General features: G+C 54.0%; 92 protein-coding genes, 1 tRNA gene, 4 rRNA genes, 1 other RNA gene, 1 pseudogene and 2 riboswitches (2 of these 101 only partly in view). Of the genes and pseudogenes, 73 read left to right on the forward strand and 26 right to left on the reverse strand.

The window, feature by feature from the left end:
- From FLT43_RS17270 to rrf, 14 genes are all read left to right on the forward strand, one after another.
- Positions 1-385 carry the final stretch of an anthranilate synthase component I family protein gene (locus tag FLT43_RS17270; RefSeq protein ID WP_087443292.1) on the forward strand. 1259 nt of this gene lie to the left of the window's left edge, so 385 of the gene's 1644 nt are visible here — the last part of the coding sequence; the start codon falls outside the window, past its left edge; its stop codon occupies positions 383-385.
- The gene (locus FLT43_RS17275) at positions 369-947 is read left to right on the forward strand and encodes an anthranilate synthase component II (protein ID WP_087443293.1); all 579 of its coding nucleotides are present in this window, start codon (positions 369-371) and stop codon (positions 945-947) included. The genes FLT43_RS17270 and FLT43_RS17275 overlap by 17 nt, the downstream gene beginning before the upstream one ends.
- A complete protein-coding gene (locus FLT43_RS17280; protein WP_087443294.1) occupies positions 944-1831 on the forward strand; it encodes an aminotransferase class IV in 888 nt (295 codons plus the stop codon). The genes FLT43_RS17275 and FLT43_RS17280 overlap by 4 nt, the downstream gene beginning before the upstream one ends.
- A gap of 89 nt (positions 1832-1920) precedes the next feature.
- Entirely contained in the window at positions 1921-2760 is an 840-nt protein-coding gene (gene folP / locus FLT43_RS17285; RefSeq protein WP_087443308.1) for a dihydropteroate synthase, read from the forward strand.
- A 40-nt stretch (positions 2761-2800) separates the two neighbouring features.
- Entirely contained in the window at positions 2801-3214 is a 414-nt protein-coding gene (gene folB, locus FLT43_RS17290) for a dihydroneopterin aldolase (RefSeq protein ID WP_087443295.1), read from the forward strand.
- Positions 3207-3746 carry a 2-amino-4-hydroxy-6-hydroxymethyldihydropteridine diphosphokinase gene (folK, locus tag FLT43_RS17295; RefSeq protein ID WP_087443296.1) on the forward strand — a complete coding sequence of 180 codons (540 nt, stop codon included), beginning with the start codon at positions 3207-3209 and terminating at the stop codon, positions 3744-3746. The genes folB and folK overlap by 8 nt, the downstream gene beginning before the upstream one ends.
- Positions 3713-3913, forward strand: coding sequence for a helix-turn-helix domain-containing protein (locus FLT43_RS17300; protein ID WP_244194242.1), 201 nt, complete (start codon positions 3713-3715; stop codon positions 3911-3913). The genes folK and FLT43_RS17300 overlap by 34 nt, the downstream gene beginning before the upstream one ends.
- Positions 3914-4008: 95 nt before the next feature.
- Positions 4009-5001 (forward strand): tRNA dihydrouridine synthase DusB, encoded by a 993-nt coding sequence (gene dusB, locus FLT43_RS17305; protein ID WP_087443298.1) that lies wholly within the window; start codon positions 4009-4011, stop codon positions 4999-5001.
- A gap of 368 nt (positions 5002-5369) precedes the next feature.
- Positions 5370-5846: a transcription elongation factor GreA gene (greA, locus tag FLT43_RS17310; RefSeq protein WP_087443299.1), complete on the forward strand. Its 477-nt coding sequence runs from the start codon at positions 5370-5372 to the stop codon at positions 5844-5846.
- A gap of 287 nt (positions 5847-6133) precedes the next feature.
- Positions 6134-7642, forward strand: a complete 1509-nt coding sequence (gene lysS / locus FLT43_RS17315) for a lysine--tRNA ligase (RefSeq protein ID WP_115057801.1) — start codon at positions 6134-6136, stop codon at positions 7640-7642.
- 236 nt (positions 7643-7878) lie between these two features.
- Positions 7879-10224, forward strand: coding sequence for a glycoside hydrolase family 95 protein (locus FLT43_RS17320; protein WP_087443301.1), 2346 nt, complete (start codon positions 7879-7881; stop codon positions 10222-10224).
- Between the two features lie 314 nt (positions 10225-10538).
- Positions 10539-12084: ribosomal RNA gene (locus FLT43_RS17325) — 16S ribosomal RNA — on the forward strand.
- A gap of 334 nt (positions 12085-12418) precedes the next feature.
- Positions 12419-15356: ribosomal RNA gene (locus tag FLT43_RS17330) — 23S ribosomal RNA — on the forward strand.
- Between the two features lie 61 nt (positions 15357-15417).
- Positions 15418-15534, forward strand: a 5S ribosomal RNA gene (rrf, locus tag FLT43_RS17335).
- The 16S, 23S and 5S rRNA genes sit together here, the layout of an rRNA operon.
- Positions 15535-15881: 347 nt before the next feature.
- On the opposite strand, the pseudogene FLT43_RS17340 reads toward rrf, so the two are convergent.
- Positions 15882-17086, reverse strand: a pseudogene (locus FLT43_RS17340) (IS256 family transposase).
- Positions 17087-18873: 1787 nt separating this feature from the next.
- Between FLT43_RS17340 and guaB the strand changes: the two are divergent.
- The 14 genes from guaB (at position 18874) to FLT43_RS17405 (ending at position 30430) form a co-directional block, all read left to right on the forward strand.
- A complete protein-coding gene (gene guaB, locus FLT43_RS17345) occupies positions 18874-20337 on the forward strand; it encodes an IMP dehydrogenase (protein WP_087441036.1) in 1464 nt (487 codons plus the stop codon).
- Between the two features lie 110 nt (positions 20338-20447).
- On the forward strand, positions 20448-21857 hold the full coding sequence (locus tag FLT43_RS17350; RefSeq protein ID WP_244194070.1) for a D-alanyl-D-alanine carboxypeptidase family protein: 1410 nt from the start codon (positions 20448-20450) through the stop codon (positions 21855-21857).
- A gap of 173 nt (positions 21858-22030) precedes the next feature.
- Positions 22031-22915, forward strand: a complete 885-nt coding sequence (gene pdxS, locus FLT43_RS17355) for a pyridoxal 5'-phosphate synthase lyase subunit PdxS (RefSeq protein WP_202947081.1) — start codon at positions 22031-22033, stop codon at positions 22913-22915.
- A gap of 17 nt (positions 22916-22932) precedes the next feature.
- Positions 22933-23526, forward strand: a complete 594-nt coding sequence (gene pdxT, locus FLT43_RS17360) for a pyridoxal 5'-phosphate synthase glutaminase subunit PdxT (protein ID WP_087441038.1) — start codon at positions 22933-22935, stop codon at positions 23524-23526.
- A 154-nt stretch (positions 23527-23680) separates the two neighbouring features.
- Positions 23681-24958: a serine--tRNA ligase gene (serS, locus tag FLT43_RS17365; RefSeq protein ID WP_087441039.1), complete on the forward strand. Its 1278-nt coding sequence runs from the start codon at positions 23681-23683 to the stop codon at positions 24956-24958.
- A 79-nt stretch (positions 24959-25037) separates the two neighbouring features.
- Positions 25038-25126, forward strand: a tRNA-Ser gene (locus tag FLT43_RS17370).
- Between the two features lie 146 nt (positions 25127-25272).
- Positions 25273-25644: a hypothetical protein gene (locus FLT43_RS17375; protein ID WP_087441103.1), complete on the forward strand. Its 372-nt coding sequence runs from the start codon at positions 25273-25275 to the stop codon at positions 25642-25644.
- Positions 25644-25811, forward strand: a complete 168-nt coding sequence (locus FLT43_RS29390; protein ID WP_164776500.1) for a hypothetical protein — start codon at positions 25644-25646, stop codon at positions 25809-25811. Before FLT43_RS17375 ends, FLT43_RS29390 begins: the two co-directional genes overlap by 1 nt.
- A 27-nt stretch (positions 25812-25838) precedes the next feature.
- Positions 25839-25991, forward strand: a complete 153-nt coding sequence (locus FLT43_RS17380) for a small acid-soluble spore protein P (protein ID WP_087441040.1) — start codon at positions 25839-25841, stop codon at positions 25989-25991.
- Between the two features lie 179 nt (positions 25992-26170).
- Positions 26171-27187, forward strand: coding sequence for a YitT family protein (locus FLT43_RS17385; RefSeq protein WP_174818203.1), 1017 nt, complete (start codon positions 26171-26173; stop codon positions 27185-27187).
- Positions 27188-27336: 149 nt separating this feature from the next.
- The gene (locus FLT43_RS17390; protein WP_087441041.1) at positions 27337-28392 is read left to right on the forward strand and encodes a DUF6612 family protein; all 1056 of its coding nucleotides are present in this window, start codon (positions 27337-27339) and stop codon (positions 28390-28392) included.
- A gap of 171 nt (positions 28393-28563) precedes the next feature.
- Positions 28564-28947, forward strand: a complete 384-nt coding sequence (locus FLT43_RS17395) for a GntR family transcriptional regulator (protein WP_208620081.1) — start codon at positions 28564-28566, stop codon at positions 28945-28947.
- The gene (locus FLT43_RS17400) at positions 28944-29816 is read left to right on the forward strand and encodes an ABC transporter ATP-binding protein (protein ID WP_087441042.1); all 873 of its coding nucleotides are present in this window, start codon (positions 28944-28946) and stop codon (positions 29814-29816) included. Before FLT43_RS17395 ends, FLT43_RS17400 begins: the two co-directional genes overlap by 4 nt.
- Positions 29813-30430 (forward strand): ABC-2 transporter permease, encoded by a 618-nt coding sequence (locus FLT43_RS17405; protein ID WP_087441043.1) that lies wholly within the window; start codon positions 29813-29815, stop codon positions 30428-30430. The genes FLT43_RS17400 and FLT43_RS17405 overlap by 4 nt, the downstream gene beginning before the upstream one ends.
- Positions 30431-30554: 124 nt before the next feature.
- On the opposite strand, the gene tadA is transcribed toward FLT43_RS17405, so the two are convergent.
- Positions 30555-31025: a tRNA adenosine(34) deaminase TadA gene (gene tadA, locus FLT43_RS17410; RefSeq protein WP_087441044.1), complete on the reverse strand. Its 471-nt coding sequence runs from the start codon at positions 31023-31025 to the stop codon at positions 30555-30557.
- Between the two features lie 332 nt (positions 31026-31357).
- Between tadA and FLT43_RS17415 the strand changes: the two genes are divergently transcribed.
- Positions 31358-33706: a PAS domain S-box protein gene (locus FLT43_RS17415; RefSeq protein WP_087441045.1), complete on the forward strand. Its 2349-nt coding sequence runs from the start codon at positions 31358-31360 to the stop codon at positions 33704-33706.
- Positions 33707-33793: 87 nt separating this feature from the next.
- On the opposite strand, the gene FLT43_RS17420 is transcribed toward FLT43_RS17415, so the two are convergent.
- Positions 33794-34615, reverse strand: coding sequence for a flagellar motor protein MotB (locus FLT43_RS17420; protein WP_087441046.1), 822 nt, complete (start codon positions 34613-34615; stop codon positions 33794-33796).
- Positions 34612-35400, reverse strand: coding sequence for a flagellar motor stator protein MotA (motA, locus tag FLT43_RS17425; protein WP_087441047.1), 789 nt, complete (start codon positions 35398-35400; stop codon positions 34612-34614). The genes FLT43_RS17420 and motA overlap by 4 nt, the downstream gene beginning before the upstream one ends.
- 593 nt (positions 35401-35993) lie before the next feature.
- Between motA and FLT43_RS17430 the strand changes: the two genes are divergently transcribed.
- The 5 genes from FLT43_RS17430 (at position 35994) to FLT43_RS17450 (ending at position 39543) form a co-directional block, all read left to right on the forward strand.
- Entirely contained in the window at positions 35994-36593 is a 600-nt protein-coding gene (locus FLT43_RS17430) for an ECF transporter S component (RefSeq protein WP_087441106.1), read from the forward strand.
- A 34-nt stretch (positions 36594-36627) separates the two neighbouring features.
- Positions 36628-37395 (forward strand): energy-coupling factor transporter transmembrane component T family protein, encoded by a 768-nt coding sequence (locus FLT43_RS17435; protein WP_087441049.1) that lies wholly within the window; start codon positions 36628-36630, stop codon positions 37393-37395.
- Entirely contained in the window at positions 37392-38291 is a 900-nt protein-coding gene (locus FLT43_RS17440; protein ID WP_087441050.1) for an energy-coupling factor ABC transporter ATP-binding protein, read from the forward strand. The genes FLT43_RS17435 and FLT43_RS17440 overlap by 4 nt, the downstream gene beginning before the upstream one ends.
- Positions 38284-39090 carry an energy-coupling factor ABC transporter ATP-binding protein gene (locus FLT43_RS17445; RefSeq protein ID WP_174818202.1) on the forward strand — a complete coding sequence of 269 codons (807 nt, stop codon included), beginning with the start codon at positions 38284-38286 and terminating at the stop codon, positions 39088-39090. Before FLT43_RS17440 ends, FLT43_RS17445 begins: the two co-directional genes overlap by 8 nt.
- Before the next feature lie 153 nt (positions 39091-39243).
- The gene (locus tag FLT43_RS17450) at positions 39244-39543 is read left to right on the forward strand and encodes a hypothetical protein (RefSeq protein WP_087441051.1); all 300 of its coding nucleotides are present in this window, start codon (positions 39244-39246) and stop codon (positions 39541-39543) included.
- Between the two features lie 33 nt (positions 39544-39576).
- Here FLT43_RS17450 and FLT43_RS17455 read toward each other — a convergent pair whose 3' ends face one another.
- Complete coding sequence (locus FLT43_RS17455; RefSeq protein ID WP_087441108.1) at positions 39577-40026, reverse strand: GNAT family N-acetyltransferase; 450 nt, start codon at positions 40024-40026, stop codon at positions 39577-39579.
- A gap of 326 nt (positions 40027-40352) precedes the next feature.
- Between FLT43_RS17455 and FLT43_RS17460 the strand changes: the two genes are divergently transcribed.
- Complete coding sequence (locus tag FLT43_RS17460; protein ID WP_087441052.1) at positions 40353-41207, forward strand: sulfurtransferase; 855 nt, start codon at positions 40353-40355, stop codon at positions 41205-41207.
- A 26-nt stretch (positions 41208-41233) separates the two neighbouring features.
- On the opposite strand, the gene FLT43_RS17465 is transcribed toward FLT43_RS17460, so the two are convergent.
- Positions 41234-42139: a phosphotransferase gene (locus FLT43_RS17465; protein ID WP_087441053.1), complete on the reverse strand. Its 906-nt coding sequence runs from the start codon at positions 42137-42139 to the stop codon at positions 41234-41236.
- Positions 42140-42508: 369 nt separating this feature from the next.
- On the opposite strand from FLT43_RS17465, the gene FLT43_RS17470 reads away from it, so the two are divergent.
- Together FLT43_RS17470 and FLT43_RS17475 are read left to right on the forward strand one after the other, a co-directional pair.
- On the forward strand, positions 42509-43492 hold the full coding sequence (locus tag FLT43_RS17470; protein WP_087441054.1) for an iron-hydroxamate ABC transporter substrate-binding protein: 984 nt from the start codon (positions 42509-42511) through the stop codon (positions 43490-43492).
- A gap of 173 nt (positions 43493-43665) precedes the next feature.
- A complete protein-coding gene (locus tag FLT43_RS17475) occupies positions 43666-43962 on the forward strand; it encodes a hypothetical protein (protein ID WP_174818201.1) in 297 nt (98 codons plus the stop codon).
- Between the two features lie 100 nt (positions 43963-44062).
- Here the strand turns inward: FLT43_RS17475 and FLT43_RS17480 are convergent, their stop codons facing one another.
- Positions 44063-45019, reverse strand: a complete 957-nt coding sequence (locus FLT43_RS17480) for a DUF1266 domain-containing protein (protein WP_087441055.1) — start codon at positions 45017-45019, stop codon at positions 44063-44065.
- 5 nt (positions 45020-45024) lie between these two features.
- Entirely contained in the window at positions 45025-45225 is a 201-nt protein-coding gene (locus FLT43_RS29395; RefSeq protein WP_164776497.1) for a hypothetical protein, read from the reverse strand.
- Between the two features lie 66 nt (positions 45226-45291).
- Here FLT43_RS29395 and FLT43_RS17485 point away from each other — a divergent pair, with 66 nt between their 5' ends.
- Entirely contained in the window at positions 45292-45948 is a 657-nt protein-coding gene (locus tag FLT43_RS17485) for a DUF2306 domain-containing protein (RefSeq protein ID WP_087441056.1), read from the forward strand.
- Between the two features lie 441 nt (positions 45949-46389).
- Positions 46390-46728, forward strand: coding sequence for a bacillithiol system redox-active protein YtxJ (ytxJ, locus tag FLT43_RS17490; RefSeq protein ID WP_087441057.1), 339 nt, complete (start codon positions 46390-46392; stop codon positions 46726-46728).
- A gap of 85 nt (positions 46729-46813) precedes the next feature.
- Here the strand turns inward: ytxJ and FLT43_RS17495 are convergent, their stop codons facing one another.
- Positions 46814-47407 (reverse strand): hypothetical protein, encoded by a 594-nt coding sequence (locus FLT43_RS17495; RefSeq protein WP_087441058.1) that lies wholly within the window; start codon positions 47405-47407, stop codon positions 46814-46816.
- 209 nt (positions 47408-47616) lie between these two features.
- Here FLT43_RS17495 and FLT43_RS17500 point away from each other — a divergent pair, with 209 nt between their 5' ends.
- Both FLT43_RS17500 and FLT43_RS17505 read left to right on the forward strand, forming a co-directional pair.
- Positions 47617-48726, forward strand: a complete 1110-nt coding sequence (locus FLT43_RS17500; RefSeq protein ID WP_087441059.1) for a PsbP-related protein — start codon at positions 47617-47619, stop codon at positions 48724-48726.
- Positions 48727-48924: 198 nt separating this feature from the next.
- On the forward strand, positions 48925-49977 hold the full coding sequence (locus tag FLT43_RS17505) for a PsbP-related protein (protein WP_087441060.1): 1053 nt from the start codon (positions 48925-48927) through the stop codon (positions 49975-49977).
- A gap of 128 nt (positions 49978-50105) precedes the next feature.
- Here FLT43_RS17505 and FLT43_RS17510 read toward each other — a convergent pair whose 3' ends face one another.
- Both FLT43_RS17510 and FLT43_RS17515 read right to left on the reverse strand, forming a co-directional pair.
- Positions 50106-50762 carry a GAP family protein gene (locus FLT43_RS17510; RefSeq protein WP_087441061.1) on the reverse strand — a complete coding sequence of 219 codons (657 nt, stop codon included), beginning with the start codon at positions 50760-50762 and terminating at the stop codon, positions 50106-50108.
- The gene (locus tag FLT43_RS17515; RefSeq protein ID WP_373994913.1) at positions 50759-51289 is read right to left on the reverse strand and encodes a MerR family transcriptional regulator; all 531 of its coding nucleotides are present in this window, start codon (positions 51287-51289) and stop codon (positions 50759-50761) included. Before FLT43_RS17515 ends, FLT43_RS17510 begins: the two co-directional genes overlap by 4 nt.
- 464 nt (positions 51290-51753) lie before the next feature.
- Here FLT43_RS17515 and FLT43_RS17525 point away from each other — a divergent pair, with 464 nt between their 5' ends.
- Positions 51754-52416, forward strand: a complete 663-nt coding sequence (locus FLT43_RS17525; RefSeq protein ID WP_087441063.1) for a DUF4097 family beta strand repeat-containing protein — start codon at positions 51754-51756, stop codon at positions 52414-52416.
- Here FLT43_RS17525 and FLT43_RS30885 read toward each other — a convergent pair.
- Complete coding sequence (locus tag FLT43_RS30885; protein WP_369124650.1) at positions 52323-52553, reverse strand: hypothetical protein; 231 nt, start codon at positions 52551-52553, stop codon at positions 52323-52325. The two genes, FLT43_RS17525 and FLT43_RS30885, sit on opposite strands and share 94 nt — an antisense overlap.
- Before the next feature lie 112 nt (positions 52554-52665).
- A complete protein-coding gene (locus tag FLT43_RS30890) occupies positions 52666-52830 on the reverse strand; it encodes a PadR family transcriptional regulator (protein ID WP_087441065.1) in 165 nt (54 codons plus the stop codon).
- Positions 52831-53033: 203 nt separating this feature from the next.
- Here FLT43_RS30890 and FLT43_RS17540 point away from each other — a divergent pair, with 203 nt between their 5' ends.
- Positions 53034-53816 (forward strand): exodeoxyribonuclease III, encoded by a 783-nt coding sequence (locus tag FLT43_RS17540; RefSeq protein WP_087441066.1) that lies wholly within the window; start codon positions 53034-53036, stop codon positions 53814-53816.
- A 599-nt stretch (positions 53817-54415) separates the two neighbouring features.
- On the forward strand, positions 54416-55309 hold the full coding sequence (locus FLT43_RS17545; RefSeq protein WP_087441067.1) for an effector binding domain-containing protein: 894 nt from the start codon (positions 54416-54418) through the stop codon (positions 55307-55309).
- 212 nt (positions 55310-55521) lie between these two features.
- On the opposite strand, the gene FLT43_RS17550 is transcribed toward FLT43_RS17545, so the two are convergent.
- Positions 55522-56214, reverse strand: a complete 693-nt coding sequence (locus FLT43_RS17550) for a hypothetical protein (RefSeq protein ID WP_127510942.1) — start codon at positions 56212-56214, stop codon at positions 55522-55524.
- A gap of 207 nt (positions 56215-56421) precedes the next feature.
- Here FLT43_RS17550 and FLT43_RS17555 point away from each other — a divergent pair, with 207 nt between their 5' ends.
- Positions 56422-57468 carry a DUF4097 family beta strand repeat-containing protein gene (locus tag FLT43_RS17555; RefSeq protein WP_087441069.1) on the forward strand — a complete coding sequence of 349 codons (1047 nt, stop codon included), beginning with the start codon at positions 56422-56424 and terminating at the stop codon, positions 57466-57468.
- A 104-nt stretch (positions 57469-57572) separates the two neighbouring features.
- Positions 57573-57980, forward strand: a complete 408-nt coding sequence (locus FLT43_RS17560; RefSeq protein ID WP_087441070.1) for a serine protease — start codon at positions 57573-57575, stop codon at positions 57978-57980.
- Between the two features lie 339 nt (positions 57981-58319).
- Here FLT43_RS17560 and FLT43_RS17565 read toward each other — a convergent pair whose 3' ends face one another.
- From FLT43_RS17565 to FLT43_RS17575, 3 genes are all read right to left on the reverse strand, one after another.
- Positions 58320-58793: a C40 family peptidase gene (locus FLT43_RS17565; protein WP_087441071.1), complete on the reverse strand. Its 474-nt coding sequence runs from the start codon at positions 58791-58793 to the stop codon at positions 58320-58322.
- A 3-nt stretch (positions 58794-58796) separates the two neighbouring features.
- Positions 58797-58944: riboswitch (cyclic di-AMP (ydaO/yuaA leader) on the reverse strand.
- A 239-nt stretch (positions 58945-59183) separates the two neighbouring features.
- Positions 59184-60005, reverse strand: a complete 822-nt coding sequence (locus tag FLT43_RS17570) for a carbamoyl transferase (protein WP_087441072.1) — start codon at positions 60003-60005, stop codon at positions 59184-59186.
- Between the two features lie 5 nt (positions 60006-60010).
- Positions 60011-61987, reverse strand: a complete 1977-nt coding sequence (locus FLT43_RS17575) for a M1 family metallopeptidase (protein WP_087441073.1) — start codon at positions 61985-61987, stop codon at positions 60011-60013.
- Positions 61988-62124: 137 nt separating this feature from the next.
- Here FLT43_RS17575 and FLT43_RS17580 point away from each other — a divergent pair, with 137 nt between their 5' ends.
- The 3 genes from FLT43_RS17580 to FLT43_RS17590 all read left to right on the forward strand — a co-directional run bounded on the left by FLT43_RS17580 (position 62125) and on the right by FLT43_RS17590 (position 65681).
- Positions 62125-62625: a YwhD family protein gene (locus FLT43_RS17580; RefSeq protein ID WP_087441074.1), complete on the forward strand. Its 501-nt coding sequence runs from the start codon at positions 62125-62127 to the stop codon at positions 62623-62625.
- A 1059-nt stretch (positions 62626-63684) separates the two neighbouring features.
- Positions 63685-64362 (forward strand): FadR/GntR family transcriptional regulator, encoded by a 678-nt coding sequence (locus FLT43_RS17585; RefSeq protein WP_087441075.1) that lies wholly within the window; start codon positions 63685-63687, stop codon positions 64360-64362.
- Between the two features lie 107 nt (positions 64363-64469).
- The gene (locus tag FLT43_RS17590; protein ID WP_244194071.1) at positions 64470-65681 is read left to right on the forward strand and encodes a CynX/NimT family MFS transporter; all 1212 of its coding nucleotides are present in this window, start codon (positions 64470-64472) and stop codon (positions 65679-65681) included.
- Positions 65682-65844: 163 nt separating this feature from the next.
- On the opposite strand, the gene FLT43_RS17595 is transcribed toward FLT43_RS17590, so the two are convergent.
- Positions 65845-67899, reverse strand: a complete 2055-nt coding sequence (locus FLT43_RS17595) for a transglycosylase domain-containing protein (RefSeq protein WP_087441077.1) — start codon at positions 67897-67899, stop codon at positions 65845-65847.
- Between the two features lie 402 nt (positions 67900-68301).
- Between FLT43_RS17595 and speE the strand changes: the two genes are divergently transcribed.
- Both speE and speB read left to right on the forward strand, forming a co-directional pair.
- Positions 68302-69129 (forward strand): polyamine aminopropyltransferase, encoded by an 828-nt coding sequence (speE, locus tag FLT43_RS17600; protein WP_087441078.1) that lies wholly within the window; start codon positions 68302-68304, stop codon positions 69127-69129.
- Between the two features lie 36 nt (positions 69130-69165).
- Entirely contained in the window at positions 69166-70035 is an 870-nt protein-coding gene (gene speB / locus FLT43_RS17605) for an agmatinase (RefSeq protein WP_087441079.1), read from the forward strand.
- A 79-nt stretch (positions 70036-70114) separates the two neighbouring features.
- Here speB and FLT43_RS17610 read toward each other — a convergent pair whose 3' ends face one another.
- The 6 genes from FLT43_RS17610 to FLT43_RS17635 form a co-directional block, all read right to left on the reverse strand.
- A complete protein-coding gene (locus tag FLT43_RS17610; RefSeq protein ID WP_087441080.1) occupies positions 70115-70576 on the reverse strand; it encodes a hypothetical protein in 462 nt (153 codons plus the stop codon).
- A 319-nt stretch (positions 70577-70895) separates the two neighbouring features.
- Positions 70896-71759, reverse strand: coding sequence for a LysR family transcriptional regulator (locus FLT43_RS17615; protein ID WP_087441081.1), 864 nt, complete (start codon positions 71757-71759; stop codon positions 70896-70898).
- A gap of 18 nt (positions 71760-71777) precedes the next feature.
- Positions 71778-72254, reverse strand: coding sequence for a nucleoside deaminase (locus FLT43_RS17620; protein ID WP_244194072.1), 477 nt, complete (start codon positions 72252-72254; stop codon positions 71778-71780).
- Positions 72255-72283: 29 nt separating this feature from the next.
- Positions 72284-73504, reverse strand: a complete 1221-nt coding sequence (locus FLT43_RS17625) for an amidohydrolase (RefSeq protein ID WP_087441083.1) — start codon at positions 73502-73504, stop codon at positions 72284-72286.
- A gap of 72 nt (positions 73505-73576) precedes the next feature.
- Positions 73577-74197: an ankyrin repeat domain-containing protein gene (locus tag FLT43_RS17630; RefSeq protein WP_087441084.1), complete on the reverse strand. Its 621-nt coding sequence runs from the start codon at positions 74195-74197 to the stop codon at positions 73577-73579.
- A gap of 368 nt (positions 74198-74565) precedes the next feature.
- The gene (locus tag FLT43_RS17635) at positions 74566-74895 is read right to left on the reverse strand and encodes a hypothetical protein (RefSeq protein WP_087441085.1); all 330 of its coding nucleotides are present in this window, start codon (positions 74893-74895) and stop codon (positions 74566-74568) included.
- Between the two features lie 294 nt (positions 74896-75189).
- Here FLT43_RS17635 and FLT43_RS17640 point away from each other — a divergent pair, with 294 nt between their 5' ends.
- The 7 genes from FLT43_RS17640 to FLT43_RS29740 all read left to right on the forward strand — a co-directional run bounded on the left by FLT43_RS17640 (position 75190) and on the right by FLT43_RS29740 (position 83336).
- Positions 75190-75681, forward strand: coding sequence for a YwiB family protein (locus FLT43_RS17640; RefSeq protein ID WP_087441086.1), 492 nt, complete (start codon positions 75190-75192; stop codon positions 75679-75681).
- 22 nt (positions 75682-75703) lie between these two features.
- Positions 75704-77383 carry an arginine--tRNA ligase gene (gene argS / locus FLT43_RS17645; protein WP_087441087.1) on the forward strand — a complete coding sequence of 560 codons (1680 nt, stop codon included), beginning with the start codon at positions 75704-75706 and terminating at the stop codon, positions 77381-77383.
- 157 nt (positions 77384-77540) lie between these two features.
- Positions 77541-79310, forward strand: a complete 1770-nt coding sequence (locus FLT43_RS17650; RefSeq protein ID WP_115057757.1) for a sensor histidine kinase — start codon at positions 77541-77543, stop codon at positions 79308-79310.
- Positions 79304-80056, forward strand: coding sequence for a LytR/AlgR family response regulator transcription factor (locus FLT43_RS17655; RefSeq protein WP_087441088.1), 753 nt, complete (start codon positions 79304-79306; stop codon positions 80054-80056). Before FLT43_RS17650 ends, FLT43_RS17655 begins: the two co-directional genes overlap by 7 nt.
- Before the next feature lie 126 nt (positions 80057-80182).
- Positions 80183-81979 carry a carbon starvation protein CstA gene (gene cstA, locus FLT43_RS17660; protein WP_087441089.1) on the forward strand — a complete coding sequence of 599 codons (1797 nt, stop codon included), beginning with the start codon at positions 80183-80185 and terminating at the stop codon, positions 81977-81979.
- 117 nt (positions 81980-82096) lie between these two features.
- Positions 82097-82201, forward strand: a riboswitch (TPP riboswitch).
- 128 nt (positions 82202-82329) lie between these two features.
- On the forward strand, positions 82330-83022 hold the full coding sequence (gene tenA / locus FLT43_RS17665) for a thiaminase II (RefSeq protein WP_087441109.1): 693 nt from the start codon (positions 82330-82332) through the stop codon (positions 83020-83022).
- Entirely contained in the window at positions 83019-83336 is a 318-nt protein-coding gene (locus tag FLT43_RS29740) for a hypothetical protein (protein WP_087441090.1), read from the forward strand. Before tenA ends, FLT43_RS29740 begins: the two co-directional genes overlap by 4 nt.
- Before the next feature lie 8 nt (positions 83337-83344).
- On the opposite strand, the gene FLT43_RS17670 is transcribed toward FLT43_RS29740, so the two are convergent.
- Positions 83345-84499: a S8 family peptidase gene (locus FLT43_RS17670; RefSeq protein WP_087441091.1), complete on the reverse strand. Its 1155-nt coding sequence runs from the start codon at positions 84497-84499 to the stop codon at positions 83345-83347.
- Positions 84500-84887: 388 nt separating this feature from the next.
- On the opposite strand from FLT43_RS17670, the gene rpoE reads away from it, so the two are divergent.
- Positions 84888-85433, forward strand: a complete 546-nt coding sequence (rpoE, locus tag FLT43_RS17675) for a DNA-directed RNA polymerase subunit delta (protein WP_087441092.1) — start codon at positions 84888-84890, stop codon at positions 85431-85433.
- Between the two features lie 97 nt (positions 85434-85530).
- Here rpoE and FLT43_RS29400 read toward each other — a convergent pair whose 3' ends face one another.
- Positions 85531-85701 (reverse strand): hypothetical protein, encoded by a 171-nt coding sequence (locus tag FLT43_RS29400; protein WP_164776598.1) that lies wholly within the window; start codon positions 85699-85701, stop codon positions 85531-85533.
- A gap of 266 nt (positions 85702-85967) precedes the next feature.
- Between FLT43_RS29400 and FLT43_RS17680 the strand changes: the two genes are divergently transcribed.
- The 14 genes from FLT43_RS17680 to FLT43_RS17745 form a co-directional block, all read left to right on the forward strand.
- Positions 85968-87569: a CTP synthase gene (locus FLT43_RS17680; RefSeq protein WP_087441093.1), complete on the forward strand. Its 1602-nt coding sequence runs from the start codon at positions 85968-85970 to the stop codon at positions 87567-87569.
- Positions 87570-87785: 216 nt separating this feature from the next.
- Entirely contained in the window at positions 87786-88187 is a 402-nt protein-coding gene (locus FLT43_RS17685) for a response regulator (RefSeq protein ID WP_006679006.1), read from the forward strand.
- A 247-nt stretch (positions 88188-88434) separates the two neighbouring features.
- Complete coding sequence (fba, locus tag FLT43_RS17690; RefSeq protein ID WP_115057756.1) at positions 88435-89289, forward strand: class II fructose-1,6-bisphosphate aldolase; 855 nt, start codon at positions 88435-88437, stop codon at positions 89287-89289.
- Between the two features lie 156 nt (positions 89290-89445).
- Entirely contained in the window at positions 89446-90699 is a 1254-nt protein-coding gene (locus tag FLT43_RS17695; RefSeq protein WP_087441095.1) for a UDP-N-acetylglucosamine 1-carboxyvinyltransferase, read from the forward strand.
- A 289-nt stretch (positions 90700-90988) separates the two neighbouring features.
- Positions 90989-92281, forward strand: coding sequence for a transcription termination factor Rho (gene rho, locus FLT43_RS17700; protein ID WP_087441096.1), 1293 nt, complete (start codon positions 90989-90991; stop codon positions 92279-92281).
- 167 nt (positions 92282-92448) lie between these two features.
- Positions 92449-92646, forward strand: a complete 198-nt coding sequence (gene rpmE, locus FLT43_RS17705; RefSeq protein WP_005545715.1) for a 50S ribosomal protein L31 — start codon at positions 92449-92451, stop codon at positions 92644-92646.
- A 281-nt stretch (positions 92647-92927) separates the two neighbouring features.
- Positions 92928-93195, forward strand: an RNA gene (gene ffs, locus FLT43_RS17710) — signal recognition particle sRNA large type.
- A 178-nt stretch (positions 93196-93373) separates the two neighbouring features.
- Positions 93374-94522, forward strand: a complete 1149-nt coding sequence (locus FLT43_RS17715) for an ATP-binding protein (protein ID WP_087441097.1) — start codon at positions 93374-93376, stop codon at positions 94520-94522.
- Between the two features lie 128 nt (positions 94523-94650).
- A complete protein-coding gene (gene dnaX / locus FLT43_RS17720) occupies positions 94651-96420 on the forward strand; it encodes a DNA polymerase III subunit gamma/tau (RefSeq protein ID WP_087441098.1) in 1770 nt (589 codons plus the stop codon).
- Between the two features lie 37 nt (positions 96421-96457).
- Positions 96458-96769, forward strand: a complete 312-nt coding sequence (locus FLT43_RS17725; RefSeq protein ID WP_087441099.1) for a YbaB/EbfC family nucleoid-associated protein — start codon at positions 96458-96460, stop codon at positions 96767-96769.
- 226 nt (positions 96770-96995) lie between these two features.
- A complete protein-coding gene (recR, locus tag FLT43_RS17730; protein ID WP_087441100.1) occupies positions 96996-97595 on the forward strand; it encodes a recombination mediator RecR in 600 nt (199 codons plus the stop codon).
- A 155-nt stretch (positions 97596-97750) separates the two neighbouring features.
- Positions 97751-98023 carry a DUF2508 family protein gene (locus FLT43_RS17735; protein ID WP_087441101.1) on the forward strand — a complete coding sequence of 91 codons (273 nt, stop codon included), beginning with the start codon at positions 97751-97753 and terminating at the stop codon, positions 98021-98023.
- The gene (locus tag FLT43_RS17740) at positions 98024-98287 is read left to right on the forward strand and encodes a pro-sigmaK processing inhibitor BofA family protein (protein WP_087441102.1); all 264 of its coding nucleotides are present in this window, start codon (positions 98024-98026) and stop codon (positions 98285-98287) included.
- 319 nt (positions 98288-98606) lie between these two features.
- A 16S ribosomal RNA gene (locus FLT43_RS17745) occupies positions 98607-98926 on the forward strand; it runs 1234 nt beyond the window's last position.

Consider the following 98926-nt stretch of genomic DNA (forward strand, 5'->3'; position numbering starts at 1 on the left):
CATCCAAGCGACATTTCCCGGCGGGACGATCACCGGCGCGCCGAAGGTACGGACGATGGAGATTATCGAGGAGCTGGAGCCGATCCGGCGCGGGCCATATACCGGGTCGTTCGGCTGGATTGACTATAACGGCGATTTGGAATTAAATATTATTATTCGTACGCTGGTGGTGAAAGACCAGATAGGCTATATTCAGGCGGGGGCCGGCATCGTGATCGATTCCGACCCGGAACGCGAATATGCCGAATGCCTGAACAAAGCCAAGGCATTATGGAAGGCAGTGCAGTTGAGCGAGAGTGTACCGGCGGATGCCATTCCGCCGAGAGAGACTGAAGCAGAGGCAGACGAGGCGAGAGGAGCGGTTCAGGATGATTCTGGTCATTGATAACTATGATTCGTTTACGTACAATTTGGTGCAATATTTGGGGGAGCTCGGCGAAGAGGTGCAGGTCTGCCGCAATGACGAGATCGATATCGCGGGCATCGAACGGCTGCAGCCGGATCATCTGCTGCTGTCCCCGGGCCCATGCACGCCGAATGAGGCGGGCATCACGCTGCAGGTCATTGAGCATTTTGCAGGCCGTATCCCGATTCTGGGGGTATGTCTCGGCCATCAGGCAATCGGCCAAGCCTTCGGCGGCGAGGTTGTCCGTGCCGAACGGCTGATGCACGGCAAGACGTCGCCGATTATTCATCAGGGCGAATCGATCTTCGCGGGCTTACCGAATCCGTTCACGGCGACCCGGTATCATTCGCTTATCGTCGATCGGGCGAGTCTGCCGGCTTGCCTGGGGATTACAGCGGAGACGGCTGAAGGGGAAATTATGGGGCTTCAGCATAAGGAATATCCGATTGTGGGCGTCCAATTCCATCCGGAATCGATTATTTCCGAGCATGGCCATCAGATGCTGCGCAATTTCTTGAGCATGGCGGCGCCTGTGCGATGACGGGCATCATCGGTTGGAATGGAGAGCTGGTGCCGAGTCATCAAGCCGCGGTTTCCGTGATGGACCACGGCTTTTTGTACGGCATGAGCCTGTTCGAGACGATGCGCACGTATGACGGCCGGCCCTTCCTGCTGGAGCGGCATCTGGACCGGCTGGCCGGCGCCTGCGAGGAGCTGGGAATCCGCTGGACGGAAGGAGCGGAGCAGGCAGAGGCCCATACCCGGGCCGTCATGGCGGCGAATCATCTGGAAGAGGCTTATGTCCGGTATACGGTAAGCGCCGGCGAGAACGGCTTCGGCTTGCCGGGCGGCGATTACGCCAGCCCGGTGACGATTGTGCTGGTCAAGCCGCTCCCAGACGTTCCGGATGCGCTGTATGCGGACGGGAAGCCGCTGCAGCGGCTGCGGTTGGCGCGCAATCGGCCCGAAGGGAACAGACGCTTCAAGTCGGGCCATTACATGAATAATATTCTCGCCAAGCGCGAGCTGGCCGGGTATGAGTCGGCGGCACTCGGGGCGGAAGGCTTCATGCTGACCGCGGAAGGATGGCTGGCGGAGGGCATCGTTAGCAATCTGTTCTTCCTCACGGGCCGCCGGCTCTGTACCCCGGCTCTGGCAACGGGCATTCTTCCCGGCATCACGCGGGGGGCCGTTCTAGAGCTGGCTGCGGACTGCGGACTTGCGGCCGAGGAAGGGCTGTACCGCTGGGATGACCTGTTGGAGGCAGACGAAATTTTCATAACGACCTCCGTGCAGGAACTCGTACCGATTACTTCGTTGTGGGATGAGACAGGGCAGGCGGCCGTGGTAAGCGGGGGTCGAATCGGAACCTCCACCTGTGCGCTGCTGGATGCCTATCGCTCCCTGACGGTACGCAATTTTTGACAGGATGCGAATGAAGGACGAGTCGTCGGCGGCCCGTTGTTGTCTTTCCCTATGGAACAAAAGCTTGTGACAGATCGGAGATGTTGAACATGCTGCAGCCGATATGGCGGCAACGAACCTATCGTTGGGCGAACGGTGCCTTGACTCTCGGTCAGCGCACCTTAATTATGGGTATATTGAATGTGACCCCGGATTCCTTCTCGGACGGCGGCAGGTACAACCGCGTAGACGCGGCTCTGCGGCACGCGAAGGAGATGCTGGAAGCGGGAGCCGACATTATCGATATCGGCGGAGAGTCGACCCGTCCGGGCCATCAGCCCGTCGGGCAGGAGGAAGAACTGGAGCGGGTGCTGCCGGTCATCGAGGCGCTGCGCCGGGAGCTGCCGCAGGCGCCGATCTCGGTGGACACGTATAAAGCGGAGGTGGCGCGGCAAGCACTGGAGGCAGGCGCCCATATTATGAATGACATCTGGGGCTGCAAGAAGGAGCCGGAGATGGCGCATGTCGCCGCCCGCTATGGATGTCCTCTCATCCTGATGCATAACCGTCCGGAAAGGCGGTATGACCGATTCGTAGAAGAGGTGAAGGCGGACTTACTCGAGAGCGTGGAGCTGGCCAAATCGGCGGGAGTGAAGGACGACCAGATTTGGCTCGATCCCGGTATCGGCTTCGCGAAGACCGGGGAGGACAATCTCGTCCTGATGAGCCATCTGGACGAGCTGTGCGCGCTAGGCTATCCGGTATTGCTCGGCACGTCCCGCAAGAAGTTCATCCGGGATACGCTGCAGCTGCCGGTCGACGATGTGGTGGAAGGAACGGCGGCGACGGTGGCGCTCGGCATTGCGCAGGGCTGCCAGATCGTGCGCGTGCATGATGTCGCCTCAATCGCGCGAACGGCGCGGATGTGCGACGCGGTGTTGTACCGCTGACAGCAGGCGGCAATTCAAGGGAAGGAAAGGAGCGGAAGCGATGAGAGTCGTGAAGCCGGATCGGATGCAGCTCCATCGGATGGAGTTTTTTGGCAAGCATGGGGTGTTCGCGGAGGAACGTGCGCTGGGTCAGCGCTGGATCGTCGATCTCGATTTGCAGATCGATTTACAGAAGGCGGGGCAATCGGATAAGCTGGAGGACTCCATTAATTATGCCGAAGTGTTCTATTCCGTCAAATCCATCGTAGAGGGGCAGTCGTATCAGCTCGTGGAGGCGTTGGCTGAGCGGATTGCCGAGACGGTGCTGGACGGGTATCCCGCCATTCAAGAGGCTCGTGTGCGGGTTACGAAGCCCCACCCGCCGTTCGATATTCATTTCCAGGGCGTGACGATGGACATTACGCGGGCCCGGATTACGGAAGAGGACCGACAAGCGGGTGCTGCCGATGAATGATATGAAGCAGGAAGCAGTGGCTTATATTGCGCTTGGAGCCAACCTTGGCGATCGGGAGCACTCTCTGCGGGAGGCGATTGCGAGGCTGAACGCCCATCCCGCGGTTCGGGTGGCCGCATGCTCGGACATTTATGAGACGGAGCCGGTCGGGTACACGGATCAGCCTCAATTTTTGAATATGGCGGCCCGGGTGGCCAGTACGCTGGCGCCGCAGAATCTGCTGCGCGTCATGCTGGGCATCGAGCTGGAGATGGGGCGGGTTCGTGATGTTCGCTGGGGACCCCGCGTCATCGATCTGGACCTGTTATATATGGAAGGATTCGAGATGGATTCACCGGAATTGACGCTGCCTCACCCGCGAATGGGAGAGCGGCTGTTCGTGCTCATTCCGCTGGCGGACATTGTGTCTTCGGATAATAGCCAGCTGCACGCATTCGTTCACCGCGCCCTGGGAACACTGGATGGGAAGGAAGATATTCGGAAGTGGACACGCTCCAATTGGCCCGACGAATCCGCGCCTTTCGCAAATTAAGAGGCTTGACCCAGCAGCAGCTGGCTGATCGGCTGGGCATGTCGGTATCTGTGCTGGGCGAGATAGAGCGGGGACGGCGGAGACTGGATGAAGCGATGATGGGGCGTATTGCCGGAGAGCTCGGCGTGACGCAAGAGGAACTGGCATCTGATCCTTCTTTCCGGTAAAATGTTATCCTGGCATTGCTGTTGCGAATATAACCCGCTCACGCTGTGTAGACGGTGAATTCGATAGAACAACGAGAGAAAGGAGAGTGGTCGATGTGTTGAAAATCGCCAACATCGAAATGAAAAATCAAGTCGTGCTGGCGCCGATGGCCGGCGTCTGCAATCCGGCGTTCCGGCTGATCGCGAAGGAATTCGGCTGCGGCCTCGTCTGTGCGGAGATGGTCAGTGACAAAGCACTCGTTCATGGCAACGAGCGGACGAGAGAGATGCTGTATGTCGACGATCGGGAGAAGCCGCTCAGCCTGCAGATTTTCGGAGGGGACCGTCAGTCGTTGGTGGAAGCCGCCAAAATTGTCGATAAAGAGTCGAACGCGGATATTATCGACATCAATATGGGTTGTCCCGTACCGAAGGTGACCAAATGCGATGCCGGCGCGCGTTGGCTGCTCGATCCGAACAAGATTTACGAGATGGTGTCGGCGGTTGTCGATGCCGTGGATAAGCCGGTTACGGTCAAGATGCGCATTGGCTGGGATGACGAGCATATTTATGTCGTGGACAATGCGAAGGCGGTCGAGCGCGCAGGCGGCCAGGCGGTCAGCGTGCATGGCCGCACGCGGGAGCAATTGTATACCGGCAAGGCGGATTGGAGCTACATTCGCCAAGTGAAGGAGGCCGTCTCGATTCCGGTTATCGGGAACGGTGATGTGGCGACGCCGGAAGATGCGCGGCGCATGCTCGATGAGACGGGATGCGATGGCGTTATGATCGGCCGCGGCGCCTTGGGCAATCCATGGATGCTGTACCGTACGGTCGAATATTTGACCCACGGCGAGCTGCTTCCGGATCCGGCGCCGGAAGAGAAGGTGCGCATTGCGATTGTCCATATGGACCGCCTGATTGCGTTGAAGGGCGAGAATGTGGCGGTTAGGGAAATGCGCAAGCATCTGGCCTGGTACTTGAAGGGGTTGCCGGGAGCGGCGCGCGTCAAGGACAAGGTGATGGAAGGGACGCGGCGCGACGAGATGGTGCAGCTGCTGGAGGATTATGTCGCCGGCCTTGAAGCGAAGGAAGCGATCGTCAACTAGATGAATGCATGCAGCAGGGCGCGATGCCCTGCTGATTTTTGTCAACGCTGGAAATGTATAGATTTCGCTCTGTGCCGCCTGATTCAGGACAGGACCTGTATCAAAGCGTTTTCACGTCAGTGGGGCGTCTCATTGACTTTTACAAAATCATCCCATATAATTCAACAATAGAAAATTAGCTACGGGCTGATGCGTGCCCATGCATCTATTGGGAATTTGGAACAAGCCTGCGCGAAGGGGGCATCATGTGGACGTGGCGCCATATGATGGGATTAAGGCATTCGCATCGATAAGCCGGTGCCGCTCACTGCGAGAGCGGTCCGAAGCTCGCATGCGAAAATAATGATCATGACAGGAGAATCGGTAAGATGAGTGATAAAGAAGTCATTCTGACCCAGGAGGGTCTGAAGAAGCTCGAGGAAGAACTCGATAATCTCAAATCCGTCAAACGCCGCGAGGTGGCGGAACGAATCAAGGTAGCGATCGGCTACGGGGATATCAGCGAGAACTCCGAATATGAAGACGCGAAGAACGAACAGGCATTCATTGAGGGTCGTATCATTACATTGGAAAAAATGCTTCGTAATGCCCGCATCATCAACAATGACGAGATTGATACGGATATCGTGAGCATCGGCTCCACCGTCATCGTGCAGGATCTCGAGTTCGGCGATTCGATGGAGTATACCATTGTCGGTACGGCGGAATCCGATCCATTGAAGAATCGGATTTCGAATGAGAGTCCGGTAGGCAAGGCAATTTTGGGCAAAGCCAAGGGCACTGTTGTTGACGTCAGCGTGCCTGCGGGCGTGATTCAATACAAAATCGTCGATATTAAGCTCTAAGCCGCGACCCTGCGAGAGCAATGAAGCCGGCTGCAGCAAGCATAGCGGAAGTTGGCCGGCAGGGGCCACGGGAACATAACGGATGAAAGCTTCCTTTAGGGAAGCTTTTTTCTCATCGTGCGGCATAGGTTAGGGTGGAATTCTGGCGCTTGGCGGAGGAGTTAGCGTGCCGATGACAATCATTGACTATATCCTGGCGTCTCTGTCGTGTTATGATAGCGGTATGGAATGATCCGCACTGGGCCGATGCCAACCGGACATGCGGAGCAATAGAAGGAGTGAAACGTATGACGGATGTCGTCAATCAAGAGACTGAATTAAGCGAATTGCTACAGATTCGCCGCAACAAGTTGGACGAGCTGCGGAAGCTCGGCATTGATCCGTTCGGTGCCAAATATAGCCGTACGCATACTGCCCAGGCTGTATTGGATAAATATAACGGCATGACGAAGGAAGAGCTGGAGGCGGAAGGCGCTGTCGTCAGTCTGGCCGGACGAATTATGGCGAAGCGGGAGATGGGCAAGGCGAGCTTCGCCCATATTCAGGATCTGAGCGGCCGCCTTCAGATTTATGTTCGCCAGGATACGGTGCCTGCGGAGAAATATGAGGCGTTCACGATGCTGGACCTTGGCGATATTATCGGCGTGAGCGGCAAGGTGTTCAAGACGAAGACTGGCGAGTTGTCGGTGAAAGTAACGGACTTGGAGGTGCTGTCCAAGTCGCTTTATCCGCTGCCGGAGAAATATCACGGCTTGAAGGATGTGGAGCTGCGCTATCGCCAGCGCTATGTCGATCTCATCATGAATCCGGATGTGCAGCAGACCTTTATCGCGCGCTCCCGCATTATTCAATCGATGCGCCGCTATTTGGATTCGCTCGGTTACTTGGAAGTGGAGACGCCGACGCTGCATGCAATCGCTGGTGGTGCGGCGGCACGGCCGTTCATCACGCATCATAACGCGCTTGATATGACGCTGTACATGCGGATTGCGATTGAGCTGCACTTGAAGCGTCTTATTGTCGGCGGCTTGGAAAAGGTGTACGAAATCGGACGCGTCTACCGGAATGAAGGGATTTCTACCCGCCATAACCCGGAATTTACGATGATCGAGCTGTACGAAGCGTATGCCGATTATGAAGATATCATGCGTCTGACGGAAAACATGGTCGCACATATCGCGCAAGAAGTGCTTGGTACGATGCAGATCCGTTATCAGGGCCACGACATCGATCTGACTCCGCAATGGCGCCGCTTGTCGATGGTTGACGCGGTCAAGGAAGTGACCGGTGTCGACTTCTCGGTGCAGATGACCGACGAAGAAGCGCATGCGCTGGCGAAGGAGCATAAAGTGCCGGTGGAGAAGCACTTCACGTTCGGGCATATTTTGAACGCCTTCTTCGAGCATTTCGTGGAAGAGACGCTGATTCAGCCGACCTTCATTACGGGGCACCCAGTGGAAATCTCGCCGTTGGCGAAGAAAAATGCGCAGGATCCGCGCTTCACGGATCGCTTCGAATTGTTCATCGTGGCCCGCGAGCATGCCAATGCGTTCACGGAGCTGAACGATCCGATCGACCAGCGCCAGCGCTTCGAGGCGCAGCTGGAAGAGCGCGAGCATGGCAACGACGAGGCCCATGAAATGGATGACGACTTCATCCGCGCCCTTGAATACGGAATGCCGCCGACAGGCGGACTGGGCATCGGGGTCGACCGCCTCGTTATGCTGCTGACCGATTCGCCATCCATTCGCGATGTGCTGCTGTTCCCGCATATGCGCGACCGCAGCAATTCATAATATAGAACGGCCAAGGAGACCGGCTCTCGATAGGAGGGCCGGTCTTTGTAGTTCTTAGTGTGTCGAGTTCTCGACAAGAAGTCACGAATGTAAATTGACATTTCCGAAACGGATTGCTATGTTTGTGGTATCGATAACACCTCAGAATATTTCTCACCGAATGACGAAGGTATTCCGGTCCATTTCTGTGGCGGTTCTTGGGAGCTGCCCTGTATGGGCCTACGAGGAGGAGTTATATGAAGGACAACGGAACGAAGGATCAAGAGGATCGGCTATGGTACCGGCAGCCTGCCGGACAGTGGGTAGAGGCGCTGCCGATAGGGAACGGGCGCCTGGGGGCCATGCAATTCGGCGGGGTGGCTTCAGATCGCTTGCAGTTGAATGAAGATTCGGTCTGGTACGGCGCGCCGGCCGCTCGCGAGAATCCGGATGCCGCCGCTTATCGGCCTGTCATCCGGCAGTGTCTGTTGGAAGGCAAGCCTGGAGAGGCGGAGCGGATCGCCCGGCTGGCGCTGGCTTCGGTGCCGAAGCATTTTGGCCCCTACCAGACGCTTGGGGAATTGAAGATGTTTTTCCATGGAGAAGAAGGAGAAGTGACTGGATATTCGCGGGAACTGTCCTTACCCGAGGGACTGGCCCGGGTCGATTACACCCGGAGCGGCATCGCCTATTCGCGGGAGCTGCTCAGCAGCGTCCCTGACCAAGTGATCGCGCTTCGGTTGACCGCCTCTGCTGCGAAGCGGGTATCTGTGTCCCTGTATCTGAACCGGCGCTCCTTCGAGGACGGGACGACAGTAATCGCATCCGACACGATCGCGATGCAGGGGCAATGCGGGGCTGGAGGGGTTCGTTATTGTGCCGTATTGAAAGCGCTTGCCGATAATGGGGAAGTGACTGCTATTGGCGATTGCCTGTCTATCGACGCTGCGGATGCCGTGACCCTATATATCGCGGCGGCGACCACATTCCGCGAATCGAATCCGCTGCAGACGTGCCTGCGGCAGGTGGAAGCAGCTGCTGCAAGAGGCTATCGGCAGGTCCGCTCCGAACATGTGAGGGACCACCGCGCTCTGTATGAGCGGGTGGCTCTTCATCTAGGCGGCACCGTGGAGGATTCCCTATGCCGGCTCCCGACGGACGAACGGCTGGAGCGGGTGCGGCAAGGGCAGGCAGACCCCGGATTGTTTGCCCTGTTTTTTCAATACGGACGGTATTTATTGATGGGTAGCTCCCGGCCTGGCACGCTGCCCGCCAATTTGCAGGGAATCTGGAACCCGCATATGACTCCGCCGTGGGAGTCGGATTTCCATCTCAATATTAATCTGCAAATGAATTACTGGCCGGCGGAAGCGGCCAATCTGGCGGAGTGCCATGAACCGGTGTTCGATCTGCTGGATCGGCTGCGGACGAACGGCAGGCGTACGGCGGCTGTCATGTACGGGGCCGACGGATTCGTGGCACACCATGCGACGAACCTGTGGGCGGATACCGCTCCGGTAAGCGATGTCGTGTCTGCCACCTTCTGGCCGATGGGCGGAGCCTGGCTGGCGCTGCATGCGTGGGAGCATTATCGTTATGGGGGAGACGAGGCGTTTCTGCGAGAGCGGGCTTATCCCGTTATGAAGGATGCGGCGCTCTTTCTGCTCGATTATCTGGTGGAAAATGCGCAAGGGGAATGGGTTACGTCTCCTTCGATCTCGCCTGAAAACCTCTATCGTCTGCCGAATGGCCAGCAAGGCACATTATGCATGGGTCCTTCTATGGATACGCAAATCATGCGGGCGCTGTTCCATGCCTGTCTTGAGGCGGTTGAAGGAAGGACGGAGGAAGATGCGTTCCGCGAACGGCTGGAGGCGGCATTGACCCGCTTGCCTCCGCATCGGATCGGCCGTGATGGGCAACTGCTGGAATGGGCGGAGGATGTAGAGGAGGTAGATCTGGGCCATCGGCATATTTCTCATCTGTTCGCCCTGTTCCCGGGGGATGACATTACCCCATTCAACGCGCCGGAAGCGGCGCAAGCGGCAAGGCGGACGCTGGAGAGACGGCTGGCGCATGGCGGCGGACATACGGGATGGAGCCGCGCTTGGATTATTTTGTTCTGGGCCCGGCTGGAGGATGCGGAGCAGGCGTATGCTAATCTGGCGGCTTTGCTGCACAAGTCCGTGCATCCCAATCTGTTCGGGGATCATCCTCCGTTCCAGATCGATGCGAATTTCGGCGGGACGGCGGCCATCGCCGAGATGCTGCTCCAGTCTCACGCAGGCACGCTTGCACTTCTGCCGGCGCTTCCTATAGATTGGCCAAGCGGATCGGTGCGCGGCCTCCGTGCGCGAGGCGGACACGAGGTCGATATCGCATGGGAGGACGGCCGGTTGACGGAAGCCCGAATTACTGCTGCACGGAGCGGGATGTGCACGCTTCGCTCCGCTTATGATCTGGAGATCCGCGAGGAGGGGCAGGAAGGACAGGAAGGGCGTGCTATCCGTCTGCGAGCTTCGGTGGAAGGACAGGCATGGAAGGCGGAAGGCGGACGCAGCTACCTTATCCGTCCGGCTGGGGCTGTATCGGATGGAGAATAAATTCGGGCAGGAGGGGAAGCTTCTATATATAGAAGGAACGAGCCGGGGGTTCATTGCTCCGGCTCCCATTCCGATGCGGCGGCTGTACCGGATATCTTCGGGCAGAAGAGGCGGATAATTCGAAATTTTAAAAAGTAATATTTTACCTGTTGCACGAAAAAGAAAGCCGTGGTATATTATAAAAGTCGCCGCTGAGAGATGCGGGACAGCAAGAAAAGAAACAAGATTGTTCTTTGAAAACTGAACAACGAGTGATGTTTGTGCAAGAGGTCATTTTGACCTCGTCAGCAATAGAATGAGCAAGTCAAACTACTTTTATGGAGAGTTTGATCCTGGCTCAGGACGAACGCTGGCGGCGTGCCTAATACATGCAAGTCGAGCGGAGCGACGGTTTCCTTCGGGAAACCATTAGCTTAGCGGCGGACGGGTGAGTAATACGTAGGTAACCTGCCCTTAAGACTGGGATAACTCACGGAAACGTGGGCTAATACCGGATAGTCGATTTCCTCGCATGAGGGAATCGGGAAAGGCGGAGCAATCTGCCACTTATGGATGGACCTACGGCGCATTAGCTAGTTGGTGGGGTAACGGCTCACCAGGCGACGATGCGTAGCCGACCTGAGAGGGTGATCGGCCACACTGGGACTGAGACACGGCCCAGACTCCTATGGAGGCAGCAGTAGGAATCTTCCGCAATGGACGCAAGTCTGACGGAGCAACGCCGCGTGAGTGATGAAGGTTTTCGGATCGTAAAGCTCTGTTGCCAGGGAAGAACGCTATGGAGAGTAACTGTTCCATAGGTGACGGTACCTGAGAAGAAAGCCCCGGCTAACTACGCCAGCAGCCGCGGTAATACGTAGGGGCAAGCGTTGTCCGGAATTATTGGGCGTAAAGCGCGCGCAGGCGGTCATGTAAGTCTGGTGTTTAAACCCGGGGCTCAACTCCGGGTCGCATCGGAAACTGTGTGACTTGAGTGCAGAAGAGGAAAGTGGAATTCCACGTGTAGCGGTGAAATGCGTAGAGATGTGGAGGAACACCAGTGGCGAAGGCGACTTTCTGGGCTGTAACTGACGCTGAGGCGCGAAAGCGTGGGGAGCAAACAGGATTAGATACCCTGGTAGTCCACGCCGTAAACGATGAATGCTAGGTGTTAGGGGTTTCGATACCCTTGGTGCCGAAGTTAACACATTAAGCATTCCGCCTGGGGAGTACGGTCGCAAGACTGAAACTCAAAGGAATTGACGGGGACCCGCACAAGCAGTGGAGTATGTGGTTTAATTCGAAGCAACGCGAAGAACCTTACCAGGTCTTGACATCCCTCTGACCGTCCTAGAGATAGGGCTTCCCTTCGGGGCAGAGGTGACAGGTGGTGCATGGTTGTCGTCAGCTCGTGTCGTGAGATGTTGGGTTAAGTCCCGCAACGAGCGCAACCCTTAACTTTAGTTGCCAGCATTAAGTTGGGCACTCTAGAGTGACTGCCGGTGACAAACCGGAGGAAGGTGGGGATGACGTCAAATCATCATGCCCCTTATGACCTGGGCTACACACGTACTACAATGGCTGGTACAACGGGAAGCGAAGCCGCGAGGTGGAGCGAATCCTAAAAAGCCAGTCTCAGTTCGGATTGCAGGCTGCAACTCGCCTGCATGAAGTCGGAATTGCTAGTAATCGCGGATCAGCATGCCGCGGTGAATACGTTCCCGGGTCTTGTACACACCGCCCGTCACACCACGAGAGTTTACAACACCCGAAGTCGGTGGGGTAACCGCAAGGAGCCAGCCGCCGAAGGTGGGGTAGATGATTGGGGTGAAGTCGTAACAAGGTAGCCGTATCGGAAGGTGCGGCTGGATCACCTCCTTTCTAAGGATTACGTCTCCTGCGACGGAGACATAACAGGAAGCATTGCTTCCAACACAAACATCACTCGTTTTCAGTTTTGAAAGGATAATCCCTTTCACTTGTACCTTGAAAACTGAATCGCGAAAGTAAAGCTTAGAATCATCCTTATAAATAATGATGGTTTAAAAAGGCCACTTTTCAGCACCGAGAAGGTTGCTTGAAGCGGAAGAAAGAGGAGAGCAGTGTAGTTGAGACTACATGAGCACCGCATTTCGAAGCTGAATGCAAGATTCGATGCCGAGTGGCACCCTGAAATCCTTCGTGATCAAAAGGGACTTTTTGAACTACCTTGCTAGGTTAAGCTAGTAAGAGCACACGGAGGATGCCTAGGCGCCAGGAGCCGACGAAGGACGTGGCGAACGACGAAATTGCCTCGGGGAGCTGTAAGCAAGCATCGATCCGGGGATGTCCGAATGGGGAAACCCGGCTGCTGTAATAGGCAGTCACTCACACCTGAATACATAGGGTGTGAAGAGGCATACGAGGGGAACTGAAACATCTAAGTACCCTCAGGAAGAGAAAACAATAGTGATTCCGTCAGTAGCGGCGAGCGAACGCGGAAAAGCCTAAACCGGAGAGCTTGCTCTCCGGGGTTGTGGGACGTCTCACATGGAGTCAGAAAGGTGTTTATTAGACGAAGAGGTCTGGAAAGGCCCGCCAAAGAAGGTAAAAGCCCTGTACTCGAAAGTAAATGCCCTCCGAGACGGATCCCGAGTACCGCGGGACACGTGAAACCCCGTGGGAATCCGGCAGGACCATCTGCTAAGGCTAAATACTCCCTGGCGACCGATAGTGAAGCAGTACCGTGAGGGAAAGGTGAAAAGCACCCCGGAAGGGGAGTGAAATAGAACCTGAAACCGTGTGCTTACAAGAAGTCAGAGCCCTATGATGAAACTTGTTTTCATCAGGGTGATGGCGTGCCTTTTGTAGAATGAACCGGCGAGTTACGTTTACGTGCAAGGTTAAGGTGAAAAGCCGTAGCCGCAGCGAAAGCGAGTCTGAATAGGGCGAATGAGTACGTAGGCGTAGACCCGAAACCGTGTGATCTACCCCTGTCCAGGGTGAAGGTGCGGTAACACGCACTGGAGGCCCGAACCCACGAATGTTGAAAAATTCGGGGATGAGGTGGGGGTAGCGGAGAAATTCCAATCGAACTCGGAGATAGCTGGTTCTCCCCGAAATAGCTTTAGGGCTAGCCTCGGAGGAAGAGTCGTGGAGGTAGAGCACTGATTGGGTGCGGGGCCCGCCAAGGGTTACCAAGCTCAGTCAAACTCCGAATGCCATGGACTTATTATCCGGGAGTCAGACAATGGGTGCTAAGGTCCGTTGTCAAGAGGGAAACAGCCCAGACCATCAGCTAAGGCCCCTAAGTGTACGTTAAGTGGGAAAGGATGTGGAGTTGCCCAGACAACCAGGATGTTGGCTTAGAAGCAGCCATCATTTAAAGAGTGCGTAATAGCTCACTGGTCGAGTGACTCTGCGCCGAAAATGTAACGGGGCTAAACGTACCGCCGAAGCTATGGATTGATGCTTTGCATCAGTGGTAGGGGAGCGTTGTGTACCGGGTTGAAGGCAGACCGGAAGGACTGCTGGACTGTACACAAGTGAGAATGCCGGTATGAGTAACGAAAAGACATGTGAGAATCATGTCCGCCGAAAGCCTAAGGGTTCCTGGGGAAGGCTCGTCCGCCCAGGGTAAGTCGGGACCTAAGGCGAGGCCGAAAGGCGTAGTCGAAGGACAACAGGTTGAAATTCCTGTACCACCGTAGCCGTTATGAGCAATGGGGGGACGCAGAAGGATAGGGACGCGAGCTGATGGATGCTCGTCCAAGCAGTGAGGCTGGTCAGTAGGCAAATCCGCTGACCGTAAGGCTGGGCTGTGACGGGGAGGGAAAATTACAGTACCGAAGGTCTTGATTTCATGCTGCCAAGAAAAGCCTCTAGCCAGGTAAAGGTGCCCGTACCGCAAACCGACACAGGTAGGCGAGAAGAGAATTCTAAGGCGCGCGGAAGAACTCTCGTTAAGGAACTCGGCAAAATGACCCCGTAACTTTGGGAGAAGGTGCCCCGGTAGGGTTAATAGCCCGAGGGGCCGCAGTGAATAGGCCCGAGCGACTGTTTAGCAAAACACAGGTCTGTGCGAAGCCGTAAGGCGAAGTATACGGGCTGACGCCTGCCCGGTGCTGGAAGGTTAAGGGAGTGGTTAGCCGCAAGGCGAAGCTATGAACCGAAGCCCCAGTAAACGGCGGCCGTAACTATAACGGTCCTAAGGTAGCGAAATTCCTTGTCAGGTAAATTCTGACCCGCACGAATGGCGTAACGACTTGGGCGCTGTCTCAACGAGAGATCCGGTGAAATTTTAATACCTGTGAAGATGCAGGTTACCCGCGACAAGACGGAAAGACCCCATGGAGCTTTACTGCAGCTTGATATTGACTTTGGTACGGTCTGTACAGGATAGGTGGGAGCCTGAGAAGCCGGAGCGCCAGCTTCGGTGGAGGCGCCGTTGGGATACCACCCTGATCGTATCGGAGTTCTAACCTGGGACCGTGGAACCGGTTCGGGGACAGTGTCAGGCGGGCAGTTTGACTGGGGCGGTCGCCTCCTAAAGAGTAACGGAGGCGCCCCAAGGTTCCCTCAGAATGGTTGGAAATCATTCGAAGAGTGCAAAGGCAGAAGGGAGCTTGACTGCGAGACCTACAAGTCGAGCAGGGACGAAAGTCGGGCTTAGTGATCCGGTGGTACCGCATGGAAGGGCCATCGCTCAACGGATAAAAGCTACCCTGGGGATAACAGGCTTATCTCCCCCAAGAGTCCACATCGACGGGGAGGTTTGGCACCTCGATGTCGGCTCATCGCATCCTGGGGCTGAAGTAGGTCCCAAGGGTTGGGCTGTTCGCCCATTAAAGCGGTACGCGAGCTGGGTTCAGAACGTCGTGAGACAGTTCGGTCCCTATCTGTCGCGGGCGTAGGAAATTTGAGAGGAGCTGTCCTTAGTACGAGAGGACCGGGATGGACGTACCGCTGGTGTACCAGTTGTCTCGCCAGAGGCATAGCTGGGTAGCCAAGTACGGAAGGGATAAGCGCTGAAAGCATCTAAGCGTGAAGCCCCCCTCAAGATGAGATTTCCCACATTGGTAAGACCCTTGAAGACGACGAGGTAGATAGGTTGGAGGTGGAAGTGCAGCAATGCATGGAGCTGACCAATACTAATCGGTCGAGGGCTTATCCTAAGTAAGATGATTCGCAAGACAAACTTTCGCATTCAGTTTTTAAGGTACAATACCTTATCTGTTTGGTGGCGATAGCGGAGGGGTTCCACGCGTACCCATCCCGAACACGACCGTTAAGCCCTCCAGCGCCGATGGTACTTGGACCGCAGGGTCCTGGGAGAGTAGGACGCTGCCAAGCAGACAAAGACCACTGACTTTCTGTCGGTGGTTTTTTTCTATATCTACGGAAGAATGCAGGGAATGCGGCGAACCGGAGGACGGTGAACCGGACGGACATGTCATCGCATCCTGCGGGATTATCGGATCCTGAAGGCGCGGCGGGCGCGGTTGCTTCCTGAGGCATCATAGCGTATTCCTGAGGCGTCGTTTCTTCCTGGGCTGACCTCATGTGCTGATCTTCTGGGGCTGAGCGTGTGAGGGAATTGCTGCGTTTTTACAGGAATTTCGGCCCAATGAGTCCACATCCCGGTCAAGTCCAAATTTATGTGTAAAATCCTCGATGAGATTGCCAGAGCAAAAAGATGCCTAAGCTGCAGGCCTGTTGAGCTTCTTCCGCCACTCATGGTACTCTTTCATCTCGATATACTTTTTCCCGGCGGACCACTTTTCGTCCTGCTCCATTAACAAGGCTCCAAAAAGACGAAGGACAGAGGCTCGGTTGGGAAAAATGCGAATGACGCGTTCTCGACGCCGCAACTCGCCATTTAGACGTTCTACAGCATTTGTGGTGCGCGTACGTATCCGACAGGCAGCTGGAAGTGCCAAGATCGCTGTCGCATCGTCAAAACCCTCTTCCAAGACCCTCATGGCCTTTGGAGCTTTGTCTTCAAATGCTTCTTGTGTCCGCTTCAGCAGTGTACGGGCACTGGTCTCGTCCGCGGCTTCGTAGATGGCCCTCACATGGGCCTTCAATTCATCACGGCATGCTTTAGGAGCAGCGTCCAGAATATTCCGCATAAAGTGGGTTTGACACCGTTGCCAGGTTACGCCTTGGAAATGTTGCCGAATCGCACTTACCAAACCACCGTGATGGTCGCTGGTAATGACATCAACACCGTGCAACCCGCGACTTTTTGAGGTGCGTAAAGAAAGCTCCCCACGTTGCGGCTGACTCGGTATCATCTACGGTAAGTCCAAGCACTTCCCGGTAGCCCTCCGCATTAATCCCTGTTGCAATCATCACGCCACGTGAGCGTACACGACCGTCTTCCCGGACTTTGACGTACAGGGCGTCGACAATAAGAAAGGGATAGGCCTTGTCCAGTTTTCGGTTATTCCACTCCTCTACGAGGGGATCCAGTTGCTTGCATAGCTCACTAACGGTCGATTTGGAGAACTCCGTCCCGCACAGTTCTTCGGTGATATTGCTTACTTTTCGCGTTGATACCCCATTGAGCACCATCTCCATCATGGCTAAGACAAGAGCTTGCTCACTGCGTTGGTACCGAGAAAAAAAGTTCCGTAGAGAACTGACCGTTGCGGAAACGTGGTACTTGCAGGGTTAATTGCCCCACCCGTGTTGTCAGCCGATGCGGATATGATCCATTACGGTAACCTGCACGTTCTTCTGAGCGCTCATAGTGCCCCGCCTTCAGCTGTTCCGTTGCTTGTGCCTGCAACACTTGATTCAAGATGGACTCTAATAGGGCCGCAATCCCCGCATCTCTTGATTCGGATAAAAACAGTTGATGCAAAAGTTGTGAATCTAGGGTAATCTGGTATTGAGTCATAGCTAGATCCTCCATCGGAATGTTGTCTCGACAACCTCATTCTATACGAGGATCCTTGCTATGGCTCTTCTTTTTTGCCATTTTCTTTTTACACAATTATATGGACTTAGCTCAAGTCGAAGTGAATCGGGGGAAATTCCTGCAGTTTTGGAGGATTGCCCTTTTGGTGAAGCGGTGCAAATCAAATTGCTGCATTTGCGCAGGATTTCGCTTACCGGATAGGCGTGTCTAGTGAAAAGAGGCATCATCGGGAACCAAGAGGCAGCGTCGTATCCTGGAGACGTCGTTGCTTCCTAGGTTGACCTCGTGGGCAGACCTCCTGGGGTTGAGCGTGTGGAGGGAATTGCTGCGTTTTTACAGGAATTTCGGCCCAATGAGTCCACTTCCTGAGAAATTCCTGCAAATCTACATCATTTGAGTCCCTTTTGCTCCAAGTCGAGGTGAATCGGGGGAAATTCCTGCAGTTTTGCAGGATTGCCCTTTTGGTGAAGCGGTGCAAATCAAATTGCTGCATTTGCGCAGGATTTCGCTTACTGAAGAGGCGTGTCTAGTGAAAAGAGGCATCATCGGGAACCAAGAGGCAGCGTCGTATCCTGGAGACGTCGTTTCTTCCTGGGCTGACCTCGTGGGCAGACCTCCTGGGGTTGAGCGTGTGGAGGGAATTGCTGCGTTCTTACAGGAATTTCGGCCCAATGAGTCCACATCCCGATGAATTCCTGCAAATCTATATCATTTTAGTCCATTTTGCTCCAAGTCGAAGTGAATCGGGGGAAATTCCTGCAGTTTTGCAGGATTGCCCTTTTGGTGAAGCGGTGCCTATCGAATTGCTGCATTTGCGCAGGATTTCGCTTACCGGATAGGCGTGTCTAGTGAAAAGAGGCATCACCTGGAACCAAGAGGCAGCGTCGTATCCTGGAGACGTCGTTGCTTCCTGGGCTGACCTCGTGTGCTGACCTCCTGGGATTGAGAGTGTGGATGGAATTGCTGCATATGCGCAGTAGTTCGCTTACTGAATAGGCGTGGTACAGTTTTACCGGGTTTTGCTTTCTGGATAAGCGTGTCTAAAGAGAAATTGTACAGTTTTCGGGGTTTCGCCTACCGAAAGGCGTGTCTAGAGAAAACGTGGAGTTTGCCGGGTTTCGCTTACTGAATAGGTGTATCTAGAGAAATCGTGCAGATTGCCGGATGTCGCCTGCCGAAGAGGCCTACCTAGGCAAACTGTACAGATCTGTAGCATTTCCCGTACTGACTATGGCCGGGCAGGAGAACTGCAGTATTGAAGCTTTTCGGGCAAGCCGACCCTATCCGGCCTGCATGACGCCCGGGTTAACTGGCCTCGTGCACGTGCGAATAAGGCCAAGGGAACGCCGCAGAACGCACACAGAACGCGACGTGCCCTAACGGCGAGCGTATTCCGGTGAATAGCACTATTCCCTGGAATAACGCGAAGGATTTCATCCGCCCCATCGGAATGCGTTCCTACGCGCATAGAATCACCCAGGAAAGGTCACCTTATGTGACAGGTTACCAGATCGAATGCTTCATCGCTCAGGGCATGACCTTTGTCGAAATGTATTTGTGGAGTGGACATTCATTCGTTTGTAAAATTACTGAAATTAATTGAAAACAAAGTGCGGATTCCTGCAACCTTTCCTTGACAGGGGTAAGGCGCTTTGCTAAGATTGCAATTAATATATTGAGAGAGAGTATTCTAATCAGCGGACAAGCCCGTCATTACAAGGGTTTGTCCGCTGAGTGCAACTTTACATTAAGGGAGGAACTTACTGGTGTGGGAGTCTAAGTTTGCAAAAGAAGGACTAACGTTTGACGATGTGCTATTGGTGCCTCGTAAATCGAATGTATTGCCACGGGAAACAGATGTATCTACGCAGTTGAGCAGCAAAGTAAAGTTGAACATTCCGATGATTAGTGCAGGGATGGATACCGTAACGGAAGCGCCGCTGGCGATCGCGATTGCGCGCGAAGGCGGAATCGGCATTATTCACAAAAACATGTCGATCGAACGCCAAGCGGAGGAGGTTGACCGCGTCAAGCGTTCAGAGAGCGGGGTTATTACGAATCCGTTCTCGCTGTCTCCCGAGCATACGGTAGAAGAAGCGGACCAGCTGATGGCTAAATACCGGATCAGTGGTGTTCCGATTGTGAACGAGCAGCATAAGCTGGTCGGGATTTTGACGAATCGTGACTTGCGCTTCGTACATGACTACAACATTCAAATCAAGGAAGTCATGACTCATGAGAATCTGGTGACCGCACCCGTCGGCACAACTCTTCCAGAAGCAGAAATCATTCTTCAGCAGCACAAAATTGAGAAGCTGCCTCTGGTGGACGAGACGAACACGCTGAAAGGCCTCATTACGATAAAAGATATCGAGAAAGCAATCCAATACCCGCAATCGGCCAAGGATGAGCAAGGACGCTTGCTCTGCGGCGCCGCAATCGGCATCTCCCAAGATTCGTTCGATCGGGCGGCAGCGTTGGTGCAAGCTGGCGTAGACGTCATCGTCGTCGATTCGGCGCATGGCCATCACATCAATATTATTGAAGCGGTACGGAAGCTGCGCGAGCTGTATCCGGAGCTGACGATTGTCGCCGGGAATGTGGCGACTGGCGAAGCGACGCGCGACCTGATCGAAGCAGGCGCTTCGGTGGTCAAGGTCGGCATCGGGCCGGGCTCCATCTGTACGACTCGGGTTATCGCCGGTATCGGCGTTCCGCAGATTACGGCGGTGTATGACTGCGCCACGGTTGCACGCGAGTATGGCATCCCGGTCATCGCCGACGGCGGCATCAAGTACTCCGGCGACATTACGAAGGCGATCGCGGCAGGGGCATCGGCTGTCATGCTGGGAAGCCTCCTGGCTGGCACAGAAGAGAGCCCGGGCGAATCGGAGATTTACCAGGGCCGCCGCTTCAAGGTATACCGCGGCATGGGCTCCCTGGGCGCGATGAAGAAGGGCAGCAAGGACCGTTATTTCCAAGACAGCAGCAACGAGAAGAAGCTCGTGCCGGAAGGCATCGAAGGCCGCGTCGCTTACAAAGGGCCGCTCGCTGATACCATTCATCAATTGATGGGCGGCTTGAAGGCAGGCATGGGGTATTGCGGTACGCATAATCTGACAGAGCTGCAGAACGATACGCATTTTGTCAAAATATCGGGTGCCGGCCTTCGTGAAAGCCATCCGCATGACGTGCAAATTACGAAGGAAGCGCCAAATTATTCCTTGTAAAATATTAATATCCCGTTTTATCGGCAAAAGAAGGCAGGGTCCAACACCCTTGCCTTTTTTTTGTCTGTCCCGCTGTGATAGAATAACATATGGATTCAATGGGAGAGGAGATGACGATAGTGTTGAAACAACAAGACGCGACAAAAAAAGGCAAGTGGAAGCGCATCGTCGCTTTTGCAACGGCTTGCCAGATACTTACATTCACGCTGCTTCCTTCGGCTGGCATGGTTGCTGCCGAAGCTGCTGCACAGACGGCAGAGAAAGGGGAAGCCGCAGCGAATAAGGGCGAGTCTGCGTCTGCGGTGAAGACGACCAAGGAGTCGCTCAAATTGGAAGTAACATCGGCTATTCTAATGGAAGCTAGCACAGGACAAGTGCTTGTAAATATTGATTCGAATACCCCTAAGCCTCCGGCCAGCATGACCAAGATGATGACGGAGTACATCGTCATGGAGAAGGTGAAGAACGGGGAGTTGTCATGGGACGAAGAGGTCACGACATCCGAGCATGCTTCTCTGACGCGAGGCTCACGCATCTTCCTGGCGCAAGGGGACAAGCATACGGTTCGGGATCTATATATCGCGATGGCGATCGGATCGGCGAACGATGCGACGGTAGCGCTTGCGGAGCGGATCGCGGGAACCGAGAAAGAGTTCGCGAACCTGATGAACGAGACGGCGAAGAAGCTGGGCATGACGACGGCGCACTTCATCAATTCGACCGGATTAGGCCGGGAGGATATGCCGGAGAAGTTCCGTCCAGAAGGTACGGATGAGACCGTCATGTCCGCCATGGACGTGGCGAAGCTCGTTCGTGCGATTGTCATCAAGCATCCGGAATTCCGGGACTTTACGACGATCCAGGAATATAAGTTCCGCGAGCGCGACGAGACGCCGATTCAAAATCTGAACTGGATGCTGGAAGCGAATAAGAATATTCCGAACTTCAAGCGGTATGCGTATCCAGGCCTCGACGGGATGAAGACGGGATTCACGAACGAAGCGGGCAACTGTTTTGCCGGAACGGCGGAACGGGATGGCATGCGCCTCATCTCCGTCGTCATGGGCACGGATATTAACGATAAAGGAAAACGGTTCGTAGAAACCGCCAAGCTGCTTGATCACGGGTATAACAACTATGAAGTCCAGTCCGTCGTAGCTCCGAAGCAGGCGGTGGACGGCGTCGCAGCGGCTCCGATTAAGAAGGGCGTCTCGACCGAGGTGCCTGTTGTGCCTGAGACCGGCGTCAATTTCGTCGTGGCGAAGGGGGCCAGCACGGAAGGCAAAGTTACGCATGAAGAGAAGCTCACTCCGGCCAACGAGCTGGTTGCGCCAATCAAGAACGGGCAGAAGGTCGGAACGATTACGTTCACGTACAAAGATAACGGCTTGGAGCAGAAGAAGACCGTAAATTTGATTGCCTCGGAAGAGGTGGAAAAGGGCAGCTGGTGGCGGTTATTTTTCCGGGCCATCGGAGAATTTTTCGTTGATTTGTTCCAATCCATCAAAAATTTGTTCTAAAGGACGATTTTGGCCGTTCCGGCCAGGCAATTCCGACAAAATCGGTTGTGTATTCCCTGTTCTATCATGTACAATAGGGGGATAGACCATTACGGTTGGCCCGATAGGCTGCAGCAGGGGATGCTGAAGAATCCTCCGGGCATCATTACGATAGTAAATGGCGGGAGGCAGGCATAATGGAAACAGGTACAGCTCGTGTTAAACGTGGAATGGCAGAAATGCAAAAAGGCGGCGTCATTATGGACGTCATGAACGCGGAGCAAGCAAAGATTGCGGAAGCGGCCGGCGCTACGGCAGTCATGGCGCTGGAGCGAGTTCCATCGGACATCCGCGCCGCAGGCGGCGTCGCACGGATGGCGGATCCTACCATTGTAGAGGAAGTCATGAAGGTTGTCTCCATCCCTGTTATGGCGAAGGCCCGCATTGGCCATTACGTAGAAGCCAAAGTGTTGGAATCGCTTGGCGTTGACTATATTGACGAATCCGAGGTATTGACTCCAGCGGATGAAGTGTATCACATTGACAAGCAAGCGTTCACGGTGCCTTTCGTCTGCGGAGCGAAGGATCTGGGCGAGGCGCTGCGCCGCATCGGCGAAGGGGCGGCCATGATTCGCACGAAGGGCGAGCCGGGAACGGGGAACATCGTAGAAGCCGTGCGTCATATGCGCTTCATTAACAGCCAGATTCGCAAAGTTCAAAATTTGTCGAAGGACGAGTTGTATGCGGAAGCGAAAAATCTGGGCGTATCTTACGAGCTGCTGCTTGAGGTGCATGAGAACGGCAAGCTGCCGGTCGTCAACTTCGCGGCGGGGGGTGTCGCTACACCGGCTGACGCGGCTCTGATGATGCATTTGGGGGCAGACGGCGTATTCGTAGGCTCCGGCATTTTCAAATCCGACAGCCCGGAGAAATTCGCGCGCGCTATCGTGGAAGCGACAACCCACTTCGAAGACTTCGCGCTGATCGCGGAAGTATCGAAGAACCTGGGCACGCCGATGAAGGGGATTGAGATCTCCAAGCTGGCGCCATCCGAGCGCATGCAGGATCGCGGCTGGTAAGAAGGAAGGGAACAGGTATGAATATCGGGGTGTTGGCCCTGCAAGGGGCCGTCAGAGAGCATATGCGAAGCCTGGAAGCCATCGGAGTCACCGCGTTAGCCATCAAGCATCCCGAACAGTTGCAGGAAGTCGAGGGATTGATTATTCCCGGCGGAGAGAGCACGACGATCGGGAAGCTGATGCGGAAATACGGCTTCATGGAGGCGATCGGTGCTTTTGCCGCCCAGGGGAAGCCGCTTTTCGGCACATGCGCCGGACTCATCGTGCTGGCCAAGCGCATCGCCGGCCAGGGCGGGGCTGAAGAACCGCATCTGGCGCTAATGGACATCACGGTGCGCCGTAATGCGTTCGGACGGCAGCGCGAGAGCTTCGAGACCGACTTGGACGTTATCGGGGTGGATGAGCCGGTCCGGGCGGTATTTATCCGGGCTCCCCTTATTACGGAAGCTGGTCCCGGCGTGGACGTGCTGTGCAAAGTGAATGAAGAGATTGTTGTCGCCAGACAAGGCCATTTGCTGGCCTGCTCTTTCCACCCGGAGCTGACGGATGATGTTAATCTTCATCGTTATTTTGCAGATATGGTTAAACAGAGCGGAATTGCAGCAGGATAAAGATAGAACGCAATGAAAAAAACACCTTGACTTGCGATTCCTTCAAGGGACAGGTTAAGGTGTTTTTAATGAATCAGTCATAGAGGCAGAATCGGTGCTCCTTGCTTCGTGGAAGGGGCAATCGCCCTTTCTGCATGCGTAGGAGGAATCGGTAGTGTTAGATACCAAAGTATTGCGAAATGAGTTTGCACGGGTAGAGCAAGCGCTGGAGCAGCGAGGCAAATCGAAAGAGATGATCGTCGAGTTCCCTGAACTGGATGCTCGCCGCAGAGAGATGCTGCAGGAGACGGAGCAGCTGAAGAACCGCCGCAATGTCGTCTCTCAAGAAGTGGCGAAGAAGAAGAAGGCGGGAGAATCCGCCGATGATCTGATTGCCGAAATGCGCGAGGTTGGGGACCGCATTAAGGAACTGGATGAGGAAATCCGGAACATCGATGCCCAGATCGTCGAGATGACGCTGGCTATCCCGAACGTTCCGCATGAGAGCGTGCCTGTCGGCCTGAAGGAAGAGGAGAATGTGGAGATTCGACGCTGGAGCGAGCCGACATCCTTCTCCTTCGAGCCGAAGGCGCATTGGGATGCAGCTCAAGACTTGGGCATTCTTGATTTTGAAGCGGCCGCCAAGGTAACCGGTTCGCGCTTCGTCTTCTATAAGAAGGCCGGCGCGCGTCTGGAGCGGGCGCTTATCAGCTTCATGCTGGATGTACATACGATGCAGCATGGCTATGAAGAAATTTTGCCGCCGCTCATCGTCAATCGGGACAGCCTCATCGGAACGGGACAGCTTCCGAAGTTCGAAGAGGATCTGTTCAAGCTGGAAGGGACGGACTATTTCCTGATCCCGACGGCGGAAGTGCCCGTTACGAATCTGCATCGGGATGAGATTCTGAACGTGGAGGATCTGCCGCGGTACTACACGGCCTACAGCGCTTGCTTCCGTTCCGAAGCCGGTGCGGCAGGACGCGATACCCGCGGGCTTATCCGCCAGCATCAGTTCAATAAGGTTGAAATGGTGAAGCTGGTGAAGCCGGAAGACTCCTATGAAGAACTGGAATCGCTCACCCGCCACGCCGAGAACATCTTGCAGCAGCTTAAGCTGCCTTATCGCGTCATGGCGCTGTGCACGGGCGACCTGGGCTTCAGCTCGGCGAAGACGTATGATCTGGAAGTATGGCTGCCGAGCAGCGGTACCTACCGCGAAATCTCCTCCTGCTCGAACTTCGAAGACTTCCAGGCACGGCGCGCGAACATCCGCTTCCGCCGCGATGCGAAGTCGAAGCCGGAGTTCGTTCATACGCTGAATGGGTCGGGACTCGCGATCGGCCGTACGGTCGCCGCGATATTGGAAAATTACCAGCAGGCAGACGGCAGTGTCCTCATTCCGGATGTGCTGCGTCCGTATATGGGTGGATTGGAACGTCTGACTCCGTAACCAAAAATATACAGTTGCGTGATGAATTCAATCATGCTAAAATATAGACTGTCCGACTTGAATCGGGCAGTCAACCAATGGAGAGGTACCGAAGCGGTCATAACGGGGCGGTCTTGAAAACCGTTAGGGTGCAAGCCCACGTGGGTTCGAATCCCACCCTCTCCGCCATTATAGTCATGATAATGAAGCCTTTGCCGATACCGGCAAAGGTTTTTTGCATATACCGGCAATGGACGTATTTTGGAGATGACGCCGGCATAGTATAAAATCGTGGTCCGCGCCACACACTGTAAAGGAATAGTGGAGGTGTGGTCATGAACGACAAGGATATCGTACAAGTGGATCAACATCAGCTTGTGGCTGCATGGCAGCAAACGTTGACGAACAAATTAGAGCCGGGCAACAAAGCGACCGTTCTGCCGGATGCCGCGAATCCGCAAGCATTTCTCATTCATATCGACAGTGACGGACGTACGAGCTACACATTCGACTTCCATTGCAGCTATGTCGACTCGAGGGAGATTGATCTGCAGCTAATCGATGTCGAGCGCGACGGCGTGCATATTGACGAACGGACGCAACCGGTGCAGGAGATGGCGCAGGATTACATGAGACATATTCATGAATGCGCCCAGCATCTTCATGATCTGACCCATCATGGCGATACGACGGTGAACGGAGGGTAATGATGAACACACGAGATAAGGATAAAAATTTGAGCAATGTGATTGAAGATCTCGAGACGGCCCCGGCCAATTCGCATCATGCGCAGCAGATTCAGCAGGATCGCAATGACCGGAGGCATCAGGATGCGTTGAATCATGACAAGCCTACCGATCTGGAGCATTATTAAAACTTTTTGAAAGGAACGTGGTTTTCAATGAATAAGCCCAAAACTGTCCCTGTTCCCGCTGCGGAGCAGCCGGTCCGCCATCATGAAGCGGAAGGCCGCAAAGCAATTCAAGAGCCGCTGTCGGGCTCAAAGAAGGTCAAGACCGCCAATCATGTAAGCCATAATAACCCGGAAGGCTGACCTAATCATCGAATCGCAAGCCTTCATACGTAAGTGATTTCACGGCTTTCTTCCCCCATCGGGAGGAGGCCGTTTTTTGATCCGCTCATTAAGAGATTGAAAAATTTTTACCAACCGTAACCTAACCATGCTCTATTCCGATATAATAATAGGTACGACATAATAGAGAGGTGAATGCGATGACAGACTCCCCGAAGGAACAATCCGGATTTGCAGAGCAATCGCAGCGCACTTGCGATGAGCAAGCCGGCGCAGAACATAATAGCAACGCCATGTTGGCAGCGTCCATTCCAGGAATAGACCCTGCGGCGGCCGTCGCGGCGCTGCAGCCGTCTTACCAGCATACGAAGATGGGCTTTGCCAAGATGCTGCGACAAATTATATTCATTGCGCTCGGCTCGATCATGATGGGCGTCGGGTTGGAATTATTCCTCGTTCCCAACCAGATTACCGATGGCGGTGTCACCGGGATATCCATTATTTTGTCCCATGTTACCTCTGTTCCCCTTGGTGTGTTTCTCTTTCTTCTCAACATTCCGTTCCTCATCATGGGATACAAGCAGATCGGCAAAACGTTTGCGTTATCGACCCTGCTTGGCGTCGCTGTCATGTCGTTCAGCACCGCCTTGCTGCATCCGGTGCAGCCGTTCACGGAGAATACATTTCTGGCAGCGGTATTCGGCGGCATCATTTTAGGGATCGGCGTAGGGTTGGTGATCCGCTTCGGCGGCTCTTTGGACGGTACGGAAATCGTGGCCATTTTGCTGAATAAAAAGACGCCTTTTTCTGTCGGCGAAATCGTCATGTTTTTCAACCTGTTCATTCTGTCGAGCGCAGGCTTCGTATTCGGCTGGGATCGGGCGATGTATTCGCTGATTGCCTATTACATTGCGTTCAAAATGATTGATATTACGGTAGAAGGCTTGAATGATTCCAAAGCAGTATGGATTATTAGCGAGAACTATAAGGCCATCGGGGATGCGCTCCTGAGCCGGCTGGGCCGCGGGGTGACGTACATGAATGGGGAAGGGGGCTTCTCCGGCGACGAGAAGAAGATTATTTTCACGGTCATTACCCGGTTGGAGGAAGCGAAGCTGAAATCCATCGTCGAAGAGCAGGATCCGCAAGCGTTTCTGGCGATCGGCAATATCCATGACGTGAAGGGCGGACGCTTCAAAAAGAAAGATATTCACTAGGCAGCAAGGGCGTAGGACATATTTCGCATGTCTGTGCAGCAAGTCACGATATTTAAATCTTTGGAACTCTTTTCAAATTCATTCGTATAGGGTAATATGGATTGGGTTATCCAGATACGACAAAATGGGATAGGGAGCTGAACGTAAACATGAAAAGATGGTATAAGGGCGCGTTGGCGATCTTCTTTGTCTTCGCTCTCATCATCACGGGGTGCGGGGCCAAAGCGGCTGCTCCAAGAGCAGCGGTTGAAGGCGCATTTGAAAAGGCGCTTGAATTGAAATCATACGGATTCGAAACATCCATCGTAATCGATGATTTGCAAATTAATGCAGCGAGCGCGACGGATCCGAACGCGCAGATGGTCATGAGCATGCTGAAGAACGCGGAGCTGAAAATCTCCGGCGCTGTCCAGCAGGAGCCATTGCAGCTTGAAGCGAACCTGGAAGTGAAGCTCCAGGGCGATATGGCAATGACATTCACGCTTCCAATGGTAATGACGGAAGACAAGATGTGGATTAAAGTGCCGAACATTCCGATGCTTCCAATGCCGACCGAGATCGTTGGCAAGTTCATCGAGTTCGACCTGAAGCAGCTGGCAGAAGAATCCGGCGAACCAATGCCTACGGCAGCAGACATGAAGACGATGCAAAATGCGTCTAACGATCTGGTGAAGGCCGTGCTTGGCAAGTTCGACGAGAAATCTTTCTTCGTTAATGTCGACAAGAAGGAAGCTGCTCTGCCGGAAGGCGTAGATGTGAATCAAGTAGTGAAATTCAACGTCAACAATGACAACTTCGATCAATTCGTGACGACATTGGTGAAGGACGCGCTTCCTGCCGCACTCGACGCGCTGAACAAGGATGAGTATCTCAAGCTGTTCGAGCTGGAGAAGGCGGATATCGAAGAAGCGAAGAAGGAAATCGCTACGGACGAGAATGAATTGAAGAAGGGTATCGAAGAGATTAAAGAAACGATGAAAATCAATGAGCTTAGCTTGTTGACAGCCATTAATAAAGATCAATTCCCGACGTATCAACGTGCGGTAGTGAATCTTGAGTTCACCGAAGATGGAGACCAAGTGAAAATTGCCGCCAAGATGACGAACCAATATTCGAACATCAACAAGCCGGTTGAATTCAAAATCGGCAAGCCAGCGGATGCCATTACGATGGACGAATTAGAGGAAATGTTCGCTGGATATTAATAACATAGCGAGAAGAAAACCGGCTCTCATGGACGAGAGCCGGTTTTTGTTATGGAGTTCGACAGATGAACTTGTCCGTCCAGGCGAATCCAACCTCCAGTTGACGTTGACATTCTTTGTGGCTAATGTATATAATGTCTATATACAATAAGTAAGGTTAGGGGAGGCCTAATGATTCATATTCGCATCGTATCATCGACGGACGAGCCGATTTATGCGCAGATTGCGAGGCAGATCCGAACGGGGATATTCAATGGGGACTTGCCGCCGGGAACCCCGCTGCCTTCGATACGTCGATTGGCGAAGGATTTGCAGATTAGCGCCATCACGACGAAGCGCGCATACGAGGAGCTGGAGCGGGAAGGGTTCATTGACAGCATGGTAGGGCGAGGATCGTTCGTATCCGGCGAGAATCCGGAGCTGGTACGGGAGCAGCGGCTTCATCAGATGGAGATGAAGCTGGAGGAGTCCGTAAAGGAAGCCAAGGCGCTGAACGTATCCTGTGCCGACCTGATGGAACATATCCGCTTGCTGTATGAGGAGGAAGAGGAATGAACGCAATTGAAGTTCAGGGGATAACGAAGCATTATACGACCCGACGCATGGACAATATCAGCTTCACGGTGGAGCAAGGGTATATTACCGGGCTAATCGGGCCCAATGGAGCCGGCAAGTCGACGCTGCTCCGCATGCTCCTTCACATCGTCAAGCCTCAGCAGGGCGCCGTTAAGCTGCTTGGCATGGAGATGCCGCATCGGGAGCGGGACATTAAGCGCCAGGTCGGCTATATTTCGGATGAGAGCCATTTCTACCATCAGCTCCGCATGGATGAGATAAAGCGTATCGTCGCTCCGTTCTATCCAAATTGGGATGAGGGGCTGTACAAGCGGTTGATGGATCGCTTCGGCCTGTCCGGCAAGCAAAAGGTAGGTCAAGTCTCCAAAGGAATGAAGATGAAGTTCGCGATCGTCATGGCGTTGTCCCATCATCCGAGGCTTCTGCTGATGGATGAGCCTACGGCGGGTCTTGATCCGGTATTCCGGAGGGAGCTGCTTGAGCTATTGCTGGAGTGGATGGAGCAGGGGGACCGGACGATTCTGTATTCGACCCATGTGACGACAGATCTGGATCGGGCGGCAGATTATGTGCTTTTTCTTCATGAAGGGCAGGTGCTGTTCCATCGGGAGAAGGACCAGTTGTTCGATACGTACGCGATCGTGAAGGGCGATTCGCGGTTGTTGGACGATGATGTCCGCCGGATGTTCATTGGCATCCGGGAGACTGAGGTTGGCTTCGAGGGCCTTGTGCGGGAACGGGCGGAGGCAATGGAAGCTTTCGGTAAGGAAGCGTCCTTCGAGCGTCCTTCGCTGGAGGATATTATGTTTTATTCGACACGCACTCAGTCAGGAGGGATATTCTCATGATGCTGCTTATTCGGAAGGAACTGGTCGTTAGCGTGCGCTCTCTGCCTATTTTGCTGATCTTCATCGCTGTTTTTTCTCTCTCTACTTATCCGGTGGTTCACAATCTGTTGTTCGCCGGCATGCTGGGGAGCGCCATGTCTTTTATAAACAACCTGTCAGTAGACAAAAGGAATGAGGGATTCCGCTTTGTTTACAGCTTGCCTGTCCATCGTACCGAGATAGTCAAAGCCAAGTATGTTACCGGACTGCTGTATGCCGGGGCGGGTCTCGTGATTGGAATTATGCTGACCGCTGGATTGAAGCTTGCGGGCGGTTCGTATGATCTTCAACCGGCCAGTGTCGCGTGGACGCTCGCGTTGATTATCATGCTCCTGAGCGTCAACATTCCGGTCTATCTGCTGCTGGGGGACAAGGAGGGCATGGTAGCCATGGTTCTCATGATGGTCGTTCTGTTCGGATCTTCCGGAATTCTGAGCCACCTGGCGAAAGACCTGAGTATGGGAGACGGGATGTCATTGGGCGTACTTTCCGCGCTGAGCATGGGGATATCGCTTCTCCTGTATGGCGTGTCTTATGCGATTTCGGCGATCGGGTTCGCGAAGAAGGATTTGTAGCCGAAGGAGAAGGCCTGGCTCCTGTCCCAGAGCCATAAGTAATTGTTCTATCCAGGCGCCAGGCCTCCCTAGTAATCGCAGTGTTACAGCATCCTCCGGAGTATTGCAGTCCAGGAGGAGGACGCTACGATTTCTTCTTCCGCAGACGGCGGAAGAAATCGGTCAGCATCGCAGCGCATTCCTCCTGCAGCACGCCTTCGATAATGTCGACCCGATGATTGAAGCGGGGCTCCTGCAGCAGGTTCATGAGCGTTCCGGCACAGCCGGCCTTCGGATCGGCCGTCCCGTAGACGACACGCGGCAAGCGGGATTGAACGAGCGCCCCCGCGCACATCGGACACGGCTCCAGCGTGACGTATAAGGTGCAATCCAGCAGCCGCCACGCTCCGAGGGCGCTGCTTGCCTCCCGGATGGCGATCATCTCCGCATGAGCGGTTGAATCGAGCGTCGTCTCACGCAGATTATGGCCGCGGCCGATAATCTGCCCGTCCCGAACGACGACGGCGCCAATCGGCACCTCTCCGATATCCTCTGCCTTCTTCGCTTCCTCCATGGCTGCACGCATCCATTGTTCATGTACCATCATGTCTTCCATTGTTGATTCCCCCGTTATTCCTCGAACAGACATTCGGATTGTTAACACACTGTGCATAAATCTGTGGATAAACAAATTTGCGCACATAATTATCCACATTTTATCCATAGATGTTCACATTTTGTGTATAACTATGTTTGCAATCATTCTGTACCTGTCCACTGATGCATTCAATTATACTCTTTATTCTTCGTTATCTCCAAAAAACATGGACAAAATGCTATAGATTAAGATATGATTCGAATGTAAAGATCCAGTGAAATACTACATTTGTCAGGAAAAGTCGTCCCAGTTATCCACAGCTTGGGATAGACACCTGATAGAGGTGAAGCATGAAACTTTCAATCAAAGCTAAATTATCCATATCGATATCTTGTATTGTGCTCGTCGTGCTCTTACTTCATATGACCCTCACCTATACTATCACCAAGGATAAACTGATCGAGGAAATGCAGCAGCGCATGAATGTGATTGCGCAGCAGATTAATATCTCCTACAAGCAATCTCTGCAGACCTCCCAAGCATTTGAGATCCAAGTGGCTGAGAAATTATATATTGCTTCCATTTATGCGGCGGACAAGCTTCCTCCCAAGTTGGAAGAGGTGACGGATGAACAGCTCGAGAAGCTGTCCAAGGAATTGGGAATCGCCCATATTTCTTTGCTTCACCGTTCCCCCGACGGGGAGGATATTATTATCGAGAAGTCGTCCGACCTCAAGGAGATCGGCCTGTCCACCCGCACTTGGGGATACTGGTACAAAGCCTTTGAACAGATGTTGAACGGGGAGCCGGTCACGGTGCAGGAAGGCCAGACGATGAACCATTTCTGGTCCGGTCCGTTCGATGTCTCGACGTCCAATCCGGAATTCATGGACAAGTGGGGGTATTACTACGACGGCAAGCGGGATTATATTATTAATCCTTATATACGCGACGGGAATGTAGATGTATATTCAGAGCTGAACAAGCCGGATCTGCTCATCCATCAGACAATTCGCACCCAGGCGAATGTGGTGGAGATCAGCGCGTTGAATCCGCGGGCGATGGAACAGATTCCGAAGATTACGCTGCGCAGCGACGGCGTCCAATATATTCGGCAGCAGGACAGCCGGGTGCTGTACGGGATTTATAATATCCGCGACAACCGTGACATCGGCTATGTCCGGGAAGCGCTGGCCGAGAACAAGCCGTTATTCTATGAGGCCATTTATCAAAAGCGCCCTATTATTAAGGGCTTTGTTCCGATTCAGGGAATGCAGAGTCAGGAGCCTTACGTATTGAGCGTAGTTATGGATTTTGAATCGCTGAATGCGGCGCTGCACGATCAATTGATGCGGAATATCGCGATCGGAGTCCTGCTGCTGGAAGCGGTCCTGATATGCAGCTATCTGTTCGCAGGCATGATTATTAAGCCGATCAAGTCGATATTGAACAAGGTCAATATGATATCCGCTGGCCAGTTCGACACCCAGTTGAACATCGAGCGACAGGATGAGCTTGGGCTGCTGGCCAATCGCATTAATATGATGGCCCGCAATCTTCAGCTCTCTACCGGCCGGTTAACCGCGCTCTATGAAGAGAACCGGGAGATGAAGGAGCATCTGGAATCGTTCATCAACCAGTCGAATGATGCGATCCATGTGACCGATCTGCAGGGCCAGGTAAAGCGGGTGAACCAGGCCTTCGTCGATATGTTCGGATGGACGGAGGAGGAAGTGGTAGGCCAGCCGCTGCCCACACTGCCTGAATCGGCCATGGAGGAGGAGCGGAGATCGGAAGCGGCGCTTGTCGACGGCCAATCCGTCAGCAATCGGGAGACGACGCGGCTGACGAAGGATGGACGGCTGCTCGACGTCAGCGTGAGCACTTCGCCGATCTATGACGAGAACGGGCAGCGCATCGCCTGGGCGAGCATTACCCGGGATATGACGAGCCGCAAGCGGATGGAGGAACTGCTCCGGAGGTCGGAGAAGCTGACGACTGTCGGCCAACTGGCTGCCGGCGTCGCCCATGAAATTCGCAATCCGTTGACGACGCTTCGCGGATTTCTGCAATTGCAGCAGCAGACGAAGCGTGTCAATACGAGCCATGTCGAGCTAATGCTGTCCGAGATGGAGCGGATCAACCTGATCGTCAGCGAATTCCTCATTCTGGCGAAGCCGCAGGCGGTGCGGTTCCAGCCGAAGGATGTGCGTCTCATTATGAACAGCGTGCTCTCCTTATTGGACAGTCAGGCCAATCTGCACAACATTGAATTCGTCAAGCGATTCGATGAGGATGTGCCTCTGGTGGACTGCGAGGAGAATCAGCTGAAGCAAGTCTTTATCAATATTATGAAAAATGCGATGGAAGCGATGCCTTGCGGCGGCGAGATCGAGTTGATCGTGGAGGCGCGCGGGACTGCGAGCGTCATTGTCATCATCAAGGATTATGGGATTGGCATCCCGGCGGAAGATCTGTCCCGATTAGGGGATCCGTTCTTCACCAACAAGGAGAAGGGAACCGGGTTGGGGCTGATGGTGAGCCAGCAGATTATTCACAGACATCGGGGCAATATGGATATTACGAGTGAATTGAATCGGGGAACGCAGGTTATGGTGACGCTGCCGGCAGTGGACCCGTCTCATCCGGCAGGGGCCGACAGGCTGCCTGTCCCGGCCGGGGAGAATATGCCGACCTAGAGATTAGAGATACAAAGAGGGTGCTGCGGCAGGAAGCGTGAAGCTTCCGGCTACAGCACCCTCTTCTGTTCCCGTTCTGGCGCTTTTTTATGGAGCATTCGCCCCGTTATCCGGTTCCGATGACGGATCCGATGGCGCGTCCTTGTCTACGAATCTGCGGAGGATCGAGACTTCGACCCGGCGATTCTGCGCCTGCCCTTCGACCGTACTATTATCGGCGACTGGGTGATATTCCCCCATGCCGACGGCCTGGAAGTGCTTCGGATCGATACCGGAACGCTCAAGCACGACCTTCATGAAGCTGAGCGCCCGAGCCGAGCTCAGATCCCAGTTCGATTCGAAGTTGCTGTTGCGAATCGGGCGGTTGTCGGTATGCCCGCTGATGACAATATCATTGTCCTTGTACTGCTTCAGCATATCCCCGATCGTGATAGCCAACTGCTTGGCGTCAGACTTGAGGGTCGCTTTCCCGGAGTCGAACAGCGCGCTGTCTTTAATCGTTATTTTCAGCTCTGAATGATTGAGCTCGGTGCTCAGTTGGTTGGATAAGCCGCCATTGGCAATATATTCGTTCATCTTGTCCCGCAGCGTCTCCAGCTCCGCCTGCTCTTGCTTGGCCTTCACCATATATTCATTGCGCTCCCGGTTGCGAGCGGCCGCGCTCGGGTCCACATTCTTGGCATTGTTCGGCGGAATGATGGCTTGCTGATCCAGAATCCCTGCGCCGCCTCCGCTATCGAGGGCAATGTTGAAGGCTTGGCTCATCTCTTGGAATTTCTTCGCATCCACCGTGCTCATCCCATACAAGACAATGAACAGGGCCAGCAGCAGAGTCAAAATATCGGCATACGGGATCAGCCAAGATTCATCGACATGTTCATCGTGAGACTGGCGGCGCTTCTTGCTCATTCTCCAGCCTCTCCCTTCGCATTCAGTTGTGCACGCTCGCTTGGCGTCAGGAAGACGGACAGCTTCTGGTTGATGGCAATCGTCGATACGCCGGATTGAATGGACAGCAGGCCTTCCACCATCATCAAGCGAATCTGAATTTCACTGTACGACAGCCGTTTCAATTTGTTGGCAATCGGGTGCCAGAGCACATAACCGGAGAAAATCCCCATCAGCGTCGCGACGAAGGCCGCTGCGATCGCGTGGGCCAACTGCTCCATATCGGCCATCTGCCCCAGCGCCGCGATCAAGCCGATAACGGCTCCCAATACCCCGAGCGTCGGCGCGTAGGTTCCTGCCTGGGAAAAGATAAGCGCGCCCGCACGGTGGCGTTCTTCGGTCGAATGAATATCCTCCATTAATACATCGCGCACGAAGTCCTGGTCGTTCCCGTCGATGATCATTCGCATTCCGTTGCGAAGGAAATCATCCTGAATGTCGTCAATCTTCGATTCGAGCGCCAGCAAGCCTTCGCGGCGGGTAATGCTGGCCCATTCCATGAACAACTGAATCAGTTGTACCCGATCAACCAGCGCCTGAGGCTTGAATATCATACCCAACAGCTTGGGGAATTTCTTCAATTCCTTCATCGGGAAGGCGATAAACAGCGAGGCTGCCGTACCGACAAAAATAATCATGATGGCAGCAGGGTTGGCCAAATTCGAAAGCGGCGCGCCTTTAAAGTACATCCCCACCGTAATCGCAACGACGCCGAGGATAAGACCGATCAAAGTTGATTTTTCCATGATTCCATACACACCTCATCCATGAGTTAATGGTGCTTCCTGCGTCCCGCATTCGACAGCGTTCAACGGAATGCGTGAAAGTTTTGATACGTTACCTTTTTTATCGGCAGAACCGGACCTTTTTTTAATGGCAGCGAAAAGGCAAGGCAGGCGGGAGGCAGGGCAAAAGGGGCATCCATCCCGTCTTTCCGAAGGCCTCAAAGCCCGTCACGGCCGGGGGTGAAGCCCTTACAAATTCCTTCCGGAACGAGCCGGCAAAAGACCTGTTCTTTTGCCACGGAACAAGATATAGTGAGAAGAAAGAGACGGGAGTGTTAGCCGCCGGAAGCTGTCCTGCGCGGTATGCCTGCGGAATGGAGAGAAATTGCCTGTCTTGAATATGAAAGCGATTGCATCTCATCGCATGATTCGGCATCCAGAGGGAACACTTGATGATTATGATGACGGGACCGCTGCCGCCGAGCCCGGCAACGTCCGCGAACGGCCGGATGATTGGCGGAACGGTGCAGCTATGGAGGAGGAATTCAGAGATGGATATGTTGTAGCGAGCCGGAATCTTGAGGAATAGAAGGATGATTTTTTCAGGAGGGATTATGATGTCGAAAAGAAGCATATGGTCGTTCTCAACCGCGGCGCTTGTGCTGATCCCGGTCGCGGTCGGCATTAACTACATCGGCAAATTGTTCGCCGGCGTGCTCAAGCTGCCGCTATGGCTCGATGCGATCGGGACCGTCCTGGCCAGCATGCTGGCGGGTCCGGTAATCGGCGGGATGTCCGGACTCATTAACAATATCATTTACGGACTCACGATGGATCCGATCTCGTTCGTCTACGCTTTGACAAGCGTCTTTATCGGCCTGGTCGCCGGGATTATGGCGCACAAGGGCTGGATCTCGAGCTGGGGCAAGGCGGCTGTCATTGGTCTAGCCGTAGGATTGACGGCAGTGGTCATCTCCACCCCGCTTAATGTGGCGTTCTGGGGCGGCCAGACGGGCAATGTCTGGGGCGATATCGTATTCGGTTATGTGCTGCAAGGGACCCAATCGGTCTGGCTCGCTTCCTTCCTGGATGAGCTGGTCGTCGATCTGCCGGATAAGCTCATTACCGTTCTTGTCGCTTACGGGATATACCGCGTGCTGCCCAACAGTCTAATGAATATGTACAAGAATAGCGGAGATATCGAGAAGCTGTAACCGTCCGCAAGCGGTTGGCAAAGGTGGGATATGCATGAAATCTATGAGCTTGTACGTAGAAAAAGACTCGGCCATCCATCGCGTCGACCCGATAACGAAGCTGGCCTATATCGCGACGGCCATCGCGATTCCCATCATTGTACCCTCCCTCCATGCCGCCTGGGTCTGCATGCTGATCAGCTTCGGGCTGCTTGCTGCAGGGGGAGTGCTCCGGCGGGGGCTGGCGGTCATGGGCTTCGTCGGCTTCGTGCTGGTAACGGTGGTCATTATCCAGGGGTTTTTCCATGTCGGCAATGAGACGGTACTGTTCACGGCCGGGACATGGCCGTTCTATAAGGAAGGCTTGCTGTTCGCCCTCGGCATCAGCTTCCGTGCCTTGAACATCGTCGGAGCCTTCCTCATCCTCGTCCTGACGACGAAGCCGTCCGATCTGGTGGAAGCCCTCGTCCGCAAAGGCTTGTCGCCCCGCATCGGCTATGTGCTGAACTCCGTGTTCCAGATCATTCCGCAGATGATGGCGACCGTCGGCACGATTACCGACGCACAGCGTTCGCGGGGCGTAGAGACGGAAGGAAGATTGATGACGCGCATCAAGGCGTTCCTTCCGTTTATTGGCCCGGTTGTGCTCAGTTCGCTGCTGGATACGAAGGAGCGCACGCTGGCGCTGCAGGCGAGAGGCTTCAATGTGCCCGGGCGCAAAACATTTCTGAATGAAGAGAAGCGGTACCGGCATAGCGGCATTCTGCGGCTGGCGATGCTTGTCATCGTCACTGCCGCTCTTCTATGGAGGATCTTCACATGAACCTGATTGAAGTGGATCATCTCAAGTACCGCTATCCGTCCACGGAGAAGCTGGCCTTGAATGATATCTCGCTGGCGGTGAAGGCCGGGGAATTCATTGGGATTATCGGGGCCAATGGAGCGGGCAAGACGACCTTCTGCCAAGCGCTCACGGGCCTGGTGCCGCATTTCTATAAGGGGGCATACGGAGGCAGCGTATCTATCGCAGGCTCCGATGTCGCGGAGAGCGGCGTGGATGAGATGATACGCCATGTCGGCATCGTATTTCAGAATCCGTTCACGCAGGTGACGGGAGCGAAGCTGACGGTGTACGAGGAGGTCGCCTTCGGCCTGGAGCAGTTGGGCGTGAAGCGGGACGAGATGATCGGGCGCATCGATCATGCGCTTCATCTGCTCGGTATGTACGAGTGCAAGGATCGGCAGCCGTTCGACCTGTCCGGGGGCCAGATGCAGCGGATGGCCATCGCCTGCGTCATTGCGATGCGGCCTCAGGTCATCGTGCTGGATGAGCCGACCTCGCAGCTCGACCCGCAGGGCTCGGAGGAAGTGTTCCAGGCCATCCAGAGCTTGAGCCGGGAGGGAATGACGGTCATACTGGCGGAGCATAAGATGGAGAAGCTCGCCGCGTACGCGGACCGGATCGCACTTCTGCACGAAGGGAGCCTAATCGGCATGGATACGCCGTCCCGCCTGTTCTCCAGAGCCGATCTGACGGATTATGGGGTCAAGCCCCCTGTCTATACACAGGTATGCCGCGAGCTCGGGCTGCGCTCCCCGGGCAAAGATACGTATCCGGTGACTCTGGAAGAGGCGGCTGAGGCTTATGCGGCGGTGTACGGGGGGAAGAGCGGCGGCGTCCATGCGGCAGGCGCGGAAGAGGGGGAGCGGGATGAGTGAGTTGATTCGCATCTGGAAGGTGCATTTCGAATATGCCCCAGGGATGCCCGTGCTGCATGATGTCACGCTGGACTTCGATACGCGGGCGACGGCGGTCATCGGGCAGAACGGCGCCGGCAAGACGACGCTGGTCAAGCTGCTCAAAGGGCTGCTGAAGCCGATGGCCGGCGAAATAACGGTGTGCGGGATACGGACGGAGGAAGCGACGGTCGCCGGATTGGCAGGCCGAATCGGGCTTGTCTTCCAGAATCCGAACGATCAGATATGCAAGCGTACCGTCCTGGATGAGGTCATGTTCGGGCCGCTCAACCTGAAGCGGAGCCCGGCCGTGGCGAGGGAATGGGCCATGGCGGCGCTGGACATGGTCGGGCTGACCGCGCACGGGCAGATGAACCCCCACGATCTCGGCTTGTCCGAGAAAAAGCTGGTGAGCATCGCCTCGATTGTCGCCATGGATACGGATATTCTTATTCTGGACGAGCCGACCATCGCGCAGGACGATGCGGGCAAGCGCCGGATTGGCGGCATCATCGAGCAATTGAAGCGGCAGGGCAAGCTCGTGCTGGCGATATTGCATGATATGGACTTCGCCGCGGTTCATTTCGAACGGACCATTGTCATGAACCGGGGCCGGGTGCTGATGGACGACGAGACGCGTCATGTGTTCTCCCGACAGGAGATTCTTCGCGAAGCCTGTCTCGATACGCCGTATGCGACGCAGCTCGGGAAGCGGTGGGGGCTTCCCGATATGGTCTTAACGGCAGAGGAGCTTATCGCAGCCATGTCCGCTAAGCGGTGATTTCGATGTCGGATTGGATGCATTTGAAGGGAAGAGACCTGTGCATGCCCGGATGGATGCTCAGGTCTTTGGGCTGCTTCCGGGTTCGAGAAAGCTGGCTTACCTATGCTACAATACGAGGTAAACAGACAAGCGTGGGCAGAAAGGGGCAGCATGAATATGGGCGTTGCTTACGGAAGACCGTATAAAGATATTTTGGAGGATCTGGTTGCGGCTATTGCATTAATCCCGGACGGTTATCAGTTCTTCGACATGGGGCAGGAGGAATGGGAAGCGCTGGGGGAGCAGGAGCGGTACGAAGTGCTGGAGGCGCTCGCGGATGATGTGTTTTACGGGCTCGGCCAGGAGCGGCTGCTGTTCATCGGCAGCGGAAGCGTGCAGTATGACCCCGAATTCCATCTAATCGAGGTCGTCGTCGACAGTGCGACGGTAGCCCGTATCGCCTTGACCTGATTCGTCCCGCACTCGAATGAGCGCGGGACGCGGTTATGGGTGATAGACCATGCAGTAGAATTCGCCAGGCCCGGTCGGCGTCTGCCGCATGTACGTATCGGTGATGCGGAATCCGGCGCGCCGGTACGTGCGGATGGCGCGTTCATTCCAAGTTAGCACTTCCAGATCGATCATATCGACGGGATGGCGCCGCCGGGCTTCTTCGACGATCGCCTGGACGAAGGGCACGCCATATCCTTGCCCAAGTCGATCGGGGCGCATCCCTAGGCCGAGACGGGTCACGCCGAGCAGAGGGAAGAACTGCGCGAACCCGAACAGTTCCCCATCGGCATCCGTAACCGATACATATTGCTCGCTTCGGATGCGGGCATCGCCGAACTCGACTTCGAGGGCCTTCATTTGCTCCCACGGGAGGAATCCATACAGTTGATAAGGCGGCTCATATGTCCATGAGCAGATATGGGCACCGTCCTCCTCGGTCATCGCGCGAACCCGGAAGGGCAGCCGCGGCGAGCGGGACGAAGAATGGCGGTAAGAAGCCGGCAAGGCAATCACTTCCTCAACAGGAGATACCGAACGATGCGGTGTCGGTTCCAGATTGTGCATTCTGTTGCTTGATTTTTCTTAGTTGCTATTTTCGCATGTTTGCATCGGCTTGACAATGAGGGATGTAGATCCAATGGTCAGTTAGCTGGCCGGCGGCCGGCAAGCGGGGCTGAAGGGGGAAATTGCGCCGCGCAAGCGATAACCGGCGGTCCGGTCTCTGTGATACACTATGCATAAGCAGTACACGACTAAGGAGGCGCTATATGAGTGGACCAATTCTCGTATCCAAGCAATGGCTGTTAGCCCGCATGTATGAGCCCGATCTCGTGATCGTCGATTGCCGCTTTGACCTCGGCCGGCCTGAGGCCGGGAGAGAAGACTATACTTCCTCCCATATCCCGGGCGCCATCTATCTTGATCTGAACACGGACCTGTCGGCATCGGTCGAAGCCCATGGCGGCCGCCATCCGCTGCCTGATCCGGACGTGCTGGCGGAACGGCTCGGCCGGGCCGGCATCAGTAACGGCAGCCGGGTCGTTGCTTATGATGATCAGGGCGGGATGTATGCCTCGCGGCTGTGGTGGATGCTGCGCTGGCTCGGTCATGACGCCGTCCATGTGATGGAGGAGGGCTTCACGGCGTGGAAGGACGCCGGCTACCCGGTTACCGACGCGCACCAGGTTATCGTGCCGGCATCCTTCGTCCCGGAGGTTCGCACAGAGATGCTGGCGCGCATGGAGGAGGTCCGGGAGAAGCTGGACCGGCCGGATGTGCTGCTCGTCGATTCGCGCGACGCGGCACGCTATCGGGGCGAGACCGAGCCAATCGATGCGAAGGCAGGACATATTCCCGGGGCGATTAATCAATTCTGGAAGGATAATGTCGATGAGCGCGGCGCCTGGAAGCCGGAAGGGCAGCGCCGGGAGCAACTCGCTGCTATCGTGGATGCGCTGGAAGCCGGGCGCGAGGTCATCGTCTACTGCGGCTCCGGGGTCAGCGCCTGTCCGAATGTGCTGGCGCTGCATGAGCTCGGCTGCCCGCAAGTCCGCTTGTATGCAGGGAGCTGGAGCGATTGGATTAGCTATGAGGACAACCCGGTGGCGACGGGGGAAAAATAGAAATCCGCATATCCTCTAATTAAACACTAATCAAGCTTTATCAGCAGATTTTCGAGCTCATTCATTAAATCAGGTATCCACGCTTCTGAACCTGGGATCGTGTCGGTTCCTCCATATACGAGCCATTTCAGCGTTTTGACAAGCCAGCATATCCCGCCGATGTTAACTTGCCATTCAAGATGATCCAAGGTTAGATCATGCCGAACCTCGTTGCGAAATGCGGACAACATAGCTTCCCTAGGTACATTACTATAAGCCTGCGCCTCATCAATGAGACAATATAAGTCGCCCAGATGGGGGCTGATATAAGCAATTGACCAATCAATCGGCATTATCCGTGTCCCTTGAATCAACAGGTTCTTCGCATGATAATCATGATGAACGAGCGTAAGAGGCTGTGTGTGATAAAGCTTGTTAAGTTGGTACGAGAATGTATCCTGCAATCTAATAAGAGTAACATTACCAGATAGGCGAGGCGACCGAAGAAGATCGTTCGCAAGTGCAAGGAAATCCGCAGTCGATACTGTGTATAGACGAATAATCTCACTCGCGATATTCTTCTCTACATTATTTGTGGCTTTATCTCGGAACCTTGCTAATTCCCTTGCTGCTTCTAGAAAAAGCTCAGGACTGGGCTGCTGCTCCAAATTATGCTGACCTGCATCCTCCATAATCATAACGGCACTATTTTCCGATTCAAAATAGTCAAAAATGCGTGGAGCTGATATCTGCAGAGGTTTCACCAGCCGTCGGTAAATGGCTGCTTCCTGAGCCATTTCTTTACCGCCCCATTTCAGAATGCGAGTCTCACCTGATTTTAATGTGATTCGATGCACTTCCGATAGCGCCCATTTTCGTAAAAGCGACCATTCGGTTACTTCAGTTAACAAAGGAATTCTTGTGTAATAAGCAGACAGACGTTCTGAAATCATATGCTTCCTCCTGAATCATTGGGTTCATCTTACACAGGAGAATTTTACACGAGTATCCAGAAAAGTATAGACTTATAATAAACGGTTTGATATGATGTTGAATAGGGTCTCGAATTTTTTCGAGACCCATTTTTTTAGATATAAGTCAGAGCTAATTAGAACAGGCGAGAGGCTGCGTCAGGCGTAGTCTTTCGTCTTTTTTTCTTTTATAGCTGCTATTGCAAGCAATCGAAAATGCTGAATCTGTAACGGGAGATTCAAGCTGTTCGTCTTATAACAACCCGAGCTATTGACAGCTGTTCTACAGGGTTTTATAATCTTCAATGAAATTGATAATCATTATCGATCTTTAAGGGAGAGTCTCTTCTAATGAAAAAGTTATTCATACCGTTCGTCCTATTCCTTACGCTGCTTCTGAGCGCTTGCGGCAGCAACCCAACGAACAACGCCGACAAGGCGAGCAACCCGTCTGTAGAGCCTGCCTCGGCCGAGCCGGCAGATACGGCATCTTCATCGGGCGCGCCCGCCTCAGAAGCTGGCACGTTGACATACCAGTCCGAGAACGGCCCGATCGAGGTTCCGGCGAATCCGCAGCGCGTCGTGGTGCTTACCCGCTTCTTAACGGGCAACGTGATGGCGCTTGACGTGCCCGTGGTCGGGGTGGATGAGATGTCCAAGGACAACCCGAGGTTCGAAGAGCGGCTGCAAGACGTTGAGGCCGTGTCGGAAGAAAGTCTTGAGAAAATCATTGAGCTGGATCCGGATCTTATCATTGGGCCTTCAGACATTAAGAACCTCGATAAACTCAAGCAAATCGCCCCTACGGTCACTTATACGTATGGAAAAGTCGATTACTTGACGCAGCAACTGGAAATCGGGAAGTTGTTGAACAAGGAAAAGGAAGCGCAAGCTTGGGTTGACGATTTTAAAGCGAGAGCCAAAACAGCCGGGGAAGAAATCAAGGCGAAGATTGGCCCCGATGCCACGGTTTCGGTCATTGAGACCTTCTATAAGCAGCTCTATGTTTATGGCGAGAACTTTGGCCGCGGCACCGAAATTCTCTATACGGAATTTGGGCTTCCTATGCCCGAGAAGGTTAGGGAGGCAACGAGCAAGGACGGTTATTTTGCCTTATCGACGGAAGTGCTGAAGGATTATTTTGGCGATTACGTGATTTTTAGCAAAAATGCAGATGAGGACAACACATTCCAAAAAACCGAGGCATACAAGAACATTCCGGCAGTCAAAAACAATCGTGTATTCGAGGTCAACGCGAAGACGTTCTACTTTAACGATCCGCTGAGCTTGGATTATCAACTTGAGTTCTTCATTCACAGCTTTCTCGGCAAATAAACGACTGAGCGATAAAGACTTATCTTGCTAAGCTTACAAAAGATGGCTTCTGAATTCATCGGGAGTCATCTTCTTTATTTCCATGGAAAGCGTTCCGATTTGTATCTTATTGATAAAAGGAATGTTGGTTCAGCACATTCGGCGCTCTCATTGGCCATTCATTCGGTATTGGGATGAAGTTTGCAGCCAAAGCACCGCAAAAGTTTCATGCTTATATCGGTATCGGTCAGGTGGCCGATACGGCAGCAAGTGAATTGGATAGCTTGGAATATACGCTAGAACAGGCGAGGCTGGACGGAAATACGAAAGATGCGGAGAAATTAGAACCTGCGCGGGGTCTGAGCGAAAAAGGAGAGGCCATCACTCCAAGAAATTTGGTCCGCAAATATGGCGGAGGAAGCACGGACAAATATTGTTCAAATCGTTCAAAAGATAGAGCTTCCTGCTTATTTTGTTCTGGGGAATTATGATAGAGCACTACCTTGTGCAGGCAGGTGCTCTATGGCTTTTCTATTACTGGCAGAGTTATCTGATCTTTTCAACTCATTCGTATTCGCCCAATCGGCAAGGCTAGTTTTTAGCTGGCATGCTCAGCGGCGTGTTCCAATCTATGCTGTAAGGGTTGTCGGAGCTTTTCAAAAGATCCGCATAAATTTTCTGTCTTCTCACGAGATTGGAGTTCGGGTCGCTTAGGCTTTCCTCAGACCAGTATTGATAGCCAAGGAGATAATTGCCTAACAGCTCTTCCCATGAACTGAAGCGTTCTCGCATTTTCTCCGCCGCCTCTATGCTTAACTCTACGGCATGTTCATACGGGATATACCCGGCAATGTAGGACCAGCTTGCCACTTGAGTCGCCCGGCATAAATCCCAAGCAGCGATGCCGTATTTTGGGGATGTAGTATGTACTTTTGCGAATAATTCGACGCTTTCCGTAAATTTGATTTCTTCGGATGTTGGATTCGAGGATGTTTTCATTTCAGCGATGATGTCATTAAATTCATCCTTGCGCGCAAGATACTCATTCATATACGTCATAAATTCGGCATTATGCCCTTCCGTAAGCAGCCATTGAATCGTCGACTCCGCGCTCTCGGCATCGGTGATGCTCCATGAGTCTTGGAGAACCTCCTTCATCATCTCCGCATTCGCCGAGGAGGGCTCAACTCCGCCGAATAGCTTCAGATCGACTCCGTTATCCACCGTAATTAAAGCATACGTAGCATTGATGAACGGAAGCGTGCCGTCGTCGGGCTTGGTCTCCTCCTTCGGATTCGTCGACGACGGGGAACAACCTGATAAACCAATAGCGATGGCGCATAAAGCGATGAAAAAAAAGAATGTTTTTCTCAAGATGGTGTCTCCTCCAGTTCTATTCCTATCCTTGCTTGACATGAAATGATCACTTATCTTACCACACTTTTGTGTAAGTTTCTGTATGAAATATTCCACAATATGCAAAAGAGCCAAGCCGCCTGAGAGCCAGGCGGCTTGGTTCGTATTGGACAGGCAGCCCCACGTTTCCATTCAACTCAGCGCTTGCCCGTTAATCTTCCGGAACACCTCGTAGCTGCGCCGGGCGCATTCCGAGAGGCGATCGGATGGAAGCCGCTCACTTCCGCGTACAGCGTATCGTTCAATCTTGCCGTCCACCGTTCCGGCAGCAGCTTGCGTTTGCGTAACCGAAGGGAGTAGAGTAGCATAACTTCTCTGGCAGATGGTAAAGTGAACAAGACGGAGCTTTCCTGTCAGCAGACTGTTAATGCCGCCCTAATTTGATTCGAGCGAGGTATGAATAGATGACGAAACGAAAATTTTATACTTGGTCTCTGCTGGCTGTCCTTGCCGGTTACATCATGTACGTCTTGTATAACAATTACCTTCACGATCCGCAAGCCGCTGCATTTTTGAGCCGCAAATCCAATGCCGCCCGACCCATTAACACCCAGGTCTGGTTGCCGGTGATGAAGGTTCATGCGGCATTCGCCTGCCTGGCGATCCTGGCGGGAGCGGTTAACTTCATACATACGCTGCTGAGAAAATATCGGCTCTTCCATCGAATCAACGGCTATCTGTATGTGATATCCGTTTTCGCGGTGGTGCTTACTTCAGGCTACATGGCTCCGTATGCGACAGGAGGGAAGCCCGCGAGCATTGCCTTCAATCTGCTGAATATGATCTGGATGTTCATCACGGTGGTGGCGATCGTGAACATAAAAAAGAAGCGGATGATCCGGCACCGGGCATGGATGATTCGCAGCTACGTTTTTTGCTTCACGAACCTGACCATTCATCTCCTTACCTTTGCGCTCCATGAAGGGATGGGCTTGCCGTATCCGGCCAGTTACACTGCCGCCGTCTATGCTACGATCCTGCTGCTCTTCGGGTTGGCGGAGATCATCATACGCCGGATTGGCCGATCTCCGATTGACTTCAATCGCTCCGAAGCGGCATAAGCGAGCAGAGGCAGGGTCTGGCAGTATACCGGGCACAAGGGCAGCATGGGGAAAACGGACCGGGCCGGTCACTCCGCATCATTCTCATTGACAAGCAGCCCCATCATCTGCGTAAAGTGCTGTTAGTCGGCAGCGGAGCACAGCATTGCCGTCCCGCTCGGTGATCTGTACCCGCACCGCAGGAGGTTCAGCTTGTTCAGGGAACGGTTACCCGCCTGTACAGAGCGGCTAACAAGCTGCTGTATACGGACAATCGCGGACAAGAACAGGCATTGCATTACGATGTGCTGGTTATGGCCGCGGGAAGCGTCGTACGGCAACCGGGATTGGTTGTTCCTTGACGACAGTCTTGCGAATATCTGCAATTTGTGATAAAAGGTCTATAATACACAAAACCAGTCGGTAGGGTCAGCAAGACTACGGTAAAGGAGCGAACGAACGATGGAATGGAAAGAGATTACGACAGCAGACGAGTGGGCAAAGCTGTTGGAACAATCGGCGGAGCGCGGGGTTGTCGTGCTGAAGCACAGCACCACCTGTCCCGTAAGCTCGAATGCGCTGAACGAGTACGATCAGTATTTGCAGGGCAATCCGAACAGCGCTATCGATTACGTTCTCGTCAAGGTGATCGAGTCCCGCCCCGTCTCCAACCAGATTGCCGAGGATCTCGATGTAAAGCATGAGTCGCCGCAAATCATTTATGTCAAAGACAAGCAAAAATACTGGACGGCTTCCCATTGGGCGGTAACGACCGAGCATATGGCAGCGGTATTGGATTAGATCGGCCATGAAAAAATAGAGCCCGTTCCGGATGACCCGGGGCGGGCTCTTGTCTATCACGAATGAACACGAACCATGCCGGAACCTAGTACTTTTTCTCGAATAGAACTTCTCCATTGTCGGAGACGGCTGTAACCGAAGCGGGATAACCTTCAATACCTATTGCGATTTCTGTATAGATGGTTTGATTTCGTCCTACCTTAATTCCTGAAACCTCTCCATTAGGGTAGCTAATATAGATTGTATTGACACGATGATCATTGATGCTTCCCGTTACGACATGAATTCTTTTTTTTATGTTGTCATATATCGTTTCGCTAACCATATTATATATGCTAATCGGGTCATGATTCGTTAGCTTCGTTCCATCCAGGAAGCCTAGCTCATAGTTATCATCGGGCATTTTTTCAGCATACATAACAGCATGCCAGTTCACACTGTCTTTTTCAAAAAGAAAGGTCACGAAGCAGGATTTTTCCGAGACATTCACATCTACGACGCGAATGTTTTTTGTATTACCTCCGTATTTCAAGTTTGCGGTTGTTGTCAAAAGCTCCTCCAGACTATCCTCTACCCCATGCATGCTCTTAACGTCCATTTCTTTGTCCCTATTTTCGGTACAGCCAGAAATCATACTGACAAGCAAAACGAAAAGAACAATGATCTTACTTTTTTTCATCGCACCTCACCTTTGATTTAGTTCGCTCATTTTTTAACTGTCATTGCGGCATGCTTTTATATTTATGTATATGATAACCAGTCTAAAAACTCTTGCTCCTAAAGAAATCCGGCGGAGGCGCCGATGATATTCAAGGAAGGGAAATTGTGGATGTTCATTCCATCCTAGAATAGCACTCGCATAGGGAGAAAGAGGGTAAAAGAGAAGCGATGAAATGGCAGTGGCACAAAATCGCAATGGCGGTAGTCATCGGGTCCATGCTGGTCACCGGATGCGGCAGCGGGTCGCAGAGCAACTCGGACAGCAAGCAGGAGGGAGCTGATAGTACGGCAGTTCAGCAAACCGCGGAGAAGTCTAAGCCTAAGGGGACCGCGTTCACCAGCCTGGACGGGACAATGCAGCTGACCTTGCCGAGCTCCTGGAGACAGAATGATGAGCTCAACAATATGGCGCAGTTCGCTGCGTATCATCGGAGCAATAACAGGTTCGCCCTCGTGAGCAGGACGCTGAAGGCCGATCTAGAGGATGGGGCAACGGTTGACGATATTGTCGATCGGACCATCACTAATGCTGATGCGATCACATTGGATGACATGGAAGTCATTGCAACCCGGGATACCTACGTCGGCCCTGACCCAGCCAAGCAGCTGGAATTCCGTGGCATCAACAAAAACGGCACGAAGGAGAAAGTTCATTATCTTGTTACAACAATGGAGAAGGGGGATAATTTCTACCAAATCGTATTTTGGACAAAGGAATCCAAGTTCGACAAATACAAGGAAGAATTTGAACAGGCCACAGAGACATTCAAGGTGCTGAATGCAAGCGATTCGGAAGCGCCAGCCGCAGCCCCGGCAAAGCCGAAAGTGATCAAGAGCGCTGACAGCCGGATGGAGCTGACAGTGACGGCCAATTGGATGGAATACCCGTTGAACGAAGATGCCGAGATATCCGCCTTCTATCCAGCGGGCAATGAGTACGTCATCGTCATCCCGGATGATCGCGAGGAGATGGGAGATATTCAGACCCTCGAAGACTACTATGATCTGTTATATGAGTATAACTATAGCGAGTTCGCATCAGGGAGGGCTGTAGAAGAGCCGAAGAGCGTGAACATCAACGGCTTGCCTGCCTTGCAGTTCGAGATCCAGGGCGTCTCGGAGGACAAAGAAAAAATCGCGATGCTCATTACGCTGATTGAATCGCCACAGCAGTTCACGCAGGTAATCTTCTGGACAACCCAGTCGAACATCGAGCAGAAGCGCGAACGCTTCATCGAAGCCGCGGCTTCCTACAAGGAGCACGCCCTTCATACGTGATGATAAGCCGTTACGAACATCAAGGCCGGGAGTTCCCGCGAGGAGATACCCGGCCTTCATGCTTCTGATGCCTCGGTGGAGATTTCCCCCCGTTCCCGGTGGCTGGGTGAACTCCTGGCACGATGTTCGTGCCGAGGTCCATGTTATTTGTGGGTATGCATTCGCTAGAGAGACAGAAAGAAGGGTAAAAGGGAAACGATGAGTAGACAATGGTATAAGGCCGCAGCGGCGGTCATGATCGCAGCCGTGCTGGCGGCCGGATGCGGCGGCTCGCAGAACGAGGCGGAGACATCTGCACCTAAGGGCACAACATTCGCCAGCCTCGATGGCAACATGCAGCTGACCTTGCCGGACAGCTGGAGGCAGGATGAGGAGTCCAGTCAAAGGGCGCGGTTCGCCGCTCACCACGAGAGCAAGGACAGGTTCGTCATCGTAAAGAGGACGGCGAAGGCCGATCTGGAAGACGGGGCAACCGTGGACGATATCGTTAATCGGACCATCAACATCTCCGATACGATTACAATGGATGATATGGAAATGCTCGAGATCCGGGATGTCACCGTCGGCTCTGACGCAGCCAAGCAGATCGAATTCCGCGGCATTGACAAAAATGCTACGAAGGAAAAACTCCGTTTCCTTGTTACGACATTGGAGAAGGGCGATTATTTCTACCAACTCGTATTCTGTGCGAAGGAATACAAGTTCGACAGATATAAAGATGAATTCGAGAAAAGCATTCAGTCGTTCAAGGCTATCTCACCAAGCGCCGCTGAGGCAGAAGCCAGCGATCCGGAAAAACCGAGCGTGTTCCAGAGCGCCGATAAGCGGATGGAGCTGACGCTTACGTCCAACTGGATGGTATATCCGATGAATCCGGATGCTGAGATATCCGCTTACTATCCTGCGGAGAATGAATTCGTCATCGTCATCCCGGACGCACGCGAGGAGATGGGGGAGATAGAGACGCTCGAAGATTACTATGACCTGCTGTACGAGCTTAACTTTAGCGAGTTCATGCCGGGAGGGCCAGTAGAAGAGCCAAGAAACGTGGAAATTAACGGCCTGTCAGCCCTGCAGTTCGAGATTCAGGGCGTCACGGAGGATAAAGAAAAGATTGCGATGCTGATTACGCTGATTGAATCGCCGCAGCAATTCACGCAAGTGATCTTCTGGACAACCCAGTCGAAAATTGAGAAGAAGCGCGAGAGCTTCATCGAGGCCTCGGCTTCCTATAAGGAGCACGCCCAATAATTCATACATGATGAAAGTTACGAACATCAAGGCCGGGAGTCCCGCGAGGAAATCCCCGGCCGGCTCAAATGATTCTACTCCGGAAGCTGCTTGTCTTACTGTCCCCCCAATTTGATAGAACGAACTACTTACAAATAGTCGAGGCTATTGAGAATCAAAAGCAGTCCAACAATACACATGACCCACGAAAGCGCCGAACCCGAATGCTTGGCGATTTTAAGCCGAAGGCTTTCCAATGGTCTTTGCATCGCGCGGCCAAACAGGACGTGCAGCGCGTACACAATCAATGGCGGCAGCACCATTACGACATTATAAGCCGCCAACAAAGGAAACCACTGGTACAGCACTAAATCAGAAGTCGTCATAAGGCCGATTGCCGCAAAATAGGGGAAGGCTGTACCCACTTCAATGATTGATGTTGTGAATCCCAATGCCACCATCGCTATTTTACTTTTGGACCGGGGTCTGGGTAATTCCGATTTTTCACTCTTGGGAACGTAGAAGCTAGCGATAAACAAAACTCCCCCAATAATGAGCATGACCCAACTTACTATACGACTTTGAAAAATTGTGGAGAACGCCTCTAAAATTACACCAAGTCCCAATTTGAGCGCTACGCCAACTAAAAAGTAAAATCCGGCGACGGTCAATAAATAAATCATTAATCGGGAACTCAGTCGTTCTTTCTCAGTTAACAGCAAATAGACCGTTACCCCCAGCGTAGCTGGACTGAGGGTATCCAGCAAGGCTAGCCCGCCGATCATCAGCAGTAACTCATTGCTCACGATTTCCCTCCTTGATTGGTAGAACTGTCTGGAACGGTAGACATAAAAATCTCATATGCACTTTCCATAAAATCAAGAACTTCCTTTTTGATAGGATAAAGGCCCAGTTTCTCGGACGCTTCGGGCGATTTCCTCAAATCCCATAATTTATTAATAAACTCGTCCTCATCTTTGAATTCTTCCTTTTGCTTTTCCAGCATGCGCCTTATAATATTTTGCACACTTGGTGATGAAGGCTCCCCGATTTCGTAATATTTGGTAATTTGGCCAGTCAGCGCAATCCATTCCAGCGCTTCGGGATGTTCATCATTCATATTCGGCAATTCAAGCTCCATGTCATTGAATATGCTGTCCCTGAATAACTCCAGCCTCTTTTTATCCTGATTGGACAACTGAATAAGCTTTTGAATTGCCAGTTCTTCATCGCCCCCCTCTACTGCAAGGCCATTTAATAACTCGCGCAGAGATAGCTCTATTTCCTTTAATCTTGCTTGCTCCTCCAATATATAAGTCAGTTGATTTTTCAACCCCCTTGACCAATTCCATTTGGGGTACGATTTGATCGTAATACCGAAGTGTTCTGACCGTAATGTTGGTCTGATTTGCAACTTTTTTGATGTGAATCATTCTTGAATACCTCCAACGACACCACGTTATTCCTTATATAATGCATACTTAATCAAATAGCCGGCCCCGAGACCTACCAATACCGCGGGCAGCGTATGGTTAATTATAACTCCAATCCCCGCCCCCACAATCACACATCCATATATAATGATATCTCCTTTTTCTTTTTTCACAGCCAGCATCCCCTTTGTGCACTTATTTCCCTCCTGAATAAGGGGGATATTTACCGATCCCATTATACAAAATGACGTTGCGTCACTTTCAAGCCTTTTTATTGCCGGCTGCGATTTTTTGTTCATCAAGCTTGAAAGTGACATTGCGTAATCTTATATACTCCCTTTTATAACGACACTGAGGTGATGGGATGAAGAAGTTTTACGGCTGCCTGTGGTTGATCTGCATAGTGCTTATTAGCGCGTGCGGTCACAATGAAATCGAAGATTTGCAAATGATATCGCTGGACGGCATAGATACGATCCATATTGATCATGGGAGCACAACGGTGCATGTAAGTACAGCTGATGCCGCTAAGCTTGAAACCTCCTTGCTGATGTTCGACAATGGACCGGGTGTCCTATTCGACAAAGGAAGGCGCAATCTTAAAATCCGCTTGAAGAGCGATGTACGTCGCATGTTGAATATCGGGCAAATGCCTGAGCTTTTCATTCGCGTACCAATTGGTTATGAGGGAAAAATAATTGTTGACGGATCTTCTGGACAGGTCAATATTAATGATTTGCATGCAGAGGAGCTTGACATCAGAGGAAAAAGCGGGAATATTTCGCTGGATTATACAGAAATAACGAATGAAATCAAAGTTTCTGCCAAAAGCGGAAATGTGCTTTTAAAACTGGAGAACCCAGATTCCAACGTTAACTGGCTTCTTCAGACTGGCAGCGGGAGACGATCCGTTGCTATTCCATTGGAAAATCGTCAGCAAACCAATCGAAAAACAGAGGGCCGGACAGGGGATGGTTCATTTAATGTACAGATTAAGACGACATCCGGGAATATAACGGTTAAATAACGAGTGAACAACGTATATTGCCGTCGCACTTCCGCTTCTTGTTCCGCATAGGGGGCCTTCACCTGCTCCAGTTCGGCCCGTTCCCGTTCGAATAAAGCCCTAATCGCATCGCGATCCTGCGGGGCGGCAAAGAACACCTTCAACAGCAGCTCATCCCGGTAATTGATTGGGCTGACGGGCTCGGACAGCTAGTTTCGGAAGCAGGCATCCCCTGCGGGCGTCATCCGATACAGCTTCTTGTTGCGCCGATTATCCGGGGGGTGCCAGCTCTTCGGTGTAGCCCTGCCGTACCAGTTCCTTCAGCGCCGGGTAGATCTGCCCGTAGCTCTCGCTCCAGAAATGCCGGAGAGAAGCCTGGAACTGCTTGCGGATGTCGTAGCCGGATCGGGGGCCGCCGCTCAATATCCCGAGCACGGCATATAACGTATTGTTCGTGCGAGCTACGTTGCTGCCTCCTCCTTTTTACATATCTTTTAGATACATTTTAATGAAGTTAATGCCTGTTGTAGGGGAATTTTTCAAATTTGGAAAGGCCGATCAAGCTCTCTCCCTTCTGGCCGGACAACTATGATACACTAGCAGTAACAAAACGTGGCTATAGTAAGGAGATTATGGGGATGAAGCTGATTTCGTGGAACGTCAACGGCCTGCGGGCCTGTGTCAATAAAGGATTTATCGACTACTTCAAGGCAAGCGATGCCGATATTTTTTGCGTGCAGGAGACGAAGCTGCAGGAGGGACAGATCTGCCTGGAGCTGGGCGAGCAGTACCGGCAATACTGGAATTATGCGGAGAAAAAAGGGTACTCCGGCACTGCCGTCTTTACGAGAATCGAGCCTCTTTCGGTACGCTATGGCATGGAGGAGGACAGCGAACCGGAGGGGCGAATGATTACGCTGGAATTCGAGTCTTTTTACCTCGTTACCGTATATACGCCCAATGCGAAGCGGGATCTGTCCCGTCTGGAATACCGGTTGGAGTGGGAGGAACGCTTCCGCTGCTATTTGCAGGAGCTGGATGCCCGCAAGCCGGTTATCGTGTGCGGTGATTTGAACGTGGCTCATCAAGAGATCGATCTGAAAAATGCGAAGTCGAACCACGGCAACTCCGGCTTCACTCCGGAAGAGCGGGACAAGATGACCCGGCTGCTGGATGTCGGATTCACCGATACGTTCCGGCATCGCTATCCGGAACGGACGGATGCTTATACCTGGTGGTCGTTCATGCCGAAGGTGCGTGAACGGAATATTGGCTGGCGCATTGATTATTTCCTTGTCTCCGCCCGCTTGAATGAATATATCGAGGACGCGAAGATTGATGCGGCTATTACCGGCAGCGATCACTGCCCCGTCATCCTGGAGATGGAGGATATCCTGGCGGAAGCGCCGAAGCGTTCATAAATCTGATATTACAGATGTGCCGCAGCGTGAAGCTGCGGTTTTTTGCATGCCGGAGTGCTTGCGTTGCTGCTGCAGCAGTCCTATGAAGCATGTCGAGCCGCCGCGTTTCATATCGCGGATCAAGAACCTCGTATCATTGCCGGCTGAATTCCTGCGAATTTACAGCAATTTCTCGCTTTGGATGACGAATCCGATACAATTCCTGCACAGCGGCAGCTTTTCTCGATCGATCTTACAATTCGGGCAGAAATGACCCAAAATTGATGTAGATTTGCAGGACTCTCTTCTTCGTTAAAACGATGGCGGTAAAAAGCTGCGTTTTTGCCGGATTTTTTCCAGTTGAGCGCACGGGGCATGCTCCTGGCGTCAACATCCGGGGATAAGCGGAGAGCAGCTTGTCCGAAAACGGAGGTGGCCATGTTCACTTGGGGTCCCGATCCACACGAATCACAAGCCTGCAGTAACTAGCCGAACAAGGCAGCTTCAGCCGAACATACGAAATCCCTGCGAGCCCTGGGACATCGCACGGATTATCAAGAAATCAGCACCGAAATCCGGCATAATGACAGTAGAAGAACGAACAGAGAGTAGGGGATGAGATGAACGACTATCGAAGAATTCAAGCGGCGATCGAGTATATTGAAGAACGTCTCCAAGAAGAGCTGGACATTGCTGATATCGCCGCCCAAGCGTGGTACTCACCGTTTCATTTCCAACGCATGTTCCGGGCCATCTCCGGCTTCACGGTTCAGGAGTATATCCGCAAGCGGAGATTGTCGGAAGCGGCCCTGGCGCTGAGAAGTACCGGCCAGAGCATACTGGACATTGCGCTGGCCTATCAGTACAAGTCTCAGGAGGGATTTACCCGCGCCTTCGAGAACTGCTTCGGCATCTCGCCAGGCAAGTACCGGAAGGCGGATCTGGCCAGTTCGCGCCAGGACAAAATAAATTTCATCGACGATCCGTCAATCCGAAAGGGGAATGATGCTATGATGAAGCCAATCATTGCAGACTTGCCGGCCAAGGCGATTGTAGGATATGCTTACCGGACGAGCTTGAATGATGACCGGCACTATGCGGAGATTCCAGGATTCTACCGGGAGTTCGGAGAATCTCAGCGCTATGCGCGCATTCCCAGCCCGGCGGCGCCCAACATGGCGTATGGCGTGTCCTGTGAGTTCGAGGACAGTGGCGAGTTTACATTCGTCGTCGGTGAGGAGGTCCAGCCCGGCATCGATGACGGCCAATTGGAGCCTAGTTATGTTCATATGCAGCTTCCGGCAGGGACCTATGCGGAGTTCAAGGCATACGGGCCAGCGCATACCGTGCAGAAGATCCGCGATTATATTTACGGCACCTGGCTCCCCCAGTCGAACTATGATCGCAGGGAGGGGCCCGATGTCGAGGTGACGGACGTGATGAAGTCTTCTTACCCGGACGAGATGAGAATCAAAATCTATATACCGATATGCGGCAGGGAGAGGCAGAAGTAACCGGCATACGAAGCAGCGGCGGAGCAGGAAGCTCCGCCGCTGAACGTATCGGGATCGCGCCGCCGGGGCGGCGCTTGTTAGTAAGAGATGACAGATCACACCTCATGCGTACACCCTCCCGATGCTCGTCGGGTATGGGGAAATCAGTCAGACGAGGCTGACAGACAGCTATCGTGAACAGGCGCTTGGTTAAACAGGGGATTAGAGCTCGGTTAGGCTTTGTTGGACACGGAAGCTCCGTTGTCCTCCGCCGAAGCGGCGGGAGCCTCTTCTTCCGTCTTTTCTTTTCTTCTCCAGACTATAACCGCCGGTCCTAGCAGGAGAATGCCGAACTTGACGGCCTGGAAGACGGTTCCGGCTGCGGAGGGCTCGTCATCGGCGATGGTGTTGCCGCTTTTGGTCGTGAATTCGCCGATCGACAGGCTGACGGTGTACCCGACAATTCCTTGGTAACCCGTCACTTCCAGCAAGTATTCATCGACGATTTCATTAACCGCATCCTTGATCTCTGCATTGGTGCCCGTGAGCATACCGGCATTGACCATCTCGGTCTTGACTTCATGTTTCAATAACGCCATGCCGGTGAACAGATTAGCGGTAATGGCTGCGATACTCAGCAGAACACCGAACAAGATGGCGGTGCTTTTTTTCTTGAATACCCATATCGTGAACAGATACAGACATCCGGCAACAATCAACGGGTAAATCGGAATAATGTCGGACCAACTCTTAGTTACCCATGCATAGGCGCCACCGGCCACCATGCTCGCGACCAGGGCGATAATTACTTTGACAGCGTTCACTTTCTCATGACCCCATTTCTTATCTTTTTCTTTTTGGAGACCTGCCCCGCACCCAAGCGCCGCATACCGATTGGCGCCCTTCGATTTCCCAACCTGTCTCACTGGTGAGGGACCAACATGGAGGATAAAATTGTCATACCTAAATCGTTTATCGGCAGCCCAAGTGTTTCCATGAACTGGACCTAAGTCGGGTTTCGTTTACTTCGTCGGACCGGAGATGGATGTGGCGCAGCGTGATATACTGAAGCAGACTAATCAGGCGGACCGCGTGTTCGTCTGTAAAAACAGGCGATTATTAGGAGAAGAGATATGAGAAAACTTACCGGGGTATTGTTAATCATTGCCGGAATCATCGGAGTCGTGTTCATGTTCAATCCGGCTATGGCGGATAAGTCTGGCGAATGGCTCTCCCAAGCGGGAGACAGTCTGCTCAACACGGCGGCCAAGGAGGTACATATCGAGAAGTCGATTGATGCGGCCGGGATTAAAAATGTAACCGTCGAAACGGGAAGCGTGGATGTACAGCTGATTCCGGGCAGCACGGACGATATTGTCACCCGCTTGCATGGCCGGGTCAGCAACAATGATGCGGATAGCATTGACCTGAAGGTGACCCCGACAGGTGATACGCTTCAATTGAGCGTTCAACTGCCTGACGGCGTGAATTTCGGCGTTCACATTTTCGATGTCAAGCTGACGGTCGAACTGCCGGAACAGCAGTGGAATGGGCTTCAAGTCGCGGTAGGGAGCGGCAATGTGGAAGCGGAACGTCTCAATAGTGCTTTAATGGAAGTCAGTACGGGAAGCGGCAATATCCGCATCAACGGGATCGAGGCACGGACTGCCGCACTGCAGGCCGGATCGGGAGATATTACGACGGGGGACGTCCACGCTGAATCCTTCACGGTTCAGACGAAGAGCGGCAATATCCGCATCCAAGATATCGAAGCGGTTGAGATGGAAGCCATCGCTTCCTCCGGCAACCTTCGAGTGGAGAAGTATGAGTCCAACGTGTTGAACTTCCGTACGAGCAGCGGAAATGCGAAATTATCGGACGGACATGCAAAGCTGAACGGCGAATCGGACTCGGGCAACATTACGATTGAAGCGGATGAGCTGCGGTACGATGCGGATCTGAAGGCGTCCAGCGGCAATGTAACAGTCAGCCTGAGCAAGGAGCCGTCAGACTTGGCGGTGGACTTCAGCGGAGGCTCGGGCAGCGGCCGCATCCGTTGGGACGGCATGCGCTACGAGGAGCAGGACAAGAATAACCATACGGTAAGCGGGGCATTCGGTGATGGCGGAACGATGCTGAAGGTACGCACCCGTTCCGGAGAATTCACATTGGGCGAATAAACGACTTTCTATCAGACCTGAACAAACTTTTAGCCTCTTTTCAGTTTGGTTTCAGGTTGGATGAACATACTAGTACCAACGTCGGCATAAGGAGGTGGATACTCATGAAGCGGACTCCAGCCGTAGCAGCATGGACGACCCTCATGCTTCTGCTGCTTGCCTCTCCGGCCGCGGCAGAAGCGGGAAGCGCCAACGAAGCGGCCCAATGGCAGCCTTTCGGACAGGTCGTGTCGGATATTGTACAGCCGGCGAACGCGGCGGACAAGAGCAGTTCCCGGGAAGCGGCCGATACGGAAAAGGAATTGGAGCAGATTAAGACGCAGATGCAAGAATTGCGCCAGCAGATGAAATCGCTGCACGAGAAAAAAATTCAGCTGCTTGCGAAGAAGCATGGCATTGCGACGGAAGGCAAGACCAGCAAGCAGATTCGACAAGAGTTGAGGGAAAAGTTGGGCAAGGAAGGCAGACTGTTCCACGAGAAACATCGCAATATGGAACGTCATGGCGAATGATTGCCAGTCCTGCTGAAGATAGACCAATAGGAGAGTAACCAAGAGCTCTGTTCGGCCCGATCAGACTGCCTTGTCAAGCAAGGCAGTCTGCATTCATTCTTACAGGTAGAGGGTGGCTGACTCATCTGGATTCAAGTTGAGTTTCCAGTGCGGAAAAACGGGGTAAATCATGGATAGAATCCTTTCTCTAGTGACAATGACCAGAACGTGGCCGGGGCCGCGAGCATATGATTTAAAGTCCAGATTCATCTTCTTCTACAGATAAATGTAAAAACCCGATAAGCAGCGAATATTCGCTTCCCATCGGGTTAGGTAACCAACATATAAATGATTGCGGTACTATTCTTCTGTAGCGTAGGTGGTGTATTCCTTCTCGCTCATGACGCGACGGGCACCAACATAACGCTTCTCATAATAATCCATGCTCAACTCATCAATGCGCGTGCCTTTGTTCGTCGAGGCATGAGCGAACTTGCCGTCTCCGACGTAGATGCCGACATGCGACACGCCATTGCCGCCGCTGGTGTCAAAAAAGACCAGATCGCCAGGACGAAGATCGCTCTTGCTCACCTTCTCGCCAACTTCGAACTGGGAAGTAGACGAACGCGGCAGATCGATGCTGAATTTGTCGAATACGTACTTCGTGAAGCCAGAACAGTCGAAGCCACTGGTTGTCGAACCGCCATACATGTAAGAAATACCCATCAAATCGTCAATCGTAGAATCCATCTTCGTAGCTGCAAATGCGCTTCCTGCGCTGAAAGAGAATAAGAGGCTAAGCCCCAATGCAGCAGATACCAGCTTCTTCTTCAAATGATAAAGCCCCTTCCTTGCCTGCGAGGTTAGCTGAAGGGTTCGGTTGAAGGTCCCCTATGATCTCTGATCGAAGCGAATGAGATCAATTCACCCAAAAAACTGGTTCCCCCGCTTTCCGGCCAATCCGGAAATTCGGCATCCTTTGTCTAAGATTCAGGTTCAATGATATGTAACAAAAATGCAAGAGATCTTGCCGCTTTCATGACAAAGTTGTAATAAATCTACGACTTATTGTAACAGACCTTTTTCGCTTTGACAAATACTTTTTGTCCATAAATACCAAAAAAACTTGCCCGGATCGCCACCACGTGACGAAATGGACAAGTTTTTTGGAATTCAGGGCGAGTATGAATTTCTATCGGACAGAAATAGCCTCTTTCTCTCGTCTTATTTCTCTTCCGTTCCCGATTGCTGCCATACCGAATAACGAGAGGACAATCCCCATAACTGGAGCAGCGTACGGACAGCAGGGAACGCCTGCTGTAGAATGAGCGCCGTCAGTCCCGTCCAAAACATGGCCGCCGCAGTGAACAGAAGACCGGTCAGCAGGGCGATACCGGCGAATATGGCAGACAAGCCCAGCAGCGGAGCCATCCGTCGAATTCCTTGCAGGAGCGCATGCAGGATAGAGAGCTCTGAGGCGGCCCCGAATTGCATCGACAGGAACAACTGGCGGACAACCCACGCGCCAAGCAGCCACAAGGCAGCGTAAGGCACGATGTCGGTCATCACGGCCGCCAGCGTCGGACCATCGGCGAACTGGCGCACGGCATGCGGAATGAACCAGTAGGCAGGAAGCACGATAAGCATGGTCTCGAGCCAGTAGAGGAGCAGCATCGGCTTCCAGATCGATTTGATTCCCTCGAAAAAAGCAAGCCCCGACCCGGATTGCCGGGCCATGGAATAGAATACGCCGGCTCGAATGAATGGCGTCAGCAGCAGACGGATGAAGATAAAGGCGGCCACCGTCCACAGAAAGGGCAAGTAATCATTCGTCTTCATCAGAATGAACTGGCTCTCTGCCAGGAACAGCCGTGCCGTCATCTCGGTCGGCGCGGGATCGGGGTACCGCTGCAGGACGGGGAGCACCGCGCCGTCAATGAAGCGATAGACGAAGAAGCCCCATAATAATTGATATAAGAAGAGGAGGACTGCGATATAGATATGCTCCTTCACCCAGGACAGACCATGACTCATATAGGCTTTCATTCGATTCACCACCCCACTGCGCTCGAGATCATTTCAAGCAATTTGACGATGGATAGATTGACGCGGGTGCGGACGGGCTCCTCCACATGCGCCTTCATATAATTGTTGATATGCTTATTCTCCACGACAATCGTATAGAGCGGGTCGATCATGACCCAGTCCAGCGGCGCCGTATGGTTGAGCCGGTATTGCATCCGTTCGCCGTCTCCGTTCCACACCTTGCGGGTGCTGGTGCCGTCCGCGAAGTGGAATACAATCGGCACGCTCGGATAATCGGCGCCCTTCTTCACGATATGAACCGTGGCCTCGTAGCGGGGGGCTCCCTCGTTGTCCAGAACGCGGGTGTCGATCCCCTCGACAGCGAAGTCCGCCATCTGGTTCCCATACACATATTGATTGAAGAAATCGGTCCATTTCCGCTTGGTGACCTGCTCGACGACACGCTGGAAATCTGCGGTCGTCGGATGCTTGAAGCGGTACTTCTGCGTGTACGTCCGCATGATACGGTGCATCGTCTTTTCGCCCACCTGCTTCTCGATGGCGAGCAGGACCAGCTTGGAACGCATGTACACATTTTCGGCATAATGTCTGTGGTCTTTGTATTCCCACGCTGCCAGCTTGAGCGGAGCCGGGTCCGTCATATAGCTCCCTTCCACGGCCAGATTCGGCGCGACCCCGAATTCATGCTCCATCAGCTTGTCTTCGGCATAGGAGGTGAAGCCCTCGTCCAGCCACGCTTCCTCGAATTCATTGGAGGCGAGCAGCCCGTAGAAATATTGGTGGCCGATCTCATGAACGACGGTTCGTTCCAGATTGTAGCCCGGACTGTCATCTTCCGCACCGAAGGCGGTGATAAGCGTCGGATATTCCATCCCGCCTGCACCGTTGGCCGCCTTGGGCGGCACGACGATGGACAGGGTCGAATACGGATATGAGCCATACCATTCGCTGAACTTGGAGAGCGCGGCCTTCGCTGCATACAGATATCGTTCCTTCAAATTCTCATGCTTCGGATCGAGATAGAGCTTGATGCGCACGCCCGGCACATTCGGCGCTGAGAATGGTTCCTCTACATAGATGAAGTTCGGCGAGGCGGCCCACCCGAAATCATGAACATCATCCGCATAGAACTGATACGTCTTGCGGCCGTTCGCCAATATCGGCGTCTTCGTAGGGAAGCCGGTCGCAGCGACAGTATACGTGTCGGGAACTTCAATCTTGACGCTGTAAATGCCATAATTGGCGTAAAACTCGGAATTGCCGTGGTATTGGTGCAGATTCCAGCCTTCTGACGAGCGGCCCCTTACTCCGACCTTCTCATAAGCAGCCACCTTGGGGAACCATTGGCCGGCCATGACGAAATCCTCTGCATACCCCATCCGGGCAAAAATTTTGGGCAGCTTCACTTCGAATTTCATGGTGAGCGTAATCCTTTCGTAGCTCTTGACCGGCTGGGGAAGCCGAATTTTTATAAGCGTCTTATCCTTGGCATTGCCGTCATCGGGCTGGACATACTCAATCCGGTTCATTAAGGATAGTCCGTCGGTCGTATCCAGCGCCGTCAAGCTTATGCCGCCGTATCCGTCCCCTGGCATGGCATCTTCCCGCAGCCTGCCGCCCGACTCCCGCATGAAGGTCGTATCCGGGGACTCGAATGCATTCGGATACAGATGGAAGTAGAGCTCGTTCACCGTTTTTTTGCCCGGATTGAGCCACGTTACGGTCTGGGCGGCTTGCAGCAGATGAGCGGACTCGTCCAATCTGACATTGATATGATATTCAGCGATTCGTTCACTGAGCACTTCTGCAGCCGGAGACTCGATATTCTGCGGAGTAACGGGCTCCATCGCGATGTTCTTCGGCATGTCTGAACCGAGGGAAGGGACCGACTCAGAAGGCCAGAAGCGGATGTACAAAATCGAGCTTACGATGAGAAGTGCGGTGATCCAGAGCAGTGGGCGATAATTTTTGCGTCGGGTCATACGATTCTTACCTCCCGTTGACAAGCATCTATAGCATGTATATGTTGGCTTTTTGCGGAATATTAGCTAAAATGAAAATGATTTTGATACCCGGCCTCTCCGCAGTCAGGAGCACGGGTGAGGAAGGAGTGTGCGGAATGGAATCTTCCGATAAGAAGATGAAGAAGCCTCTCGCTCTCAATGTCGTGAGCGGCACTAAGCATAAAGGATTTGGCGCCGGCAGCATCGATTTGAACAACGTATCTCCGGTTATTATTGACGAAGGCCGGGCATACATCGATATGGGTGCCATGCATGCGAAGAGCAAGGTGGAGCGGGGCATCAAGTTCTCGCCGAACTGTGAGGACGTGCCGAATGGCCGCCGCTGCTGGATTGTGTGGGTCGCGGTCGATCGGACGGCGGAAGGAACATCCTATGGCGGAGTCACCGCCTGCGAGATGCTCATCGATACGGAGGCAAGACGCGGCTGGAAGATTCTCGCCGACCATGTGAACAATATGGATTACGCGATGAAGCGCCGTGTCATCGTGGACGGACTTGACGCCGAAGAGAAGGCAGCGCTGCGCGAGCTGCTGATGACGCATAATGCGGAATGGTGGGAGCGTTCATCGGATGAGTTGAAGTCGAAGCTGGCATAGTAACCCATCGATGAGGCAAGATGTTACATGAAGAAGACCTGTGTCCCTGCATGCTTGAGGGAACAGGTCTTTTTGTGTGCTGCGGGGAAGGCGAAGCGTTGCCCTGCCTGCTGAAGCACTTCCGCAGATCCTGCATGGCAGCAGCATTTTTCGCCTAATCTCTCTGTTGGGCAAAGAATCCTGCTATTATCAGGCCGTTGGAAAACTCCATCCTGGGGCATCATCGTCTTCAGGAAGCATCATTGCCTTCTGGAGGCATCGTTGCCTCCTTAGGCTTGAACGTGTGGAGGGAATTACTGCTATTTTACAGGAATTTCGGCTCAATGAGTCCACATCCCGAGGAATTGCTGCAAATCTACATCATTTTAGGCCCTTTTGCTTCAAGTCGAAGCGAAACGGGTGAAATTCCTGCAGTTTTGCAGGATTCCCTTTCTGGTCAAGTCGTCCATATCGAATTGCTGTATTTGCACAGGATTTCGCTTACCGAATAGGCATGTCTGGAGAAATCGTGCAGTTTTGCGGATTTCGCCTACCGGATAGACGTGTCTAGGGAAATGGTGCAGTTTTCAGACCGTTGGAACCCCCCTGTTTTTTATGAAGGGGTGGAGATTGTCCATTTTCCTACTCAAAACTTGGCACCCATAGCGTTTTAAATCGATTTTTTCTACGGAGAGACGAGATCCACCACACAAAAAATAAAGTGCCACAAAATCCCTTGGACTTACTCAACAGCCTGATATTCGCAGGATTTTCTTTAAATTCTAGAGGGCTCAGTGAAGAAACTGTATGATTGCAGCTTTTTTCCGGGATCGCAGCGCATAAGCTGTATGTTTACAATCACATGGCTCAAGCGGCTAAGTCCGAGCGGACTGGAAAAGGCCGCCACCAGCATCCTTTTTCCTCATTTGGCGTTGTCCCGACATGAGATGGGGGGCCGATCGGAAGCACAGTAATGCAAAGTCGGGACCTTAAAATTTGATTGACAATCATTCTCGACGACCTGTATGATTACAAACAAACATCCAATCATCCTATGTTTACGAGCTGAGGAGGAGTAACGTGGAGCTTCGTCCGGTTAAGAAACAAACTCTAGTGGAGCAGGTCATCGAACAGATTGAACAATTGATTCAATCGGATTCATGGTCATTGGGGAGCCGCATCCCCCCTGAGCCCGAGCTGATGCAAGTGTTCAATGTGAGCCGCAACAGCATTCGGGAAGCGGTGAAATCGCTTATCCATGTCGGGGTGCTGGAGGCGCGGCAGGGTGACGGAACGTATGTCTGCTCCAAGAGCAGCTTGAATGCGATCCTCCATCATCAATTGATGAAGGCGGATAGAAGGGAGGCGGCCGAGGTCCGCTTCTGTCTGGAGCGGGAGATCGCGCGGCTGGCCGCGGAGAGACGCACGGATACGGATCTGGAAGCGATGCGCCGCTGGCTCGGCCTGATGAGCGAATCGTTCCGTATCGGGGACGATGACGCTTATGTCCGCTATGATTATCAGTTTCACCTGGCCTTGGCGGCGGCGACGCATAACCAGCTCTTGGTCAACTTATACAGCAGCATCGCGGATGCGGTGCGGCAATCGGTGGATCTGTTCATCAAGCGCAGCCCGCAGCGGGAGAAGATGGCCTGCTTCCACGAGGAACTGGTCGACGTGATCGAGCGGCAGGACGGGAACGCGGCGCAGCAGCTCGTACGCCAACTGCTGGAGCTGAACTTCACAATTTCCGAATGAATGGCTGACCGGCAGATAGATGCCTATGGATGCCTATTCGGCTTACACATAACGTACACATGTAGAAAAGTAGATAGAAACAGATAAAAGAGAGGGAGAGATGCATCGTGAGACCCGCACTGCAGGCAGAACAACCGGTTCCGTCAAATAAAACGTTAGTGATGCTCTTATTGGGGATTGTGCTTGTAGGCGCGAACATGCGCGCCGCCATCGCGTCGGTGGGACCGCTCATCGGCTTCATTCGCGATGATACCGGCTTGTCGAACGGGGCCGTCGGCTGGCTTACGACGATACCGCTTATCGGCTTCGCCGTGCTGTCCCCGTTCGCGCCTTCGCTGGCGCGCCGATACGGGACAGAGCGCACGCTGGTCGCGACGCTGGCGCTCATGACGATCGGGATCGGGCTTCGCGCCTTCGATTCCGTTCCGCTGCTCTTCGTCGGAACCGCAGGCGTCGGCATCGGGATCGCTGTGTGCAACGTCCTGCTGCCGAGCATCGTGAAGCAGAACTTCATCAACCGGGTCGGCTTCATGACCGGCCTGTACAGCATGACGATGAGCATCTTCGCCTCAATTGCCGCGGGCATCAGTGTCCCGCTGTCTCAAGGCGCGGGCTGGGGATGGCGGAACACGCTCCTGGTGTGGGCCGCGCTGTCGCTGCTCGGCCTGCTGATCTGGCTGCCGATGGCTCGGTCCTCCCTGGCACGGGGCGGGGGTGGAGCGAAGCGTACCGGCTCCGGCAAGGCCGCGAATGTATGGAAGTCCGGTCTGGCCTGGCAGATTACGATCTATATGGGATTCCAATCCTTCAATTATTATGTGTCCGTCGCCTGGCTGCCGGAGATTCTCCTCAGTCACGGCTGGTCTCCCGTCAATGCCGGCTGGATGCTGTCGGTCATGCAGTTGACCGGCATTCCGTTCAACTTCCTGGTTCCGGCGATGGCGGAACGGTTGAAGGATCAACGGCTGGTGGCCGCCGCTGGGGCGCTTATCGGCATGGCCGGCTATGCCGGCCTGCTGATCGATAATGCCGCGATTGCGACCGTTGCGGTCATCTTGATGGGAATCGGGCAGAGCATCTGCATCAGCCTGGCGCTGACCTTCATTGCGCTACGCGCCAGAAATGCGACGCAAGCGGCAGCGCTGTCCGGCATGTCCCAATCCATGGGCTATGCGCTGGCGGCACTCGGCCCGATATGCCTCGGGGCGCTGCATGATGTGACAGCGGCCTGGACGTGGCCGGTCATCGCCTTGCTCGGCACGTCCTCCATCATGGTCGCCGCAGGTCTGGGAGCGGGGCGGAACCGGTATATCGACTAAGCCGCCGCCGCTTCCCGGGCCTATTCCGCTGCGGACGATACAGCCAAGCAGCCAGCAGCCGGGCGCCGGCGCAGCTCTTCAGAAGGAGCGGCGCAAGCGGTCCGGCTGTTTTACCGTCCTACACATCCGGAATGAGCGCCTGATTGTCTCATGCTCTTCTTCCTCATCCGCTCCACCAGCGCTTGAAGTGATGCCACCACGAGCGCTTCCCCGGCTCCTTCTCGGTCGGCTTGTCCGGTCCGGCTTTCGGCTTCGTTGAACGATGCAGGCCGCACCATTCCGTCGGCTCAGTTCCCTTGACGAACGTCTCCAGCCGCTTCCCCGGACAATCCTCTCCGGCAAGCTGTCCGGAGTCCGGGTCAATATAGAGGCTGACCACATCACCTGGCACCGTGAAAATTTTGGGCGGCACGCTGTGCAGTGCCTTCTCCATGAACTCGGCGAAGATCGGCGCGGCCTTGTGCGATTCGGTCAGCGATATGTTCTTGCCCCGATCGTAGCCGACCCATACCGCGGTCGACAGCTCCGGGGTATAGCCGACAATCCAGGCGTCGGCATCGGTCGTGCCGGTCTTCCCGGCTACGGGGCGCTTGATGACCGGCGAGACGCGGTTGCCGGTCCCGCCCGCTTCGAATACGCTCTCCATCAGACTGGTGAGCACATAAGCTTCCGCCGGGTTCACGACCTGCTCCGCCTCCACCGGCGGCGCTTCGTACAATATGCGGCCCGCCTGATCCGTAACCTTCAGGATCGCGCGCGGGATGACCCGCTTGCCCTCATTGCTGAAGACGCCGTAGGCGGCAGCCATGTCGAACGGACTGACCGGATAGGTCCCCAGCGCCAAGGACGGGAGCGGCTTCATCGCTCCGTCGATGCCGAGCCGCCGCGCCAGCGAGATGACCTTGTCGGGGCCGATCTGCATCATCGTATGAACCGCATAAATGTTATCGGAGGCGGCAATCGCCTGGCGGAGATCGATGTCGCCATGGTACTTGCCGCCATAGTTGCTCGGCCGGTATACCTGCCGCCCGTCGTCATAAGGAAAAGCCGTCGGCTCACTCACGAAGTGGGTCGCCGCCGTGATCGCCTTCTCCTCCAGGGCGGCCAGATAGACAATCGGCTTGAAGGCCGAGCCCGGCTGGCGCGTGTCGGCGAAGACGCGGTTGTATTGATTGAGGCGGTAGTTTTTGCCGCCAACCATCGCTTTGATGTACCCGTTGCGCGGATCGATAGCGATAAGGGCTGCCTGCAGATCTCCTTCTGCCGGTATTTGCTTCGCCACCGCATCCTCTGCCGCCTGCTGCGCCCGGGCATCAAGCGTCGTGTAGACGAGCAGGCCGCCGCCGTCGACCTCCACTTCCGGGATGCCCAGATCGGTCAGCTCCCGCCGCACATAGTCGCGGAAGTAGGGGGCGACGAGCGTGTCCGGCCGTTCCGTCTGCGGCCGGAAGGTCAGCATCTCATGGTAGGCTGTGCCGGCTGCCTCCTGCGAGATATATCCGGTCTCGACCATGCCGTTCAGCACGGTCTTTTGCCGATCCTTCGCATTTTTCATTTGCAGGAAGGGAGAATAATAGACAGGGCCGCGCGGAATGCCTGCCAGCATGGCGCTCTCGGCCAAGGTCAGATCGCGGGCCGATTTGTCGAAGTAGAGCTGCGCCGCCGCTTCGATCCCATAGGCGCCGTGCCCATAATAGATTTGATTCAGATACATCTCGAGAATCTCGTCCTTGGTGTACTTCATCTCCAACTGCATGGCATACAGCGCTTCCTTCACCTTCCGCTTCCATGTCCGTTCATGGCTCAAATACAGATTGCGCGCCAGCTGTTGGGTCAACGTGCTGGCTCCTTGCCGCGTGGACATGTTCTCCAGATTGACGAGCACTGCCCGTGCGACACCCTTCACGTCGATCCCCGGATGGTGATAGAACTGCCGATCCTCCGTAGCCAGCGTCGCGCGGACCAGATCCTCGGCAATATCCTTCAAGGGGACGCGCATCTGCTGCTTCTGGCCCGGGGACAGTGTCGTCAGCAGCTGGCCTTGGCTGTCGAGAATCCGCGAGGCCTGCTCCGTCGCGGTGACGGGCAGATCGCTTACATAGAGGTAACCGAGCACGGAGGCAGACACGCCGATCGCCATGACGAAGGCGGCGCTGGAGCTGATGAGCAGCAAGCGAAGCCGCTTGCGCTTCTTGGTTGATGTGCGGCGTCGATCCATAATGACTCCTCCTTATCCCCGATTTCCCGTTCGTTCGACATTCATTCCCGTTATTTTTCAGTATGGAAAAGAATAGAATGGCTTATTCCTGGTAAGCTAAAAAATCGGCTGCCTCAGTACAGCCGGGAGCAGGGCTTCTTCCGTATTCGGGGACACAGAAAACAGGGCAAAAAGAGGAGAATCGGAAGTCCGATCGGGCGCCGTGCCAGGATTGCCTGCCGGCTGTTTTTTTATTTTGCTAAGACGGGGTGACTCGCGTATAATACAATTGGTCTATTTATACACTAAGCAGCTTGGTGCGATATGTAGATGAAGTGTTACGAATGTACACATGGGAACCATTACGAGCATTTCGGCAGGGACCAACGATACCATTACCGATAAGAAAGAAGGTTGATTCCTATGGAATTGTGGTTTACAGAGAAGCAGACGGAGAGCTTTGGCATTACGGCGAAGATTCGCGAGACCTACGTGAATGAACAGACGCCGTTTCAGCATTTGGTCATGCTGGATACCGAAGAATTCGGACGAATGCTCGTATTGGACGGCATGGTAATGACTACGGTGAAGGATGAATTCGTCTACCATGAAATGGTGGCGCACCCGGCTCTCGCAACGCATCCGAATCCGAAGAAAGTGCTCGTCGTCGGCGGAGGAGACGGCGGAGTCATACGCGAGATTATGAAGCACCCTTCGGTCGAGAAGGCCGTTCTCGTCGATATCGACGGCAAAGTTATCGAATACTCGAAAAAATACCTTCCGGAAATCGCCTGCGAGCTGGATAACCCGCGGGTTGAAGTGCAGGTGAATGACGGATATATGCATATATTGAACAGCAAGAACGAGTACGACGTCATTATGGTCGACTCAACCGAGCCGGTTGGCCCTGCAGCTCCATTGTTCGAGCGCGGCTTCTATCAAGGCATCTATGATGCGTTGAAGGATGACGGTCTGTTCGTCGCACAGACGGACAATCCTTGGTTCAAGGCCGATCTGATTCAGAAGGTGAGCCGCGACGTGAAGGAGATTTTCCCGATCGTCCGCGTGTACGCGGCGAACATTCCGACCTATCCGAGCGGTATGTGGACGTTCACGATGGGCAGCAAGAAGCATGATCCGCTGAAGGTGGAGGAAGCGAGCATTCCGGAGATGGAGACGAAGTACTACTCCCCGCGTCTGCATCACGCCGCCTTCGTATTGCCGAAATTCGTCGAGGATCTCTGCAAGTAAGCCGTAAGGCAGGCTGCAGCGAGGAGGAGCATACCTATGAAATTGGATCAAAAATATTCGGGCAACGTGTTCATCTACAGTTCGGAAGATTATGAGAGCGCCAAGGCGGTCATTTACGGCATGCCGATGGATTACACGGTCTCGTTCCGCCCGGGGTCGCGCTTCGGCCCGGCCCGCGTCCGCGAGGCATCGATCGGGCTGGAGGAGTACAGCCCTTATCTCGACAAGAGCATTGAGGAGCTGAACTACTTCGATGCCGGAGATCTGCTGCTGCCGTTCGGCAACGCGGCGAAGAGCCTGGACATCATCGGGGAGTTCGTAAGCAAGCTGCTGGCGGACGGCAAGTTCCCGGTCGGCTTGGGCGGCGAGCATCTCGTCTCCTGGCCGGTTATCCAGGAAGTGTATAAGAAGTATCCGGATCTGGCGATTATCCATATCGATGCGCATGCTGACCTGCGCGAGCAGTATGAAGGCGAGCCGCTGTCGCACTCGACCCCAATCCGCAAGGCAGCGGAATTGATGGGCGGCAAGAACATCTATCAATTCGGCATCCGTTCCGGCTCCCGTGAGGAGTGGACCTATGCCCGTGAGAACATCAACTTCCATCCATTCGATGTGGCTGCGCCGCTCAAGAGCGTGCTGCCGGAGCTGGCAGGACGTCCGGTCTACGTCACGATCGACATCGACGTGCTCGATCCGAGCTGCGCGCCGGGCACCGGCACGGCAGAAGCGGGCGGCATCACGTCCAAGGAACTGCTTGAAGCGGTGCATCTCATCGCCCGTTCCGAGGCGAACGTCGTCGGCTGCGACCTCGTAGAAGTGGCGCCGATCTATGACCCGACCGAGCAGACGCCGATTACGGCCAGCAAGATTATCCGCGAGATGCTGCTTGGCTTCGTGAAGTAGCATCGATCGCATCACGCTAATCCCCTTCCATCATCTCTGCCGCCGTTGGCGCGGAGAGGCGAATGGAGGGGGATTTTTGCTATTGACCGGTTTTTTTAGATTGATGCTTTTCGTCAAATTGTTTGATCCATCCTACATCTATAGGACCATTGACGACTTTATAATAATGCCCCGCCAAGATATGAACGAAGTTCTCACTTGCATGGACAATGACGGGATTGGAATGAGAGGAGGAAATGGTAAATTCAAATAATCTATTGCCTACGAATTGACGAAAATCTGCTTCGCCTATCTTCTTCAGTCGATATTGGCCCAGGAATTGCATCAATTCCGTTGCGGCCTCTGCCTCACTGCTTACCCACTCGGAGACGCTATGGTCAAGCGGCTTATTCAACCGGAACCCTATCGATAAAAAATCGTTGGAAGGATAAGATACGAGATCAGTAAAGCTTCTTTCACGATGATCATTCCAATAATGGAAGCCTGCAAACATGCTCACAAAAAGCAATGCAATTCGTAAAATTGAAATTTTTCGATTCATTCTCTCTTTTGCCTCCCCAGGCTCCCCGTGATTTGGAAATTAAGACCCACTCTGCTCTATTACGATACCATGTTTATCTATATTTTTCCTCGGATTGCTGTGTAGCTTGTTGTCTGCTGGGGCTGTTTGAAGGAGTTCTCCATTTCCAACGGGCACTTATGGAAATCTACGAGCAAAACGATGCAGGAGCAGGTGAAGGAGCATCTGCGATGAGTTCTTATAGGAATGACGCGTTGCTTGAGTACTATGAATATGAAAAATGTAAGAGCAAGTAAGACTGCCACTCACGGGCATCCACTCTTACTTGCTCCCAATCCCTTTATCGCGACACGATCTCGATGAACTGCAGCGCCGCTTGGGACAAATGATGCTCCTTCAGCCAGATCAGAGCCGAAGCGCCGCTAATCTCGGGAAGAGGGAACGCTTGAATGTTCTCCTCCGTCCAGCGGCCTTGTACGGTCAGCGGCACGATGCTCATGCCGAAGCCGGTGGAGACGAGCTCCATCAATAACGAAATATCGGAGCATTCCCCGAGGATGTGGGCTTCGAGGCGGCGCTGGCGGAACGCGTCCATAATTACCTGGTAGACTCCCAGCCCTTCCGTGCTGGGCAGCAGGAGCGGAGCGGAAGCTATGTCCTGCAGCGTCAGTTCCGGACGCGGGGGCTGGAAGGAACGGCCGGCCAAGAAATAGAACGGCTCGGCGGGAAAGGGGTGAACGCAGTACTCCTGGAGATCGAGCGGAAGCCGGATTAGGGCGAGTTCAATATCCCGTTCCTTCACCAGCTTGCACAGCTGGCGCGAGTCGTTCTGGTGAATCTTGTATCTCATGTCGGGACGGGACGCCCGGAAGGCGCGGAGCCAATCCGGCAGGCGGCGATCGGACAGCGTGTTCACGCCGATTTTAAGCGTCCCTTGTGTGCCGCCTCCAATATCCCGTACGATCTGCTCGGCTTCCTCCATCTGCTTCAATAACATGGTCGCGTGCCGATAGAGGGCTTGGCCCGCCTCGGTCAGCTCCAGCCCTTTGCGGCTGCGGCTGATTAATTGCACCCCCAGCTCCCGTTCCAGCGCCTTCAGCTGCTGGCTGAGCGGCGGCTGCGCAATATGAAGCCGCCGGGCCGCCGCCGTAATGGTCCGTTCCTCCGCGATGGCGATGAAATAGCGAAGCTGCCTTACATCCATATCGGCTCCCCCTTGTAATTATCCGTTGTTCTCATCGGTCGGGCGGCGCATCCAGGCGGCATACGGCGAGTCCGCTTCGGCGTCCGCCCGCTGGGCCATGAGCCGGAGCGTTCTCGCCTCCGCCGGTAGAGCGAGCTGCTTATACAACCAGCACATGCCCAGCCCGGCCGCCTCGGCTTCCGCTTGGCCGTAGGCGTGATAGATGACGGGCAGCTTGGCCAGATAGGCCGCGCTTAGGCACATCGGGCACGGCTCGCCGCTGGCGTATAGCACGCAGCCGGACAGATCGGGGGTACCCAGCCGCCGGCAGGCGTCGCGGATGGCGCGCATTTCCGCATGATCAGTCGGGTCATGGCTCGTCAGCACCTCATTTACGGCTGTGGCGATGACCTGGCCTTCGCGGACGAGGACCGCCCCGAACGGCTTTCCTCCCCGGAGGACCGTATGCTCGTAAGCCAGACGGACGGTCTGTTCGATGAATGTCTGATGACTCATCGCTTGCCGTTCCTGCCGATGCGGGCCAATCATAGCGACCCCGCCACGATCCGGCCCTTGTGCAGCACGGCTTGTCGTATGCTCTTGCGGGCCACCGCCTCGGCAGAGCAGCTCGCATGAACGAGCACGCCGCCCGCCGGAACGCCTAGCTTCGGCCAGACTTGCTGCCCATCCGGATTCAGCGGGGTAACTTCGCCGGTAATATAGCCGAGCGCCTGAGACAGCCCATGCTCATGCGAGTAACCGTACAGCTCCGCCAGCCGTCCCGCCTTCTCCAGCATATCGCCGGTGCCGAACGGCGACCAATGATCGGTCAGGCTGTCCGTGCCGAGCCCGACAGGGACGCCTCGTTCCTTCAGCATCGGCAGCGGCATGACGCGCCGCCCGATCGGTACGGTCGAATGGACCGCGATCCCGAGTGTGGTGAACCGGCCGGCCAGCTCCGCAGCCTCTTCCGGGGAGGCACTGGCGAAGGCGAAGGAATGGCTCACGGCGACGCGGCCCTGCCAGCCGGCATCCTCGGTGAGATCCGCCAGATGATGCAGAGTGGCCATGCCATGCTCCCCGCCGTCGTGGACATGGATGTCGATGCCCGTATTCGTCTCGACGGCAATGTCCATCAGCGTAGCGAGCGACCGCTGCATATCGCCGTCCACCGAATGCGGATCGACCGAGCCGACGAGGCCGGCGCCGCTGCGGGCCGCCTGCCGGAGCAATCCGGCTACGTTGGAGTGGAGCAGCCCGTGCTGGGTGAATCCGACGATCTCATACGTAAGCATGTCGCGATAACCTTCCAGCACCTCCAGACACATCTCCAGATTACGAAGCCCGGAGACCGGATCGATATTGATGTGAGCCCGGAGATGAGTGGAGCCGTGGCGCAGAATCAAGTCGAGAATATGCGCTGCCCGCTCGCTGACATAGGGAGCCTGCTCCACCAGCAGGCGGCGCTCTTCCTCAATCCGCTCGAAGATGCTCGAGACCGGCCGGACCGCTTTCCACGGCCCGCCGTAATAGGTTTTGTCCAGATGAATATGCATCTCGCGGAAGGGCGGCAGCAGGAGCAGTCCCTGCGCATCGATCCGCGGCAGCGGGTCAGCCGGAAGAGATGCCGCCGGACGAATCTCCTCCATGATTCCGTCCTTGACGCGGATATGGAACAAGGATGCCGAGGTGCCCGTAATGCGCCCCTCTTCCTTCGTGTAGCCGGTCTCTAACCGGACATGTGTCAGCCAGTATTCGCTATACATAAGAACCCTTCCTTTCATATTGATGATACGGGGATGAACAGGATGCCGCAGGCTCTGGACGATGAGGGACCGTCATCGTGACCGCCGCTCCGGCTTGCCGGCTCGCGCGATCGCTTCGGCAAGGAGCTTCCCGATCTCGCGATAATGCCGCTTTGCGGCATGCTCGAGCGGAGTCACGCCATCCTTGTCCGCAATGCGGGGATCGGCTCCGTGATCGAGCAGCAGCTTGACGATGCGCTGGTGGGCGGCCCCGCCGTCGCTAAGAATTATAGCTTCCAGCAGCGCAGTCCAACCTAAGTTATTGACATGATTGACATCCACATCCGAATGGGTCAGCAGCTCTTCAACGACAGCGATATGGCCGCGTTCCGCAGCCGGAATGAGCGCAGTGCCCCCGAAGCGGTTCGTCCGGCGGGTGTCGGCTCCCGCCTCCAGCAGAAGGCGGACCATGTCGAGAAGCCCTTCGGCGCCTGCATGCAGGAGCGGGTTGTCGCGGCGCTGATCCTGCTTATTCACGTCAGCTCCGAGATCAATCAGCGCGCGGACGGTATCCGCATGCCGCCCGTGCACGGCAGCCAGAACGGCGGTGCGTCCGGAAGCGTCCTTGACGTTGACATCTGCGCCTTCCCGGATGAGCGCGCGGACGGTGTCCGTCTGTCCGCTCCCGGCTGCGGCAATCAATCGGTTATTCATCGAGATCACACTCCTGTCAGATCCAATTCCGGCGGCACATCCTCGGGTGAGGAAGCGTCCAGCCGGCCGATAAATCAGTCCAATCCCAAGGTGCCAAGGCAGGGATCGCCAGGCCTCTCTGCCTCGAAGATCATATTGATGCCATCGTATCATTGGCACGTCTATATGAAAAATATATATTTTGTTCGTTTTCGATATGTTTTACATATATATAGGGTGTGCAAATCGAGCCCTTCACAACGCAAAAAAGAAGCCGCCTATGAAGGCAGCTCCCAATTCTTTATCGAAGCCAGCTTTCCTGCCGGATCTTGCAAGCCGGCAGCTCTAGCGTTCCATTCTCAATCAGCAAGTTATTGATATTTTGTTGATTATTTCTTCCTTGCCAAATGCATGATCACAAATATGGCGACAAAGAAAAATGAACACCCCAGAACAATATCTTTAAACCGTTCATTCCCAGAGAAAATGGAAATGAAAAAATTAATCCCTAAAATGAAGACGATCAAAATTCGAATTCTCGAGTCATGTTGTTTACTGCTGTCCTTTTTCCTTAAGGTAAGGATAAGAATGCACAGATAAAGAATGATACTGGAAAAAGCAATTTCCTTAATTATCTTATCACTGCCAATAACATGGAGAAAAAGAGTAGCTCCTACCATGATGGCAAGCACAATATAAGGTATTGCCGCTTTCCTCATTTAAACTACTCCCCATTGCGATGTTCCTGCCGCGGCATTCAGACGAGGACGAAAAGCGGGGCTGGATGGAACTTAGGTAAGCCGCAAGAGATTGACAACATGCCCTCATTACGCAATGGTTCAGGATCAAAGCGCACGAAATACGCAGGAACGGACCAGGCTGGATCATGCCGGCTCGAACGCCTCCGCTGCGAATGAGCCGTCTCATTCCATGTTGCAAAAGAAGCACGCATACCGGATAATGAAGTGATAAGATGAAGAGAGGATGCACATCAGGGATTGAGGTTGAATCAGATGAGCAATGATCACACAGGAGCCGAGCGCGTCCGCATCGCCATAGAGAGCCGGCAGGATGGCGAGGTTACCGTTCTCTATGCGGATGGCCAGCTGTACCGGAAAGGCAGCAGCTTCTATCTGCTGTACAAGGAATCGGCTTCCGACACGGAGCGTCCGGTCGGGCCCGGGGAAGCCGGACATGCCGGGGGAGATCCGCTGGAGACCTCCGTCACCTTCAAGGCGGGCGAGCACGGCGGCAAGCTGATGCGCCGGGGCAGCGTGAACTCGGAGCTATCCTTCGTCAAGGACGGGCGAGGCGGCGGCTATTATCAAGTAAGCGGCATGCGGTTCTCCGTCGTCACGGAGACATCGGACTGGAAGCCGCCCGTATACGAGCAGGATGAAGCCGGAAGGCTGCGCGCCTGGACGGCGTCATGGTCCTATACGCTATATATGGAAGAAGAGCGAGCCGGTTATTTTCAACTACAGATACGGGCCGAGGCCCGCTGAAGCACTAGGAGGAGCAGGTTACATGAGCATGAGTGTAATGGAAAAAATGAACGAGTCTGTCAAAGCGGCGATCGAACAAGCCGTCGTCAAGGCTGGACTGGCGGAGCAATCGGAGCTTCCGGTCTTCGTCATCGAGGTGCCGAAGGATAAGTCGCACGGCGACCTGGCGACGAATGCGGCTATGCAGCTGACCCGCATTGCCAAGCGCAATCCGCGCCAGATCGCGGAGGCTATCGTGGAGAACCTGGATCTGTCGGCGGCTTCGATCCAGAGCGCGGAGATTGCAGGTCCGGGCTTCATCAACTTCCGGATGGACCGGCCCTACCTCTATGATGTTCTCCGCGAAGTCAGCGAGCAAGGCGACAATTACGGACGGATCGGTATGGGCGCCGGTCAGCGCATCCAGGTGGAGTTCGTCAGCGCCAATCCGACGGGGAGCCTTCACCTGGGCCATGCCCGCGGGGCGGCCGTCGGCGACGCGCTCTGCAATCTGCTTGATTTCGCTGGCTATGAGATGACGCGCGAGTATTACATTAATGATGCAGGCAATCAGGTCAACAATCTGGCGAAGTCGATCGAATGCCGGTACAAGCAGGCGCTCGGGCAGGAAGCGGACATGCCGGAGGACGGCTATTACGGCGAAGATATCAAGGGCTTCGCCCAGGAGCTCGTCGAGAAGGAAGGCGATCGGCTGCTGAACCTGCCGGATGCCGAGCGGCTGACGTTTTTCCGCAGCTATGGCCTGGACAAGGAGCTGGATAAGATCAAGCGCGATCTGGGACGCTTCGGCGTACCGTTCGACGTCTGGTTCAGCGAGACCTCGCTGTATGAGAACGGCGAAGTAATCAAGGCGCTGGATGCGTTGAAGGCGCGCGGCAAGGTGTACGAGCAAGAAGGCGCGACCTGGCTGCGGACGACCGAGTTCGGCGATGATAAAGATCGCGTGCTGATCAAAAATGACGGCTCATACACGTATTTGACGCCGGATGTGGCCTATCATATGGATAAGTATGATCGCGGGTACGATCAGATCATCAATATTTGGGGAGCGGACCATCACGGTTATATTCCGCGGATGAAGGCCGCCATGGAAGCGTTGGGCAACGATCCGGACAAGCTTATCGTGCTGATCGCCCAGATGGTCAGTCTGTATCAGGACGGCGAGAAGGTGAAGATGTCCAAGCGTACGGGCAAAGCCGTAACGATGCAGGATCTGATGGATGAAGTCGGCGTCGACGCCATTCGCTATTTCTTCACGATGCGTTCCATGGACTCGCATCTTGATTTCGACATGGATCTGGCGATCTCGACCTCCAATGAGAATCCGGTCTACTATGTGCAATATGCGCACGCGCGGATTTGCAGTATCTTCCGCCAAGCGGAGGAGCAGGGAATCGCCCGGAAGCCGCTGGCGGAGATTCATCTGGCGAAGCTGACTGCGGAGCATGAGTACGACCTGCTTCGCAAGATGGGCGAGCTGCCGGAAGAGATTGCGGTCGCCGCGCGCGATTATGCGCCGCACCGCCTCATCCGCTACGTCTATGAATTGGCGTCTCTCTTCCACAGCTACTACAAGGCGGAGCGCGTCATTACCGAGGATGCGGAGCAGACCCAGGCACGCCTGGCCTTGCTGGGCGCAGTGCGCACCGTTCTGGCCAATGTGCTCCGTCTCGTCGGCGTATCCGCTCCGGAACGGATGTAAGGCAGCGGCGAAGACGAATAGTAACATGCGATTGAGCCGGTTCCCGCTTGTCGGGGCCGGCTTTTTTGCCGTGCGTGGAATGCCACGATTCTCCATCGTCTATTTCCGGTTCTCAGGTATAATAGAAGCACAATCATCATAAGAGAAGGTGAGGCCCATGGTTCACCTGCTTCCGTTAATGCTGGAGCGGGTCGGTATATTGCTGATTATCGCGTTTGTGCTGTCGCGGATGAAGTCGTTCCGGCAGATCATTCAGAACGAGCATGGCATTGCCGAGAAGCTGATGCTGATCGTCGTCTTCGGCGCATTCGGAATTGTAAGCAATTACACCGCCGTCCAGATTCATGACAATCTCATTTCGACCCAGGCGTGGAGCGCCGGCGTCGATGGTGACAGCGCGCTCGCCAATACGCGCATTATGGGGGTGGCCATCGGCGGGCTGCTCGGCGGGCCTCTGGTCGGGACAGGCGTCGGTCTGCTTGCGGGGATTCATCGGCTGATGCTTGGCGGATACACCGCCTTCGCCTGCGGCATCTCGACGATACTGGCCGGGATAGTCACCGGCCTGATCGGTAAGCGCTTCCGCATTCAGAACCGTTATGCGGCTTGGCATGCGGCCCTCATCGGCATATTAATGGAGGGTGCGCAGATGGGCATCATCTTGCTGGCGGCCGAGCCTTGGAGCCATGCGCTGGAGCTGGTCAAAATGATCAGCGTGCCCATGATTGCCGTCAACGGCTTCGGCACGCTGCTCTTTATGCTGATTATCCAGTCGATTTTCCAGGAAGAGGAACGGACCCGCGCTTTGCAGACCCATCAGGCGCTCTACATCGCGGATCAGACGCTGCCTTATTTTCGCCAAGGTTTGAACGCCCATTCCTGCCGGGAGGCGGCCCTTATTATTTTGAAGGAAACGAATGCGGACGCCATCTCGATCACGAATGAGCATCAGATACTGGCTCATGTCGGGGCCGGGTCTGATCACCATGTGCCGCTCCAGCCGATCTCGACCCAGCTTACGCAAACGGTGCTGAAGGAAGGGCTGATTCATATGGCGAAATCGCGGGAGGAAATCCACTGCCTCAATACAGACTGTGTCCTGCAGGCGGCCCTCGTGCTGCCGCTCAAGGCGCATCACCGGACTGTAGGCACCTTGAAGCTGTATTTCGCCCGCTCCACGCAGCTCGATCAGGTCGAGCAGGAGCTGGGGGAGGGGCTGAGCAAGCTCTTCTCCACCCAATTGGAGCTCGCCGAGGCGGAGCTGCAGAGCAAGCTGCTCCGCGATGCGGAGATTAAGGCGCTCCAGGCCCAGATTCATCCGCATTTTCTCTTCAATGCATTCAACACGATCTCGGTGCTGTGCCGGACCGATCCGGAGAAGGCCCGCGATCTGCTGCAGCAGCTCAGCATCTTCTTCCGCAGCAATCTGCAGGGCGCACGGACGATGCTCATCCCGCTGCACAAAGAATTGGAGCATGTGGAAGCGTATTTGTCCTTGGAGCAGGCGCGCTTTCCGGACAAGTATACCGTCTCGACCGATATCGATCCGGAGCTGGAGGATGTGCTCGTGCCGCCGTTCACGCTGCAGCCTCTCGTCGAGAATGCCGTGCGGCATGCTTTCCCCCGTGGCGCGGCTCCGCTCTGCGGGAGCGTGACCCTGCAAGCGTACCGGGAAGGCGAACAGATGATTCTGCTGACACGGGACAATGGACAGGGCATACCGAAGGATATCCAGGGGGCGCTCGGCAAGCAGGCTGTCGATTCCGCGGAGGGCACCGGAACGGCGCTGTACAACATCCGGAAGCGGATGGCCGAGATATACGGCAAGCAGGCCTCCTTCCGGATAGACAGCGAGCCCGGACACGGGACGACGGTAATGATTGCCGTGCCGATTCAGTTCCATGAATGGAGGGAAGCGTCATGCTGAAGGCCTTTGTCGTCGATGATGAGCCGTTGGCAAGAGATGAGCTGATTTATTTGCTGAGAAGGACGAGGCAGGTGGAGGTCGTCGGCGAAGCGGACACGTTGGAGGATGCCTTGGCGGGAGTGGCTGCGGCGCAGCCGGATGTGGTCTTCCTCGATATTGAGCTGCAGGAAGAGAGCGGGCTCGATATCGCCGGCCGGCTCCGGGAGCTGGAAGCGCCGCCTGATGTCGTGTTCGCTACCGCGTATGATGAATTTGCGCTGAAGGCGTTCGAGCTGAACGCCGCCGACTATATACTGAAGCCGTTCGAGGAGCAGCGGGTGCAGCAGACGATCCGCAAGCTGCTGCGCCTCCATGAGCGGGATAGCTATCCGCCTTCGGCACCATCCGCCGTCCGGGCCGGGATGGCGGAGCGGGAGCGGCAGGAACGTCTGGCCATCACGGTCGACGAACGAATCATCGTGCTGCATGTCGGCGATATCGTCTACCTCGGGTTCGAAGAGGGGAAGACGGTTATCGCTACGTCCGAGCGGAAGTATAAGGTTGGGGAATCACTGACCCAGCTGGAACGGAAGCTGAATCATCCTTCCATCGTCCGCGTGCACCGGGCGTTCCTCGTTCATCTGGATCGCATCGTAGAGATTCAGCCGTGGTTCCATTCGACCTTCCATCTTCAGATGCAGGATGGATCCCGCATTCCGGTCAGCCGCACCTACATGAAGGAATTGAAGCAGCTGCTCGGGATGTAATCGCTTGCAATTCGAAGGTTCCTTTTTGCAATTGAAACGGCATCTATCGCATTCTGTCATGAAAATGAAGCAGCGAAGCTTTCATATTGTATGATGACTCCAATACGATTGCAGGGAGTGGTTCACATGAATGCGGTAACGATTGTGATCGGATCGATATGCATCCTGATGATTGCATACCGGCTGTATGGAACGTTCATGGCGGCCAAAGTGCTTAAGCTGGATGATTCCAAGCCGACCCCGGCCCATGAACTGAATGATGGCAAAGATTATGTCCCCACCAACAAATGGGTCACCTTCGGTCATCATTTCGCCGCGATCGCGGCGGCAGGGCCGCTCGTCGGGCCGATACTGGCGGCGCAGTTCGGATACCTGCCCGGCCTGCTGTGGCTGCTTATCGGCGCGGTCATCGGCGGCGCGGTGCATGATGCCGTCGTCTTGTTCGCCTCGATGCGCAAGCAGGGCAAGTCGCTCTCCGAGGTCGCGAAGGACGAGCTCGGTCCGGTAGCCGGCTTCTGCACCGGCCTGGCGATGCTCTTCATCATTACGATTACGATGGCCGGGCTCTCGATGGTCGTGCTCCACGCATTGGAGCATAACCCATGGGGCACCTTCGCCGTAGGGATTACGATTCCGATCGCGATGGGCGTCGGCTTGTTCTACAAGAAGACGGGGAATCTGAAGCTTGCGTCCACCGTCGGCTTCATTCTGCTCATGACCGGGGTATTTCTCGGACCCCAGATCCAAGGCACCGTCCTGGGAGACTGGCTGACGCTGGACTCAAGTACGCTGGCGATCCTGCTGCCCATCTATGCGTTCTTCGCTGCCGCCTTGCCCGTCTGGCTGCTGCTGGCGCCGCGGGACTACTTGAGCAGCTTCATGAAGATCGGCGTCTTCATCGCCCTCATCGTTGGTGTCTTCATCATTAATCCGGCCATCCCGTTCCCGGCCGTCACAGAGTTCGTAAATGGAGGCGGCCCGATACTGGCCGGTCCGGTCTGGCCGTTCATCTCGATCACGATTGCCTGCGGAGCCATCTCCGGCTTCCACGCCTTCGTCGGTTCGGGCACGACGCCGAAGATGATCAACCGCTGGAGCGACATCAAGGTAGTCGGCTTCGGTGCGATGCTTGTCGAATCGCTGGTTGGAATTATGGCGCTTATTGCGGCGGCGGCGCTTCAACCGGCTGACTATTTCGCGATTAATTCGACGCCGGAAGTGTTCAAGACGCTGGGAATGTCGACCGTGCATCTGCCGGAGCTGGCGCAGCAGATCGGCCTCGATCTCGAAGGACGGACCGGCGGAGCCGTTACCTTGGCCGTTGGGATGACGTACATTTTTACCAAGATACCGTGGTTCAGCCACTTGTCATCCTACTTCTTCCAGTTCGTCATTATGTTCGAGGCGGTGTTCATTCTGACGGCAATTGATGCCGGCACACGGGTGGCCCGCTATCTGATTCAGGACTTCTTCGGAGACATCTATAAGCCGCTGAAGCAGGTGGACTGGGTACCGGGCTCCATATTCGCCAGCGCCTTGGCTTGTCTCATGTGGGGATACTTGCTCTTCTCAGGAGATATCGGCTCCGTCTGGGCGCTCTTCGGCGTCTCCAACCAGCTGATGGCATCGATCGGACTTATTATTGGCGCGACAGTGATTCTGAAGATAGCGGATAAGCGGAGGTATATGCTGACCTGCCTCATCCCGCTCGCCTATTTGTTCGTCACGGTCAACTATGCCGGCTACTGGATGGTCAAAAATGTGTATCTTAACCCGTCAGCTTCCGGGTATAGCGTATTGAACGCCACACTGTCCATCATTATGCTGGTGCTCGGCATCATCATTATGGTATCCGCCATCAAGAAGTGGATTGAACTGTGGAACGGGCCGCGGGCGAATCTCGAAGCGCTTAACGTGACATGAACGGTTCAGGAGCGCTTGTCCGGCAGACGCTTCGGCACGCAGGCAATGAATCGGCAAGAATAGTTTGACAAGATTGGCAATCACGGCTAAAGTAGGACGTGATAAGGAACTTTATACGAAATCCGCTGGGGGAGCCGCGCAAGGCGGCTGAGACAAGAGATGCTTGGACCCTTTGAACCTGATCCGGTTAATACCGGCGTAGGGAAGTGGAGACGGCCTTCACAGGTTTGAATTCACGCTCATTTTACGAAGACTTGGCGAAGCCGCTCCATTTCGGGGCGGCTTTTTTGTATGGCCGCGCCGGCGCCCCTGGTTTGGATTTCCCCAAAAATGTGGCGGAGGTGCTGAGTATGGCCTGCTTTACCGAAGAACTCCGGCGTACGGCGGATCCGATTTTTACGGCGATTTTTGCCCATCCGTTCGTTCGGGGCATTGCGGAAGGAACGTTAGCGAAGGAACAGCTTATTCACTATGTCAAGCAAGATTTTGAATACTTGAACGCTTTTATCCGGGTATACGGGATTGCGATCTCCAAATGCGACCACCGCGCCGCGATGGCTCTTTTTAACGAGCAAATTTCGTTTATTTTGGACAGCGAGACCCATCCTCATCAAAATTTTTGCGATGTCGCCGGGGTGACGTACGAGGAGCTGCAGGGCTACGCCTTGGCCCCTTCAGCCAATCACTATGTCAACCATATGCTGACGGTCGCCCATGGGGGAACGCGGGAAGATATCGTGGCGGCATTGCTGCCTTGCCCGTGGACGTATACGGAAATCGGCCGCAGGCTGCTGGAGGAAGTGAAGCCGGATCCATCCCATCCGTTCTATGAATGGATGCATTTTTATGGAGAGCAGGAGAGCGGGATTACGATGCAGCTGCGCCGACTGCTTGATGAGTGGGCGGAGTCTTTACCCGCGGCGCGCAAGCAGCGGCTGGAGGAGCATTTTGTGACCAGCTGCCAGTTGGAATATCTGTTCTGGGATATGGCCTATACGTTAGAGGACTGGCCGGCGCCGATTACGGAAGCAGCACGGGCATGAATCCAAGATGGGCGGCCGCTTCTCGCAACAGTAAGGAACGGCTGCCCCTCGCTCATCATATGACGAATACGTTCGTGACCAACGGGAAGAAGATTCATGTAAAGACAAGCAGAACAACAATATCCCGCAAGCTCGCAAGTCACGTTCCCTGCCTGGAACAGGAACAGCCTCTCCGGGAGCAGTTGCTGGCGCGCTTTATCTCCAGGGGGCGGCGCACGCCTGCTCGGCAGCCCATCAGGCCAGTTCGCGGCGATTGTATGCGTATGACCATCCAAGGGTGCTCGCTTCCGGCAGCGCCCAAGGACAAGGCATAGGCGATGGGCTACAGCCGCTCGGCTTCCTTCAGTAGACGGACTATATCTACCTCCCCCGGTACTTTGATCTGGATGTTCCGGGTCTTGCGGCTGCGGATCGGATTCGCCGTCCGCCGGAGCAAGGCCTTGATCTCGCCCGGCTTCAAGCGCGGCCGCACGGCCAGCAGCAGCGCGATCGCACCGCTGATGTGCGAGGTAGCCATCGAGGTGCCGCTCATCTCGTGGTATTGGCCCTTAATCCAGGAGGATACGATCTTCTCGCCGGGAGCGTAAATGTCCACGAATTGCCCCCGATTGCTGAATGGGGCAATCCGCCGCAAGCGATCGGTCGCCCCGACCGAGATCGTCTGGGAATAGCGGGCCGGGTAATCGACAGACTTCCGCTTCGCGTCGTTCCCGGATGAAGCGACGACGGTGACCCCGGATTGATAGGCCTGGGTCACCGCTTGCAGCAGCGACTTGCTGCGGGATTTCATGCCGAAGCTCATATTGATGATGTGCATCCCGTTGCGGACGCACCATTCAATGCCATTGATAATATCAGACACATAAGCAGCTCCGTTCTCATCAAATGATTTCACGGGATGGATCAGGGCGCGGGGAGCCACGCCGATAATGCCGTACATTTGATTGGCCGCAGCTATCGTGCCCGCAATATGGGTGCCATGACCGTTATCATCATAAGGCGGCATGCCGCGGTGAACGAAGTTGACTCCGCGCATCAGTGACTGGCGGAGATCGGGATGGCGGTAATCGGCGCCGGTGTCGATCACGCCGATATGCACGCGGTGGCCGGTGGTCGTTCCCCATGCCTGCGGAGCCTTGATCTGCCGTACGCCCCACGGAATGCCCCGCTCCCAGGTGACCGGCCTGTGGGAAGCGGCTTGAATCGCGATCAACGCGTCGTCCTCTATCGTGAACTCGTTCGGATACCGTGACAGCAGCTGTGCAGCCGATTCAGGAACCGGACAGCTCCAGGCGCGGATGAGCGGAAGTTCGCGGATATGCTGGAGCTCGGGCCGATTCCGGCGAAGCCTGCGGAGCGCCTTACTGAATACAGCGAACCGCTCCGGCCGGTGGAAGCGAATCAACTGCTTCGCCGCAGGCCGTCCGCTGAAGGACATCTCTTGAAGCAACATGTGCAATAAGGCCGTCATATCCAATGTCGAGTCCCTCCCGACAATTCCTTGTGGGGTATCGTATGCCAAGGGGAAGATGGTGGACTGGGGTAGCTGCCTTTTTTGCGAAAGTTAGGCCTTCTTCCGTGTCAAAAGGCGGCTGCGGACATAGGATGAAGAAGAGCCGGCGAGGGGCTTTGCACACGGTAGACGAGGTGTAAACCTGTCTGTGGTGCGGATACAGTCGAACGCGAAGGGATGCCCTTCGCGTTTCTTTTTTTCCATCTAGGGCAGGGGAAGCGGACAGACATGTGGCATTTTTTTGTCCGCGTCGGATAAACTTGCTTTTTCATGGAAAATCGGTTTTACTTAGGTGTGAAACTGGATATGATCGTAATTATCCGTTTGAACCTTTGAGAGAGGATGTGTCCTTATGAGCACCCCGTTGGAATTGAAGTTAGATCCCGACAAAGTGCAAGAAATGCCGATGGTGGATATTGCTTTCCTCGTACTGAAAGCAGCCAACACGCCTTTCTACTACCGTGATCTGATGAATGAAGTTGCGAAGCTTCGCAGACTCAGCGAAGAGCAAATTAATGATGTCATTGCACAGTTATATACGGAAATCAACATTGATGGCCGCTTTGCGTGCGTAGGGAACAATCTCTGGGGCTTGAAGCGCTGGTATCCTGTCGATCGCTCGGAAGAGTCGATGGGCACGAAGCGTCCTCGCATCATTAATGATGACGACGATGATCTGGAAGATGATGATATCTTCGTCGAAGAGGACGACAGCTACAACAATGAGGAAGACTTCGACTTCGTGGATGAAGACAGCGAAGATGATGAAGAAATGTATGTGGATGAAGAAGAAGAGGCCGAAGTAGAAGAGGAAGTCATGATCGATGAGGAAGAGATCGATGAAGACAACCCTGACGAGGAAGAAGAGCCGGATATGGACGAGGATAAAGATCAGTAATCGGAATCCGCTCCTTCGGCTGTGATGGACCGTTTGCTTATGATTCCCGAGCGATCTCCCTGGAGGCGCTTCGGCGGGAAGATAAGCAAACGGGTTTTTAATAGAACCGCTCCTCTTCACGCGGCTCGTCATGCTTCTTGTCCCGCTTGCCGGAGCTGGCCGCTGCCGCCTGGAAGCGGCGGAAATCCCCTCCTACCGATGGGTGTAACTGGATCAGGACGGCGCCCCGATCAATTAGCTGGAAAATCCGTAAACGTTCCCTTGACACGGCATGTCCTACAGAGTAAACTAGCATATGGGCTTTTGATTTGTTTGTAATTGAATAGGTTGATTGACGCTAAAAGATGAAAGTGCCCCGTGACACTACGGGAGTCACTTTTTTATTTTTTTATTGACATTTTTTCATCAATTTTTCTCGTGCAAATGGGTTACGATAACATCAGGCAGCATGTGATTGCTTCGAACCCTGACTCAAGAGTCAAAGCCTCCCGAGAACATGTCTTGTATGCATTTGATCATAGGAGGGTTTCACCAGTGGCAAAGTATATTTTTGTGACGGGCGGCGTTGTATCTTCTCTAGGCAAAGGGATTACCGCAGCGTCCCTGGGAAGATTGCTGAAGAATCGGGGGCTGAAGGTTACGATCCAAAAGTTCGACCCCTATATTAACGTAGATCCGGGTACAATGAGCCCGTATCAGCATGGCGAAGTGTTCGTTACCGATGACGGAGCAGAGACCGATCTCGATCTCGGACATTACGAGCGCTTCATCGACATCAACCTGTCGAAGAACAGCAATGTTACAACCGGCAAGGTTTATTCTTCGGTCATCTCCAAAGAGCGCCGCGGTGAATACCTGGGCGGCACCGTTCAAGTGATTCCGCATATTACGAATGAGATCAAGGAGCGCGTCTTCCGCGCCGGCAAGGAAGCCGGTTCCGACGTCGTTATTACCGAGATCGGCGGCACCGTCGGCGACATCGAGAGCCTTCCGTTCCTGGAAGCCATCCGCCAGATTAAGAGCGATGTGGGCCGCGACAACGTCATGTACATCCATGTCACTTTGATTCCATACATCAAGGCTGCCGGCGAAGTGAAGACGAAGCCGACACAGCACAGCGTGAAGGAGCTGCGGAGCATCGGGATTCAGCCGAACATGCTCGTATGCCGGACGGAGCACGCTTTGTCCGAGGACTTGAAGCGCAAGATCTCGCTCTTCTGCGATATCGATGCCAATGCCGTCGTGGAATGCCGAGATGCGTCCACTTTGTATGAAGTGCCGCTGATGCTTCGCGATCAAGGCATGGATGACATTGTCGTCAATCATTTGAAGCTGGAGACGCAGCAGCCGGATATGACCGAGTGGATCAAGCTCGTCGATCGCGTGAAGCAGCTCCAGGGACAAGTCGAGATTGCGATCGTAGGCAAATATGTCGCCCTGCACGATGCGTATCTGTCTGTCGTCGAAGCATTGGCGCACGCAGGGTTCGATGCGAATACGGAAGTGAACATTCGCTGGGTCAATGCGGAGGAGATTACGGACGACAATGCGCGGGAGCGTCTCGAAGGTGTCCACGGCATTCTGGTGCCGGGCGGCTTCGGGGACCGGGGCATTGAAGGCAAAGTATCCGCGATCCGCTATGCGCGCGAGCAGAAAATTCCGTTCTTCGGTATTTGCCTCGGCATGCAGGTGGCGGTTATCGAATATGCCCGTTCCGTGCTGGGCATGACGGGCGCGAACAGCTCGGAGATCAATCCGTCGACCGATTACCCGGTCATCGACCTGCTTCCGGAACAGAAAGACATCGAGGATCTGGGCGGAACGATGCGTCTGGGACTGTATCCGTGCAAGCTTCAGGAAGATTCGCTTGCGATGGCAAGCTATCAGGACGAGTTGGTGTATGAACGCCATCGTCACCGTTATGAATTCAACAATGAATACCGCGAAGCGATGGAGCACGCCGGGCTGAAGTTCAGCGGCACGTCTCCGGACGGGCGGCTGGTCGAGATCGTGGAGCTGGCCGATCATCCATGGTTCCTGGCGGTGCAATTCCATCCGGAATTCACATCCCGTCCGAATCGCCCGCAGCCGCTGTTCCGGGAGTTTGTCCGGGCGGCCGTGGCACACCGCGGATAATGATCCAGGCGGAAATTCCCATTATGGGAATTTCCGCCTATTTTTTGCACTTCGTAAGGGGAAGTTCATGTTTTTCCGTATTTCAAGCAGGATTTTAATATATCAAGGCGAATAAGTACCATTATTCTTGCTTTGGAAAAAAAAGCATGTTCATACGAGGCGACGCCTGTCTTAGCGGATGCACTCGCTCGTGTTACACGATGGGAGGGGTACCAGTTGGATAAGAAGAAAGTATTGATAGTCGATGATCAAAACGGTATTCGAGTTCTTCTGATGGAAGTATTCAGCAGTGAAGGGTACTCGACTTACCAGGCTTCCAACGGGAAGATTGCATTGAACATCGTGCGTGAGGAATCTCCGGATATTGTCTTGCTGGACATGAAGATTCCAGGCATGGACGGCTTGGAAATCTTGAAGCAGATTAAGAAAATGGAGCCGCAGATGAAAGTGATTATGATGACAGCTTACGGAGAGCTAGATATGATCAAGGAAGCGACCGATCTCGGCGCGATCATGCATTTTACGAAGCCGTTCGACATTGATGAGATGAGAGTGGCGGTGAACATGACGCTTCAACAGGACCATTCGGCGGCGAACCCGGCGAATATGACGACATGACTCGATAGACAAGGCCATGACATAGGTTTGAACGATGCTGGGCGCTGACACCCGGCTTCTTTGTTTTCCGGGCACGAATGAATGACGAGGCGTGGAAATGGCGGTCTGATGGCAGTCTTAAAGAGGCAGGGTTTGTCAAGAGGTTGTTTACTTTTTTACGGGCAAATGTGATATAATAACACCGTACTGGATGTCGGCTAACTACAAGAAATACAGACAAAGACAACTTCTTAGGAGGATGGAGACCATGCCATTAGTTTCGATGAACGAATTCCTGCCAAAAGCAAAAGCGGGCAAATTTGCGGTGGGCCAATTCAACATTAACAACCTAGAGTTTACACAAGCGATTACGGAAGCAGCTATGGAAGAGAATGCGCCAATTATTTTCGGTGTATCCGAAGGGGCATTGCGTTATATGGGAATGGAATATACAGTTGCCATGGCGCAAGCGGCTGCGAAGAAATCCGGCTTGCCAATCGCTTTGCATCTTGACCACGGCAGCACATTTGAAGTCGCTATGGCTTGTATCCGTGCAGGATTCTCTTCCGTCATGTTCGACGGATCCCATCATGCATACGAAGACAACATTCGCTTGACTAAGGAAGTCGTTAAAGCGGCTCATGCGATGGGCGTATCCGTCGAGGGCGAATTGGGAACTATCGGCGGGGTCGAAGACGACCTGGAAGTGGATGAAGCATCCGCACAGCTGGCTAAGCCGGATGAAGCAATCCGTTTCTATGAAGAAACAGGCGTTGACGCGCTTGCGATTGCGGTAGGTACTGCTCACGGCATGTACAAAGGCGAGCCAAAACTTCATTACGATATCATTGAAGCGGTAGCTTCCAAAATTCCTGTACCGGTTGTACTTCATGGCGGTTCCGGGGTGCCTGACGAATCCATCCGCAAAGCAATCGCGGCAGGTGCCGGCAAAATCAACGTGAACACCGAGAACCAAGTCGCTTGTACGGCGGCGATCCGCGAAGCATTGGCGAAGGATGCCGATGTTATCGACCCTCGTAAATATTTGACTCCAGCTCGTAAAGCGATGGTGGAAGTCGTTCGGGGCAAAATTCGCTTGTTCGGCAGCAACAACCAAGCGTAACAAGCGCAATTCCATAGTTAATACTTACGTTTACGAATGCGGGAATAGCACCGGTTCGCCGGTGTTCTTCCCTTTTTGCATTATGGGGAGCCGATATAAGCCGGATGTCGCCGGCTATCGGGGTTGTCAGCAACGCATGGGAGGAACTGGCTTGTCATGGAGAAGTTAATGATTAGCGGCGGTCGGCCGCTTCGGGGAGCCGTGCAAATCAGCGGTGCCAAAAATAGCGCGGTAGCGCTTATTCCTGCAGCAATCCTTGCGGAGACGGAAGTCGTACTGGATAATTTGCCCGAACTGAGCGATGTCGCCACTTATATGGAGATCTTGACGGAGCTTGGCGGACAGGTTAGCTGGGAAGGTTCCTGTCTGCGCATCGATCCGTCGCAGATGATCTCGGTACCGATGCACAATGGACCCGTTAAAAAACTGCGGGCCTCCTACTATATGATGGGCGCGCTTCTGGGCCGGTTCGGCGAAGCGACCATCGGCATGCCGGGGGGCTGCAATTTCGAGCCTCGCCCGATCGATCAGCATATCAAAGGCTTTGAAGCTTTGGGCGCGACAGTGACGAACGATCACGGCTCCGTCCATATTTACGCGCGGGAACTTCGCGGCGCCAAAATCTATTTGGATGTCGTCAGTGTAGGGGCGACCATTAACATTATGCTTGCTGCCTCACGCGCCAAGGGCACTACGATTATTGAAAATGCGGCCAAAGAGCCTGAAATTATAGATGTTGCCACACTGCTTAATGCGATGGGCGCCCGCATCAAGGGAGCGGGCACGGAGACGATCCGCATTGAAGGCGTGGACAGCCTGCGCGGCTGTACGCACTCGATTATTCCGGACCGCATTCAGGCGGGAACGTATATGATTGCGGCTGCGGCCACCTGCGGCGATATTCTGATCGATAATGTTATTCCTAAACATCTGGAAGCCCTTACGGCGAAGCTGGAAGAAATGGGCGTGCGCGTTATCGAGGGCGATGAGTCGCTTCGCGTTATTGGCCAGCCCGAATACAACAGCATCGATGTGAAGGCGCTTGTCTATCCCGGATTCCCGACGGATCTCCAGTCCCCGATGACCAGCTTGCTGACGCAAGCCAAAGGGGTGAGCATGCTGACGGATCTCGTATACAGCAGCCGCTTCAAGCATGTCCCGGAGCTGGCCCGCATGGGAGCCAAAATACGGGTTGAAGGGCGAACCGCCGTGATCGAAGGCACGAAGCTGAATGCCGCGAAGGTGAGAGCTTCCGATCTGCGTGCCGGCGCCGCGCTCGTCATTGCCGGCTTAACGGTAGATACCGATGTCACGGAGATTTCAGGAGTGGAATTTATCGACCGCGGGTATGATCATCTCGTGTCCAATTTGCGCAATCTTGGCGCCGATGTATGGCGTCAGGTGGAATAAATCGATTCTGTTGGGGTAAAGATAGGTTAATAATAGATTGATATGGGCACAATCCATACAGAACGAGATTTCTATTTCTACGATATATCAACCTATGATGAAGAATTGGCTGCCTCTGGCCCACCATCTTCTCATCTTCATTCCGTCCACGATTTCTTTCCGGTGAAACAGCCCATCAATACAATGACATAGATAAAAGAACAACTGCTGTATTCCCGAGTTGAATAAGGGAAATGGACTTATTGATACGACATTGTCCGCATTTTATAACAGAATAGGAGTTGTATTCATGGATTTACAAATTTCCGATTTGGAAACGAAAAAGTTGACCGAATTGTACAAGCTGGCGAAGGAGTTCCAAATTCCGGGTTACGGTCAATTGAAGAAAAAAGAATTGATTTTCGCGATTTTGCGTGCGCAAGCGGAGCAGGGCGGCTACATGTTCATGGAGGGCGTTCTTGACATTTTGCCGGAAGGCTTCGGCTTCCTTCGGCCGATTAACTATTTGCCGAGCGCGGAAGATATTTATATCTCACAGTCGCAAATTCGTAGATTCGATCTGAGAACGGGGGATGTCGTTTCAGGCAAGTGCCGTCCTCCGAAAGAGAATGAGCGCTACTTCGGTCTGCTGCAGATCAATGCCGTGAATGGTGAAAATCCAGAAGATGCCGCGCAACGGCTGCACTTCCCTGCATTAACTCCTCTTTATCCGCAGAAGAAGCTGGTGCTCGAAACTTCCCCATCCCGCATTTCAACACGGATTATGGATTTGATTGCTCCTGTCGGCTTGGGACAGCGCGGCTTAATCGTCGCACCGCCTAAGGCCGGTAAGACGCTTCTCCTCAAAGAAATCGCGAACAGCATCTCGGAGAATAATCCTGAAATTGAGCTGTTCGTGCTTCTGATCGACGAGCGTCCGGAAGAAGTAACCGACATGCAGCGTTCCGTCAAGGGCGAAGTCGTGGCATCCACATTCGATGAAGTGCCAGAAAATCATATCAAGGTCGCCGAACTGGTGCTTGAGCGTGCCCTTCGTCTCGTAGAGCACAAGAAGGACGTAGTCATCCTGCTGGACAGCATCACCCGGCTGGCTCGGGCATATAACCTGGTTATTCCGCCATCGGGCCGGACGCTGTCGGGCGGTATCGATCCGGCTTCCTTCCATCGTCCGAAGCGATTCTTCGGCTCGGCGCGTAACATCGAGGAAGGCGGCAGCTTGACCATTCTGGCGACGGCTCTGGTCGAGACCGGGTCGCGCATGGATGATATCATCTACGAGGAATTCAAAGGCACGGGCAACATGGAGCTGCATCTGGATCGCAAATTGGCGGAACGCCGTATTTTCCCGGCCATCGATATCCGACGCTCCGGCACGCGCCGGGAGGAGATGCTGCTGTCGAAGGAAGAGCTCGACAAGCTGTGGATGATTCGGAAAAATATGAACGAAACGCCGGAGTTCATCGATCAATTCCTGAAGAAGCTGCGTGATACGAAGACGAACACGGAATTCTTGGCTACCTTGGATACGAACGGCAACACGCCGACGCCGACGCGCCGCACCCGGAGCACTTCGGTCAGCTGATAGAGAGCGGCTGAGACAGCTTCACCGGGCTGGCTGTCTGACGCGCTGGCTCTTCCCGATGCGCTACTTTCCGGTTGCGCTGTTGGGCGGGCCGTGCTATAATTCATTATTGTTCTATATAACTCTGGGCACGCAAAGGGCTCAGGGCGGAAAGAAGGTGAATTCGAATGAAAGAAGCGATTCAACCCAAATACCACATTACAACGGTAACTTGCGCATGCGGCAATACGTTCGAAACAGGTTCGGTTAAGGAAAACCTGAAGGTAGAGGTGTGCTCGGCTTGCCATCCGTTCTTCACAGGCAAACAGAAGTTTCTTGATGCAGGCGGTCGTGTGGATAGATTTAAGAAGAAATATGGCATGTAATACGTTAAATATAGACTCTCTTGCTGGTGATGGCGAGGGGGTTTATTTTTTATGCAGACGTACTGGTTGTCGCGTACAGCATCATTATCGGCTTCGGTTGAACAACATGCATATAGGAGGATCTGCGCAGTGCGGCTTCATTAGCACAGCCGGAACGCTGGTGTCATGGGGCTTCAGAGATGCCGAAGCCGATGCGGAGAATGAACCGGCGGAGGACTGGGAAGCTGTAAACAATTTACTTTGGTTGCACTTTCGGCACAGATCGTCTATACTAAGTTATGCCGTGCTAGACGGGGAGGTAGCGGTGCCCTGTAACTCGCAATCCGCTATAGCGAGGTTGAATTCCTGTTAGAGGTTTTGTTGATGTGAGGCTTGGTATTCGTCTTTGGTGTTGACGGCCGGGTCCTTCGCAATGGATACCTATGAATCTGGTCAGGTCCGGAAGGAAGCAGCCATAAGTAGGGTTTTTCATGTGCCGGAGGGAAGCCTGACCTGAGCTGTAAGACGAAGGTGCCGCTCGGATCACAATTATCAATAACAGGTGCACGGTTCCATATCGAATATCCAACACCGAGCGAATCGGTGTTTTTTGTTCTCCATTTATGAATATATGCTCAAATATTAATAATAAGGCAGGATTTTTTTTGCGTTTACGGAATACTATAGGTATCTCCCGGCTTCAGAGGGAGCGGTAGAGATGGGCGCAATAATACGATGAGGTGAGCCTATGACGGAATTGAATCAGTCCCTTGGTTCTCAGCAAGCGTGTACCCTCTCCTCTGCCGGATCGACAGAGGGCCAGGATCAGGAGCAAGGGAAGCTGAATTTGCTGCAGCAATTTGCGGGTGCTTTTTTGAAGGACGTCAATCTGGGCATCCTGCTTCTCGATGTCCAGTTCCGCCTGGTGGATATTAGCGAAATGGCGTGCCGGATTCTCGGATGGGTGAAGCCCGAAGTGCTGCATCGCCGGGTCAATGACCTGTTCGGCGAGATGCCGACGGAGTATCATCTTGTGCAGCGGTCGCTTCTGGAAGGTGTCGTTACACAAAATCATGCCGTCTCCTGGACCAACGGATCGGATCGCTATGATCTGCTGATGGACTCGAACGTGCTGCGGGATGAACAGGGCCAGATTGTTGGCGCTTACGTGTTGTTCAAGGATGTGTCCAATCTGCGCTCGCTGGAAGAGCAAGTGCAGCGGAGCGACAGGCTGGCCATGATCGGGCAGATCGCGGCCGGAACGGCTCACGAGATACGGAACCCGCTCACCTCGATCAAGGGCTTCCTGCAAATGTTCAAGAAGAAGCTCGGCGAGCATGGCATGATCAAGGAAGTGCATTACACCGATATTATGCTGACCGAGATTAACCGGATTAACGAGCTGGTCGGCGAGTTCCTGTTGCTGAGCAAGCCGAAGCATCTTACGATAGAGCGGGTGAATCTCCACCAGGTGCTGGGCGAGATTCTGCCCATCATTCAGAATGAGGCGGTACTGCATGCGGTTCAAGTCAACTACAAGGCGGACGAGCCGCTGCCTCTAATCATCGGCGACCGCGAGCTGCTCAAGCAGGTGTTCATTAATATTGCCAAAAACGGTATCGAGGCGGTGAGCGAAGGCGGCGTGTTGAATGTGACAGCGAGACGGGATGACGAGAGCAAGCGGGTGCTGATCGAGATTCAGGATTCGGGTCCGGGAATCCCATGTTACATTATCGACAAAATATTCGATCCGTTCTTCACGACCAAGGCGAACGGTACAGGTCTAGGATTGTCTGTCTGCCAGCGCATTATTCATGATCTGGGCGGTTCGATACGGGTATCAAGCAAAGGCTATGGCACGACATTCACCCTTTACTTCCCGTTCCCTTTGCCATAAACGCTGGGATTTTCGAACATAATAGGAGTCATGAACAGCCGTTTTCCTGATTGCCAAAGAGAGGGAATGGCTGTTTTTTTACAATTTGTGATATAGTATAATAAGAAAAACGCTCTCGAGGTTACAGCATGGGACATATTGCATTGTATCGCGCTTGGCGGCCACAGTCATTCGGTGACATGGTCGGACAACAGCATATCATTCAGACATTGCAAAACTCGCTGCGTGAGCGGCGATTTTCGCATGCCTACCTTTTCAGTGGTCCCCGGGGAACCGGCAAGACCACTGCTGCAAAGATCATGGCCAAAGCGGTCAACTGCGAACAGGGACCCGGTCCAGAGCCCTGCAATGAATGCGAAGCCTGCCGGCGCATCACCGCCGGTGCGGTCATGGATGTCGTCGAGATTGACGCCGCATCCAACCGGGGCGTAGAAGAAATTCGCGATCTTCGGGAAAAGGTCAAATACGCGCCTTCCGAGGTCCGCCACAAAGTGTATATTATTGATGAGGTTCACATGTTGACGACGGAGGCCTTCAACGCGCTGCTCAAGACGCTGGAGGAACCTCCTGCCCATGTCATGTTCATTCTGGCCACGACGGAGCCTCACCGCCTGCCGGCGACTATCATCTCCCGGTGCCAGCGGTTTGATTTCCGCAGAGTGACGCTGGAGGAACAGGTTGCCCGACTGGAGCAAGTGTGCAGGGATGAGGGGATTGAGGCAGACCGGGACAGTCTCACCTATATCGCGAAGCTGTCGGATGGCGGCATGCGCGATGCGATCAGCCTGCTCGATCAGGCGGCATCCTTCACCGATGGACGTCTTGACTATCGGCAAGTCCTGGACATCACCGGCGGCATACCGGAGGAGCAGTTCGCGGATATCGCCCGTGCCGTTCAAGCGGGGGATGTAGGATCCGTGCTGGCCACGGTGGAGTCGATGATGCAGGAAGGGAAGAGCGCGGACAAGTGCATGGAGAGTCTGCTCTACTTTTTCCGGGATCTGCTGATGATGAAGATGGTGCCGGACGGAGAAGGGCTGACGGATCGGCTAACGCGTGTGGAAGCGTTCCGGGAGATGGCCGATGCTTTTGAAGCGGCGAGCCTATTCCAGATTATCGACACATTGAACCGGTATCAGACAGACATGAAATATGCGGTGCAACCGCAAACGTTATTCGAGGTAGCCTTGCTGCAGTTAGCCGTGCAGAACCAACCGGGGGCGCTGAGCAGCCAACCGGAGGCGGGAACGGCTGAAAGGCAGGCTGATCGTTCCGATGCGGTGGGATCTTCTTCCGTCGTGCAACAATTGCAGCGTCAAGTTGCGTCATTAGAAGCGAAGCTGAATGAATTGGCGAAGGCAAGAGTACCGGATGGGCGGTCAGACGGCGGACAAGCCGAACGGAGCCCAGCGGCCACCAGAGCGCCTGCGCGGGTGTCGCGGATGGCGAAGCAGCCGCCTCACTTCGAACGGTATACTGCCTCGAAGGATTCCGCTGACTCGAACCGCATCCGCTCCAATTGGGGGCAGGTGCTGCAGCGGGTGAAGGAAGCCGGCGTCACGATTCACGCTTGGCTTGTTAATGGGGAGCCGGTATCGGCACTGGAAGATCGGGTGCTGGTCGCCTTCAAAAATACGATTCACCGGGATACGACCGAGAAGCCCAATAACAAGCAGGTGATTGAGCGCGTCTTGTCCGAAGTGTTCGGCAAGCCATATCAGCTCGATACGATGATGCTGAAGGATTGGGAAGAGGCGGCGGAGAAGTCTGCCGGAGAGAAGGAAGAGCCGGCGTTCCGGCTGGAGCCGGAAGGTTCCGAAGCGGAACCGGCACAAGAACCTTGGATTGACGAGGCGCTTCACATGTTCGGGGAAGACCTCGTTGTCATAAAAGAGTAATTATATTATTCTATGTAAAAAAGGAGAAATTACAGCGATGAACAATATGAATCAAATGATGAAACAGGTTAAAAAGATGCAAGAGCAAATGCTGAAGGCCCAGGAGCAGTTGGCTGACAAGAAAATAATTGGTACCTCCGGCGGCGGCGCAGTCACCGTTGAAGTGAACGGCCACAAGAAAGTGCTCAGCATTACGCTTAAGCCTGAAGTCGTTGATCCGGAAGATATCGAAATGCTTCAAGATCTCGTAATTACCGCTGTCAATGACGCGCTGACCAAAGCAGAAGATATGGCTAATGACGATATGGCCAAATTTACAGGCGGTATGAAAATTCCTGGCTTGTTCTAATAAGGCGACATGTTCGGCATATACCATTTGGTATATGCCCTTCTGTTATTGTAGAGGACGTTCAAAAAGTCGGCTTCGAGTTGTTGCGGCCTTACGTGCTGAAAACCGGTATTTTTGAACATGCCCTATAGGAGCGGAGATTTCGATCTTGCGGAGTCTGTCGCGCAGATAGCCGGTCGCGAGAAGCGGCGTCTGCATCCTATGCCATTGAAAAGGAGAGGCAGCCTTGTATTATCCAGAACCGATCGCGAAGTTGATCGAGGCATTTTCCCGCTTGCCGGGCATCGGGCCCAAGACGGCTGCCCGCCTTGCGTTCCATGTCATCCGCATGCCTGAAGATGATGTTATCGATTTCGCCAAAGCATTGGTCAACGTAAAGCGCAATCTGCAATACTGCTCGGTATGCTGCAATATAACCGATTCAGATCCGTGCCGGATCTGTCAGGATAAGACCCGGGATTCGTCCGTAATCTGCGTCGTGCAGGAGACAAAGGATTTGGTGGCCATGGAGCGGACGAAGGAGTTCCAGGGGTATTATCATGTGCTGCAGGGCGCAATCTCTCCGATGGAGGGAATTGGGCCGGAGGATATCCGTCTCGCCGAATTGTTGAAGCGGCTTAGCGATGAGCGGGTCAAGGAATTGATCTTGGCCACGAATCCGAATATCGAAGGAGAGGCGACGGCGATGTATATATCTCGCTTGGTGAAGCCTTTCGGTATCCGAGTGACGCGCATTGCCCACGGCTTGCCGGTTGGCGGCGACCTGGAGTATGCCGATGAAGTGACGCTGTCCAAAGCGCTGGAGGGACGGCGGGAAATTCAATAAACTCATGCGTTGAACATTGTAACGACGCATAACCGTAGCATAAGCGATCTCAGCCCCTGGCATTCAGCCAGGGGCTTTTTGTCAGCATTTTCGGTTCTAGTCTTGTCCAGATTTCCATAACCTTAGTTATACAAAGGAGTGGGGAGGGACGGAACGTGCGATGGCTGACGATCAAGCGTTGGTTCTCCAGGGTCCAAAAGCAGGAAGTCGCTGAAGCGGTCGAGCATGAAGAGCTGATGGATGACATTAGACTGGCGCTTCGGGAATGGGAACGGGCCCATGCGCGATTCCAGTATGCAGTCGGCGAAGATGAGGTCGACTATGCGATCTTTACGCTGGAAGCTGCCGAGAAGCGAGTGGGGATGCTAATCAAAAAAGCAAAACGGGATAAGCTGCATGCAGTAAAGCTGGGGAAAGGGTGGACGTAAATGAAATGGATGATGATTGGCGTGCTGATCGTATCGGCAGCTGCGCTGCTGTTCGTCTTGCTGCGCCAACGAGTCGCCTGGCGGGGAATCTTAAGCTTCCTTCTCCATGGCACAGTGGCCTTCGTGCTTCTGTATATCGTGAATACAACCGGCTTGGCTGCTGACGTATATGTGCCTGTCAATCCGGTCACGTTATCTACGGTCGGGTTGCTTGGAGTGCCCGGTTTGGCGGCGATTATTTTCTTGAAAATGGTTATGATTTAGTTATTGACTTGCTGTATTCCTATGTGATACATTAATAAGCGTCGCTTCGAGAGACCGAGGCAAGCAGTTGATAGATGTCGAAAGGCATCGAAAAAAAGATTTAAAAAATGCTTGACGAAGAATGCTCGAATGTGATATATTATAAAGGTCGCTGCTGAACGCAACGACAACGCGAAAAAGAATAATATAAAGGCTTTTGGAAGCTTTATAGACGGATTTTGAGCGAATAATTGTTCTTTGAAAACTGAACAACGAGTGATGTTTGTGCAAGAGGTCATTATTGACCTCGTCAGCAATAGAATGAGCAAGTCAAACTACTTTTATGGAGAGTTTGATCCTGGCTCAGGACGAACGCTGGCGGCGTGCCTAATACATGCAAGTCGAGCGGAGCGACGGTTTCCTTCGGGAAACCATTAGCTTAGCGGCGGACGGGTGAGTAATACGTAGGTAACCTGCCCTTAAGACTGGGATAACTCACGGAAACGTGGGCTAATACCGGATAGTCGATTTCCTCGCATGAGGGAATCGGGAAAGGCGGAGCAATCTGCCACTTATGGATGGACCTACGGCGCATTAGCTAGTTGGTGGGGTAACGGCTCACCAAGGCGACGATGCGTAGCCGACCTGAGAGGGTGATCG

This window comes from Paenibacillus thiaminolyticus, assembly GCF_007066085.1.
Taxonomy (GTDB): Bacteria; Bacillota; Bacilli; order Paenibacillales; family Paenibacillaceae; genus Paenibacillus_B; species Paenibacillus_B thiaminolyticus.

Bases quoted from the DNA above. Each gene is read 5' to 3' on its own strand.
- FLT43_RS17475 (WP_174818201.1), top strand. From the start codon at position 43,666: ATGAAGTTTGCAGCCAAAGCACCGCAAAAGTTTCATGCTTATATCGGT.
- FLT43_RS17635 (WP_087441085.1), bottom strand. From the start codon at position 74,895: ATGAGGAAAGCGGCAATACCTTATATTGTGCTTGCCATCATGGTAGGA.
- rho (WP_087441096.1), top strand. From the start codon at position 90,989: ATGGATTTACAAATTTCCGATTTGGAAACGAAAAAGTTGACCGAATTG.
- FLT43_RS17395 (WP_208620081.1), top strand. From the start codon at position 28,564: ATGATTCATATTCGCATCGTATCATCGACGGACGAGCCGATTTATGCG.
- FLT43_RS17505 (WP_087441060.1), top strand. From the start codon at position 48,925: ATGAGTAGACAATGGTATAAGGCCGCAGCGGCGGTCATGATCGCAGCC.
- argS (WP_087441087.1), top strand. From the start codon at position 75,704: ATGAGCATGAGTGTAATGGAAAAAATGAACGAGTCTGTCAAAGCGGCG.
- greA (WP_087443299.1), top strand. From the start codon at position 5,370: ATGAGTGATAAAGAAGTCATTCTGACCCAGGAGGGTCTGAAGAAGCTC.
- FLT43_RS17420 (WP_087441046.1), bottom strand. From the start codon at position 34,615: ATGAGCAAGAAGCGCCGCCAGTCTCACGATGAACATGTCGATGAATCT.
- FLT43_RS17400 (WP_087441042.1), top strand. From the start codon at position 28,944: ATGAACGCAATTGAAGTTCAGGGGATAACGAAGCATTATACGACCCGA.
- cstA (WP_087441089.1), top strand. From the start codon at position 80,183: ATGAATGCGGTAACGATTGTGATCGGATCGATATGCATCCTGATGATT.
- FLT43_RS17465 (WP_087441053.1), bottom strand. From the start codon at position 42,139: ATGATTTCAGAACGTCTGTCTGCTTATTACACAAGAATTCCTTTGTTA.
- lysS (WP_115057801.1), top strand. From the start codon at position 6,134: ATGACGGATGTCGTCAATCAAGAGACTGAATTAAGCGAATTGCTACAG.
- FLT43_RS17610 (WP_087441080.1), bottom strand. From the start codon at position 70,576: ATGAATCGAAAAATTTCAATTTTACGAATTGCATTGCTTTTTGTGAGC.
- FLT43_RS17650 (WP_115057757.1), top strand. From the start codon at position 77,541: ATGGTTCACCTGCTTCCGTTAATGCTGGAGCGGGTCGGTATATTGCTG.
- FLT43_RS17640 (WP_087441086.1), top strand. From the start codon at position 75,190: ATGAGCAATGATCACACAGGAGCCGAGCGCGTCCGCATCGCCATAGAG.
- FLT43_RS17555 (WP_087441069.1), top strand. From the start codon at position 56,422: ATGAGAAAACTTACCGGGGTATTGTTAATCATTGCCGGAATCATCGGA.
- FLT43_RS17540 (WP_087441066.1), top strand. From the start codon at position 53,034: ATGAAGCTGATTTCGTGGAACGTCAACGGCCTGCGGGCCTGTGTCAAT.
- FLT43_RS17445 (WP_174818202.1), top strand. From the start codon at position 38,284: ATGAGTGAGTTGATTCGCATCTGGAAGGTGCATTTCGAATATGCCCCA.
- FLT43_RS17350 (WP_244194070.1), top strand. From the start codon at position 20,448: ATGACGATAGTGTTGAAACAACAAGACGCGACAAAAAAAGGCAAGTGG.
- FLT43_RS17380 (WP_087441040.1), top strand. From the start codon at position 25,839: ATGAATAAGCCCAAAACTGTCCCTGTTCCCGCTGCGGAGCAGCCGGTC.
- FLT43_RS17655 (WP_087441088.1), top strand. From the start codon at position 79,304: ATGCTGAAGGCCTTTGTCGTCGATGATGAGCCGTTGGCAAGAGATGAG.
- FLT43_RS17455 (WP_087441108.1), bottom strand. From the start codon at position 40,026: ATGACCGAGGAGGACGGTGCCCATATCTGCTCATGGACATATGAGCCG.
- FLT43_RS17695 (WP_087441095.1), top strand. From the start codon at position 89,446: ATGGAGAAGTTAATGATTAGCGGCGGTCGGCCGCTTCGGGGAGCCGTG.
- FLT43_RS17320 (WP_087443301.1), top strand. From the start codon at position 7,879: ATGAAGGACAACGGAACGAAGGATCAAGAGGATCGGCTATGGTACCGG.
- FLT43_RS17470 (WP_087441054.1), top strand. From the start codon at position 42,509: ATGAAAAAGTTATTCATACCGTTCGTCCTATTCCTTACGCTGCTTCTG.
- FLT43_RS17740 (WP_087441102.1), top strand. From the start codon at position 98,024: ATGAAATGGATGATGATTGGCGTGCTGATCGTATCGGCAGCTGCGCTG.
- folB (WP_087443295.1), top strand. From the start codon at position 2,801: ATGAGAGTCGTGAAGCCGGATCGGATGCAGCTCCATCGGATGGAGTTT.
- folK (WP_087443296.1), top strand. From the start codon at position 3,207: ATGAATGATATGAAGCAGGAAGCAGTGGCTTATATTGCGCTTGGAGCC.
- rpoE (WP_087441092.1), top strand. From the start codon at position 84,888: ATGAGCACCCCGTTGGAATTGAAGTTAGATCCCGACAAAGTGCAAGAA.
- FLT43_RS17415 (WP_087441045.1), top strand. From the start codon at position 31,358: ATGAAACTTTCAATCAAAGCTAAATTATCCATATCGATATCTTGTATT.
- FLT43_RS17575 (WP_087441073.1), bottom strand. From the start codon at position 61,987: ATGACCCGACGCAAAAATTATCGCCCACTGCTCTGGATCACCGCACTT.
- FLT43_RS17615 (WP_087441081.1), bottom strand. From the start codon at position 71,759: ATGGATGTAAGGCAGCTTCGCTATTTCATCGCCATCGCGGAGGAACGG.
- FLT43_RS17725 (WP_087441099.1), top strand. From the start codon at position 96,458: ATGAACAATATGAATCAAATGATGAAACAGGTTAAAAAGATGCAAGAG.
- FLT43_RS17500 (WP_087441059.1), top strand. From the start codon at position 47,617: ATGAAATGGCAGTGGCACAAAATCGCAATGGCGGTAGTCATCGGGTCC.
- motA (WP_087441047.1), bottom strand. From the start codon at position 35,400: ATGGAAAAATCAACTTTGATCGGTCTTATCCTCGGCGTCGTTGCGATT.
- tenA (WP_087441109.1), top strand. From the start codon at position 82,330: ATGGCCTGCTTTACCGAAGAACTCCGGCGTACGGCGGATCCGATTTTT.
- speE (WP_087441078.1), top strand. From the start codon at position 68,302: ATGGAATTGTGGTTTACAGAGAAGCAGACGGAGAGCTTTGGCATTACG.
- FLT43_RS17580 (WP_087441074.1), top strand. From the start codon at position 62,125: ATGGAATCTTCCGATAAGAAGATGAAGAAGCCTCTCGCTCTCAATGTC.
- dnaX (WP_087441098.1), top strand. From the start codon at position 94,651: ATGGGACATATTGCATTGTATCGCGCTTGGCGGCCACAGTCATTCGGT.
- FLT43_RS17405 (WP_087441043.1), top strand. From the start codon at position 29,813: ATGATGCTGCTTATTCGGAAGGAACTGGTCGTTAGCGTGCGCTCTCTG.
- FLT43_RS17275 (WP_087443293.1), top strand. From the start codon at position 369: ATGATTCTGGTCATTGATAACTATGATTCGTTTACGTACAATTTGGTG.
- pdxT (WP_087441038.1), top strand. From the start codon at position 22,933: ATGAATATCGGGGTGTTGGCCCTGCAAGGGGCCGTCAGAGAGCATATG.
- FLT43_RS17495 (WP_087441058.1), bottom strand. From the start codon at position 47,407: ATGAAAAAAAGTAAGATCATTGTTCTTTTCGTTTTGCTTGTCAGTATG.
- FLT43_RS17430 (WP_087441106.1), top strand. From the start codon at position 35,994: ATGATGTCGAAAAGAAGCATATGGTCGTTCTCAACCGCGGCGCTTGTG.
- FLT43_RS17560 (WP_087441070.1), top strand. From the start codon at position 57,573: ATGAAGCGGACTCCAGCCGTAGCAGCATGGACGACCCTCATGCTTCTG.
- FLT43_RS17630 (WP_087441084.1), bottom strand. From the start codon at position 74,197: ATGAATAACCGATTGATTGCCGCAGCCGGGAGCGGACAGACGGACACC.
- fba (WP_115057756.1), top strand. From the start codon at position 88,435: ATGCCATTAGTTTCGATGAACGAATTCCTGCCAAAAGCAAAAGCGGGC.
- FLT43_RS17385 (WP_174818203.1), top strand. From the start codon at position 26,171: ATGACAGACTCCCCGAAGGAACAATCCGGATTTGCAGAGCAATCGCAG.
- FLT43_RS17480 (WP_087441055.1), bottom strand. From the start codon at position 45,019: ATGGAAACGTGGGGCTGCCTGTCCAATACGAACCAAGCCGCCTGGCTC.
- FLT43_RS17485 (WP_087441056.1), top strand. From the start codon at position 45,292: ATGACGAAACGAAAATTTTATACTTGGTCTCTGCTGGCTGTCCTTGCC.
- FLT43_RS17375 (WP_087441103.1), top strand. From the start codon at position 25,273: ATGAACGACAAGGATATCGTACAAGTGGATCAACATCAGCTTGTGGCT.
- FLT43_RS17715 (WP_087441097.1), top strand. From the start codon at position 93,374: ATGACGGAATTGAATCAGTCCCTTGGTTCTCAGCAAGCGTGTACCCTC.
- FLT43_RS17280 (WP_087443294.1), top strand. From the start codon at position 944: ATGACGGGCATCATCGGTTGGAATGGAGAGCTGGTGCCGAGTCATCAA.
- rpmE (WP_005545715.1), top strand. From the start codon at position 92,449: ATGAAAGAAGCGATTCAACCCAAATACCACATTACAACGGTAACTTGC.
- tadA (WP_087441044.1), bottom strand. From the start codon at position 31,025: ATGGAAGACATGATGGTACATGAACAATGGATGCGTGCAGCCATGGAG.
- FLT43_RS17625 (WP_087441083.1), bottom strand. From the start codon at position 73,504: ATGTATAGCGAATACTGGCTGACACATGTCCGGTTAGAGACCGGCTAC.
- FLT43_RS29740 (WP_087441090.1), top strand. From the start codon at position 83,019: ATGAATCCAAGATGGGCGGCCGCTTCTCGCAACAGTAAGGAACGGCTG.
- FLT43_RS29390 (WP_164776500.1), top strand. From the start codon at position 25,644: ATGATGAACACACGAGATAAGGATAAAAATTTGAGCAATGTGATTGAA.
- FLT43_RS17595 (WP_087441077.1), bottom strand. From the start codon at position 67,899: ATGGATCGACGCCGCACATCAACCAAGAAGCGCAAGCGGCTTCGCTTG.
- FLT43_RS17525 (WP_087441063.1), top strand. From the start codon at position 51,754: ATGAAGAAGTTTTACGGCTGCCTGTGGTTGATCTGCATAGTGCTTATT.
- FLT43_RS17435 (WP_087441049.1), top strand. From the start codon at position 36,628: ATGAAATCTATGAGCTTGTACGTAGAAAAAGACTCGGCCATCCATCGC.
- FLT43_RS17450 (WP_087441051.1), top strand. From the start codon at position 39,244: ATGAATATGGGCGTTGCTTACGGAAGACCGTATAAAGATATTTTGGAG.
- folP (WP_087443308.1), top strand. From the start codon at position 1,921: ATGCTGCAGCCGATATGGCGGCAACGAACCTATCGTTGGGCGAACGGT.
- FLT43_RS17390 (WP_087441041.1), top strand. From the start codon at position 27,337: ATGAAAAGATGGTATAAGGGCGCGTTGGCGATCTTCTTTGTCTTCGCT.
- FLT43_RS17620 (WP_244194072.1), bottom strand. From the start codon at position 72,254: ATGAGTCATCAGACATTCATCGAACAGACCGTCCGTCTGGCTTACGAG.
- FLT43_RS17460 (WP_087441052.1), top strand. From the start codon at position 40,353: ATGAGTGGACCAATTCTCGTATCCAAGCAATGGCTGTTAGCCCGCATG.
- FLT43_RS17570 (WP_087441072.1), bottom strand. From the start codon at position 60,005: ATGAAAGCCTATATGAGTCATGGTCTGTCCTGGGTGAAGGAGCATATC.
- FLT43_RS17545 (WP_087441067.1), top strand. From the start codon at position 54,416: ATGAACGACTATCGAAGAATTCAAGCGGCGATCGAGTATATTGAAGAA.
- FLT43_RS17440 (WP_087441050.1), top strand. From the start codon at position 37,392: ATGAACCTGATTGAAGTGGATCATCTCAAGTACCGCTATCCGTCCACG.
- ytxJ (WP_087441057.1), top strand. From the start codon at position 46,390: ATGGAATGGAAAGAGATTACGACAGCAGACGAGTGGGCAAAGCTGTTG.
- speB (WP_087441079.1), top strand. From the start codon at position 69,166: ATGAAATTGGATCAAAAATATTCGGGCAACGTGTTCATCTACAGTTCG.